Below are 115343 nucleotides of genomic sequence, written 5' to 3' on the forward strand. Positions count from 1 at the left end.
AGGGGGAACGCATCATGAGTGAGCAAAACAATAATGCTAACAATCATGAACGGAATGTTCATTCCGACCTGAAGTTCGATACCAAGCTGCTGCATTTCGGTGATGAAATCGATAAAACCACCGGGGCTTCCAGTGTGCCAATTTATCAGGCCTCCACATTCCATCATTTTGATATTTTTAATCCACCTCAACATGATTATAGTCGTTCCGGTAACCCGACTCGTCAGGCATTGGAGGATTACATTACATTATTGGAGGGTGGGGCACGCGGATTTGCCTATTCCTCAGGCATGGCTGCCATCTCCAGTGTGTTCATGATGTTCTCGGCAGGCGATCACATGATTGTGACGGAAGATGTATATGGAGGAACGTATCGACTGCTTACTTCCATTCTGAGCCGGATGCAGATTGAGACTACCTTTGTGGATATGACCAATATTGAGGAAGTAAAGGCAGCACTCAAACCGAACACGAAGGCAGTCTATATGGAGACACCATCCAACCCGACACTTCGGATCACGGATATTGCTGCAGTCACCTCCTGGGCACAGGAACATGAGTTAATCTCCATTCTTGATAACACCTTCATGACGCCTTATTACCAACGTCCGATTGAGCTCGGGGTGGATATTGTCGTACATAGTGCGACCAAGTTTCTTGGCGGACACAGTGATGTGCTGGCAGGTTTAGCCGTTGCTCGTACGGATTCATTGGGTACACAGCTAAAACAATTGCAGAATGGACTTGGAACCGTGCTCGGGGCTCAGGAATCCTGGCTACTGATGCGTGGTATGAAGACCTTGGGTGCGCGTATGGCACACAGTGAACAGAGCACAGCGAAGCTGGCTGCATGGCTTAGTGGACGCAGTGATATTACGGCTGTATTTTATCCGGGGCTGCTGGATCATCCCGGCCGTGAAGCTCATGAACGTCAGTCAAGCGGATACGGGGCAGTCGTGTCATTTGACGTTGGTTCAGGCGATCGGGCCAAGGCAGTACTTAATCGTGTGAAATTGCCAATTGTTGCCGTGAGTTTGGGTGCGGTTGAAAGTATCTTGTCTTATCCTGCAATGATGTCTCATGCGGCTATGCCGGCTGAGGTTCGCCGTGATCGGGGTATAACTGACGGATTACTGCGCTTCTCTGTAGGTCTGGAAGACATCGATGACCTGATTGCAGATCTGGATCAGGCACTTCAGGACTCGTAGGATCGAACAGTATTGAAACACGGGTGTTAGAGCCCGCTGAAAAAGAAATGAAATAGATAGCATATGTAAACATTTTTATTAATTTTTAAAGCACCTTCTCATAAGGTGCTTTTTTTCACATGTAACCTGTGTTACGATATGTGGAGTACAGAAATGCGATGTTGCCACCAAAACTTTCATCTATATGAGCAAGTTGGGACGGATCGTGATTATATTTTCTCTTCATGAGGGAGGCTTTTTTACGATGAGTACGGTAGACCGTATCTTAGATAAAGCCCTTCGGGGCGAACGTTTGGACTTGGAAGACACGATTCAGCTGTTTGAATCAAATGAAGTAGACAAAATCGGGGCCGCCGCCAATGTGATTGTAAAACGCATGCACCCCGAACCATACAGAACATTTGTAATTGGGCGTAACGTCAACTACACGAACGTGTGTGATGTGTACTGCCGTTTTTGTGCTTTCTACCGCAGACCTGGCTCTGACGAAGGATATGTACTTCCCGATGAAGTCATCTTCCAGAAGATTCAAGAAACCGAAGACGTAAATGGTACCGAGATTTTGATGCAAGGCGGAACGAATCCGAATCTGCCGTTTAGCTATTACACTGACCTGCTCAAAGCGATCAAGGAGCGTTTCCCTAATATTACGATGCACTCCTTCTCGCCAGCTGAAATTATGAAAATGGTTGAAGTGTCCGACGGTCTTACTTTGGAAGAGGTTGTACGTGCAATTCACGAAGCGGGACTCGATTCTCTGCCTGGTGGTGGTGCGGAAATCCTGGATGACCGTACACGCCGCAAAATCAGCCGTTTGAAAGGTTCATGGCGCGATTGGATGGATGTTATGCAGACAGCTCACCGTATCGGTATGAACACAACGGCAACGATGGTTATCGGCCTTGGTGAAACGATGGAAGAGCGCGCACTGCACCTGCTTCGTGTACGTGAAGCTCAGGATGAGTGCATTGCGAACAAGTATGATTCCGAAGGATTCCTGGCGTTCATTCCTTGGACATTCCAACCGGATAATACAAACCTGAAGCTGGAGCGTCAGACACCAGAAGAGTACCTGAAGACGGTAGCGATCAGTCGACTGGTGTTGGACAACATCAAAAACATTCAATCCTCATGGGTAACGATGGGACCTGAAGTCGGCAAAAAATCACTCGAATTTGGCTGCAATGACTTTGGTAGCACCATGATTGAAGAGAACGTGGTATCTGCTGCAGGCGCAACGTACAAAGTCAACATTGGTTCCATTACGCAACTGATTCGGGAGTCCGGTTATATTCCGGCACAGCGTAACACAAGATATGACATCCTGCGGACGTTTGATGAGAATAATGCCATTCAACAAGATTTTGTAATGCAGAACTAATATTTATTTTATAGTACATCACGCTGATGAATTGAATGGATAAGAATCATTCAGTCAGTTTGGATATGAAGTCCGTTGATTACTCTTTAAGGGGGAATCGGCGGACTTTTTAATTTCACTTCACACCAAGCGATTATTCACAGATCATCAAACAGTACATATTACGCATTTGGCGATATTTTAGTTTGAAATTCAACTGTTACAATGAAAGGACACGTGAGTAAGCAGACATGCTGGGAAGGGGCAGGCCGATGAATACAAGAAGACTTGGGAAGACGGAATTGGAAGTACCTGTACTGAGCTTTGGAGCATCCTCTCTAGGTTCAGTATTTCGTGATATTGACCGAGGTGAGGGTGTTCGTACGGTTCACGCCGCTGTAGATGCAGGGATGAACTATATAGATGTTTCGCCCTATTATGGATTAACGAAGGCTGAATCGGTGCTTGGAGAAGCCATCCGTAGTTTGCCACGTAGCTCGTTTACGTTGTCGACCAAGGCTGGACGTTATGGGGAGAATGCATTTAATTTTTCGCGTAAGCGGATACATGATAGTGTACAAGAGAGTCTGGATCGACTGCATACCGATTATATCGACATCCTGTTCTTGCATGACATCGAGTTTGTCCCGGCCGATATTATTATTGAAGAAGCTTTCCCAACCTTACTTCGCCTAAAGGAGCAGGGAGTCATTCGCCATGCAGGGATTTGTGGATTGCCCCTACCGTTGTTCGAGAAGGTTCTGCCACAGATCGATGCGGATGCGATCATCTCGTATTGTCATTATTCATTGAATGATACCTCATTATTGTCGTTATTGCCCTTGTTGGAAAAAAAAGAAATTGGCCTCGTCAATGCTTCGCCTCTTTCTATGGGCTTATTAAGTACAAGAGGAGCTCCTGCCTGGCACCCGGCAGATGATCGCGTGAAGCAGGTCTGCCTGCAAGCGGCGCGGTTCTGCGCGGAACAGGGCAGCGATATTGCGAAGCTTGCCGTGCAGTTTGCAACAGTCAATGAACGGATTCCAACGACACTGGTCAGCAGTGCAAGTGAACATAATATCCGCAACAATGCAGCCTGGATTGAGGAACCATTAGATCAGGAACTGTTATCGGAGGTACTCCGAATCCTGGCACCAATTCATAATGAGAGCTGGGCCAGCGGCCGTCCTGAATATAACATGAAGTCACAAGCATCATCGAAGGGGGAACAGGAATGAGAGCAGTTATATGTGAAGAAATAAATCGTTTGGCGTTGCGAGACATAGCTGAACCCGAAAGAACCGAGAATCAGGCGTTGGTTACTATCCGACGAATTGGTATCTGCGGCACAGATCTGCATGCATACAGAGGCAATCAGCCATTCTTTACCTATCCTCGTGTTCTGGGTCATGAACTGGCGGCTGTTATTGAAGAAATCGGTCCGAACGAGGCAGGATTACAGCCTGGGGATCAGGTAAGTATTATTCCGTATCTGCACTGCGGTCACTGTATTGCATGTCGCAGTGGAAAAACCAATTGTTGTGCGTCCATGCAAGTCATGGGTGTGCACGTAGACGGAGGCATGAGAGAAAAAATCAGCGTGCCTGTCTCACATCTGCTCTCAGCAGAAGGTTTGACGCTGGATGAGACGGCAATGGTAGAACCATTAAGCATTGGAGCCCATGCCGTCAGAAGAGCGGGAATCAAGTATGGTGAGCATGTGGTTGTGATTGGAGCTGGCCCCATTGGATTGGGTGTGATGGCATTTGCCAAACAGGCGGGGGCGCGTGTTATTGCCGTTGATCGTAATCTGGACAGGCTGGAGCTTAGCCGGACTTGGGCTGGAGCGGATGACCTGGTACAGGCCAATGAACATTCTGTACAACAAGTGGCTGAAATTACGGGAGGCGACTATGCTACAGCTGTCTTCGATGCAACAGGTAACGTGAATTCGATGAATGAGGCGCTTCAATATGTTGCTCATAGTGGTCAACTTATTTTCGTGGGACTGGTGAAAGCGGATATTACCTTTCATGACCCCGAATTTCACAAGCGGGAGATGAGTATCTTGGGCAGTCGAAACGCAACCCGTGAAGATTTTGAACAAGTCCTGTCGACCTTGCGTCAAAAGAAATTAAGCATGGATGGGTATATCACACACCGAGTGGAATTTGATGAGTTACCTACTGCAATAGATCAATGGTTATTGTCAGATTCACATGTAGTCAAAGCCATCGTTGAGCTATAATAACAAGTAAGTCTGATAACAGAAAAAAACGCTCTCTGACCTTACTGGACAATACTGTCCATTCATAAGGGAAGAGAGCGTTTTTTGTAAGTTGAATTAAAATTACACGATAACGAAGAGGACAGAAAAAACCTGAATAAGCGAAGCGTTCGCCTTTATCCCCGGATTTTTCCCTTCAGAAAAGGGAATCGAAAAAATCTGGGGATAACAGCGATTGGAAGGTTGTTCTGTCATCGTAGTGTCAGTGTAAATATCTTTAGTTCAACTTACATGAGCTATTATTTTTCCGGATTTGTCACAATACCTGCATGTGGATCAATATGACGCACAATGGATTTGAGCCAGATCATTTCGAGGAAATGAATCTCATAGTAGAGTGCTCCCGGAATGTGTTGGATCCAACCTTCAGCGACAGCAGGATGCCCTGGATCCGTTGAAGCAGCCAATGTTCCAGGTTCACGGCGCAGCCGTTTACGGATGGCTTTTTCAACTTGAGCGCTTTGCGTGGTTAAAATACATATTTTGCGCTTAGCTGTGAATCCGCGGAATGCAATATACACCATTTCATATGCAATGAGATAAGCAATTACCGAGTACATCGCTTGATCCCAACCGAAGACAACACCAGCGGCGGTTAGAATCAACAAGTTGAGCAGCATGATTATTTTTTCGATAAGCATCCGTTTCCCGCTAAATACACGTTCAGGTGGACGGGAGGACGGATCACCGATTTCCAGCGTATCCAGTGTCCCACCATACCGCACGACTAGACCGATTCCTAGACCGAGACATAATCCGCCAAACATGGCGGCAGCCAGCGGGTGCTCGACAAGCGGCGGCATGGGATGAAGCACAATGGCACCAATCGAAAAGACAACCAAACCCAGAACAGTGACCAGTACGAATTTCTTTTGCACGAGTCTATAGGACAGAAAGATAAACGGAACGTTGAACAAAAACAGGAACAAACCAATCCTCATTTCGGTCCAGTGGGCGAACAACGAAGAGATACCTGTAATGCCTCCAATAATGATCTTATTGGGATGTAGAAACAATTCAAGTCCCACGGAGGCCAGAATTCCACCCGCGATTACAAACAATAAATTCAACATGCGACGGGCAGATGATAATCTGGTCTTGGCGGTTTGTGGCACCGGATTAGCCGATATCAGAGGTGCTTTCATAGGTCATCCTCCTTAGTGCGGCTTTCGAGCCATTCTCCCTGGGTTAGTCACAGAAAGATCGGCATAAGAGCCGCGAAGTACGTTAGTGTGTCTGTTCTGTACAGACATAAGGAATTATCCTTCTTTCTGTAGAACCTTTGGTTCTTCTTTCTTTTTCCGAGGATCCTTGAACTTGAATATTTTATCCAATAAACGGAATACATGTTTGGACTCTTTGGTTAATAAAGGACCCAGAATGGCCAGAATTAGGACATAGAGCGCGGCAAACGGTTGAATCATTGGCAACAGTCCTCCGGCTTTACCCATGTTGGCCAAGATGATGGAAAATTCACCCCGTGACACAATGGTTAATCCAATATTCGCCGATGCTTTGGGCGATAGTCCTGCACTGCGTCCGGCCATCATACCTGCCAGGAAGTTACCGAACAATGTAATAACAACTGCAATCAGAGCTAACCATACGGCTTCGCCACCCAAGGACAACGGATCAATAGACAATCCAAAGCTGAAGAAGAAGATTGCTCCGAAGAAGTCACGGAACGGTAGAATCAAGTGCTCAATCCGTTTCGCGTGTTCTGTTTCAGCAAGCACCAGACCAACCAGTAATGCACCAATCGCTTCGGCAACATGAATGGTTTCAGAGAAGCCGGCTACCAGGAACAAGGCTCCGAATACAACGAGAGAGAATAGCTCATTCGATCGAATTTTAAGCAATTTGTTTAGTAGCGGTGTTGCTTTGCGTCCAAGGATAATCACGATAAGCATGAATCCGAGAGCAATAAGTGCGGACATGATGACGCCTCCGATGGAGGATGAATCACTAAGCACAAGTCCGGACAAGATCGAGATATATACAGCGAGGAATACATCTTCGAACATAATAATACCCAATATCATCTCTGTTTCAGGATTGGCCGTTCGTTTCAAATCCACGAGTACCTTGGCCACGATGGCACTGGAAGAGATGGTAGTTATACCTGCGATAATAAGTGCTTCTGCAACTGGGAAACCGGACATAAAACCGAATATTAATCCCAGCGTGAAGTTAATCCCAATATAGATAGACCCGCCGACTGCAATGGATTTACCCGATTTGATCAAACGACCAACCGAGAATTCCAGCCCTAGATAGAAGAGCAGGAAGAGAATACCAATGCGGCCCATAAACTCAATAAACGGCTGACTTTCAATGAAACGGAAGTCCAGATGCCAGATTTTCATAGCATGTGGCCCAACAGCCATCCCGATCAGAATATAAAACGGAACGACCGAAAATCTTAGTTTTGCCGATAAAAGGCCGGCTGCCGCAATGAGCACAAGGGCCAGACCTACTTCGAATATCAAATGATCCATCTATTTACCCCCTTCCAGTCAGGAGGAGGGATTTAAACAGTTTCTGCTGATTGCGTTCGCCAACGGCTACTACCGTGGACTCTGCACTAATCACGACCTCCGGACCGGGGCTGATATGTTTTTTGTGATTCTTCTCTACAACGGCAATAACCGTTGCCCCTGAGTTTTGACGTACGTCCAGTTCACCAATAGATTTACCGATACATCCGTAGGATGGCTCGATTTTGTACCATTCAATAATCAGATCGTCAAACGTTACTTCAATATTTTCAAGCTGCTTTGGTTTATAGGTCAATCCACCAACGATGGCAGCAATCTGTCTTGCTTCATAGTCATCAAGTGTAATCATGGAGATGCTTTGGTCTGGATCATCGTACTCAAAATGGTACATTTCCCGGCGACCGTCATCGTGAATAATGACAATAATTTTATCTCCACTGCTCGTTTCAATCTGAAATTTCTTGCCGATTCCCGGCAAATCTGTTTCGCGTACATCCATGGATAGTATGCCTCCTTAAATTGAGGGCTGGCCACAGAAGACAGGCTTATTTCCCGAAAATAGAATGAACAGCTGAACTTAGGAACATTAAATGATGCGGGTAAACAGAGCCAGGGACTTCTGACACACAGCCTTGTGTTGTGAATTTTTAATGAAAATGGGGATAACAAAATAGATGCTAACAAATAGGTGTTGCCAATGAGGCTGATCGATATCTAACATTTGCTAAAAGGGTTAAAAGTTATGCACAAGCACACCGTCTATCAGACAGAGGTGTCTCCATGCAAAGCAACCTAAAATACGGTGTAAAGGCTAGTTAAGAGCGTTCACGTATTTTGGTGCTATAGGGGTGGGAGATACATACATACTGGTGAATTTGATGGGTAGCAGAAATAATCTGCGTTTAAACAGACAAATCAACGGTTTAAAGGGTAGACGCGGTGTAGGAATTCGCAGCATTAGCAACAAAGCGAGCACAAGAAAGACAGGTTTGTTATGCGTGACCGCAATCAACTTCGACATGACTTGTGGGTATTTGCGAATGGCAGGTTTCTGCTGAGACTCCAATGTGTGGACAAGCACTTCCTTGTTGGAAGTCGTCTCAACGGTTACCTCGACAGCGGATTCCGACTGCATCGGAATAGGGAAGGACAACGCTTGGAATACGCACAAAATGATAATAAAAGCGTAACGGAGTATTCTTGGTTGTTGTCTCATTTTGGCTTCCCCCCTTTTCCGTGAAACATACTGTTATAAAAATAATAACACATTTTTGTCTTAACTCCAAACAGATTGATAATATACTGAGAAATCATGACACGCTTTCCATCAATCCGCTTCGTATATCCCTATCAGCCTTGCCATATACTTTGAACAGGAAGGAAAGGAGTGATTCTTATGGAACTGTTCGCCGTATGGACCGATGTATCAGGGCAGGAGGAAGCGGATCAATTTTATCGTTGTGTGAAGGAAAAAACCAAAGGTTTACATATAAGCAAAAGAGGATTTCGGCTCACCTTCAAACATAATGACGGAAGAGCGGCCTGGGTATGCAGAGGCAATGAGAATCACGCTGACTTCCAGCAGTGGCTGCCTCAGATCAGTGATTTGCTTGCCACTGGACTTGCAGATTACATCATGGATACACGTGAACGTATTATGGTGGAAGAGATGATCTCAAAGGCCTGCTCAGTCATGGATGAACATGAGGTGGAGAAGGTAAATCGGATTTGCATGCCTTTATTATTCAATGGGGACTTGGATCAGCCAGGCCTGCGCGAGCGTCGCCGTACCACTTTGGCCAATGGTTTGAAGCAAGATTTGGAAGAGGTGCATTTTTTTAATCTTGAAGGCATTCTTAATTTCCGGATTCGGCCATATAAGCAGGAACTTCATGAGCTGGTAGAATATGCGCTGGATGAATTCTGGATGGATCGTCAATATGAAGAGTTTATGGGGCTACTCAAATATTTTGTGTTCTTTCAGGAGGCGAAAGTACCTCTTGTGCATTTGATACACAAAGGTTTGCATGAATTTCAAGTATTGGATGCTGCGCTTAATGTGCTGCCCGTACAAAAGGATGAACAGGTCGTTGTAGAGATGCCTGGACTTGAATTGGAAATGGATATCGAAGACATGATCGTGAGTACGCTGATCTCCATCTCGCCTGAAAAGGTCATGCTGCATACACGCACTCCAGATCTGCCTATCATCTCTACGATCCGTCAGATCTTTGAAGACAAGGTGCAATTATGCCATCATTGCCCTGAGTGTGAAGTGCTGCGCTCCGGATTGTTGACAGGTCTTGACGCAAGTGATATCGGCAATTATAATAACTGTTGATCCATGATATTTATTTGAGGTTGTTATGGAACAATAAACAAAAGCTTTGACAAAGACAAGAACCATACGCACGGTCAGTGCAGAGAGAGGGGACTAGGCTGAAATTTCCTCCGGATGCCACGTTTGGTTTACCCCTTTGTAGCTGCAGTTTTGAAAATGGATATAAATATTGCCTCTATAATACAGGTAGTCATCCATGAGTAAGGATATGCCGGGTCATGCCCGTTACCGTCATGCCAATGAGGGCTGTACTTCCAATACGGATGAAGCAGCTGAATTAGGGTGGAACCACGAGAGTATACAACACTCGTCCCTTTGCCGGGACGGGTGTTTTTTGCGTTCCTTTGCAAAAATTGCAGGAACAGCAATAGATTATCCATCCATGATCATGGATGGACAGAGGTTGAATTTACAGGAGGAATGAGACAAATGGCAGTTAACATTAAACTACCCGATGGTTCGGTTCGTGAGTATGCCGACGGAAGCAGCATTGAAGATGTGGCCGCTTCGATCAGCAGCGGACTTCGCAAAAATGCCGTAGCCGGCAAACTGGATGGAATCGTGGTGGACTTGTCCACAACACTTCATGAGGGAGCATTGGTGGAGATCGTAACACTGGATTCACCAGAAGGCCTGGAAGTGATGCGTCATAGTACAGCTCACTTGCTCGCTCAAGCTGTGAAGCGTTTATATGGAAACAAAGAGGTACATCTCGGCGTTGGTCCTGTCATTGAAGATGGTTTCTACTATGATATGGATCTGGAACAACCTCTCAATCCCGAAGATCTGCAAAAGATCGAGAAGGAAATGGAACGTATTGTTAATGAGAACTTGCCGATTGTACGTAAGGAAGTTAGCCGCGAGGAAGCGATCAAAATCTTCGGAGAAGTGGGCGATCCTTACAAGCTCGAATTGATTCGTGACTTACCAGAAGACAGTGTTATCACTATTTATGAGCAAGGTGAATTCTTCGACTTGTGTCGTGGACCACACGTACCATCCACCAGCAAAATCAAAGTATTCAAACTGATGAATGTTGCCGGTGCTTACTGGCGTGGAGACAGCAAAAACAAAATGCTGCAACGTATTTACGGTACAGCTTTTGTGAAAAAAGCACAGCTTGATGAGCATTTGCACTTCCTGGAAGAAGCTCGTAAACGGGATCACCGTAAACTGGGTAAGGAACTCGAAATCTTCACATTCTCCCAACTGGTTGGACAAGGTCTGCCAATCTGGTTGCCTAATGGTGCCAAGCTGCGCCGGACGTTGGAGCGTTATATCGTGGATTTGGAAGAGAGCCTCGGATATCAGCATGTGTACACACCGGTGCTGGGTAATGTTGAATTGTACAAAACATCAGGTCACTGGGAGCACTATCAGGATGACATGTTCCCGAAAATGGTTATGGACAATGAAGAACTTGTTCTTCGTCCGATGAACTGTCCTCACCACATGATGGTGTACAAGTCCAGCATGCACAGCTACCGTGATCTGCCGATCCGGATTGCCGAGCTTGGCATGATGCATCGTTACGAAATGTCGGGCGCGTTGACAGGTCTGCACCGTGTACGTGCGATGACGCTGAACGATTCTCATATATTCGCACGCCCGGATCAGATCAAGGAAGAGTTCGCTCGTGTTATTGAGCTGATTCAAACGGTTTATAAAGATTTCGGCATTCACGAATATCGTTTCCGTCTGTCCTACCGCGATCCTCAGGATACCGAGAAATACTTCCAGAATGACGAGATGTGGGAAATGTCCCAACGCATGCTCCGTGAAGTTGTGGAAGAACTCAACCTTCCATTCTATGAAGCAGAAGGCGAAGCGGCATTCTATGGTCCAAAACTGGATGTTCAGATCAAGACAGCACTGGGCAAAGAAGAGACATTGTCTACCGTTCAATTGGACTTCCTCTTACCAGAGCGGTTTGAGCTTGAATATGTGGGAGATGATGGGCAGAAACATCGTCCGGTCGTTATCCACCGCGGTGTAATCAGTACGATGGAGCGTTTCACTGCATTCTTGCTGGAGAACTTTGCAGGGGCTCTGCCACTGTGGTTGTCTCCTGTACAGGCGAAGGTTATTCCTGTATCCGGCAACTTCGACGACTACGCACGTGAAGTGGAAGCGAAACTGAAACGTGCAGGCATCTCTGCTGAAGCGGATCTGCGTAACGAGAAGCTTGGTTATAAAATTCGTGAAGCACAGCTTGAGAAAATGCCTTACATGTTCGTCGTTGGTGAAAATGAACGTAATGCAGAGGGTGTATCTGTGCGGAAACGTGGAGAAGGCGACCTCGGCATGAAACCTGTGGACGAAATTGTAGCCCAGCTCAAAGAAGAGATTGCAACAAGACTGGTGTAATCCTGAATTGTGGGTTCTATAATAGAAAACCGTTTGAATCATATTGGAGTAAATCCAAGGGTTCAGACGGTTTTTTTTGTTGTTTTCTGGTTTTCTGACATCCGGTTTAAAAGCCTTAATAGGTGAAAAGTATAGAATTTTTTCATTTTGGAAAACCTTTGCAGTAAGGGGGAGGTTCTATAATGAAAAAGCAATTCTTAATTCAAAAGAAAAACATAAGGTTCATCATCTCTTGTTGTGTAATGTTCGCCGGAGTAGTCTTGGGCTGGAATCAGGTAGAAGCATATACCTTCGAAGAGGAAAATGAAGTCATGTATGTGGAGAATCAGCACAGCGAAACTTCAGGAGAGCTTGAAGGCGTACATTCTGAAACGGCAGTTTATGAATACAGCGATCAGGCTCAGCTCACAACCTTGGTCTATATGGGGTTTTTATGGTCTCCACAGCCTATTGTTATTCTACGGCCGGAAGTTCCGGAGAAGCAGACCGGAGTTGACCCATCCATGCCGGTGCTCGCTCCGCGTACAGAACAGGTGTTGGACACGCATAAAGTGACGGCTACCGGATACACTGCAGGTGTGGAATCAACCGGAAAAGGCCCAAAACATCCTCAATACGGAATCACGTATTCAGGTGTAAAGGTGCGCCGTGATAAAGAAACGGTCTCAACGATTGCAGCTGATCCGAAGCTGTTCCCACTGGGTTCCATTTTATATATTCCCGGTTACGGTTACGGCATCGTTGCAGACACGGGCTCGGCGATCAAGGGCAATAAAATTGATCTTTATTTCCCTACCACAAAGCAAGTGTATAAAGAATGGGGCAAAAAGGACGTCGAAGTACAGGTGATCAAACAAGGTGCTGGAAAATGCACTGAAAAAATGCTGGAAGAATTATCAGAAGCCATCGATGTGTACAAATCCGTACCCGATTCATGGCTGGACAAGGCCGTATAATGATGATGAATTTTAATACATGAATAACGCACGCGCACTCTTCACATAATACTCTCTGGGGACGAACCCCGCGTTGCAGACATGCAATGTAAATATGAAGAGAGAGGTGATCGTCGTGGCTAAGAAATCTCAAGGTTCACAAACGCCAAACGAGAAGTACAATGCAGAGTTTGGAGAAGAGAATGCAGCAAGCAAAGTGAAACAATCGCACCAAAACAAAGTGAAGGATAACTTCCAAACACCTGATGAAAAATACAATGCTGAGTTCGGTACTGAGAACACAGGCAAATCACAAAAGTAAATCAATGCACAGACACCTTGGAGTATTTCTCCAGGGTGTTTTTAATATTTTACATAAATACCCTTCCGTCTCGGTCTGGAGACTGAGATCAATTCCATCTGCCGCCGCTGTTAACCAATCCTTGTCTGATGTAAACTGGATACAGAATACAGACAAAGGAGACATGAGCGATGAAACGATCTACGCGGGACCGCTGGTGGGTTGGCATTCCTCTTATTGCGATTGGCGCAATAATATTGTTCAGGCAATTGGGATATGACATAGATATCGGATACATGTTCAGAACATATTGGCCGTTATTTTTGATTTGGTGGGGTGTAAAAGGTATAACCGAAATTCGGCGTAATGGGAGTCATGCATTGATTGGACCGGCCATTGTACTGGCGATTGGTGGATACTTCTTGGCACGCAATCTGGGGTGGATTGATTATTCCATGGGCGAGTTCATTCGCTACCTAATTCCGGTAATGCTGATTGGTGGGGGATTGTTCGTTCTGATCGGACCCCGTCGTCGTGACCGGAAACACCATGACCAAGTACCACCGCCTCCACCGCCGGAGCCACCTTATAAGCCATTGTCCCCTGAGGACCTGGAAATGCCGTCTTCGTTTGATGAACAGTTCGAGAAAACATTTGGCAAACCGGAACAGGAACACAAGAATGATTCACATGGCTCATTCTATACAGATAAGGAAGACCCTAAAACACACGGACATCAACACCATCATAAACATCAACATCAACATCATCATCACAAGCATAAAGGTTACGGTTCAAGTAAAAAGGAATATGGAACATTTGATAACGATGACCACTATGATGATGATCCGAATTACTATGGTGGCCATGGGAATACAATTAACAAATCGGCATTTATCGGTGATATGTATATGGGACAGGAAGTGTTCTCCCTGAAACCGATGAATATTTCGGCATTTATTGGCGATACGGTGATTGATTTGACGAAGGCGCAAATACCTTACGGTGAGACGAAAATTAACATTTCCTCTTTTATTGGGGATGTGAAGGTATTTGTTCCTGAAGATATGGATCTCGGTGTGACTGTGACGACAAACTCGTTTATTGGGGACATGTCGCTGTTAAATCAAAAACGGGGTGGATTCCTAAGCAGTGCTCAGGCTGAAACGGCGCATTATCGCGAAGCAGGAAAAAAAGTACGGATTGTCGTTAGTGTGTTTATTGGAGATGTCAAAGTGAACAAGGTGGGTTAACGCATGATTCGAACGATTCTCAAAGCAAATAAGTGGGAACTGATGATGTATTTTGCGCTGACCGGACTCATTACTTTGGGCGGGTTTTACTTGCTGTACGGGGAAGTGCTGATGGGAACAGGGCGTCAGCGTGCGTGGACCTATGTTGCTGTTGTACTCCTGGCTACCGTAATCACGGGCTATATTGCCGCCTTACGGCTTCAACGCAAGATTGATCTTCTGGATCTCAACATGCTGAAAGTGTCTAAGGGCAATCTCGCTGTTCGTATGCCTGAGGCAGATGATGCCTCCTTCGGACGGGTATATCAGGAATTCAATGTCATGATGGATTCGATTGAGAAAAAAATGAGATTGCTTCAGCGGCTTGGTGAGCAGGAAGTCATTGAAAAGGAACAGGCATCCGAACGCGCTGTGATTGAAGAACGAAAAAGGATGGCAAGAGATTTGCATGATACGGTCAGCCAGCAGCTTTTTGCCATGCATATGTCGGCTTCTTCCTTACCACGTTTGCTGGAGATGAATCCCGAGCATGGTAGCAAAGTGTTGGAGCAACTTATTCAGATGTCGCATATCGCACAGCGGCAGATGCGTGGGCTTATCGCTCAGCTTCGCCCAGTGGAGTTGGAGGGAAGGAATCTTGGCGAAGCGCTGGATAGCTGGTTCCCGGATTATTGCAGGCAGAATGGTTTAAAAGGAGTGAAAGAGCTGGAACTGGATGGCGGAATTTCCGATGCCATCGAGCACCAGCTGTTTCTTGTTATTCAGGAAGCGGTCGCTAATGTGGTAAAACATGCGGAAGCGGGTCTGGTCAGCCTGTCCATACGAGAGAGTGAACATCAGATCAGCATGAGCATTAGCGATGACGGTCAGGGGTTTTTGCAGCAAGCGGAACGGCCTGGTTCATACGGATTATCAACGATGCGTGAACGGGCAGAGAAGCTTGGGGGTCAGGTTCAGATTATATCGAAGCCGGGAGCGGGGACGACGGTGCGGGTATTCATCCCGAAATTCCCGAAAGAACCAGAGGGGGAAACGGAATGAGCGAAATAATAAATGTAATGATTGTGGATGATCATGATATGGTGCGGATGGGGTTAAAAACGTATCTTATGCTGGAGCCTACATTTCATGTGATGGGGGAAGCGGGTAACGGACAGGATGCATTGAATCAGCTGCGCAAGCTGGGAGAAAACGAACTGCCTGACCTGATCCTGATGGACTTGATGATGCCGGTAATGAATGGCGCGGAAGCGACACAAGCGATTATGACCGAATTTCCGGGGATGAAAATTGTGATGCTGACCAGTTTTCTGGAGGATGACCTTGTGGTACAAGCGATTGAAGCCGGTGCCGTCAGTTATGTGCTGAAGACAGTATCTGCTGAAGAGTTGATCTACGCTCTGCAAGGAGCATACCGAGGTATGCCTGTAATGACAGGCGACGTATCACAGGCATTGACCCGTGGCATCAGGCAGCGCACAGCAAGAGAGAACGAATCCGGCCTGACGGAACGGGAAAAGGAAGTGCTTTTGCTGATTGCAGAGGGCAAGACCAATAAGGACATCGGGGAAGAACTACATATTAGTATCAAAACCGTCAAAACTCATGTGAGCAATCTGCTGATGAAATGTGAAATGGACGATCGGACACAGCTGGCAATCTACGCTCATCGTCAGGGCTGGGTGAAGAATAAGGGTTAGAATGCAGATTTGGCGGGAAAAATGTTCTATAACAGCGTGCTTTTATCTCCTTTTTAATTGTTTTTAAGGTACGGTTAAGGTTTAAAGTACAAAATAAGGACAGTTAAAGAATATCTCTTGCGAAGAAGAGATTGGGAGGTAGAGAGGCATGGACGAACGTAATTACAGAGCGAACCGTCAAGACGAGGAAAATGAAACTAAACAAGCGGAGAATCGCAATTCATCAGGGACGGACGATTCCTCCTATTATTATTCTTACGGACCTTTTCAGTCCGTGAATCAGGAAGATACAGCAAGTCATAATGGGGAACATAATCAACGTGAAGAAGGAAATGTAGAGATTACAAGACCTGAACCCGTGAAGCCCGTACCTACTTACTACAGTAATTACAATAACGAATCATCTGATCAAGCTAATACGTCCTCCAGAGGGGGCGGCGGCAATGGTTCAGGCAACGGAGGAGATCAGGGGAACGGCGGCAAGAACAATGGGAATTGGAATTATAATAACCGTCGGCCACGTTCTTCCGTAAGATCGCTCCTGTTCTCTTTTATCGCCGGTATGCTGGTCATTACAGTGCTGATGTATACAGCGGACAGAACAAACATGTTTACACCACAGGAAGCGCTGACAAGTGCAGACAATGAAAGCTCCAGTCAGTCATCTTCTCCTACTAACTCAGGCAGCAGCAATAACGTGACAGCGTCATTACTGCCAACGGGCAAAGAGGATGTATCCTCTGTAGTAACCAGTACAAGTCCGGCTGTCGTCAAAATCGAAACACTTGCCAAGCAGTCTACACGCAGCAGCAGCCAGGGTGGTTCTACGATGAGCGATCCATTGTACCAATACTTCTTTGGTAACGGAAGCAATGGTGGAACAGATAGCTACCAAGGCCAAAATAATCAGCAGCAACAGCAACAAAGCAGCAATCAGTTGGTTCCACTTGGCATTGGTTCCGGATTTATTTTTGACAAAGAAGGCTACATCTTGACGAACCAACACGTGGTTCAGGGTGCAGATGTGATTCAGGTAACGCTGGAGAACAACAGCAAACCGTATGAAGCAAAATTGCTGGGAAGCAGCTTCGACCTTGACCTTGCCGTATTGAAAATTGAGAAAAACAGTGGCGATGATGCTTTCCCTGTCGCTCCACTGGGCGATTCTAACAGTACTCAAGTTGGTGAATGGCTTGTAGCTATTGGTAACCCGGAAGGATTTGAACATACAGTTACTGCAGGTGTGTTGAGTGCGAAAGAACGTACCATCAGCATTCCGGACGAAGAAACCGGCAAAACTCGTGAGTACAGCCACTTGTTACAAACGGATGCTTCCATCAATCCTGGTAACTCCGGTGGACCATTGCTTAACCTGAATGGTGAAGTCATTGGTATGAACGTTGCGGTTAGCGCGGATGCCCAGGGTATTGGGTTTGCCATTCCTTCGAGTGTAATCTCGGATGCGGTTAAATATTTGAAAGAAAATAAAGAAGTTCCCAAAGAGCCCGTACCGTTCATTGGTGCATCTCTGATGGCCCTTACGCCTGAAGTGGCTAAACAGATGGGAACGGATATCACTGAAGGTTCAGTTGTAGCCAGCACGATCTATCAATCCCCTGCTTACCAAGCAGACCTGCGTGCTTATGACATCATCACAGGTGCCAATGGCACAGCATACAGCACAAGTCAGGATTTGATTGATTTCATCAAGAAACAGGAAATTGGCAGTGAAGTGACACTGAATGTTGTTCGGGACGGTAAAAAAATGGATGTGAAACTCAAAATCGGCAACAAAAACGATTATGATACTACACAAACGACGGATCAACAGCAACAACAACCATAATGCCGAATTATGGGTTATAGAATAAGGTTTAGAAGAGCGGAAGGGTTCGAGGGCCCTTTCGCTTTTTTTGCACTATATTCGTTTGTACTCCATCAAGGTCTGACTCGCAAAGCAACAAGGTGTTTGGAAAGATGCAGATTGCGCTTTTGGCTGTTACAATAAGATTAAAACGTTAAGGGATAAAGGAGAAAGACCATGCGCTCAACTATTCTGATTGTTGATGATGATGAAAAAATCGTTTCCATGCTTCGGCGGGGACTTGCTTTTGAAGGATATGAGGTACAGACAGCTTCGAATGGGGCGGAGGGCCTCAGTAAGCTGATGGATAAAGAGCCGGATATCGTGGTTCTTGATGTCATGATGCCGCAAATTGACGGGTTTGAAGTATGCCGCAGACTCAGAGAAGCGGGGAGCAAAGTGCCCGTGCTAATGCTCACTGCCAAAGATGAAGTACAGAGCCGGGTAATTGGGCTCGATACAGGTGCAGATGATTATCTCGTGAAGCCGTTTGCGCTTGAAGAACTGTTGGCTCGTGTCCGTGCCTTATTGCGTCGTAAAGCGGATATAGCAGACACGCCTGATAATCGACTTATGTATGAGGATATTATTCTGGATAATGATTCTCGTGAGGTGTTGCGTGACGGTCAGCGTCTGGAACTGACTGCCAAGGAGTTCGAATTGCTGAATCTGTTCATGCAAAATCCGAAACGTGTGCTGTCCCGTGATCTGATTATGGATAAAATCTGGGGTTATGATTACAGTGGTGAATCCAATGTGCTCGAAGTGTATATTGCCATGCTCAGACAAAAAACCGAAGAATACGGCGGCAAACGTTTGATCCAGACGATCCGGGGAGCCGGCTATATTTTGAGGGGTGACTCCTGACATGTCCATTCGGTTAAGATTAACCGCGTGGTATTCAGGCATCTTGGCAGCCGTACTCATTTTTTGGGGAGTTGTGATCTACGCTTTTGTTTATTTTAATACGTATCAAGAAGTGGAACAGCAACTGAAAGATAAAAGTGAACGAATTACGAATCAGATTGGTGTCAATCCGCTCTCACAGTCGCTGGACCTGGACCCTTTTACGGAAAGTCAGCTTCAGGAAGCTCAGATATACATCCAGTTGTGGGACTACCAGAGCAGATCTGGTAAAATCTCAGGCAATATGGAGAAACTTCAGATTCAATTTCCCGTTGTGAAATCCAATGAGATCCAGAAAAAGCGTGGGATATCCAAGATCTATGTCAATGGGACCCCTTTCTTGGTGAATCAACAGCCCTTGTCTCTTCAGGGGACCAATGAAATAAGGGGGCTCCTTCAAGTCGGTGCTAATGTTAGTTCCCAGGAACGATTGCTGGAGGCTCTGCGAAATATTCTGGTCTTTGGCTGGCTTGTAGCGATGGCGCTTGCCATTACTTCGGGTCTGATTCTGGCTCGTAAATCGATGCGTCCGCTCGTCAATGTGATTGATGCCGCCAATCAGATTCAATCCGGGGATGACCTTAGTGTGCGTATTCAATACACAGGTCCCAAGGATGAGATTGGGCGTCTGATTGAAACAGTAAATAATATGCTTGAACGAACAGAGCTGTCATTCCGCGGGCTCGAGGAGACGAATAAAGCTCAGCGCAGATTTGTATCTGATGCTTCACATGAGCTGCGTACACCGCTGACCACGATCCGTGGCAATGTGGACTTCCTTAAGAAGCTGTGGGATCAGGAGAGCACGGACCGACCGAATCTGGACGAAGAAACGGTTAAACAAATGTCGCTTGAAGCGATAGAGGACATGGCGGATGAAGGCAAACGCATGAGCAGACTGATCAGTGACATGTTGTCTTTGGCCAGAGCCGATACAGGACAGAAAATCGAACTGAATCCGATCCCGTTGCAGATTCTGGTGCAGGAAGTGGCTCGCAGATCGCAATTCCTTGATCACCAGGCTGACTGGCGTCCAGGTGATCTATCGATTTTGAATGGCATTTATGTGAACGGTAGCAAGGACTATTTGCAGCAAATGTTGTTTATTTTTATCGAGAATGCTTTCAAGTACACTCCAGATGGCTCGGTTACGCTTGATGCAATACTTTATAAAGGTCAGGTAGGACTGCGCATCAGTGATACGGGCATCGGAATGGATCGGGATGAAGTTCCATTTATCTTTGACCGGTTCTATCGGGCAGATGAGTCGCGCGGTGCCACACCAGGCATAGGTCTGGGACTGTCGATCGCCAAGTGGATCATTGAGGAACACCAAGGATCTGTCGAGGTTGTAACCAGACGTGGAGAAGGAACGACCTTTATCATTTGGTTGCCGGTTGTCTTTGCTCCGCCTATCGAATAAGGTTATAATAGACAGGACTGCAATTACATCGGCTATCTTTGCCGAGAAAGAAAGCGGGTGGCAACCAAGTGGAAGTACTGCGAATTTCGCCGCGGGGATATTGTTACGGAGTTGTGGATGCGATGGTGCTCGCGCGCCAGGCGGCACGCAATCTGGACCTACCACGGCCTATTTATATATTGGGTATGATTGTGCATAACCAACATGTGACGGACTCTTTTGAAGATGAGGGCATTATTACACTGGACGGACCGAACCGGATTGATATTTTGAGCCAAGTAGAGAGCGGAACAGTGATCTTTACTGCCCATGGTGTATCTCCGGAAGTGCGCAAGATGGCACGTGATAAAGGTCTGACTACAGTGGATGCAACTTGTCCGGATGTAACCAAAACCCATGACCTTATTCGGGAGAAGACGGCTGAAGGATATGACATTATCTATATCGGGAAAAGGAACCATCCAGAGCCTGAAGGTGCGGTTGGTGTTGCACCCAATCATGTTCATCTGATCGAGAAGGAAGAGGAGATTGACGGACTGAACGTACCTCCCGGCAAAATCCTTATTACGAATCAGACAACGATGAGCCAATGGGACATTAAACACATTATGAGCCGTCTTCTGGAGAAGTATCCAGGCGCAGAAATTCATAATGAGATATGCTTGGCTACCCAAGTACGTCAGGAAGCTGTTGCTGAACAGGCAGGGCAAGCCGATCTGGTCATTGTTGTCGGTGATCCTCGCAGTAATAACTCCAACCGACTTGCACAAGTATCGGAGGAAATTGCGGGTGTAACGGCATATCGTGTATCAGATGTGGCTGAGATTCAGCAGGAATGGCTGAAAGGTGTGAATAAGGTGGCGGTTACTTCGGGCGCATCTACACCAACACCGATCACGAAGGAAGTCATCCTGTATCTGGAGCAATATGAACATGACAAGCCGGAAACATGGGAAATCAAGCGTACGGTGAATATGAGCAAGCTATTACCTCCTGTAAGGGAAAAGACTCGTACAACGTAAACAAACATTATTATAAGAATCCTGCAGTACAGAGCCGAAATCCGGTGACTGACTGCAGGATTCTTTTTTTTAAGGGGGATAAGAGTCGGCTTGACTGAAAAGGGTGAATATGTTATATTTACTTTAGTGGATAAAAGCTTAAAAGCGAACAAGCGTTTAAGTGAAGAAGAGTTTTGGAGATTAAATCAGACGCGCTTAGGCGCTCTCATACAAGGAAGGATGGGATTTATAATGATCGTTATTGCAGGTAAAGCTACTCCGGAGGAACATATTCAGGATATCGTCGCTACAATTGAAAAGGAAGGGCTTCAGGTTCATATCTCGCGTGGAGAGGACCGCACCATCATTGGCCTTATTGGTAAAGTAGAGCCGAAAATGGCTGAGCATCTCCGTCAAATGAAAGGTGTGGAGAATGTCGTCAAGATTTCGAAGTCTTACAAATTGGCAAGCCGTGACTTCCATCCTCAAGATACCGTAATCTCCATCAAAGGAGTAGATATTGGCTGCAAAGAACTCGTCGTTATGGGCGGACCTTGTGCGGTTGAATCAGCTGCACAGATTGATGAGATTGCCGGACTGGTTAAGGCTGCTGGTGGACAGGTGCTGCGCGGTGGTGCATTTAAGCCACGTACAGGTCCGTACAGCTTCCAGGGAACGGGTGTTGAAGGTCTGATCATGATGGCTGAAGCAGGCAAGAAACATGACCTGTTGACCATTACAGAAGTCATGACGCCTGAATATGTGGATATTTGTGCCGAGTACGCAGACATTCTGCAAGTAGGTACACGGAACATGCAGAACTTCGATTTGCTGCGCAAATTGGGTGAGTGTGGCAAACCGGTACTGCTGAAACGTGGTTTCAGTGCAACTTATGATGAGCTGTTGAATGCGGCTGAATACATTCTTGCGGGTGGCAACCCGAATGTAATGTTGTGTGAGCGTGGTATTCGTACATTCGAATCCTACACACGCAATACGCTCGACTTGTCGGCCATCCCTGTTCTGCAGTCTCTCAGTCATCTGCCAGTCATTTCGGACCCAAGTCATGGTACGGGTCGCCGTGAGCTGGTTGAACCGATGACGAAGGCTTCTGTTGCTGCTGGTGCTAACGGCCTAATTATCGAAATGCATACGGACCCGGATAATTCCATGACGGGTGACGGCGTGCAATCTTTGTTCCCTGACCAATTTGCCAACCTGCTTCAGGATCTGGAGAAATTGGCACCAATCGTGGGTAAAACATTCAACACAGCCAAACAACCGGCGGAGTTCTTTCCAGCACGAGTAGGCGTATAACTGATCTTCATAGCATAGGTAATATAGTTCATCCGGGCATCTGCCCTGGCTCCGTTCGATGAGAATGAGGCTAGGACAAAATGTCCGGTTTTTATGTTATTTGGAGCCTTGAACGCATTTATTAATCATAGGTGATAAGAAACATTTATGATGTAATGTTATTTCCATAATTTAGGGTAAATATACCCCTGCTTTACCGCATTAAACCAGTTAAATATAGTGTATTTACGTTGTTAAGTGAAATCAATAGGTTTATAAAATGTTAGCATAGCTTACATAGTTGCAAAAAATACCTTACATAAGTATTGACGATGTCACATTTGAGATTTTATAATGACGACAGAAAAAAATTCGAATATGGACATTTTCTTAGCGGGGTTGTTTAATGTTCGGAATATTTGGGAGGACGAATACATGTCGGTTGAAAACGTATTGAAATCAATTCAAGAGAACAACATCGAGTGGGTAGATTTTCGTTTTGTAGATTTATCCGGTCGTGCGCACCACATCTCGTTACCAGCTTCGGCAGTTGACGCAGACACTTTTGTAAATGGAGTAGCCTTTGATGGTTCTTCTATTCAAGGTTTCCGCGGAATTGAAGAGTCCGATATGGTTATGATTCCAGATCCTGAAGCGACTTTTGTCGATCCGTTCACAGCACACCCTACATTGAATGTTATGTGTGATATCTTCACTCCGGATGGCGAGCGTTATGAGCGTGACCCACGCGGTATCGCAGTCAAAGCCGAAGAGTTCCTGAAAGAAAGCGGAGTAGGTACAGCAGCATTTTTCGCACCTGAATCCGAATTCTTCATCTTCGACGATGTACGTTATGAGAGCGGCACGAACAGCTCTTCCTATTTCGTAGATTCCGAAGAAGCTTCTTGGAACACCAACCGTAAGGAAGATGGCGGTAACCTGGGCTTCAAGGTTCGCACTAAAGGCGGATACGTTCCTGTAGCTCCAGTGGATACACAACAAGATATTCGTAGTGAAATGTGTCGCATTTTGGAAGAAGCGGGCCTGTCGATCGAGCGTCATCACCACGAAGTGGCGACAGCTGGTCAAGCCGAAATTAACTTCCGTTTTGATACGTTGAAGAAAACAGCAGATAACCTGCTTGTATACAAATACATCGTGCATAACACTGCACGTCAATATGGTAAAGTAGCAACATTCATGCCAAAACCACTGTTTGGTGACAATGGTAGCGGAATGCACGTTCACCAATCCATCTTCGATGGCGATTCCCCATTGTTCTATGACAAAGCGGGATATGCAAACCTGAGCGAAATGGCTCTGCACTACATCGGAGGCATTTTGTACCACGCACCAGCTCTGATTGCTTTGACTAACCCTAGTACGAACTCATTCAAACGTCTCGTACCTGGTTATGAAGCACCGGTTAACCTGGTTTACTCCAAAGGTAACCGTTCGGCAGCAGTACGTATTCCGGTTGCAGCTGTGACACCAAAAGGTTGTCGTATCGAGTTCCGTACACCGGACTCCACAGCTAACCCTTATCTGGCGTTCGCTGCAATGCTGATGGCGGGTCTGGATGGAATCAAACGCAAAATCAACCCAACTGAGCTTGGATATGGTCCACTCGACAAAAACATCTATGATTTGTCTGATGCAGACAAAGAAAATATCCGCAGTGTGCCAGCTTCCCTGGAAGAAGCGCTTGACGCTCTGGCAGCGGACAACGAATTCTTGACTGAAGGTGGCGTCTTCACGAAAGAATTCATCGAAAACTATATCAACCTCAAACGTGACGAAGCAAAAGCAGTGGCAATTCGCATTCATCCGCATGAGTACAGCCTCTACTTCGACTGCTAATCCAGTCGGAACAGAAACTGTTCCCAATGTAAAGCCTCCGGGACTCGCTCTCGGAGGCTTTTCCTTGAATTGAACGATGTAGTGCATTAACTTTGCAGGGTGATAAAGGAATTTGATAACCCTGATTCGCAGCTTCGGTGCTTATTGCCCTTGAAGCAGATAGGGAATACTGATATCATAGCGATAATATTCACTTCATATGTCAGCTACGGATGGAAAGGGCGGGGGATTTTGTGACAAAGAGAGCGTATAATTTTAATGCAGGACCTGCGGCGTTGCCACTTGAGGTTCTGGAGCGTGCTCAGGCAGAATTTGTTGATTTTCGGAATACAGGGATGTCGATTATGGAGATGTCTCACCGTGGAGCGGTGTACGAATCTGTACATAATGAAGCTCAGGAGCGTTTGTTGTCTCTGCTAGGCAACCCCAAGGGATACAAGGTCCTCTTCCTTCAGGGCGGAGCCAGCACTCAGTTCGCCATGCTGCCGATGAACCTGCTCGGGGAAGGGCAGACAGCCAGTTACGTCATGACAGGCAGCTGGGCCAAGAAGGCACTGTCTGAGGCGAAACTGATTGGGGAGACGCAGGTCGCTGCATCTTCCGAAGCGGATAAATATATGAAATTGCCGGATGTGTCGAATCTTAGCTTCCCGGATCGCACAGCTTATGTTCATTTGACGTCTAACGAAACAATTGAGGGAACTCAATTCAAGTCATTCCCGGATACCGGTTCAGTTCCACTTATTGCCGACATGTCGAGTGACATTTTCTGCAAACCGTTTGACCTTAATCAATTCGGCATGATCTATGCGGGTGCACAGAAGAACCTGGGCCCATCAGGGATTACGGTTGTTATTGCTCGCGAAGAACTGGTTAGTGAATCTCCTAAAACGATTCCGACGATGCTTCGTTATAGTACACATGTGGACAACAATTCTCTCTATAATACACCACCGTCCTTCTCCGTATACATGGTGAATGAGGTTCTGAAATGGATCGAGGAACAAGGCGGATTGGCTGGAATTGAACAGAAGAACGTGAAGAAAGCGGATTTGCTCTATAATGCGATCGATTCCTCCGGAGACTTCTACCGTGGCTGTGTAAATCCGGCAGATCGTTCCCTGATGAATGTGACCTTCCGCTTAGCTAACGAGGACTTGGAGAAACAGTTTATCAAGGCTTCGGAGCAAGAAGGATTTGTTGGTCTGAAAGGGCATCGGAGTGTTGGCGGCCTGCGTGCTTCCATTTACAATGCTGCTCCATATGAAAGTGTTAAAGCACTTACGGACTTCATGAGCCACTTCCAGAAGACAAATGGATAAATAACCTGGCAGCGAGTTGTGAATTCAAGCATTCACACTTGTGCTTTACCAGAGCCTTCCACATTGACGTGTGGAGGGCTTTTCTTTAAGATTAGAGAATTGTCGTTTACATGAAATGAAAAGGAGATTGAACACATATGGCTTTACATATCGTTCTGGTTGAACCGGAGATTCCAGCAAATACGGGCAATATTTCTCGTACATGCGCGGCTACCGGCACACATTTGCATCTCGTGCGTCCACTCGGATTCCGTACGGATGATGCCACACTGAAACGCGCGGGTCTGGATTACTGGCATGCCGTTCATATTGAATATCATGATTCGTTTGCCGAGGTTCAGGAACAGTATCCAGATGGGCGTTTTTTCTACGCAACCACGAAGGCAAAGAACCGTTATAGCGATTTTAAGTTTCAAGATGGAGATTTTCTGGTGTTCGGTAAAGAGACCAAAGGCCTTCCTCCAGAGTTAATTGCTGCTAATCCAGATACTTGTATGAAGATGCCAATGACAGGTGATGTCAGATCATTGAACTTGTCAAACTCAGCAGCAATCATTGTGTATGAGGCTTTGCGTCAACTTAATTTCCCGGGTCTTGATTAATCCAATTCGCGTATAAGTGACGGTTAGAATTCGCTAAAAAAACATTTTTCAAAAAAAAGGACAAAAAATGTTTATTTCCAGCAGGATTCGACAAAATCTTGGCGAATTAATAAACATAGTACAAATGTACCTAGAAATTTAGAGTAAGATAGGAGAGGTGTGCCGTAGCTATGAAGCCAGCTGGAGTCGTTCGCAAAGTTGACCAATTGGGTAGGATCGTATTGCCTAAATCTTTGCGTAAAAGGTATCAAATGAATGAGGGAGATCCTGTAGAGATCTTAGTACAAGGGGACCATATCATTCTGGAGAGATACCGTCCAAAATGTATTTTTTGTGGATCGATGGAAGAAGTCAATGAGTTCAAAGAGCGTTACATATGCGCACAATGTTTAGATGAAATGACCCAGCTTCCACAGCACGGGTAAAATAAAAAGTATCATGGCCTCTAAAGGTCATGATACTTTTTTTGTGTGGAAAAATCATGTCCACTTCCAATTTACCGGGATCAAACGAATGGATTCAGCTATTCGTGTTGTATTCCATCACCCAATATTTCTCCCCGGGTGTACCTTCTTCAATGACTTTTTTCCAACCCTGTCGTTCGTAAAAGCCAATTGCTTTATGATTATCAGATACACATTTCAATCGAACAGGCTGCTGCATAAGTGAAATTGACGCATCAAGTAAGCGTGAACCTGTACCCCCGCCGATAAAACCGGGATGGATAAACAGAAGGTGAATAAAGTTCTCGGGAAGATATAGCGAAGCGAAGCCGAGAAGCTGTCCTTCTTCATTTTCAGCCACGAGGATATATTCTTCAACGGTGTCTGTATCAAAATCCTGTAGGGACAGCTCTTCCGGCTTAGCCCAGTGGAACCGGGCACGTCGCGACTCGAGATAGATGATTCTCAACTCCGCATAATCTGCCTGAGTGGCTGCTCGTATAATCAAATGATCCCCTCCAGAATAGGCAATATATCTGACCATACATGATCAAGAATGGCTTGCATATTTTGTTCATCACTATTGATGGCAACGACGGACTCCAGCTCCGGTAGGACAACACATAGTTGACCATTGGCGCCATCAGCACGGTAAGCGTTATGGGAACATCTCCAGAATTGATATCCATAACCTTGTCCCCAGTCGCCGTCTCCTGGTGTAGGGATCTGTTGTGTTGTCGCTAATCGGATCCATTCCGCAGGAATGAGCTGCTCGCCGTTCCAGTGGCCCTCCTGAAGCAACAGTTGACCGAACCTGCCTAATTCCTCATTGGTGAGTTGCAGGCCCGCACAGCCCAATGTAATGCCTAAGGGAGAAGTCTCCCACTCTACATTCGTAATGCCCAGTGGCTCGAATAGCCGGGGAGTCAGATAGTCCTTAACGGTTTGACCAGAGGCAGCCTGGAACATGGCGGAGATCATAAACGTATCTGCACTGCTGTATGTAAACGTTTCACCAGGAACTCTGTTCAAAGGAAGGGACATGTAATATTTCGCCCAATCTTTCTCAGGAAGGGTGGCTCGCTCTTCTGCCCATAACACAGGTACGTCATGCCCCGATGACATTCGCAGCAAATCGTACAGGGTGAGGTCCGCAGGAGGGAAGGCTGTTAAATGGGAAGCAGGTGTTGGTGATGTGAAATAGTCTCCTAGTCTGGATTCAAGTGTAAGTGTGCCCGCATCCAAAGCAAGTCCAATCGCCATGCAGGTGAACGATTTGCTGACAGAATGCTGTAAGCGGCGCATATCGCTGGTGCGATCCCACGCTCCGATTGTAACCCCTTTCTGCAATACCCGAACAGAATGAACGTTTAACTGCTGCTCATCTATATGATGAACAAAAGAATTAATAATACTAGACATCTTAACATCCTTTCTAAAAAAGAAGAATTTTAACTGTTGGTGAAACGTTTCCGCAATCTGGATCAAAAATTAGAACTTATGTTAGTACAAACGAAGTTCAATGTCAATGAATAGGTGCAAACGGTTACTTAAAGGAAATTGTTTCAAATTAAAAGTGCCTTTTGACGCAAATTTTATCACGGAAAATCAGTTTTTTGAGAAAAAAGCGCGAAATTTGTAAAAAGGTTATTGACAGGGTTTGTACTTCGGGATTATGATTTATTCGAAACGATTCGAAGAAATCGCTTCCACGTAAAATGTGTTGTAATCAAGTCCAAGTAAATCAACGTTGGCTATGTTTTGAAACGATTCGAGAAAATCGTTTCGATAACCGAGCGAAATACGGGGGAATCACTGGAAGTTGCAACAAAAAGGCAGAGAAACAGAAGTTTACAGACAGCAGCCGACGATGAGAGGGGTTACATATGGCGCATATAACGATCGAAACCGGATCGCCTACGTTATGCATGAATACAAGCATACATGTAGTGTCCAGTGACTCCGGAGACACTTCAGGCGGTACGCTATATTTGCTGCATGGGGCAGGCGATAACGCAAGTACATGGCAACGTTTGACTACAATTGAAATGTATGCGCAACAATATGGCTGTACCATCATTATGCCGGAAGCGAACCGAAGCTATTACACCGATATGGAATACGGCCTGAATTACTTCCATTACATCACTCAGGAGCTGCCTGAATTCTGCAGGCGTCAGCTCAATCTCAATACAGACCCGGCAAAGACTTTCGTAGCCGGTCTATCCATGGGTGGGTACGGTGCATTGAAATGTGCACTGACATATCCCGAGAGGTACCGCAAAGCGGTGTCCTTATCAGGTGTAACTGATATTCAGACCCGGCTTCACGATCCGGAGATGCCATCAGGCATGATCAAGGAAATGAAAGCGGTTTTTGGAGAACGGTTACAGGTAAAACCTGATCAGGACCTGTACGCACTGTCTGCCAAGCTGTTGAAGCAAGGTGGAGATTTACCGGATATTCTGAGTTGTTGTGGTGACATTGATCCGTTTGTGGATATGAATCGCAAATTCGCGGAATACATGCAGGAAACGGATTTTGAGTTTCGGTATGTGGAGACACCGGGTACCCATGAATGGAGATTCTGGGAGCAACACCTGAGAACAATGTTTGATTTTCTGTATAACGACAAGACCAAAGTAGAGTGAGGAGATGCAATTTGAAACCTGCAGCCGAAGGACCTAGCAAAAAGCTGAAGGGAAACTTGAAAGGCAATTCGCTCTGGAGTGAAATCTGGAAGCACAGAATGACGTACACCCTGCTTATTCCAGGGCTCGTCTGGCTGATCCTGTTTGCCTACATGCCAATGGGTGGCCTGTCTCTTGCGTTTAAAGACTACAAGGCAAACCTGGGGATCTGGGGAAGCCCATGGAGCGGATTTGAGAATTTCAAATACGTTTTCCGGGATCCAACCTTTATTGACGCGGTATGGCGGACGCTGTACATCAACATTCTAAAACTGATTATTCAGTTCCCGTTCCCGATTATTCTTGCCCTGTTGTTGAATGAATTGCGGATGCGCAGAGGGAAAAAGTGGTTCCAGACGGTTCTTACGTTCCCTCACTTCCTTTCATGGATCATCGTATCCGGGGTAGTCATCAACGTCTTGGCTTATGACGGACTGGTAAACAGCGCACTTGGTTTGCTTGGATTGCCAACCATTAACTTCCTTGGTTCCGAGTCTAACTTTGTACCGATGCTGCTGTTGACGGATATTTGGAAATCAAGCGGATGGGGTGCGATTATCTTCCTGGCAGCCATTTCCGGTATCGATCAGGATCAGTATGAATCGGCGCAGATTGACGGTGCTTCCCGTATGCAGCAAATGTTCAAGATTACATTGCCAAACATTCTTCCAACAATCACCGTCATGTTCATTCTGTCGGTTGGTGGATTGATGTCTTCCGGTTTCGACCAGATCTTCAACTTGGCAAATGCCGCAACTAAAAATGTATCGGAAGTATTGGATGTATATATCTATCGGATTACGTTCCAGTCCTCAACGGACTTCTCATTCTCGACAGCGGTCAGCTTGTTCCGTTCCCTCGTGAATATGGTCTTGCTGCTTCTCGCAGACAGATTTGCCAAGTGGCTTGGCGGAGACGGTTTGTTCCGATAAGAGAGGAGGAAAAATGAAATGAGTAAGAAGTCTAACAAAAAACCGAGAATTGGTACAGAAAAAATGACATTTCTCGATTACATTATTTTCGCCATTTTACTTGTGCTTGCTCTGATGATTCTGATTCCGTTCTGGAATGTCATTATGATCTCGTTCGCAACACAAAAAGAATATGCTGACAATCCATTTTTGATGTTCCCTAAAGAATGGACATTGGATTCCTATAAGGCGTTGTTCGCTGACGGAACGATTCTGTCGGGGTACAAAAATACAATTATTTTGCTAGTCATCGGTTTGCCACTCAGCTTGTTCCTGACAACAAGCATGGCATATGGCCTTAGTCGCAACAAATTTCCGTTCAAGAAATTTCTCTTTTTCTTAGTACTGTTCACCATGATCTTTAATGGTGGTATTGTACCGCTGTACCTGATCATGAAATCACTTCACCTTACAGGTACGCTGTGGTCCGTTATCCTGGCGGGAAGCTTCAGTGCTTTCAACATGATTCTGATGATGAACTACTTCTATACCTTGCCTGAATCGCTGATGGAATCGGCGAGATTGGATGGAGCAGGAGAGTGGAGAATTCTGTTCTCAGTTGTTCTTCCGCTGGCTACACCAATTATGGCTACAATCACGTTGTTCTACGGTGTGGCGTACTGGAACAGTTGGTATGATGCGATGATATTCCTTCGAAAAGCGGATCAGTTACCGCTCCAGAATGTACTCAGAAACATTATCGTCACATCCCAGACGAACGCATCCAATGCATCCAGTGTGGATGCTGCCCAAGCAAGCAATTTCTCAATGGGTATGAAGATGGCGGCAGTATTTGTCACCATGGTACCAATTATGTGTTTCTTCCCAATGCTGCAAAAACACTTTGCCAAAGGGGTATTAACAGGGGCTATCAAGACCTGATTATACGTATAGGATTTTGCATTAAAATTCTACTAAAAAACATGGGGGTAAAACATGAAAACGAACAAAAAGTTGTCAGTAAGAGCTCTCTTTGCCATCACGCTTAGTGTAGTTATGCTGATGGTGACCGCTTGTTCCAGCCAAGGAGCTTCAGGTGGTAACGAAAAAGATGCAGAGGGAAATTACAAAGACAACCTGACCATCTCAGTAGCTAACCTGACAGAAATTAAAAACGGGAACTTGGATAATGACTTCCACAAGTTCTGGACAGACAAGTTCAATGTAACATGGGATTACAACTATATCGATTGGGATTCATGGGGCGAGAAGCTTCGTCTGTGGATCAACTCTGGCGATTTGCCGGATGTAGCAGTATGGAACTACGTGCATGGCGATGCCATGAACAGTATTGATCAAGGCCTGTTCTACAAATTCCCGGATGACTGGAAAGAACGCTGGCCTAACGTGGCAGCAGCCTACAAGTTGACCGGTCTTGGAGACAAGCTGGAAGAACTGACGGGTGGAACATACGTCCTGCCAAGACCAATCTATTTCGAGAACAAACCTGCTGACCCATTGACGAACCAAATTGGTGTTATTGCGCTTCGCAAAGACTGGGCTGAAGCGGTTGGTTTCGAACTGAAAGATGCATATACAACTACTGAATTGAATGAATACGCTGAGCTTGTGAAAGAAAAAGATCCAGGCAAAGTGGGCAACAAACTTGTACCTCTGTCCTACAATGCGGCAGATGCCATGACGAATATCATTATGCCGAACAGTGTGCATGCCATGACTGACTCTCCGTTCTATAAAGGAGAAGATGGACAGTTCCACTGGGGACCATCAGATCCTGAAACTCTGACAGGACTTAAATTGATGCAAAAAGCCTACAAAGATGGCTTGCTCAATCCTGAGTTCTACACATGGAAAAACAATGAAGGTCAAAACAACTTCAAAGTAACAGGTACAGCTGCAGTAACAAGTCTGGGCGGACTGGCTTCGTACAGACAAGGTCTGGATTCCGATATGAGAAAGAATCTGGGTGTAGATAGTGATGACCTGGTACACACAGCAATCGTATTGGGTGATGATGGGAAATACCGCAACATGGAGCAAGCGAACTTCTGGTCTGCATTGATCTTCAATCCGAACATCAGTGACGAGAAATTCGAACGGATCATGGATCTGATCGACTACTCGACTACCAAAGAAGGACAACTGCTCATCAACATGGGCTTCGAAGGTAAAGATTGGAAATATGATGAAAACAAAGAACTGGTTAGCTTGCTGCCAGAAGGAACTGTTCTGGAAGACAAATACCCAGCACGTTTCGAAGGTCTGTACCTGCTGGGTGACGACTTTAGTGTTGTAAACCCTGCAATTAAAAAGGATTACCGTGATAGAGCTGTGAAGCTGTTCGAGGAAAAAGCAAAACTCGGTACAGAAGGTCAGTCACTCGCAACATACGACTGGGATATCAACCTGTACGATTCCAAAGCTAAAAGTCAGGCTTCATTCGACTACCAGAATGAATATGCCAACTTGATCCTCAAAAATGGAGATCTTGAAGCGAACTGGAAAGAATGGGTAAACAGTAAAATGTCCCTGGTTCAACCTTATCTGGATGAACTGAACAAAGAATTCAAGTAATCATTCAGTAATTAGCAAGATGGGATATGACAGGTGTGTTCTGTCTGTCCCATCCAATCGAACCCGGTGCGCGGTCTCTCCCCGAACGCAGCCGGGTTCTTTATTTCAACAACATGTAGTGGAGGATAATGTCTATGAATAACGAGCAGTTGCTAGACCTTGTAAACCAAATGACCCTGGAAGAAAAAACGGCCCAGCTGCTTCAGCTGACCGCTAACTTTTATGAAGGAACCAATGTTGAAGGTCAGATCACAGGTCCAATGGAAGAGATGGGAATCACGGAGCAGTCCGTGGATGCCAGTGGCTCCATTCTGGGATTGTCTGGTGCACAGGCCATTATAGATGTACAGCAAGCTTACCTGAAAAAAAGCCGTCTCGGCATTCCGCTCTTGTTCATGGCGGACGTCGTGCATGGTTTTAAGACCATTTTCCCCATCCCGCTAGCCATTGGCTGTTCATGGGACACCGAACTGGCTGAGAAAAGTGCTGAGATTTCAGCACGTGAATCCGCCGTATCTGGCCTCCATGTCACTTTTGCACCGATGGTCGATCTTGTTCGTGATCCGCGTTGGGGTCGAGTAATGGAGACGACAGGCGAAGATCCTTATTTGAACAGTCTGTTCTCTGCGGCATTTGTACGTGGATATCAGGGCGACAGTTTGAAGGATGAGCCGGATCGTCTGGCGGCTTGTGTAAAACACTTTGCAGCATATGGGGCAGCAGAAGGTGGTCGTGATTACAACACGGTCGACATGTCTGAACGCAACTTGCGTGAGTACTATTTACCGGCTTACAAGGCAGCACTGGATGCAGGCGTCGAAATGGTTATGGCTTCATTCAATACTGTAGAGGGTATTCCAGCGAGCGGAAATGAGAAGCTCATGCGTGACATCTTGCGTGACGAGTGGGGCTTTGATGGTGTATTGATCTCGGATTGGGCTTCCATTCGCGAGATGATTGCTCATGGCGCAGCTGAAGATGATCGTGAAGCTGCATACCGCGCCATTCGTGCAGGAGTGGACATCGAGATGATGACACCTTGTTATGTTCATCATCTGCCAGAGTTGATCAAGAACGGAGAAGTGGAAGAAAAGCTTATTGATGAAGCGGTGCTGCGTATTCTGCAACTGAAAGAAAAGCTGGGATTGTTCGATAATCCACTGCGTGCAGCGGATCCGGAGCGTGAGCGCGAGATCGTGTTCTCGAAAGAACATCGTCAGGTATCGTATGAGCTTGCAACCAAATCTGCTGTATTGTTGAAAAATGATAATGACGTTCTTCCACTCAAGCCAGAAGCCAATGTAGCGTTAATTGGACCTTTTGCCCAAAGTGAAGACATTCTCGGATGGTGGTCCTGTGAAGGTGTCAAAGAAGATGCCGTTAAACTCGGAACTGCTTTGCAGGAACGTCTTACTGCCGGGAAAGTTCATATTGCTCAAGGCAGCAACGTTCACACGATCACCGCTGAACAGATTGCTGAAGCGCTTGAAGTAGCAAGCAAAGCCGATCTGATCGTGCTTGCACTTGGTGAAGATTCCGAAATGAGTGGTGAAGGTGGATCGCGTACGGATATTCGTTTGCCAGCAGCTCAACTGGAATTGGTTAAACAGCTCAAAGCAGCCGGCAAACCAATCGCCAGCGTTATTTTCAACGGTCGCCCTCTGGACTTACATGGTGTATTTGAAGAATCCGATGCTGTGCTTGAAGCGTGGTTCCCGGGCAGTGAGGGTGGAGCGGCCATTGCCGATGTATTGACAGGTGTGGTGAATCCATCTGCGCGTCTGACGATGTCCTTCCCGCAATCTGTAGGTCAGATACCGGTATATTACAATCATTTTAATACAGGACGTCCACTCAATCCGCAAAAGACGGAAGAGCGTTATGTTTCCAAATATATTGATAGTCCGAATGATCCGCTGCTTCCGTTTGGCTACGGCTTGTCATACACCTCGTTTGAGTATGGTGACCTGGAAGTTTCAAGCAATGAAATGACTGCTGATCAACCTCTGACAATCCAAGTGCGTGTAACCAATGCTGGCGAACGTGCTGGCGTAGAGACGGTTCAGTTGTACGTACGTGATGTCACTGGTGAAGTTGTACGTCCAATGCGTGAGCTGAAAGGGTATGTCAAGCTGTCACTCGCACCGGGTGAAAGTGGTACGGCTGCATTTACATTAAACGAAGAACAGCTTCGTTATCATCATTCCGATTTGAGTCATCGCAGTGATAAGGGAACATTCCACATTTTCGTAGGGCCGAATAGCCGCGATACATTGGAGAGCACGTTCAAGCTGGTGTAATGGGATACACCTCATATCGATGAATGATTGAACTCATCATACAAAAGCAGCAAATCTGCACTGCCTTCTTCTCTTCTGTTCAGCAGCAGGGAACAAGGCAGGATAGGAGGATATGAATAGATATATGAAGACCATGAATAAATCTCAAATCAACGTACAATCCGGCGACCTGTGCTTTACGTTCTGGGAAAGCGGTGATTTGTTCAAGGCTGTAAGTGGAACAACGATGATTAATCAGTGGATGGCTAGTCCGGTGGACGGCTCCATGAACAATCTATACTTGCGTTTTCACAGTGAATCTGGCATTCGTTTTGTGCCAATGCTTGGCATTCACTCCGACAGCCAGGTGAGCACCGACAGCAGTCGTATGGTATGGACAGGTACCGCTGAGGGTGTAGGCTATCAGGTTGTATTTGCTCCAACAACAAAAGGTGTATGGTTCTGGGATGTAACCGTAAACGGTAATGGAGAAGAGGTCGACGTGGTCTATGGCCAGGATGTCGGCAATGCCGATCCAGGTGCGGTACGCAGCAATGAGGCTTACTTGTCGCAATATATTGACCATGCCGTATTTGAGGATGCGAAACTTGGATATATCGTAGCTTCACGGCAGAATCAACCGCAGGGCGGGGCTTTTCCTTATCTTCAACAGGGTTCATTAACCCGTGCAGCAGGTTACTCCACAGATGGATTTCAGTTCTTTGGCTTGAGTTACAAGGAGACGAATGTCCCTGAAAGTCTGGGTAAGCCAACACTTGCGAATGAAGTGTACCAGTATGAATTTGCATATACAGCCCTGCAGTCCGAAAAAGTGGTGTTGAGTGGCGAAGCTCGCTTTGTGTTCTATGGACTCTTTCAGTCTAACCACGCTGAAGCGGTGAAGGAACTCGAATACCAGGATGTTCTCCAACAGGCTTGGGACGAGTATGAAGCGAAGCGTCAAGAGAATGCAAGCACGGTACAAGCAGTATCCAACGTATTCCCAAAAGTATCTCTCCATCCGGTAGTGGGTGAACCCTTGCCTACTTTATCGATGACCGAAGAAGAAGTGAATTCCCGTTTCCCGGCTTCGAAGAGACATCAAGAAGAGCGCGCGGATGGTAAATTGCTGGCGTTCTTTACAGATACGTATGAGCATATTGTGCTCAAGGAAAAGGAAATGCGTGTGGAACGTCCGCATGGACATATTCTGATGAGTGGTAACAATGTGAAGCTGGGTCAGAACGTAATCACAACGTCTTCCTATATGTATGGTATCTTCAATTCCCATGTGGTTGTGGGAAATACGAACTTCAATAAAATGATGAGCAATGCACGTAGCGCACTCAACATACCCAAATCATCCGGTCAGCGGATCTACGTCGAGGTTGAAGGAATCTTCCACCTACTCACGATGCCTTCCCTGTTTGAAATGGGCTTCAACTATGTTCGCTGGTATTACAAAACAGCTGAGGATACGCTGATTATCACGAATTATACAACTTTGGATACTCCTGAAGTACATCTTCATGTGAAGTCGGAAAAAGGAATAGCTTATCGATACTTGATTACCAATCAGATTACGATGAATGTGAATGAATATGAACTTCCTGTTCATGTTTCGGAGCAGAATGGTGAATTGATCTTCAAGGCAGATCACAGCTCCCTCAGTGCCGAAGTATATCCTAATCTGGAGTACCGCATGCGGGTAAGCGGAGCAGGAGTGACGGTTGGCGATGAGACTGAACTGGCTAGTGGAGTAAACGCAGGCGACGACTCACTGACGACTTTACGACTGGACAGCAGTGCTGAATGGACATTGACCATTCAAGGGCTGTTGGAAGGAGGACAGATTGCATCCTCGACACGCAGCTTCGAAGAGGAAGTGGCAGCTTATCGTACCTTCTATGCAGAAGTGATGAATGGGTTCCATTTGTCTCAACCTCAGAAGCAAGGAGCAGATGAGTTGTTCAAAGTGAATGCTCTTGCATGGTGGTACACCCACAATATGCTGGTGCATTACTCTGTTCCTCACGGATTGGAGCAATATGGCGGTGCAGCTTGGGGTACACGGGATGTCTGCCAGGGTCCGGTCGAATACTTTATGGCTACACAAAAGTATGAGCAGGTTCGCGACATTCTGAAGACGGTATATTCGCATCAGTATGAGGATGACGGTAACTGGCCGCAATGGTTTATGTTCGATCGTTATTTCAAAGTTCAGCAGGAAGAAAGCCATGGTGACATTATTGTTTGGCCTCTCAAAGTGCTAAGTGATTATCTGATTGCCACCAAGGATTATTCGATTCTGAATGAGGAAGTACCTTATACCGTAAAACATGGTTTTGACTTTACTGATCAGACAGCCAGCGTGCTGGAGCATGCCCAGAAAGAACTGGAGTATATCCGCAGTCATTTCCTGCATGATACATTCCTCTCTTCATATGGTGACGGGGACTGGGACGATACATTACAGCCTGCCAATGCTCAATTGAAGCAATATATGGTCAGCAGCTGGACTGTGGCGCTCACCTATCAAACGTTGAAGCAGCTATCCAGAGCGCTTGCGCCTGTGAAACCGGAGCTTTCTTCGGAATTAAGCGATATGGCAGCGGGTGTGAAAAGGGACTTCAGCAAGTATATGTTGGATACCGATGTGATTCCGGGCTTTGTATATATGGAAGATCCGGCACAAGCGAAGCGCATGCTGCATCCGGATGACAGCGAGACAGGTATTCAGTACCGTTTGCTGCCGATGACACGCAGCATGATTGCCGAGTTGCTGGAACCTGAGCAAGCGCAATCCCATTATGAACTGATCAAGGACAAGCTGTACTGCCCGGATGGTGTCAGATTGATGAATCGTCCAGCACAATATGATGGCGGCGTCAGCACTCATTTCAAACGTGCAGAGCAGGCATCCAACTTCGGACGTGAAGTGGGCTTGCAATATGTTCATGCTCACATCCGTTATATTGAAGCCATGGCGAAGCTGGGCAACCCGGATGAGGTCTGGAATGGGCTGGGCATTATCAATCCAGTGGGTATTCAGGAAGCTGTTCCTAACGCAGATCTACGCCAGAGTAATGCCTACTTCAGCAGTTCTGACGGGAAATTCAACAACCGTTATGCAGCGCAGGAGCAGTTCGATAAGCTTCGCACCGGAGATGTGCAGGTGAAGGGCGGCTGGAGAATCTACTCCAGTGGACCGGGAATCTACATGAATCAGCTCATTTCGAACGCCCTGGGTATTCGCCAGGAGGAAGAAGATCTGGTTCTGGACCCTGTGTTACCTGTCAGCTTGGATGGCTTGCATTTTGATTTCCAATTTGCCGGCAAAAAGGTAACCTTCGTCTATCATCTCAGCGGAGAGGCCGTACAACGTATTGTGCTGAATGGCAAGGAACTGGATGCGACTAGGTTGCAACAACCTTATCGTCTTGGTGGACTGCGTATTTCACGTAAGGAGCTTGAACAGAGCCTGAGCGAGAATAACGTGATTGAGATTTACAGTTAATCGTGTAAACGTTAGTCCATTTTATCAAGTATAAATATTTTAGATGTCAGGTCCTTCGATTTCGAAGGGCCTGATGAACATAACAGGGGAGCGAAGAATGTGGTCAGTATCAAGGATATCGCCAAACAGGCGGGAGTTTCGATCTCTACCGTGTCATACGCTCTGAATGGTAGCAACAAAGTGACAGATGAGACCCGTTCCAAAATTTTGGCTATCGCCAAAGAGCTGAACTATGTTCCCAATGCTGCTGCCAGAACATTGAAGAAGAGAGAATCCAAAATTCTGGGTGTATTTCTGACGGATTTTAGCGGGGATGTATATGGAGACTTACTTAGTGGTATGAAATCTGTATGTAACGCGCAAGGGTACGACCTGATTGTGTGCAGCGGGAAACAATCTCATCGAATGCTTCCGGAGCGAATGATTGATGGTGCTGTCATTCTGGATCATACATTTGCGAGCAAGGAACTAATGCAATATGCAGACATAGGACACAAGATTGTCGTTCTTGACCGGGAACTGGATCACCCCAATATTAATCAGGTTCTACTGGATAACAAGGCAGGAGCAACCCTTGCGATGGAGCATTTGATCGAACAGGGACACACGAAGATCTATGTCGTGACAGGTCCTGAAGGTTCATTTGACTCGGCTCAGCGGTTGAAGGCTGTGAGGCAAGTATCGGAGCGGGAAGCGAATGTGGAATGGATCGAAATTACCGGAGATTTCGAGAAGAGTGGCGGAGAACGGGCAGCCGAACGTATTATTCAGGAATATACTCAACCAGTTGGGGTGTTTTGTCTCAATGACGAGATGGCGATTGGGATGTGTGACCGGCTCGCTGATAGCGAGTTAAACATTGGTCAGGAGATTGATATTATCGGATTTGATAATATTGAACTTAGCAAATATGTGCAGCCAAGACTGGTCACGATTGATTATTCCAAACGAAAATGGGGCGCACTGGCAGCCGAACAATTAATCAAGATTATTGCCGGAGAGCCTGTTGATCATGAACGCATCTACGTGACACTGGTGGAGGGCGGGTCGGTAAACAGCAAGGTACAGTCAGCATATCTTGCACAAGCCCAAGGTGAAAAGGCGGTTAGCTATTGACGACGCTGCCCCCTCTTCATTCCATGGATGTTGTGTTAAACGACGACTGTACAGCAAGAGACAAGGCTTAGAAGAATTGAAGCATTCTTTTAAGCCTTGTCTCTTGTTTAGCTTGTTTATTTGACCCATTATAAAATGAAAAAACCTCTCACCAGGAGAGGCTTGGCCCTTAAAGGCCCTTAGTTTTGTCATTGTTGTAGGATGAAGTGAGAATGCCTGTAAGGAAGAGAGCCAATACAATTGCAATAATCCAAAATGTCAGTGAAAATGACATACCATAGCACCTCCTGCAAAATCTTTACTTCTATTATAACCATTATAGGAAGAAAAGAAATGCTTCACTCCATCATTTGTAAAATAAAAAGTGAGTAGGTACCGGTCGGAGGCTCCCATCCGAAGGGTTATTCACAACCCGGTTGTTCACGATGAGTGAGGACGATCCGCCGCCATCCAGATTATAGGCGTCCATGACGCCAAGTTTGTACAAACGTCCTTGCAGCTCTTCCAGGGTGGCTCCTGAGCTGCCCCCTTCGTTATACCCGTCAACAACGATAATCAACAATTGATCGTCCTTGTAGTTGCCGATCACGGTGCGTGGAGCCCGCTTGGGTGAGACTTTCCATTTGGCGGGAATGACCGTTTTTTGTCCATTCTGCAAGAGCACGGGTACAAATGTGGCACCAAATTGGGGTTGTAGGCGATCCAGGGAACTTTTGTCGAAAAATTTACCGCCTACCAGCTTACCGGCATTATCAAGACCTACAAAAAACAGATCCTTAAAGCTGGCCTGAAAACCATTCACATACTTGCCGTCCATAACGGTAGTACTCAGCGGATACCGTTTTCCGCCGCTATCGGCGAATCCTCCGGCATTAATTCCGGCAATGGCACCGCTGCGCTTGACCGCTTGCATAGTTGTCTCAGATCGGCCTGGCTCGCTGTCCAGAGCCATCTTCATGGCCGTGGGGTCTTTTAGCTTGATTTTCATCGCATAGCCCTTATAGGCGCCTGGATTGACCCTATAGAGTTCAATCGTAACTCGATCACTGTCTATCCGTTCAAACGGAACGCCCAGCTTGGATGAGATCCGTTGATTGTAGATCGTTTCCGGGCGAGCGGCTTGAACCGTAGCCTTCTGTACAAGCGTCGACATCGTACTCGTTGTCTGATTGTACAGCTGTGTTGTTCTTTTAATAGAAGAAGAAGTCTGAACAGCAGCTTCTTTTGCCCCTGCAAGCTCTTGGCTAATTGCCTGGGTCCGGGGTGTAACATTCTCTTCAGCCAGACCGGAATGAATGAAGTCTCCCGGTTCAAGCGGAGGACGAATCAGCAGCATGCATAACATCAATCCAACAAAAGGAGCAAGTGCAAGCATAAATAAACGATTAACCTTTTTTACGGGTGTAATCATTTGAGCAGGTCCATCTTTTTCTGGAGTGTCTCCAGTTGTTTTTTGACTTCGCTCAGTTGGGTATACAATTTGTTGCTGTTGTCGGTTTTATCGTTTGCATTATCCTTGGTGAAAGTCAGTAATTCATTAAAGGACTGCACCTGGCCCTGCAGGTCCGCTACTTCCTTGGATATCGTTGTTAGCTGCTTTTCGTAGTCGGCTTTGAGCGCTGCAATCTGCTGTTGATTATGGGTCTGAAGCTGATTAATCATCTGTTGCTGGAGGTGGTTACTATAATAGTAGGTTCCGAGTACTCCAAGTGCAATGAGAACAATCCACATGACCAGAAACAGCTTGACTGAAGATCCGGCCTTACCTTTGGCGCTCCGGGTGTGATGGATGTCAGAGGGTTGGACAGAAGGTTTCATATCATCACTCCTGGTTATTTATAGGTACAAAAAAATTTCCAGTCCTCATTCTATCATGCCACTATTGATTACGCAAAAATGAAATTCTTTGAGTAATAGGATAAAAAGAGATTGCATCGGAAGGAAGTCCTAGGATACAATTTCTTATAGATGCAATAAGTAGGAACTTTGGGCAAGTTTTTCGACTTTTTTAGATAGAAATGCAGGAAATTTATACTATATTTTGATCTTTCTTCGCTTGGGAAGACAAAAGTCCTGATGTGACGACAGCAAAATACAGTAGAAATAGAGCTGTTCTTACAGCTGTATCAATTGTTTTTCTATTTTTCGACATTATCCGACTTTTACTTCTTCTATACACGGACTGTCGCAAGGATAGAGGCATTATCATGGCTGATGGTAGAAAAGGAATTTGTCCAATACATAACAGGGGGAACAACAATGAAAAAAGTATGGCAGGTGGTCATCGTAGATATCCACCCCACCAGCATGCTGGGAACAAAATTGATTTTGGAAGAACAGCAGGATCTGTTGGTACGGGGGATGACTTCGACCGGGTCCGAAGGTCTTGACCTGGTGAACATTCACCAGCCCGATCTGATTTTGATGGATTACCGGCTTCCTGAGGGCCAGGCAGATCAGTATATATCCCAAATGAAAAATCTGTCGGCTCATAGTCACATCATTATTCTAACGGACGAGGACAATGTAAAATTATTTCGTCATCTGATCAGTCTTGGTGCTAGTGGTATGCTGTCCAAACAGGCTTCCCCTAGCCAGCTGATTCATCTGATTTCCGGGTTGCGTGAGGGATGTGTATCCATTCCTTTATCATGGTTAGCCAGCTCGGAATGGGCCCAGCCTGTCGAATCTCCGGCAGAAGAACTTATTGTTGAATTAACAGAAACCGAAACTTTTATCATGGAAAGAATTGTTCAGGGCGTAACCTATGATAAAATAGCCAGTGAGATTAACGTTAGCAGACGTTCGATTGATAATTACCTGCGTAAAATATACGTGAAACTGGATGTAAGCAGCAGGGCACAGGCGATTGAACGTTACGCTTTATATGCGAGGCAGACCAAAACCGTATCCTGACGAGCATGGTTCCATGAATCCCTATATACGATGACTCGTCAAGTTTCCGGTCTGGTCATATTCAGTGTCCAACAGGAATAGGTTGTAGGGGCTACGGACTGCGAGCACAGTTCGGATTAGGGATGAAAGGGGAACGGACCGATGAAGTATTTCTTCGCCTCCCGTACAAACAGGCTTTTGACATCACCGCTGAGGGACATACGTGAGATGTCTGGTCGGGATTATTTCATTTCTCTGGCAGAAGAACTGCCTGCGGAGGAGCTGTTTCCATTCAAACTGCTGGAAGAAGCAGCGGTGTCTGTATTTAGTTCCGGACCCTCCGCATTGCAGTATGGCGAGCCGGCAGGGTACAGACCGTTGAGAGAATGGCTGGACAATGATTGGAATGCTCGCAAGGGCATACGGACAGTCCCGGAGCAGATTTTATTGACCACAGGGACTCAGCAGGCCATCGATCTTGTGATGCGTTTGCTGCTTGAGCCTGGAGATTCCGTACTGGTCGAGCATCCTACCTCTCCAGGCTGTCTCGAGGTTCTGGAGATGCAAGGTGCCAAAATCGTGCCCGTCACAGGCGATGGGGATGGCATTTTGCCTGACCTTTTGGAGCATCACATGCAGCAGGTGAGACCGAAGCTGCTTTTTGCTGCACCCAGTTTTTCCAATCCAACTGGCGTGCTGTGGAGTATGGAGCGGCGTGAGGCTGTTCTTGATCTGTGTTCACGTTATGGCGTACTGCTCGTGGAAGATGATTCCTATGGTGAACTTCATTTCGATGGATTGGAACCAGCAGACTTCTACCGGAAATATCCTTCCCTCTTTGCGCTGGATACAGCGGATCAGGGTGGACATGTTCTCTACATTGGTTCGTTTAGCAAAACTGTAGCACCTGCCCTGCGTACAGGTTGGGCTGCCGGACATCCGGCCTTGATCCAGGCTATGGCCTCCGTGAAACGGATAGCAGACGGACAGTCCAGTCCCATGAATCAGCGGTTATTGTATCAACTGCTTGCCCATTCTCCTTTTAAGTGGAGTGATCATCTCTCCATGCTGAACAGGGAGTATAAGACCAGACTCAAGCTTATGCTCGAATTGTTGAAGCGCCCGGGTTGGAAAGGCAGTCAGTATAGCATTCCTGAAGGGGGGATGTATCTGTGGGTACAGTTACCGGATGGATTGGACAGCGGAGCTCTGCTCAAAGCAGCGCTGTTAAAAGGGGTGTCCTTCCTTCCCGGTTCCCTCTGCTCCACGGGTGAACAGGATCATCGGTACATCCGGTTGAACTTCAGCCATCCGGGCCGGGATGAGTTGCTGCTTGGCATGAATCTGATCAGTGAGTCCATAACAGAGTTTACAGCCCGGAGCTAAACCGGATTTAGAAAAGAAAGAATGTAGGGTCAAATTCATGCCTGGAACTTGGGACAGCAGAAGTTCCAGGCATTGGATTTGGAAGCAAATAGGTTACCCCCAAAGTAATTACGTTATTGCATCCACTAACATTTTTATATATAATATGTATTAATGAGTTGTTGTTTTCTTTATATAAGCTGCAATCATTGCAAGTTCAGGAGAAGCACTCATATATTTTAACTAACGGGGGAACGAACATGTCTAACATTTTATTTGTCAAAGCAAACGACCGTCCTGCAGAACAAGCAGTCAGCGTACAATTGTACGATGCATTTTTGAGCGCATACAAAGAATCCCACCCAGGTGACACAGTTACCGAACTGGATCTCTACAATACAGATATTCCTTACTACGGCAACACTGTAATTACAGGTGGATACAAAGCCGCTAATGGTATCGAAGCAACTGCTGAAGAGCAAAAAGCAGCTGCACTGGCAGCACAATTGCAAGATCAATTCTTGGCAGCAGACAAAGTAGTATTTGCATTCCCACTGTGGAACTTCACTGTTCCAGCACCACTGGTGAACTACATTTCCTACCTGAGCCAAGCTGGAAAAATGTTCAAATACACTGCTGAAGGCCCTGTAGGTCTGGTAGGCGACAAAAAAGTGGCATTGTTGAACGCACGTGGCGGAGTTTACTCCGTAGAGCCTATGGCATCCGCTGAAATGTCCGTTAAATATGTAACAAATGTACTGAACTTCTGGGGTATCCAAAACCCTGAACTGGTTATCGTTGAAGGCCACAATGCTTCACCTGACCGTTCCCAAGAGATCGTAGCAGCAGGTCTGAAATTGGCTTCCGAAGTAGCAGCAAGCTTCTAATAGCCTAATATATAGAAACACGAAAAAGCCCATCATCTCCATTCGAGATGATGGGCTTTTTCGCATCTTCATTTTGCATGAAGCTACGTTACCTGTTGCCTCAGTCATTCTTTCCATGGATCAGGTAGGGCTCCGCTACTTCCGCAATAAACTCAAGCTCACTGTCGTCATGTTGATTCAAGGAAATATCCATTTCTAGTTCATTTATACTCCGTTCAATCATATCATTATCCTCAAGCATGTGAGCATGCTCAGTTAGTGCCTGCACACCCTTAACCGTCAGCACATATCGTCCACGGGATAAGCGCTCGAACCAGCCATAATAGTTTTTTTGCAAAATGGCCGCAGCGGAACCCACACTTGTCTGTTTACTGATCGAGGCGGGGGAGGCTTCTCCCTGAGCGCGAAGGGCGGAAGCTACACGTAATGCTTTTTCCCTGTAAGCGGTGACCAGCTGCCTGCGTGTGCTTCCTCCTGTGTTGTAGTCACCACTTCGCTCGTCGAATTCCTTCAGCAGTCGTTGCCGCCGTATACCGCCTTTACGGACACCGGTGCTGCCGCTACCAGACATAGGAGCTTGGGCAGCAGGTTCGCACAGCACATCAATCAGAGGTGATTTGGTTTTGTAGAACGTAACGGTGATAAGCCCTAGCCCAAGTTGTCTGCACAGTGCGGTCAATTCGCCCCAGCGCTGGTTCACGGCACCACGCTTGCTGCGGTTCCGCTCAACTGCCAGATACACGAAGGGGCTGAGCTTCAGGCGCTGCATTCCCTGTAACAGCAGAGACAGATTAAATGTTTTTTTCATCTCCACAATGAGTGGTTCATTCTGATCCGATTTGACCCCAACCAGGTCACAATGTTTGACTTCAGCCTTCACGTCGTAGCCGCGTCGTTCGAAAAAAGCCTTTACAGGCGAATATAACTCGGTTTCGTACTTTACTGCCATCGTTTCTGCTCCTTTCCTGAAGTGGCTCGTCTCTGGCCATCTATTGTTCCGTTTTCTGAATTTAGAACCTTCATTATATCATATCCGTTCTTTTTTTTCTGAGCGCACAAGATGTCTGATAGAACAGGGAAAGCCTCAAATTAAGACCTGCAGATCGAAAAAAAGAGGTCAACTTATCCGATTTGCCGCATAGGTATGTAATACACTTTTCACAACAATACATGATGTTTGGACAGAGGGTGGCGGGACTAATCCGGACCGCAAGATTGGTATTCAAGCACAAGCCGTAATTCTATTGATTTCTTCATACCATTCGGAATGGTTGACAATCACACTAAAGGAGCCATGGGAGGTACCAAGCATGAATATTTTTGAACGCGTTGCGGAACATCGGGCAGAGAGTGACCGTTTATCATGGAACGGGACATTTGAAGATTATATTGCACTGCTGAGAGAGGACCCGACTCCGGCAATGACGGCTCACGCACGAGTGTACCAGATGATTGAATCATTTGGCGTGGAAGAAGTTGGGGGGCACAAACGGTACAAGTTTTTTGAACAGGAGATTTTTGGGCTAGATCGGTCCATTGAAAAGCTGGTGGAAGAATATTTCCACTCGGCAGCACGCCGTCTGGATGTTCGCAAACGGATTCTGCTGCTTATGGGTCCGGTCAGCGGAGGTAAGTCAACACTGGTAACGCTGCTGAAACGTGGCCTTGAACAATTCTCCCGCACAGAGAAGGGTGCTATATACGCCATTGACGGATGCCCAATGCATGAGGAGCCCTTGCATCTGATTCCGCTGGAGCTTCGTCCCGAAGTGGAAAAGGAGATCGGTGTCCGCATTGAGGGCAATCTCTGCCCATCCTGCCAGATGCGTCTTCGGACCGAATATGGCGGTGATATCAGCAAGGTGCGAGTGGAACGGGTCACCATTTCCGAGGATAACCGGGTGGGAATCGGAACATTCAGTCCATCCGATCCCAAATCCCAGGATATTGCCGATCTGACGGGAAGTATCGACTTCTCAACCATTACTGAATTCGGCTCCGAGTCCGATCCACGCGCCTATCGTTTTGACGGTGAATTGAACAAGGCCAACCGTGGATTGATGGAATTTCAGGAAATGCTGAAATGTGATGAGAAGTTTCTGTGGAACCTGTTATCACTGACGCAGGAAGGAAATTTTAAAGCAGGCCGATTTGCCTTGATCAGTGCGGATGAAATGATTGTGGCGCATACGAATGAATCCGAGTACAAATCATTTATTTCCAACAAAAAGAATGAAGCCTTGCAATCCCGGATGATCGTCATGCCAATTCCCTACAACCTGAAGGTCTCCGAGGAAGAGAAGATTTATGGCAAGCTCATTCAGCAAAGTGATATGAAGCATGTCCATATTGCACCGCATGCCCTGCGGACTGCAGCCATTTTCTCCATACTTACCCGCTTGAAAGAAACGAAGAAACAAGGCATGGATCTGGTCAAAAAAATGCGGATGTATGACGGTGAAGAAGTCGAAGGGTACAAAGAAGCTGATCTGCGTGAGATGCAAAATGAATATTTGGATGAAGGCATGTCGGGCATTGACCCGCGTTATGTCATCAACCGGATATCCAGTGCTTTGATTAAGCAAAACCTTCAGTGCATTAACGCGCTGGATATTCTCCGGGCGATCAAGGATGGTCTGGATCAGCATGCTTCGATTTCAAAAGAGGAACGTGAGCGTTATCTGAACTTTATTGCCCTGGCTCGGAAAGAATATGATGAGCTGGCGAAGAAGGAAGTGCAGAAAGCGTTTGTCTACTCGTTCGAAGAGTCGGCCAGAACGCTGTTCGAAAATTACCTCGATAATATCGAGGCATTCTGCAACTGGGCCAAAATTCGTGATCCACTGACGGATGAGGAGATGGACCCGGATGAGCGCTTGATGCGTTCGATAGAGGAGCAGATCGGTATTTCCGAAAATGCCAAAAAGGCTTTCAGGGAAGAGATATTGATCCGCATCTCGGCTTATTCCCGCAAGGAACGGAAGTTCGAATACAGCAGTCATGATCGTTTGCGTGAAGCGATTGAAAAGAAACTGTTCACTGACTTGAAGGATATTGTGAAGATTACAACTTCAACCAAGACACCAGATGCGACGCAACTGAAACGAATGAATGAAGTGATTAAACGGTTGATTGAAGAACATGGATATACCGCAGCCAGCGCGAATGAACTGCTCCGTTATGTGGGCAGCCTGTTGAATCGCTGATCTGCAACGAACCATTCCGGATCAGGCTCCTGACGCCTGCTGTGAGGCTCCTTCACAGCAGGGTCAGGGGTCTTTTTATATGGGGGAGATGTACAATTAAGACTAATAAACTGACAAAGAAGGTCAATTCCATGACAAATTAGTTCTTATGGTATATGTTAAATTAGGTCATTTAGTCTATAATCGATACAGATATTTACAATTTAATATTTTTTGTGGTTATTAAGGAGCTGACAGAACTAGTTATGAGTATTGCTATAGCAAGACAACAACAACTTGATTATATTGGATTGACCGCCGGAGATCTGCAATTGCTTGCTGATCATCGACCTGCTTTTGAGAAAGTCGTGGACGAAGTGGTGGACCACTTCTACAATCATGTGGGCAATTATCCGAATTTGGTCGATCTGATTGCCCGCTTCTCTTCCATTGATCGTTTGAAGGAAACACAAAAGCTATACTGGTTATCCATGACCGATGGTGTAGTTGATGATGCATACATTGAACAGCGCATTGCAATCGGACTGGTCCATTCCCGCATTGGTTTGTCCGAAGATTATTACTTGGGCACGTATATGGTTTATCTCGATATTGCAACAAGCATATTCCAGCAAGTCATTCCTGAACGCTGGCATGTGGTCATTCAGGCCCTTAGTAAAATGTTCAACCTCGACTCACAGCTTGTATTGGAGGCTTACGAGAAGAAGGAAAAGGAAAAATTAAATCAACTCGCTGAAGATCAGCAGCATACGTTGCTGGCGATCACGCAGATTACCCAGCAGTTGACGGGCATGATTAGTGAATTGAACGAAAATGCTCAGGCGATCTCTGATGTGGCCAGAGAAACGGCTGCCTCTCAGGATCAGGCCAATGGACTGTTGGAAGAGCTGACTAAGGAAATTCATCAGATTGGCAAAATGGGTGAGATCATTCGTGAAATCTCGGATCAGAGTCATCTCGTGGGTTTGAATGCCGCCATTGAAGCCGCACATGCAGGAGAATTTGGACGGGGATTCGAGGTGGTTGCCAGTGAGGTTCGCAAGCTTGCGGCTAGTTCCCGAGAAGCTCAAGGAAAAATTCAGTCGAACCTGGCACAGATCATGAAGAAGCTGGGCAGTGTTCAACAGGAGTCAGAGCACACTGCTTCGGGAGCAAGGCGTCAGGCATCCCGTTCAGAAGAGCTTGCGGTTTTTGCTACCACTATGGAGAAACTGGCACTTGATCTCAGGAAATTAGATCAACAGGAATAGGCGGTAATACTGGCTGGAAGCTGAGATACCGTTTCTGGCTGTTTTAAGCTATAATGGGTAGACAAACCTGCCGATGTTATAGTGAATGCAGCCGGAGACAGGGGATTTGAAAGAGGTTGAGGTGATCAGGTGGCTTCTATCCATGATGTGGCCAAAGAGGCGGGCGTATCTGTTGCAACCGTTTCCAAAGTGCTGAACGATTATCCCGATGTAAGTGACAAAACTCGCAAAAAAGTCAATATAGCCATCGAACTATTGAAATATCAACCGAATGTGGTTGCACGTGGACTTGTAAAACGCCGTTCTTGGACGGTAGGTGTATTGTTGACGGTTCCTTTTACCAATCCGTTTGTATCGGAGTTGCTTGAAGGAATCAAAACAGCGCTGGAAAACAGCGGATACGATCTTGTTCGCTTATCTACACGTTTTGATGATCCGACATACTCGTTTATTAAACATTGCCGCAGCCGAAATGTGGATGGCGTTGTTGTATTCGGGGAAGGAAGAGACAACGAGAGTATTCAGGAATTGGTTACTGCTGAGATTCCGACGATGTTCGTTGATACCGACTTGTTTGGCAAGCGGGCAGGATACATAACGACGGATAATGCAAATGCCATTGCCATGAGTGTGAAGCATTTGCATGAACTGGGTCACCAGAAAATTGCCTATATTTCAGGTACACTTGGGCCTGCTGTAGCGAATCTTCGACTGGATGGATATCGGGAAGGTTTGCGAGTCTGCGGCATTCCATATTCAACGGTGTATCTGGAGGTCTGTGACTATTCTTTCGATGGTGGCAGTAAGGCAGCTCGCCGATTGCTTGCATTGAAGGACCAGCCTACGGGGATTGTCTGTGCTTCAGATATGTCTGCTTTTGGTGCGATCCACGAAATTGAGAAGCATGGTTTACGGGTGCCTGAGGATGTATCTGTTGTCGGATTTGATAACACATACTATGCGGAAGTGTTCAAACCGGGGTTGACCACAATTAATCAAAATATTCATTCCATTGGAATCAAATCCATCGAATATCTGATCGCCATGATTGAGAATCCTGCATATACTCCTCCAGTCGTTACGGAGCCATCCAATCTGGTGATTCGTCAAACGACTGCACCTGTGCAAGCGTAAAGGTCTTCGAACCAGCACAGCCTATGGGCTGTGCTTTTTTGGTATGCCATTTCTTTTTGGGAAATAACGGATATAAGAAGTTGTTGTGCAATGCTTGCAGGAAAAGCTGTTGACTTTTTACCACACAGACCTTAACAATAAAAGGCAGAATAATACAAAATTTTATGTAATCGCTTTCTTTACTGATGAATATAGGGACACTGCAATTGTCATTCAAAGGGAAGGGTGATGGGCATGCATCGGGTACTGCTGGTTGATGATGAAGTATACGCACGAAAAGGACTTAGAAAACTGATCCGCTGGGAAGCATGCGGGTTCGAAGTGGCTGGAGAGGCGAATGATGGGGATGAGGCTAGTACCCGGATCGAAGAGCTACAGCCTGACGTTGTCATTACGGACATACGTATGCCGGAGACGGATGGACTGGAATTGATCCGGCGCACGGTTGAGCGTAATGAGCAGGTTCTAAATAAGTGCAAACAGCCCTATTTTATCATCGTGAGTGGATATAATGATTTTGCTTATGCCCAGCAGGCCGTGAGGTACGGGGTACAGGATTATATTTTGAAGCCAATTGATGAGATTGAACTGGAAGGGACTTTACGCAAGCTGGCGGAGGAGTTGAATCGACGCAAGCATGCTGAACAAACCCGACGTGAGCAGGAATACGTCAGATTACTTAATCAGTTTATTTATGGCGAATCGGATTTGGAAACGGTTGAACAATGGATTGAACTGACGGGTACAAGTGCTAACGATCCGCTGGCATATCTGCTGTTTGAGAATAACACGCCACATTTCCGGGTTTCGGATAATACTCAAGAAGAGGAGCCGGGAGCCAGGAACGGAGAGAATTTTGGCCGGATTGTGCAGTCTGTTCTTGGAAAGATGTATGCAAATCGCTCGTATCTTCATGTAAAAGAGCATGGCGAACGTATCGGAGTTCTCTTAACTGCGGAACATCTGCACCCCTATTCAATGAATCTTCATGAGGTTGCCAGGCAAATGCAATCTTGCTTCGCCGAAATGGGTCATGACTCTGTAAGCATATATATCGGAAAAGTTTGTTATGAACCTTTACTTATTGGACATGCCTATCAGACCGCACTCAAGGCTATTTCCTATAAATTCATTTCAGAGAAGAGTGGGATCGTCCTGTATGATGACATGCAGCATGAACCTGTACAGTGGGTGCATACCGATCATGAAAAGGAGCAGGAACTCCTGACACTTATGGAGGAACAACGGGTTGAGGCGTTGGAGAATGCAGTGGGTGAATGGTTCAACGGAATGAGAACGGCCAATTACGCTCCTGTTGCCGTGACGTCAGCAATTCACCAATTGATCTCAGCGGTTCTATCCATTCTGAAATCCGCTGAGGCGAATGTGAAAGAGCTACCTTCGTTCAAGCTAATTTTGGCATGGCAAGCAGATCGGGGAACGTTGGCTGAGGCTAGACGGTTGTTGACGGTTTTTATGCTGGATTCAGCACGTAAACTGGGGGAACAGCGTCAGTACAATCACAGGGGAGCCATGACTAAAATCAAACATTATATTGAAGCCAACTACAGCAGCAATATTAGTTTGAGAAGTATTGCCTCCGAATTTTACATGAACCCGGTCTATTTGGGTCAACGCTTCCGCAAGGTGTATGGCGTGTATTTCAATGACTTCCTGCTTCAGCTTCGGATGGAGGAAGCCAAGAAGCTGCTGCGTCAGACGGATATGCGAGTATATGAAATTGCCGAGAGGGTTGGGTTCGGAAGCAGTGACTATTTCGCGACTCAATTTGAGAAAAAGGAATCATGTTCCCCTACGGAATATCGAAATCGCATCCTGGATGAAGGGTAGGGAGATGACACCGTGAAGCTCAACTTTTTTAATAATATCCGCCTACGGGATAAAATGCTGATTTTGTATCTTTTCTTTGTACTCGTACCCGTTATCCTGACGAATGTTATTTTCTATCAGGTGACCATAGCGAACGTAAAATCCCAGCGAATGGCCGACCTCTCCAAAGGAATGGAACAGATTCGAAGTCAATTTATGGGGGAGATTCGCAATGCGGCCGATTTTTCCTCAAGCTTTTATACGGACAGTATATTAAATGACATGCTGGATGTGAATTATACAAATCCGGTTCAGTATATCGAAGCCTACGATTCTTATCTTCGCAAAATCCTGAATACCTATTACTCCGGTTACCGCTCCCTCCAAGGTTTGACGATATATGTGGATAACAAAAGTGTACTGCCTTCCGGGGGAGTTGAGTTTCTAACCGAAGAGGTTCGACAGTCCGAGCCATACAGGCTGCTGGCAAACAGTAAACATTCCGCACCCATTCTGATGAGATCCGGTCCTGAAGGGAATCGGCAGACGTTCAGCATTTTACGCAAACTCAATTATTATGAAGCTCTGCCCGGGTGGAAGGAAAAGTTCGTACGACTGGATCTGAAGCCATCGACGATTCGCCAGATTTTCACCAACCTTAACGTACAGGGCAACCTGTATCTGATTAATCCGGCTGGACAAATAGACTACTCGACGGATTCTGGTATCCCATGGTCCAGTCAACTCGTGAATTATAGTGATGTCATGGATCAACAAAGTAAGAAAGAGTTCGAAATGGCCTATCCATTGTCCGGTGAAATGGAGGGATGGAAAATCAACGGAATGTTCGATGAATCCGAGATTTACAAGGAACTGGGCAAACCCAGTCACCTTGTCGTTGTGCTGGCCTGTATCAATCTGATCCTGCCGACCTGGATTATTATCTGGATGACACGCACAATCCACGTGAGGCTGGCTCGAATACTGAAACACATGGAAAAAGTGAAGCATCAGCGATTTGAACCGATCAGACAGCCGGAATCGTCGGACGAGATTGGGCAGCTGACAGCCGAATTCAATCGCATGACGATGACGATCCATCGTTTGATTAACGACGTCTATGTAGCAGACATTCAACATAAAAATTTGGAGTTACAGCGGCGGCATGCCCAATTAAACGCATTGCAGAGCCAGATTAATCCACACTTTTTGTTTAACGCGCTGGAGACCATCCGCATGCGCAGCCTCATGAAAGATGAGGATGAGACGGCACGAATTATTTATCATATGGCTAAAATTTTTCGGAATGCCCTCACCTGGAATCGGGATAAAGTCAGCATACGGGAGGAATTGGAGTATGTGACCTGTTTTCTTGAAATCCAGAAATATCGTTTTGGTCACAAGCTGGATTATACGATTGATCTGGACCCAGAGGCTGCGGATTGTTCCATTCCCAAGATGACATTGTTGCCTTTTGTTGAAAATGCCAGCATTCATGGTATCGAACCACTGAAGGAAGGCGGGGAAATTCGGCTTTGTATTCGACGAACAGGCACAGAACTGATCTGTGTGGTGGAGGATTCCGGGGCAGGTATGACAGAGGACAAAAGAAAGCAGCTACTCTCTTACGTGGAAACGGAAGATTCAATGGGTGATCGCGTAGGTGTACAGAATGTCATCTATCGTCTGAAGCTGATCTACGATAGCCGGTTCCATATTCAGATCGATAGCGCTCCTAGGACAGGCACACGTGTGGAAATTGGTTTACCCCTTGAAGATTCATCCAATCCACCAAAGCATTAAACATTCTAAGGCATAAACCTATAGTTTATCCGGTAAACAAAGTTTGTCATCAACCTTATAATGAGAGTGCTTACATTAGAGGGGGGAAAGAGGGTGCGTTCATATTGGTTAATCACATGCTGAAGCGCTGGCTGCCGGCAGTATTAGCTTTAACCATGGTGACGGCTTGTTCCTGGGGAGGAAGTGAGATTAAACCGGAAGCTGGAGCGGGGGGAGACGGCAAAGTAAGCACAGAGAAAGTGACATTCTCGTATTTTAAAGCGGGTTCAGGCAAGGACATCAATACAAATGAAACCACAATCGGCAAAAAGCTGGAGGAACAAACCGGGGTTAATTTCAAAATTGAATACCTGGTTGGTGATATTAATACCAAAATTGGAACGATGATTGCAAGCAACAAGTACCCGGATGTGATGGTCCCGGACGGGGCTATTGACAAAATCGTGGATGCCGGTGCATTTATTCCTCTCAACAATCTGATTGATCAGTATGGACCCAACATTAAACGGGTGTATGAGTCGTACTACAACCTGATGAAAGAGGAAGATGGCAACATTTATTTTCTGCCCATGAGCGCAGTGGTTGGAAACTATCTGCCTAATCCGAATGTGGATCAAGGTGCCTTCTGGATACAGCGTCGTGTATTGAAGGAGGCTGGATATCCAAAGATCACCACGCTGGATGAATACATGGATCTGATTAAACAATACGCTGACAAACATAAGGATGAAGGATTGACTGGATTCCTGTCGTTGACGTATGATGATAAATTTTTTACGATCACTAATCCGGCCATGCACCTTGCAGGTTATCCGAATGATGGAGCCATTATGGTGGATATGCAGACACAGGAAGCCAAGGACTATGGGCTTACGGAAGAGACCAAACGCTGGATGCAGAAGTTGAATGAAATGAATTCATTAGAGCTGTTTGATAAGTCCTCCTTTGTCGATAACTATGACCAGTATCTTGCGAAAGTGACCAGTGGGAAAGTGCTTGGATTCTTTGATTATGCCTGGCAGGTAGGGCAGGAAATGAACAATCTGAAGGAAGCCGGTAATGACGATTTGCGTTATATGGCACTGCCGATTGTGTACGACGCAAACACCAAGGATCAGTATACTGATCCGCCGAGCTTTGTTAATAACCGGGGGATTGGCATTACCGTAAGTGCAGAAGATCCGGTCCGTATCATCCAATTCTTCGATAACCTATTAACGGATGAGAATCAGATTCTGTCCAACTGGGGGATCGAAGGAGAAACCTACGAAGTGGATGACAAGGGGCGGTTTACGCGCTCTGCGGAAATGATCCGGAAAACAGATTCAGATGAGTTCCGTCAATCGTTCGGATTCAAATATTTTGAGTACAGCTGGCCGCGTTACGGTAATGGATCGACTCTGCCTGACGGTAATTCTGTCGGTGTAGAACGACAACCCGAAGTTGCCCAATTCTCCTATACGGATGGAGATAAGCTCATTCTGGAGAAGTATGGCGTGGAGACGTTCTCTCAACTGTTCGCTGCGCCGGATGAACGTCCATGGTACCCGGCTTGGAGCATTGCTTTTGATCAAGGTTCCCCAGCCCATATCTATGGACAGAAACGTACAGATTTGCAAAAGAAATATGTGCCCAAACTAGTCCTCTCCAGTCCGGCTGACTTTAACAAGGTCTGGGATGAATATGTGAAGGAATTCAACAAGCTCGATGTGAAGGGCTATGAACAGACGATGACCGAAGAAGTTCGCAAGAAGGCAAAACTGGTCCAAGGTGAATAAGGTGGTGAGGAAAGGATGGCATGGAGGGATAAGCGCCTGCAAGGCGCGTGGTGAATGGGAATTCGACAATATTAAACATTCGTTTTATCTGGAAAAAAGTGTTGATTTTCACGTCTGGGACGTTTAGACTATATACATCAATATTAACGGGTTAGAGATGTATGACTTTGGCTTTATAATAAGTCGGTGGTCTCCAGACAAATGATGTGGAGGGAGTGCCTGTCATCCAGACAGCGCACTCGCTTTTTTTTACATTTTGCATACATACAAGGCATTTCCCGGTTGAAAGGACAAAGTGAGTGGAGCACCTACATGGAACGTACAACTTAGAACTGGTTATTTTATCTTACATTATTGCAGCGTTGGCTTCTTATGCAGCGCTTGACCTTGCGGGCCGAGTAAGTCTGGCTAAGGGCATGTCCCGAAATGTCTGGCTTACCTGCGGCGCAGTCTCTATGGGTTTGGGAATTTGGTCCATGCATTTTGTGGGCATGCTGGCTTTTGTTCTTCCTATGCATGTGTCGTATTCCACAGGTGAGGTCTTTCTATCCGTTCTGCTTGCAATCATTGCATCTGGTGTTGCGTTAAATATTGCAGGTCAGCAGTCAGGTAAAATAAGCAAGCTCCTGATCGCAGGGGTGCTCATGACCGCAGGCATTAGCAGCATGCATTACATCGGAATGGCTGCCATGTCGGTTACCATCACATATGAACCAGGCATAGTGTTGTTATCCATCCTGATCGCAGCTTTAGCTTCATTTGCTGCCTTGTGGCTCATGTTTTTCTTCCGGCAGCATCAGTCACGTTATACATCGGTGTACAAGATGGGCAGCGGACTCATTATGGGGCTGGGCATCTCGGGAATGCATTATACGGGGATGTCAGCTGCACAATTTCATCATGCACATGATGCAATGGCTGGTTCGGGGATGCAGATTGAGCCTTCACTTCTTGCGTATCTGATCGCAGCGGGTACTTTTATTGCATTAGGGTTGACCTTGTTCGGTATCTTTATTAATCAGCGTCTAACTCAGAAGGATCGCCGGATTCATGAAAATGAACAGTGGTATCAAGCCTTGTACGAAAACCATTCAGATGCCATTATTTCGGTGGATAAGCAAGGGGCTATCAAGGGGATTAATGCTGCAGTCACACGTATTACAGGATACCAGGAAAGAGAGATCATACATCATTCTATTGATGAGATTTCACAGCATGTTGATATTCATTGGGCAAGTGAAATGCATCATGTGGAATGGGATGATGATAGCCGTGAGCAGCAGCATTTCATGGGCAAAATGAAAAACGTTCAGGGAAATCTTCTTGATCTAAGTATCGCTGTAGTACCTGTACTGATTGATGGTAAACATCAGGGAAGCCATATCCTGATTAAAGACGTCACCGAGGAGAAACAGGCTCAGGAAAGCATCCGCCATCAGGCTCTGCATGATCCGCTGACCGGGCTCCCTAATCGACGCAAGCTGGATGATGTGCTGGAGAGCACGATCGCGACTTCGGGGGCAGCAGGAAGTTCATTTGCGGTTATGGTGATGGATATTGACCGTTTCAAAATGATTAATGACTCTCTGGGACATTCCATTGGAGATATGTTTCTTCGAGAAGTGAGCAGCAGAATTATGAGTGCAATCCAAGATTCAGACCCGAACGCGACGGATAATGTCATGCTTGCTCGTATGGGGGGCGATGAATTCACACTGGTTGTTACCAATGAGCAGGGGAATGAAGAACGGGTGGCCGAACTGGCCGAACGGATTGTTCGAGCGATTCAGCTACCTTATCGATTAAAGGAAAATGACTTTTACGTTACAGCCAGCATCGGGATCGCAATGTATCCGTATCATGGAACAGGAGCGGATGCGTTGTTGAAGCATGCAGACTCTGCCATGTATGAAGTCAAGAAAAACGGCAAGAACGGTTTTCAGTTTTACACGGCCCAACTGGATTCGGAGCTGTATGAACGAATTGAACTGGAAGGGTATTTGCGCAAGGCACTGGAACGAGATGAGCTGGTCTTGTATTATCAACCCCAGATACGTACAGAAGACAGCCGTATGATCGGCGTGGAGGCTTTGATTCGCTGGAATCATCCAGACAAAGGCGTTCTGTCTCCGAATGTGTTCATTCCACTAGCTGAGGAGACAGGCCTGATCTATGAGATCGGGAACTGGACATTGCGCGAAGCGTGCAGACAGATGAAACTTTGGCATGCCAGTGGCGGTCCACTCATTCCGGTATCCGTTAACTTGTCTAGTCAGCAGTTTCATCAATCCAACCTAGTGGAGCAGGTCAAAAATGCACTCACGGAGACGGGCCTCGATGCCCGCTATCTTGAATTGGAAATTACAGAGAGCATGATGATGGATGCATCCGTATCCACAGGTATTCTGAATGAACTTACAGCGCTTGGAGTCAAAATCAGCCTGGATGATTTCGGGACAGGATATAGCTCGCTGAGTTATTTGAAGCATTTTCCAATTCATAAGTTAAAGATTGACCGTTCCTTCGTGACGGATATTACGGAGAGCCGGAGTGATCAGGCGATTGTGGCCACGATCATATCGATGGCTCAAAATCTGAAGATGGAAGTGATCGCGGAAGGGATCGAGACGAAAGGACAGCTGGATATTCTGATGCAAAATGATTGCCGCGAAATTCAGGGATATTATTTCAGTCGTCCATTGCCGGCAAGCGAAGTGGAGCATGACTTTTTTGTGCCACTGCGGCTGCATGGAACTCCATCGATTCTCTAAGTTCACTGAAATGCCAAGCGGCAAGTCCCCGCCTTATGCCAGGGACTTGCCGCTTTTTTGTGTTCTTATGATAAAAACTTGCGGTGGTGCTTCTTGCCATCATATGTGAACCAGATCGGTTTATCTTCCACCCGTGTTTCCACATGGACGGTACGCCCCCAAAGGCGGTACAGATAAGGCAGGGTCCGTTCCATATACTTCAGATCCAGCTCGATGCCCTCGTATTGATGCTTGAGCACGAGTTCTCCGGTGCGCAGGTAATCGGCGTCCTGAACGACGAGATACGGAGAACCACCGTTGATGCGTGAAAATACAAGCTGATCCCGTATGTTTTGCCAGGACTTGTCGGTAATTTTCCAGTCCGGGCCCTTTTTCTCGAATACGTAGAGGTCGAGGTCTTCGGTTAATTGCTTGGTCATGTAGTTGCGGATAAATGAGGTATCGGAATCGAATTCGCGTACCTCAAACATTTTGGCACGACCCTGCCCTGGTTGACGCCCAAAACGTTCTCTTTCTTCGCGGGACGGGTTATCCCAGCGACGTTCAATATCTTCGAATATTTTCAGCCCTAAATAGTAGGGATTCAAACTTTGCTTGGATGGCTGCACGACGGAAGAGTTCAGTTTGGCAAATTCAATCGTATCCTCACTGTTCAGGTCCAGCTCCCGTATAATACGTTGATGCCAGTAGGAGGCCCAGCCTTCATTCATAATTTTCGTTTCCATCTGCGGCCAGAAATAGAGCATTTCCTCACGCATCATACTCATAATATCCCGCTGCCAATCAGTCAACACTTCGGAAAATTCCTGGATAAACCACATGACATCCTTTTCCGGTTCTGGTGGGAAGTGATGCACTTGTATTCCCTCCGCAGGTGTTTCCTCGGGCTGGGTATCATCAAGGGACCACAAGTCATCATAGCGACCTTCCGGCTTTGGCGTTTTCTCCCCACGCTGCTCCCGCATTTTCATCTCCATATAACGTTGTTTGTCCAAATGGCGGGGTTTGATCAACTGTGGATCAACATGTTCCTGAATCGCAATAACGGCATCGATAAACGCTTCAACAGCCTCTGTACCATATTCCATCTCATAGTTGCTGATCCGATCAGCCGTCGCGGCCATGCTCTCTACCATATTGCGATTCGACTTGGAGAAGCGAGCATTGTTTTTGAAAAAATCGCAGTGGGCCAGCACGTGTGCGACAATTAGCTTGTTCTGGATCAGCGAGTTGCCATCCAGCAGGAAGGCGTAACAAGGGTTGGAATTGATTACGAGCTCATAAATTTTACTGAGTCCAAAATCATATTGCATCTTCATTTTATGAAAAGTTTTCCCGAAGCTCCAGTGACTGAACCGGGTCGGCATACCATACGCTCCAAAGGTATAGATGATATCGGCAGGGCATATTTCATAACGCATCGGATAATAATCCAGGCCGAATCCATCGGCAATCTCCATAATCTCGGCAATGGCGTATTCAAGGTCGCGGATTTCATCTGTCATCTTACGCTACCTCCTTCCCGTTTCTGGAAAAAGCTGCGCAAAGCTTTATACACTTCGCCTTTTTCTTTGATCACATAATACATGAACTGGTCGATCTTGATATGACGATAGGCGGACATCAGTGTGCTGCTGCGATTGTATTGGTTCACCTCGCCATAACCAAACATGTTGCTGCGCTTCATCAGCTCACCAATCAGTTTGACACACCGCTCATTATCCGAGGTCAGGTTATCTCCGTCCGAGAAATGGAAAGGGTAGATGTTGTAGCTGGAAGGCGGATAACGACTATCAATAATTTCCAGTGCCTTCATATATACAGAGGAGCAAATGGTGCCTCCACTTTCGCCGCGGGTGAAAAATTCTTCCTCGGTCACTTCCTTGGCTTCGGTATGATGGGCTAGGAAAACAATCTCAACCTTCTCATACTGACGGCGGAGGAAACGGGTCATCCAGAAGAAAAAGCTGCGTGCGCAATATTTCTCAAAGGAGCCCATGGACCCGGAAGTGTCCATCATGGCGATAATGACTGCATTGGACTGTGGAATGATTTTGTCTTCCCACGTCTTGTAACGCAGATCATCCGGACTGATATGGTGAATACCCGGATTGCCGGTAGTGGCGTTGCGGCGCAAGTTCTCCAATATGGTGCGTTTCTTGTCAATATTGGACTGCATGCCTTTTTTGCGAATATCGTTGAATACGACTGTATGTGTCTCAATCTGATCCTTGTCTTTTTGCTTCAGATCCGGAAGCTCCAGTTCCGCAAAAAGCATATCTTCCAATTCCTCGATGCTCACCTCGGCTTCAACAATGTCATGCCCGGGCTGATCTCCGGCCTTTTCACCTTTGCCTGGTTTCTTCGAAGCGGGATCACGACCAATGACATCCCCGACCTGACTGTCACCGTCTCCCTGCCCCACATGTTTTTGCTTTTGGTAGTTATACACAAAACGGTACTCATCCAGACTGCGGATTGGTACCTTGATGATTTGTTGTCCATCGGACATAATGATGTTTTCTTCAGTAATCAAATCAGGCAGATTCTGCTTGATGACATCTTTAACCTTTTGCTGATGGCGTTGCTGGTCCTGGTACCCTTTGCGGTGAAGCGACCAATCTTCCCGGGATACGACGAACGAGTAAGGCTGGTGTGAATTTGACATGTAGGCACCCCCCATTGATTACGCGGCACAGTTTGGCCTGTCGGTAATTAAGTATATTCACGGGCGGGGACGATATGTGATGCGTGAGTAGATAAAATGATACAATTACGCGAGTTTGCCTTCCGGGATCAACTAAAATTGTACAGATCGTCCGGAACTTTTTTACAGAAACGATGAACAAGTGTGACGAACTTCCTTTACAATAGGGACAAGGTGTTTACTTGGCATCCCGTTGAGGGATGTGTGCAAAGGAAGGATACCATTTGGATAAACGGGCAGTTAAGGCATGGATTATGTATGATTGGGCCAACTCGGCCTATGCGACGACGGTACTTGCAGCCGTTCTTCCCGTCTTCTACGCTTCCGTGGCTGCAGCTACACTGGATACAGATACTGCAGCATCATATCTGGCGTACACCCATTCCATCGGCATGTTATGTGTAGCGCTATTAACCCCTTTGCTGGGGACATTAGCGGATTTATCGGGACGCAAAGGTGATTTTCTGCGAGTATTCTCCATCATTGGTATCGTTGCAACACTCGGATTCAGCTTCATTGGGGAGGGAGACTGGCTGTTCGCTTCTGCACTGCTGGTCATTTCGACGATCGGTTTTGCGGGTGGTAACACGTTCTATGATGCGATGCTGCCTGATTTGGTATCAGCAGATCGAAGAGATATGATCTCCTCCAAAGGTTATGCTTATGGTTATATTGGTGGAGGATTGTTACTTGCGATCAATATGCTCATGATTCAGCAGCCTGGGTGGTTTGGGATGGCGAGTACACTCGCGGGAACAAGACTTGCTTTTATCTCCGTAGCGTTGTGGTGGTTGGTATTTTCCATTCCGTTATTCCGCCATGCACCACGCCGTCCTGCAGCACCGGACATGCCCAAGTCATGGAAAGCATATGCCGGTGTGGGCGTGCGCAGACTTGGCCAAACTTTTCGCCAGATACGGCGTTTTCCGCAGCTGATGCGCATGCTGGTTGCTTTCTGGTTTTTCAATGATGGCATTAACACGATTATCCTGATGGCCACGATTTATGGAACAAGCATTGGGATCGGGACAGCAGATCTGATGCTTGCTTTGTTACTGACCCAGTTTATCGGATTTCCTTGTACATTGCTGCTGGGGGCATGGGCACAGCGTTGGGGCGCGAAGCAGGTGTTGATGGTAAGCTTGTCCATTTACATATGCATCGTTATCTTAGGATATTTCATGACATCTGCCATCCATTTTTATCTGCTCGCTGGGCTGGTTGGCGTAGTGCAGGGCGTAAGTCAATCGACAGCGCGTTCTTTGTTTAGCAATTTGATGCCTGCTGGCAGAACTGGAGAGTATTTTGGATTTGTGAATATTACAGGCAAATTTTCTTCCATTTTTGGGCCGTTTGTATTTGGTTGGGTAGGCCAATTAACAGGGTCAACCCGTTGGGGGATTCTGTCTCTAATTTTCTTTTTCGCTGTGGGGATTGCAGTGCTAGTGACTGTGAAAGTGCAGCAGGGGATGTCGGATGCGATTCAGGCGGATCAGGAAGAAGGGCAGGGATGGATGCATCATCCCATTTCGGGGAAAAGCTCAGAGGCAAGATCGACTGGATGAGTAGTTATTAACCTTTTATAGAATGTTCATCATTAATAATAGTAGCTCCGTGGGCCTGTTTATTCGTAAACTGCTCTGGAGCTTTTTCATGTTTATGCAACAGTTATAGATGTTGAGGGTCATAGAATAAGTATAAGTGCTTAAACGACAGAGAACAGAATAGAGTGGATAGAAAGATATTATGAAAAGGTGAAAATAAAAGATTGACATGATACATTTTGTATCATAGAGTAAAAGTATGAATACATATCGTATCTAAAAATTGTCGAAAGTACATCATCCATATTACCTATTCCGAAGTAGGATTATTAGCGGATTTTGATATAAAGAGCTATACCAACTGCATGCTTATTTTAATTTTACAGAGGAGAGGCTGCCATTGGTAGATGTTCATGGTAACGGACTTGTCTTACTACTATGTGTACCTCGCAGTGGAAGTTCGCTATCCACCGTGATGCTGCAAAATCACAGCCGTGTATTTGCCACACAGGAGATGTGGTTTCTGATGAATCTTGTAGATTTGCAGAAGGCTGATTCCCGCCCCTATGGTGGAAGTGCAATCATCCGTCAGTTTTACAGTGCTATGGTATCAGACGAAGGTTTTGAGAAGGCGTGCAGAAGCTTTGCTCTTGAAATCTATAACGGATTTCTGGAGGGGAGTGGGGCAGACTTCATCGTAGATAAATCTCCTCGTTACTATTATATGCTGGAATGGCTTGATCGCCTGTTTCCACAGTCCAAGCGCATTCATCTCCAGCGTAACCCCCTTGCCATAGCTGCTTCCTACAAAAAGGTAAACCGCCATACAGGAGAAGGATTCGAACTGATTCGCAGCTTGCAGAGTCCGAACCTTAATATGAAAGCAATTGATCTCACACTGGGTATGCTCCGTTTAAATGATTATTTTGCGGACAAACACACGAATGCCTATGAAGTTCAGTACGAACAACTTGTCTCCAACCCTCGGGACGAAATGGAAAAGTTATGCGGTTTTCTTGGCATCGGATATGAAGAGGGAATAGAGCAATATGGACGCTTTGTGGACAGTACAAAGTCCAATATGTTCTATAGTATGGGTGTCGGTGATCCGTTTCTATCTTCGCATCAGGAAGCTCATAAAGATTCTGTTAACAACTGGAAAAAAATACTCTATCCACAGGAAGTTGAATTCTATTGCCGGGTGATAGGCGCAGATCTATTCCATCGGATGGGCTACAGTGAACAGCTCGAAGAAGCCGAGCAATGGACGGGTGTACGTTACGAAGCTGGCCCGGATGAGGAAGTCATATCCAAGTTAACGCGTCAATTCTCAGAAGCAACGGGCAGCAGCTGGCAGCAAGGTTACCGGATGCAGCCTGTAGACCTAGTGAGCAATACTCCAGATGAAAACAGGGATAATCAGGCAGCGAATGAACCCGATGCAATTGACCCGACACTGGCCGCATTGGCAACGATCAGGCAGTTGGAAGCCGCATTACGTGCAGCCGATAATCGGCTGGAGCGAGGGTACAGTGAGCGGGAACGATTGAAGGTACAGCTTGCCTCTGCTCACAGCAAGATTCAGCGTATCAAATCCTTGATTCCGTTTGGTAACCAGATAAGCGCCTGGGCTTCACAGCGCAAGATACTCCGGGGAGGAAAGTCATGAGCGCTATAGCAGGAATTGTTCACACCGATGGTCAGCAAGCATTGTGGGAGGACAGTTGGCGCTTATATGCCAGTCTGGGCCACGTTCCGGCGGATACAACGGGGGTCTGGAAAGGCAATGAAGCTTTTCTGAGCTGCCACGCCCAGTGGATTACGCCGGAGTCGGTCAGCGAGCAATTGCCTTTATATGATGAAGTGAGCGGTCTGACTATCACGTCGGATGCCATTTTGGATAATCGGGAGCAATTGGCAGACCAACTGTCCATATCAAGGGCGGAGTTAGCAGGATTGTCGGATAGTGAACTGATCCTGCGTGCCTATCTGCGGTGGGATGAACATATGGCCGAAAAACTGCTTGGCGATTTCGCTTTCGCAATCTGGGATGATCGCAAGCGCAGACTCTTCGCTGCCAGAGATATTACGGGCATGAGATCCTTTTATTTTCGGCATGATGGTGAGCGGTTTGCCTTCTGTACCTTAATGAATCCGTTGCTGCAATTGGAAGGTGTACATAAAGAACTGGATGAGATCTGGTTGTCCGAATTTCTTGCCATTCCCGACATGCATGACTCAGCAGATATCCATTCTACCGTCTATCGCGGAGTGAGCCAGCTGCCCCCTGCCCATACGCTTAGCTTCAGGGATGGAAGGCTGGAACAGAAACAATATCATCGCTGGGACGAAGTGGAGACTCTACGGCTCAAGTCCGATGGGGAATATGTAGAAGCATTCCGCGAGGTATTTGGTCAAGCTGTTGGATCGCGTTTGCGAACGCATCGACAGGTGGCTGCTGCTTTAAGCGGAGGGCTGGATTCCGGAGCTGTGGTTGGATTTGCCTCAGGAACACTGCGGAGACAGGGAAAAACGTTAAATGCGTATAGCTATGTTCCGGTGCCTGACTTCACGGATTATACATCGAAAACACTGTTAGCAGATGAACGACCGTTTATCCAGTCTACGGTTAATCATGTGGGTAATATCACAGAGAATTATCTTGATTTTGAGGGAAGAAGCCCACTTAGTGAAGTGGACACCTGGCTTGATATTATGGAAATGCCTTATAAATACTTTGAGAATTCCTTCTGGATTCGTGGTTTTTATGAAAAAGCGAGCCAGCAGGATGCAGGCATTCTACTGACTGGAGCCCGGGGTAACTTCACGGTCTCCTGGGGCCCAGCACTAGATTATTACGCCAGTTTGCTAAAAAGCGGACGCTGGTTCCGGTGGCTACGGGAAATGCAGCAGTACAGTGAACGAACCGGGATGAAGTTCTCACGAATTGCCAAAATTACGGGCCGTAAAGCGTATCCGGAATTGTTTAAATCCATGTCAAAGGGAGCTGCCCAAGCCGCATCGGTGCAATTAATCCATCCGGAGTTTGCAAGAAGAACAGGCGTATTGGATCGGCTCAAATCAATTATCGTTCTGCAAGGTGGTGCGCAGGCAGATGCGCTCAAAGTACGGGCAGAGAAATTCAACAACCTGGCCATTGCGAACAAAAATGGTGCTGTCGCCACCAAATGCTCCCTTCGTTATCGGGCGTGGGAGCGTGATCCTACGAGTGACGCAAGAGTGATTCGTTTCTGTCTGTCTGTACCGATTGAACAATATGTTAATCAAGGAACGGACCGTGCTTTGATTCGGAGGGCTACATCGCCTGAGCTGCCTGACAAAGTGAGGTTAAACCAGCGAGTGCGCGGTGTTCAGCCCGCGGATTGGTTGCACCGCATGATTCCCAATTGGGGTGATTTTACTGCCGAATTGCGTGCGTTATGTTCTGACAGCCGGGTCGCTGGCATATTGAACACAGAGCGAATCAAGTCCGCACTTGCGAATTTTCCAAACCCTCGGCCGGAGCTCGCTTCCCACCCCGACTTGCGGTTGATGATGCATAGCCTGATCGTGTATCGATTCATCCGAAAGTTCTGATGTAGCTAGTGGGCGTAGCGATATGAACCGGGTTACAGGTTCATTAATCAGTTGACTCACGAGAGGAGGTGAACACGATGCAAATGGAAAAAAAGGAATGGCAAGCACCAGCACTGGAAGTATTGGAAGTGAACCAAACGATGGCAGGAGTAGGTTACAGACAGATCGACTGGATCACTGTCCACGATGCTGATCTCTACGATCCAACTTCCTAAGTTGTTTAGTTTTAACATGTGCCATCATACTTAGAAGGGCGGAAAGGACAATATTCCAACTTTTCGCCTCCGCCCTTATATTGAGCAATGCGAATATAAGGGCTTTTTTACTTACAAGCAGAATTGCGAAGGAGGAGTCATTCATTGTTGCCTGTGCAGTATAAAGCGTATGGCTTGTCTTGGTTGAGCCAATTCCCAATGCCTGAACTCCAAATCGTACAGAACGATACAGATTCTCTAGCTGCCTATACGGACGTACACATTGAAATAGCTGATTTGGCGGCACAGTGGGAAGCGTGGGATGTGGGGAGTGATAACTTTGTATCCCGGAATGGCAGTCTTTTTTTTCGGATCGAAGATACAGGTCTGTTTCTCATGGAACAAGGACGCCGTATCGTGGTATTCCCTCAAGTGGGAGCAGATGACAAAAAGGTTAGATTATTTGTGCTGGGCACATGTATGGCCGTCATTATGATGCAGCGCGGCATTCTTCCGCTCCACGGAAGTGCGGTGGTCATTGATGGTTGGGCTTATGCATTTGTTGGACACTCGGGTGCAGGCAAATCCACTTTATCAGCTGCACTTGCCTCACGCGGCTTTCCACTCTTAACGGATGATGTCGTGGCACTGACATGGGATGCAGGAGGAAGAGCAATCGTATCACCGGGTTATCCGCAGCAAAAGTTATGGCAGCCTAGTCTAGACGGATTCGGCATGAAGGAACAGGATTACGCAACGGTTCATGCGGAAATTACGAAATACGCGATACCGGTTCAGCACTATTTTCATGATAGACCTGTTCCGCTTGCCGCTGTGTTTGAACTTGATCCGAAACCGGAAGAGATGCTGAAACCCGTACAGCTGAAGGAAGTTGCCGGATTGGAACGCCTTCACATGCTGTGCTCTCATACATTTCGTAGTGGACTTGTTTCCAGGCAGGGTCTGGCACAATGGCTGTTCGAGACGGTTTCACGGCTGTCCGCCGGTATTGAAGTTTTCAGAATCACGAGGTCAGGCTCTGATTTTACGGCATTTGAGATGGCTGACCGAATTACAGAATATGCGCGCAAAGGAGTGTATACGGGACAATGACAGCAACGAAGCCAATGAATGGGGAAGACCGTGTGTTGCGTAAGGAAGGCAATCTTGTCAGTGACATGGGCGGGGAAAAAGTCATGATGAGCATCCATAACGGCAAGTACTATAATCTGGGCAGCACAGGTGGACGAATCTGGGATCTAATCAGCCAAGAACGAACATTGACTGAATTGGTTGAAGTGTTAGCTTCAGAATATGAGATTGAACCAGACATATGCCGTGAGCAGGTTGTACAATTTCTAGAGCATTTGACGCATGAAGGATTAATTGACGTTACCCGCGGAGAGTAGACCATGTTGCGAAAAATAAAAGCATATCGTTCATTGCCGCGTGAAATTCGTGGATTGGTATGGGAAGCTTATGTCCACCTTGGATGGGCACGAATACTAAAGGCGATGCCTTTTGCCAAGATTGCTCCTGGTCTCGGTACACCCATGTACGAAACGCCGATGACGGGACTCAATCGAAGTGATGTGACGACAATACGAAATATTTCTAAAGCTATACTCATTGCTAGCAGGCATACATTATGGGAGAGTCGTTGCCTTGTCATGGCAATCGCAGCGATGAAGATGCTGGAACGCCGTAAAATGGAGAGTACTCTATATATGGGTACTGCACGGAATAAACAAGGCCAAATGATGGCTCATGCATGGCTGCGAAGTGGGAAATTGATTGTGACTGGAGCAGATACAATGGACCAATATACGGTTGTCGGCGTGTTTGGCAAACGGTGTCCTGAGAAGGGAGCTGGGGAGATTGTCTACGATACATGAGTGGGAACAATATACAGCGGATTTTCCGCAGGAGCTTAAGCTGATTTTGAGTATGATTAAAGGCGATCTAACAGCAATAACCCCTGAGGACGCCCAAATACGGATGAAGGACATGGACTGGCAGCTCTTTTTGCAGCTCGCCCATCATCATCGACTGTACTCTGTTCTCTATCTGAACATAAAAGAGTTGGATTCAGCGCTTATTCCCGCTTTTGTAGTGGAAAACCTGAAGCAGCAATATACAGTCAATACGTTCCGCATGTTACATCTGACAGCCGAAATGGAGCAGGTGTGTGGTGCTTTTCGTGAACGAGGCATTCGGAATATTACGCTCAAAGGGCCCGCGCTGGCACATGATTTATACGGAGATATTTCATTGCGGACCTCTAAAGATCTGGACATTCTCATTCCCTTTGATGATGTGGAGTCTGCGGAAGAGATCCTTGGATCGCTTGGTTACGAATCAAAGGAAGGCAAGAGAACACCAACTGTTGCCAGCTGGAAATGGCGGGAACATCATATCTGTTACAAACACCCTGTAAAAAGAACCCAAGTCGAGATCCATTGGCGGCTTAACCCGGATTCCGGAAGAGAAACCGATTTTGAATTATTGTGGAAACGCAGCCGATTCAGCACCTATACCCAGACGCCTGTCCGTATGCTGGAAAGGGAGGATCTGTGGGCATATTTGGTGACGCACGGCGCAAGACACGGGTGGTTCAGAATGCGCTGGTTACTGGATATCGACCAGATGATTCGCAATATGCCACTGGATGTCAAAAAAGTGGAGCGACGCCTGAAAGCAGAAGGAAGATTATCTATCGGTTCACAAGCTCTTCATCTGGCTTCGGTATTAATGGACACCCCTTTGGATGCCAATTATCTTGCTTTGTTGTCTGCTCACGAACGTGCGGGAGAGAAATTAGCCAGACGCGGCGTAGTGTTCATGAATGAGATGATTGAGAGCCCGGCAGATGTAAAGAGTTATCGTTCCTATCTGTTCGCACTGCGAAGCACAAGGCAGAAGCTGTTTTTCTTTATCGAACGTTTGTATCCGAGTACCTGGGATGTAGACCAACTACCACTTCCGCGTTCACTGCATTTTTTGTATTTTCCGTTACGTCCGTTTCTCTGGTTCTGGCGGCGAATCAAAAGGAACACGATGACGGAGAGGGGATAACGTATGATTTCGGAATTACAATTCTTTATGCGGAAACTGCATCGTGTAACGGGCCCAGTGTTATATTGGAACCTGCTGGGCATGATCTGCATCAGTCTGATGGAAGGAATAGGCATTTATATGCTCGTTCCGATGTTAAGTCTTATTGGTATTTTTGAAATGGGTTCAACAGGTCTGCACTTACCCTGGATATCTGAATTTTTAAATCGTTTTCCGGAAAATGGCCGGTTGCTGCTTGTATTGTTGACCTTTGTTCTCATTGTCTCTGGACAGGCGTGGCTACAACGTCTTCAGACGATTCGCAACACTCGAATTCAGCAGCAATTTGTTCGAACGCTGCGCATGGAAACCTATCGTGCCATCATTATGGCGCAGTGGTCTTTTTTTCTCCAAAAACGAAAATCCGATTTTAATCATATATTAACGACCGAACTCGCCCGTGTCAGTCAGGGAACGAATATTATGCTGCAAATGGCTGCTTCCTTGATCTTCACCGGCATTCAAATCGGCCTGGCCTTCTGGTTGTCTGCCAAGTTAACTACCCTTGTCTTGGTCTGCGGATTGGTACTGTTTATTGTATTGAGAAAATTCGTGAAACGAGCAAAACAGATTGGGGATCAGACGTCGGAATATTCCCAGAGCTATTATAACGGCATTACAGAGCACTTTAACGGAATCAAGGACATTAAAAGCAATATGCTTGAAAAATCACATATTAGCTGGTTTGAACGTATGTGTGGGCGGATTGAACGTAATGTGATTCAGTTCAGCCAGTTGAACAGTGGCACACAATTGATTCATCGAATATCGGCGGCTGTCATTATTGCTGCTTTTATCTATTTATCCCTGCATGTGCTCGCTGTGCCTCCGGCAAGTTTGTTGCTCATCATTCTGATCTTTTCACGGTTGTGGCCACGATTTACATCCATTCAATCCAATCTGGAGTATATGAGTTCGATGCTGCCCGCGTTTCAGATTGTCAGAGAGTTACAGACTGAGACCGAGAAAAGCCGTGAGATTAGCGAAAAAACGGGTAATGCTAGTGAACCATATGATGAGGAGTCAACGATTCCCGGTCCTCGTTCGGTTAGAATGAAGGCCCAGGCCAAGCTGAATGAGCAGCAGAAAGATGGCAATATGCTACCTATTGAACCCCTGGTACTTAAGGAGTCCATCGAGTGTCAGCAAGTGAATTATCGCTACGAAGGCAGCGATACCTACTCGTTATTCGAAGCGTATGCATCCATCCCTGCGAGAGGTATGACAGCCATTGTAGGCAAGTCTGGAGCCGGGAAGAGCACGATGATTGATTTGATTATGGGACTCATACGTCCGGAGAGTGGTCAGATTTTGGTGGATGGGGTGCCGTTAACCGAGAATCGATTGTTAGCCTGGAGAAGTTCAATCGGTTATGTCTCTCAGGACCCTTTTCTGTTCCATACGAGTATTCGTGAAAATTTGCGTCTGGTAGATCCAAATGCCAGTGAGGAACAGATGTGGCAAGCACTACAGTTTTCTTCGTCTGCAGCGTTTGTCCGCAAACTTCCCCAAGGACTGGATACCATTATCGGTGATCGGGGCATCCGCCTGTCCGGCGGTGAACGTCAGCGTTTGGTGCTTGCCCGCGCCATGCTTCGGAACCCTTCTGTACTGGTATTGGATGAGGCGACGAGTGCGCTGGATAGTGAGAATGAACAGCACATTCATGAGGCTCTCGAGCGCCTGAAAGGGCATGTGACGGTTATTGTTATCGCCCACCGGCTATCCACCATTCGAACAGCAGATCGAGTGATTGTATTGGATGAGGGCCGGGTTATCCAACAAGGGGGTTATCAGCAATTGTCTACTGATCCGGTAGGCACGTTCAGCAAACTGTTAAACATGCAGGCAGGTGTCGTGGGGCAATGAGTCTCTCGGTAAATCCGGAAATGAATAAAGTAAAAAGGCGCGCCATTAAAGGCAGCGCCTTTGAAGTATGTGTAGTTGGAAAGTAATTCAATCAGATTGCCATTTGCATTTAGTGAACGATGGCATTACTAACAGGTTGCGGCAGCTGAAAAGCACCAACACGTTCCAGATGCTGCACAATTTCATGCACGGCCTCTTCGATGGACAGCTCTTCGGTATCAATGATGAGTGTAGGATCTTCTGGAATATCATAAGGGGCCGAAATCCCTGTGAAATGTGGAATGGCACCGCTGCGGGCCTTTTTGTAAAGTCCCTTCGGATCACGTCGTTCGCACTCTTCGATCGAACAACGAACATAAATTTCAATGAAATCATCCGCTTCAAAGAGCTGTTTAACCATATTCCGGTCTTGTGCATCTGGCGAGATAAAGGCGGAAAGAACAAATAACCCGGCATCTACCATCAGCTTGGATACTTCACCAATCCGGCGGAGATTTTCTTGCCGATCCTCGGCCGTGAAACCAAGATCCCGATTCAGTCCATGACGTACGTTATCCCCATCAAGTACGTAACAATGAACCCCTTTTTCGTACAGATACTGCTCGAGGGCAAATGCAAGCGAGGATTTTCCTGCGCCGGATAAGCCGGTGAACCATAAGGCACGACTGCGATGACCGTTATGTTTTTCCCTGTCCTGCCTGTTTAAGCTGGATTGCTGCCAAGTAATATTACGCTCTTCCTTTGACATGAATATCCGCCTCTTCCTACTTATGATATGTATAATATTTTAACATATTTACAAGATTATAGCACCTTCTGAATTTGGCGGAATTTAGCGTGAATCAACGACAATTCGGGTATAGATGTAGTACATACATAGCAGGAGGAAGACCAACATGAACAATAACATACACAACATACAGGTATATTTTCAGTGCGCGGATTGCGATCAGGATATTCGGGCAATCTTTGCTCAAGAGCAGGTGAGTGCGGTTCGCTGTTCAGAGTGTGGTAGAGCATACACATTAATGAAGCCTACCATTGGTGACGAGATTTTACTTGATTGGGAGCAGGAGGCTCTATATCATAAATTGCGCGCAGATCGCTCTGAGCATGATAATCATAATATGTCTGCCCTGATTATTAAAGTAATTGAGCTGCTAACCTGGCGGGATAGTGGTGATGGTCAGACACGTGCAATAGAGATGGTTAGAGAATGGTTGGCTTCCAGTGGAAAACCTCAGACCTTACTTGAATTGTTTCATCATCCCGAGCGAGACAATAAACGGTTTTGAACGGAGAAATGAGAACCGGGGCTCCATGGTGTGTAAGTATGTGATGCGATCTGTAATCGAAATTTACATACATTAGCTGTTCCTGTGGCATATTACCTGAAGGTGTTCGTGATAGGAAACGACAAACCGAATTTTTCAGGAACAGGAGCGGATAGCAATGAAGCGAATGGTTCTTTACATGCTGCTGGCTGTATTGACGTTCGGTACATTACCGGCACATACTGAAGCATCGCCAATAAATGGAGCTTATCATTTTGGCTTCAAAAAGAGCCAAAACGGCCAGTTGCCTTCCATTGATCAGGAAGGATTTAAGGAGATATTGCAGCATAATGATGCCATTTTCCTGGGGGATACAAAACAGAAAGAGCTGTATCTTACGTTTGATAACGGTTATGAAAATGGGTTTACGCCAGCTATATTGGATGTTCTGCGCGACAAAAAGGTGCCAGCTGCTTTTTTTGTCACCGGACATTATCTGAAAGACCAGCCTGAATTGGTGAAGCGAATGTCGGCTGAAGGCCATATTGTGGGTAACCACTCCTGGAGCCATCCCGATATGACCCGAGTTTCCAATGAAAAAATAAGAACAGAGCTTGATCAGGTACGTTCTGAGATCAATCGGTTAACTGGACAGCAAGCGACCTTCTTGCGGCCACCACGTGGCATTTTTAACAACCGGACGCTTGCAGAGAGCCACGCCCAAGGTTACGTTAATGTGTTTTGGTCCGTTGCCTATAAAGATTGGGATACCAAAGTGCAACGTGGGACAGAGTATGCACGTCAGCAAGTCTTGAAACAGCTTCATCCGGGAGCAGTCATTCTGCTTCACTCTGTGTCGAAGGATAACACAGAGGCGCTAGCCTCCATCATTGATGAGGCACGTAAGCAAGGATATGCGTTCAAAAGTTTGAATGACCTGAAAACAAAAAGTTATTAATGTTACATGTTTACAATAGAAAAAGGGCATCCTGAGCTACGATAGCTTGGGATGCCCTTTCTGGCTTGGTCTTTAATGGTTTCAGCAGACATGATTCTAATCATTAAGGAAACATGCTGTGTGATGAGAGGCCTTTTATAAAACCGTGTTGTAAATGATACCGATCGTTTTGGGACCACAATGACTACATATAACGCAACCAGCCGTAGTTAATTCCACTCGTGCTCCAGTCTGCTCCTGCAGAGACTTTTGCAAATCAAGCGCGTCTTCCTCGGCCATGGTATGCACGACGATAACGAGATCGCGATCGATCTGTTCCTTATGGTTAAGTGTGTTTTGCAGCATTTGTTCCAGCGCCTTTTCCCGTTTGCCACGGACTTTGTAGGCAGGAGACATCTTGCCATCGGCTACCCGAATGACGGGGCGAATTTTCAGCAGACTGCCAATCAGGTTTTGCATGCCCGAGCAGCGTCCACCTTTATACAGATACTCCAACGTATCGATGACAAACTCAGTTCGCACATTTGGCTTGATGGCTTCAACGAGATGTGTAATCTCCGTCAGGCTTTGCCCTTTTTCTGCTGCATGAACTGCCTTCATCACCAGCAGGGCAATTCCGGAAGAAAGATTCAGAGAATCCACGACAGAGATGCGACCTTCCGGGAACTCGGAACTGGCCAATCTTGCATTTTGGTAAGTTGACGAAAGTTCAGAGGACAAGCTGATATATAAGATATCATACCCTTGTTCTATGTAAGGTTGAAATGCCGTCATGAAATCAGCAGGTGAAGGTGCTGCTGTTTTGGGCAGACGCCCATCCCTGCTTACACGTTCATAGAGCTGCTCCGGCTTAATTTCAGCACCGTCCTTCAGTGATTCCTCACCGAACACGACATATAAAGGGATGATACCGATATCGTGCTGCTGGATCCATGCTGGGGCCAGATCACTTGTGCTGTCCGTGAAAATTTTGATTCGTGACATGTCAATCTCCTTTGGATACGAAAATTTGGCAATAGAATGGATCAAATGGATCATGTTGAGATGAATCAGTGTTATTTCATTATCATTTTTGAAGAATGAATGTAAAGCGGATATACGCTTCTACATCATATAGATACCTGCAATAATAAGCCCTGCAAACGCCAGGATCATGGCTCCACTGAGAATGGTTCCAATAATAGCAAAGACTTTTTTTCGATTTTTGAGAATAAGCCCAATCACGCCGAGAATGATTCCGGCCAGATTAAGAATCAAACAAACTAGAACAGCCAGAGAAGCCAGAACAACTGCTGGATGTAATGCAATCTCCTCCACTTGGATCGGTGTGGTTACAACGCCAATTGAACTGTTTATAGCCATTGTGGCAATAAAAAAAGTCAGCATGTAACCAATGATTGAGACCAATCCAATCACAAAACTTGCAATACCAGGCCCGGAATGTTTCAATCGACCCATGGATGGATCTTCCAGGGAGGAAGGGGAAGGTGTAAACAGGTTGTCATGATTGGGATCTGAATAATCCGTGCCGGAACCGGATTGATAAGGATTATTGTTATTCTGTTTATTGTGATTATCCATAAATGGTGTATCCCTCCCTTAATCGTGGCATGATTGTAATTAACCTAATCCGGGTATTACGATTCTCATCAAGAGAATGAAGGCATTCCTTTTTACTTTTCCATAAAAATCGATAAAAATCAAGGTTTAACGCCAGTTTTCGTCGATTTTGAGGCAAAAGCGCAACAAAGTATATATAACCAGACATATAAATGCCTTCCGCATCGGAGCTGGCTGGTAAACACTGCAAGGATTCGCTAAAATAATAGTTGAGAGATGAATTAAGGGAGAGAAGTTAAATGCAACGGAAATGGATGATGCTTGGTGCTGTACTGACAATGCTTTCGGTAGCTATTGGTGCGTTTGGTGCACATATGCTCAAGGAAAAAATTGGTGCAGACGCCATAGCCGTGTATGAAACCGGAGTGCAGTACCACATGATACATGCAATCGCACTGCTGATTATTGGTCTTACAGCGGGTCAACTTGGACCGTCCACCAAGCTCAAGTGGGCAGCACGCCTGCTATTTATCGGAATTATCATATTCTCGGGTAGTCTGTATGTACTGAGTATTTCAGGTATTAAAATATTGGGAGCCATCACCCCAATTGGCGGGGTAGCCTTTATTGTCGGATGGTTGTTATTAGCAATAGACGTGTGGCAGCGGGGAAAAGATCGCTCATGATGATTTATTTACAATAGCTGGAAGTAGTTATGGAGAAATTATGATGTAGCAGTTCATTGTTACATGAATGATTATCTAAAAAAGCAACTTGCCTGGGAAATGTTATGGAATTCCCCCGTAAGTTGCTTTTTGTTTGAATGCTCATTGAGTTAGAGAAACTCATCAATTTCATTGGTTCGGAACGTATACACTTGTTTTTCATCCACATGGTAGACGCTTACAATGCTGGTATCCCGATCAAAATTCAAGATTCGGCATGGAATGCTTTGATGCCGGCCGTTCTTGTTGTTCACAACGATCCGAGTAAGACGGTTTTCTTTGATAAGGGTATCAATCCATACATCGAATGAATTTCCGTTGGTAGTGTTGGATGCTTCGGTTGAAGGAGCTTTCTGGGAAGCAGGTGTTTCGATTTCACTTTGTGGTTTGACTGGAACGGTTGAAGCCGTCGCTTGATTTGGTGAAGTGTTCTTCTGTCTTGCATTGGATTGTGATTTTTTTCTTTCTTTATGAAGAAAGGCGAATGAGTCCTTTTTGGACTGCAGTGTCACTTCAATAATTTTGCCAAGCTCTATGCCGGATTGAATCCGGAAGTCTGCAATTTGTTCCTCTTTGTTTATGAACTCCAACAGGGACTGCAGTGCCAATGCATTCGAGCGGCTCTTAATAAGAATATCGACATTGAATAAAAAGCCGATTTCTTCTTCGTTGGATAAGGTTTCTTTCATTGATCCCAGCCCCGTTAAAAGATATGTCAGCAAAAACATGCTTCAATACACTATATCATTAAAAAGGCAATAATCATAGTACTGGAGACATAGAAAATGAGCAACCACTTAGGCAAAATCAAGTAAAACCATATGCATTTCCAATCCTTTTCCGCAGGTGTCCACACGGCTATCCAGAATGAGGCATACAATTATCGTGACCTGTGGAAGAGGAGGTGTATCGGGAAATTATGGTGACGATGGAGCCGATTGTGGTTGGAGAACATGTTCTGGTCGGGGTAGAAGTGAAGTTGCCCAAAACGACATTACTGACGATTAATACATCCAAAGGATATATTATGTGCGGAGCACTCGATGTGGGATTACTTAATGAGAAGCTTGGGGATCGCAAAATTATTGCAGCTCGGGCGGTTGGCGTGCGCACATTGGAACAGCTGCTGCATGCACCTATGGAGTCGGTGACAACGGAAGCCGAAGCTATGGGCATTACGGTTGGCATGACGGGTGTAGAAGCATTGCTCAAGATGATCTAATCCCTGAATAATCAACAATTAAAGAGAGGGCTCCCCTACTGGGAAGTCCTCTCTTTAATTTACATGTACAAATCCTATATCAAACGATAAAACATGTTTCCACTAATTAAGCTTCATCCTTGGCGAACAAGGCAGCCAGATTCTCTTTGAAAGGAGCGCGAACGACGCCTTTTTCCGTAATAATGGCTGTTACATATTCGTTAGGTGTGACGTCAAACGCTGGGTTGAATACTTTCACACCTTGCGGTGCTGTACGTTTGCCAAATCCTTCGGTTACTTCCTCCGAAGCACGTTCCTCAATCGGAATGAGGTCTCCGGATGGCGTAGACAGGTCAATGGTGGACAGTGGGCTGGCTACATAGAATGGAATGTTGTGCGCTTTGGCAAGGACCGCTACGCTGTAAGTTCCGATTTTATTAGCTACATCCCCATTGGCAGCAACGCGGTCTGTACCCACGATAACTGCCTGAATCCAGCCTTTGGACATGACCATGCCTGCCATGTTGTCGCAGATCAGAGTAACGTCAATGCCCGCTTGCTGAAGCTCGAAGGCCGTAAGGCGTGCACCCTGAAGGACAGGGCGAGTTTCGTCTGCGAATACTTTCAGGTTGATGCCGCGCTCGTGAGCGAGGTACATTGGTGCAGTCGCTGTTCCGTATTTCGCGGTTGCAAGTCCGCCGGCATTACAGTGTGTGAGGACACCCATACCGTCTGCGAACAAAGGAAGAGCATTTTCACCGATTAGGCGGCACACTTCTTCGTCTTCTTTTTGAATCAAGAGAGCTTCCGCTTCAAGAGCAGCATTACTATCTTCGATATTTGCACCTAATTCAGCGAGGTCACTGGCTTTTTGCATCATACGATCCAACGCCCAGAACAAGTTCACAGCCGTTGGACGGGAAGTGGCAAGATGAGCACAGATGGATTTTACATGATCCAACCAGCCTTGTACGGCAAGTCCGTCATATGCCTTGGCACCGAGCACGACGCCAAATGCAGCAGCGATCCCGATCGCGGGAGCACCGCGTACTTTCATCGAGTGGATGGATTCCCATACTTCCTCGGGTGTGTACAGTTTCAGCATCAAAATCGTTTCAGGCAGCAGACGCTGGTCAAGCATTTCAAGCTTGTCCTGTTTCCATATAAGGGAGGACAGAGGCTGATGTTCAGGGGTTGTCATGGATGTTCCTCCGTTCCTTGAGTTAAGCTGTATGCATTCTTTGAGTCAGGCTTTAATAGAAGTAACCGCAGTAGCTACTGTATCTAGAAGTTCACCAATGGTGTTCAGATTGCGATTACGCTTGATGAGTGCTTTACCGATCGCCAGCGCTTTGCGCTGAGCACGTTCACGTTGTGTCGCATCTTCAATCGTATCGATATCTGCGACATGCGCGAGTCCAACAATACGACGGACCATTTTTGCGCCAGCAAAGCCAGCAGAGTCTCTGAATAATTGTTGTACATAAAGATCTTCATATCCAGGTGCTTTGGCCATAGGATCAACCAGATCGGAATTCCACAGACCACGGAAGCGGGATTCGAATTCAGTCCATACGTCACGAACCATATCCAGCAAAATCGTTTCACGCTCATGAAGAGCCTTTTGATCCTGAATTCGACCTGGCAGCGACGCGTAGTGGAGAAGCAGATTGGCAAGCACGGCTCCTACATCAAATCCCATTGGGCCGAAATAGGCAAATTCGGGATCAATGACTTTCGTGGATTCAGGTGTGACAAAAATACTGCCTGTATGCAAATCACCATGAAGTAGAGCTTGACCATGGGTGAGAAATTTCTCGCGCAGCAAGGCTACTTCAAGATGAAGTTCTCCATCTGTACGAAGTGCTTCCGCTTCATCTTCAATGGAAGCCTCATAATTATTTTTCTCCGCAATGCGATACGGTTCATCAAAGATCAGATCTTCGGTTATTTTACATTGATCCGGATTGACGAATCTGCCCTGTTTCTCTTTCTTCAGTTGCTGGTTCATGCCAAGATCTGACGTGAAAAACAATGTTCTTGCCATGAACTCCCCAATATGTTGTGCAAAAAGAGGATATGTTCCGCCATCGATGAGGCCTTTACGCATAATCACATGATCGCTCAAATCTTCCATCACGGTTAAGGCGAGATCATCATCATAATGGTACACTTCCGGCACCATTCCCGGACATAGACGATACTCTTCCTGTAGGATTTCCCGTTCAATTCTGGCACGTACCAGAGACAATGGCCATGATTCTCCGACCACTTTCGCATAAGGAAGAGCCTGTTTGATAATGATACTTTTATCGGAGTTCTGATCCGTGATATGGAAGACCAAATTCAGATTGCCGTCACCGATCTCACGACATTCCAGATTCGCATCTGCCGCAAACGGACCCGGTAAAGTTTTGGCCAGTTCGATTGCATCCTGGGGTGTAAAAGGGTGATATTGGGACAAGAATGCCACCTCCATATATATGAAGAAACAGGAAAACCCACTTCTTTGCTTGGTATATGTCAGTATATCGGAAATAACTGTGATTTTGTACCCTTTTTTTGAGACAGCCCATACTGGACTTGTTTCGAACTTCCGGTGTACGGGTAAAAACAAATAGGCCGGACGGTTGACAGAAATACCGCCGACAAGGCTCCCCACCACTGGGTGGTGCCGAAATGTTAAATCTCTGTCATTTACGGCAGGGTACCCTGCTTATAGTGAATGTCAGACTAATTTTATAATAAAAGGATGGGATTAAGATGGCTACAAAAAACAAAACAGATCAAGCAAAATCGGTGGAACAAGTACTTAATCGTCAGGTGGCAAACCTGAACGTCCTGTATGTTAAAATCCATAACTATCACTGGTATGTAAAAGGACCTAACTTTTTCACACTGCACGTAAAATTCGAAGAATTCTACAATGAAGTGACTGTACAAATGGATGAAATTGCTGAACGTATTCTTACCCTCAAAGGTAGCCCAGCGGCTACGATGAAAGAATATCTGGAGATTTCCTCCATTCAGGAAGCAGCTGGTGGCGAAGATGCCAACACAATGGTACAGAATCTGATCGAAGATTTTGCTACATTGTCGAACGAGTACCAGGAAGGTATTGAAGTGGCAGACGCTGCGGAAGACCAACCAACATCTGATATGCTGACAGGCTTCAAAGCTGATCTGGAGAAACATATGTGGATGCTGCGCTCTTTCTTGGGCTAATTCCATCCGCATTTACCGAGTTTGTTGGCTTATAAACCATACAGTTACTCCCACCTACTTTCACGTTGTCAGGATGACGCCTAGCGTCTATACTGCTGACAAGACTGACTTCGGGAGGAGAACTTTATGATAGGCACAACGATACCAGCGTTAAAAGAATGGGCCTCCGCAATCAAAGCGCTGGAAACGGGTCGCCAAGTTATGGTGATGCGCAAAGGCGGGATTGTGGAGGAAACCCGACGTTTTGAGTTGAAAAGTCCAGCGTTCTATCTGTATCCGACTTATGAACATCAGCGTAAAGAACTGATAAAGTCCTCTGATCATTTCTATGTTGAGGAATCATTGGCCGAATGGGTGCCTGAAGCTTCGACGATCCATCTCACAGCATATGCTGAAGTGACACAGGATTTGGAGATCAGAGATCAGGAGATGCTGGATCGACTTCTTGACTTTCATATGTGGACTGCGGATTTTGCCGAAGATCGCCTAAAGTGGAAACGCAAAGATCCACTCCACGTATTGATACTCCGAGTGTACCGTTTGAAGGAACCGATGGAGATTCCCGTATTACCTGAATACAACGGATGCCGTTCATGGATTTCCATTCCGAATGGTCCGGTGCCGCGCGAAATGACGCCGGTGGTGGACGTTGCGGATTTTGACGAACAGGTACAGAAGATTAACGAGACGCTCAAAATGTAATGTTATTTATCGGAAGGACTTGTCCATGATATGGATAGGTCCTTTTTCAATTGAGAGGATCAGATTTGATAAAAGATTGAATCCCTGTGATTTTTCTCACTGTCTATTTATGACGTAGAAGTTTTGTCATTTGATTCAATCTGGCTTTTATTATAGAATCAGATAGAATAATGTTTCCTGTAAGGGACAAGAGTTCTTAGGAAATGACTTGATAATCATTGAGAATCAGTTTAGAATTATTCTAAAGTGATTCTTGCTTTGGAGATTGGAGTACAGGAGAAATTCAGGGGAAGCCCTGTTCAGATATTAATAGGTGCTTTTTCGTTTTCGACAGTAAACATCAATTTAATCAATGGAGGGAAACAATACACATGGCTACGAATTTCGTCATTGAAGGTTTGAAAGCGACGATCGAAGGTAAGGAAATCCTGAAAGGCATCAACCTGGAAATGAAAGGTGGAGAAATCCACGCAATCATGGGTCCGAACGGAACAGGTAAATCAACACTGGCTTCTGCACTTATGGGGCACCCTAAATATGAAGTAACAGAAGGTACGATTACACTTGATGGTGAAGATGTACTGGATATGGCTGTAGACGAGCGCGCTCGTGCAGGTCTGTTCCTGGCTATGCAATACCCGAGTGAAATTGCTGGCGTAACGAATTCTGACTTCCTGCGTAGCGCAATCAACGCACGTCGTGGTGAAGGTAACGAGATCTCCCTGATCAAGTTCATTCGCCAAATGGAAGGTAAAATGAAAGAACTCGACATGAACCCTGAGTTTGCTCACCGTTACCTGAATGAAGGTTTCTCTGGTGGTGAGAAAAAACGGAACGAGATTCTGCAAATGATGTTGCTTGATCCAAAAATTGTAGTACTCGATGAAATCGACTCCGGTCTGGATATCGATGCTCTGAAAATCGTAGCAAACGGTGTAAACGCAATGAAGAGCGAAGATCGCGGCTTCCTGATCATCACTCACTACCAACGCCTGTTGAACTACATTACTCCTGACTACGTACACGTAATGATGCAAGGTCGTATCGTGAAGTCTGGCGGACCTGAACTGGCTCACCGTCTGGAAGCTGAAGGATATGACTGGGTTAAGGAAGAGCTGGGAATCACAGACGAAACTGTAGGTCAAGCGTAAAGACAAAACGGAGGAGGATAATCAATGACTACACAAACAATTCTTCCGGTTGAATCTGAAGCGCTTCGCGCCTTGTCGGAAAGCAACAATGAACCCGGCTGGTTGACCGAGCAGCGTCTCGAAGCCCTTAAGCTAGCAAGTGGGCTTGCGCTTCCTAAACTGGAAAAACAAAAAATCGAACGCTGGAATGTCAGCGAGTACGGCACGTATAAAGCTAGTGAAGCGATTGCTTCCCTTGAGGAAGTACCAGCTTCCATTAAAGATCTAGTTAAGGACCAAGCGGAAGGCAGTCTGGTTATCCAGCGTAATTCCAGTACGGTATATTCCAAGTTGTCTGCTGATCTTGCAGCAAAAGGAGTTATCTTCACGGATCTTGCTACAGCGGTTCGCGAACACAGCGATCTGGTAAAACCATATCTGAATACAGCTGTGAAAGCAGATGAGCATTCCCTTGCTGCACTGCATGCAGCACTTTGGAACGGTGGGGTATTCCTCTATGTTCCGAAAAACGTAGAGATTGAAGTTCCGCTGCAAGCGGTACTGCTTACAGATGATGCTACTGCAACATTTGCACCGCATGTGCTTGTAGTTGCTGAGTCCAACAGCTCCGTTACTTATGTGGATAACTATGTATCTGGCGAACTGTCTTCACCTGTATTCCATAACGGTGTTGTGGAAGTATTCGTGAAAGCTGGTGCCAAAGTCCGTTTCGCATCAGTTCACCAACTGAGCACAAGTGTTACTGACGTATCTTTCCGCCGTGCAGTGGTGGAGAACGACGCTTCGATTGAGTGGATCGTTGGTGAGATGAACAACGGTGATACTGCTAGCAACACGATGACGGTTCTTAAAGGGAACGGCTCAAGCTCCGATTCCAAAGTTATCGCAGTAGGTTCCGGTTCCCAAAAACTGAACTACACAACAGAAGCTCGTCACTTTGGCAAAAACACGCCAAGTCAGATGATTACACGTGCAGTTATGCGTGAAGAGGCTTCTGCAATCATTAACGGAATCACGAAGATTGAGAAAGGTGCTACCAAAGCGGACGGACAGCAAACAGAGAAAGTACTGATGCTGAGCCCGAAAGCACGTGGAGACGCCAACCCAATCCTTCTCATTGATGAGGATGATGTAACAGCTGGTCACGCGGCTTCTGTAGGTCAAGTCAATGTGGAGCAAATTCATTACTTGATGTCGCGCGGGATTAACCGTACGGATGCGGAACGCCTGATCATTTACGGCTTCCTGGCTCCGGTGGTGGCGGATATTCCTTTGGAAGCACTGCGTACCCAATTGCAGTCTCTCATCGAACGGAAACTGGGACAATGAACCCGGCTATCCGCGAGCAGTTCCCGATCCTCCACCAGGAAATCAACGGACACCCGCTCGTATACCTAGATAACGCAGCGACTTCCCAGAAGCCGCTGGCTGTAATCGAAGCGATTAAACATTATTATGAATTTGAGAACTCCAATGTGCATCGTGGTGTTCATACGCTTGGAAGCCGTGCAACGGATGCTTATGAAGGCGCACGTGAGAAGGTTGCCAAGTTTATCAACGCACGGCGCACACAGGAGATTATTTTCACCCGTGGGACAACGACCGCTCTGAATTTGGTGGCTTCGTCCTACGGACGCTCAGTCTGCAAAGAAGGCGATGAGATTGTTATTACGCAGATGGAACACCATAGCAATCTGATTCCATGGCAGCAAGTAGCCAAGGAAACGGGAGCGACATTGAAATACATTCCGCTACAGCCGGATGGCAACATTGATTTGGCTGATGTGGAGAAGACGATTACGAACAATACCAAAATTGTAGCAATCGCGTATGTATCCAATGTTATGGGTGTTGTTCATCCGGTAAAACAAATTGCTGAAATTGCACACCGCAATGGTGCTGTCATCGTTGTGGATGGCGCACAGAGCACACCGCACATGAAGGTGGATGTGCAGGATCTGGACTGTGATTTCTACGCATTATCCGGCCATAAAATGTGCGGACCAACCGGGATCGGTGCACTTTACGGCAAAAAGGCGCTGCTGGAGTCCATGGAGCCGGTTGAGTTCGGCGGTGAAATGATTGATGATGTGGGTCTCTATGAATCCAATTGGAAAGAGCTTCCTTGGAAATTCGAAGGTGGAACACCGATTATCGCAGGTGCGGTTGGATTGGGCGCTGCTATCGATTTCCTGGAGCAGATTGGCATGGATGAGATTGCTCATCATGAAAGTGTGCTGGCAGCTTATGCAACGGAACGTATGGCCGAGATTGACGGACTGACCATTTATGGGCCAGCTAAGCGTCATGTCGGAGTGGTTACATTTAACCTCGGTGATGTACATCCGCATGATGTGGCAACTGTGCTTGATGCGAGTGGCGTAGCCATTCGTGCTGGACACCACTGTTGCCAACCGCTGATGCGCTGGCTTGAAGTCAGTTCAACAGCTCGTGCCAGTTTCTATCTATACAATAACGAACAAGATGTGGACCGGCTTGTCAGCGCCTTAATCCAGACAAAGGAGTATTTTGGCGATGCAACTTGATGATCTGTACCGGCGTGTCATAATGGACCACTACAAAAACCCGCGGAACCGCGGAACGTTTGATAATGAAGCTGTCACGGTGAATTTGAACAATCCAACGTGTGGCGACCGGATTTCACTGCAACTTTTGCTGAAAGACGGAATCGTTCAGGAAGCCAAGTATACGGGGGAAGGTTGTTCCATCAGCATGTCCTCGGCATCAATGATGACCGAGGCAGTCAAAGGCAAAACGATGGATCAGGCACTCGACATGGCTAACCGTTTCTCCTCACTGATGAAAGGGGAAGAAGTCGATTTCGACGATTATGAAGATCTCGAAGCCCTATCCGGTGTGAACAAGTTCCCTGCACGCATCAAATGTGCCACATTGGCCTGGAATGCTTTACGCAAAGGAATTGACGAAGAGGACAATGTACAATAACGATAGGGAGGTAGAGCAAGATGGCTAAAAAAGCACCAGAAATGGAAGAGTATAAATATGGTTTTCGCGACGAGCACAAATCCATCTTTCAAACCGGTAAAGGTCTGACTGCAGAAGTCGTTACGGAGATTTCCAAAATCAAGAACGAACCGGAATGGATGTTGGAATTCCGTTTGAAATCCCTGAAACAATTCGAAAAAATGCCGATGCCTAAATGGGGCGGAGATCTTGACGGATTGGATTTCAACGAAATTCAGTATTATGTCCGTGCTTCTGACAAGCAAGGAAAAACATGGGAAGAAGTTCCTTCCGAAATCAAGGAAACTTTTGATAAATTGGGTATCCCTGAAGCGGAGCAAAAGTTCCTCGCAGGTGTATCGGCTCAGTATGAGTCCGAGGTTGTATACCACAACATGCAAAAAGAATTGGAAGATCAGGGCGTAATCTTCATGGATACGGATACTGCACTTAGAGAGCATCCGGAAATCCTGCGTGAATATTTCGCAACCGTTATTCCACCAGCAGATAACAAATTCGCTGCATTGAACAGTGCCGTTTGGTCCGGAGGAAGCTTCATCTACGTGCCTAAAGGCGTAAAATGTGAAGTGCCTCTGCAAGCCTATTTCCGGATTAACTCCGAAAATATGGGACAATTCGAGCGTACACTCATCATTGCGGACGAAGACAGCTTCGTTCACTATGTAGAGGGCTGTACAGCTCCAATCTACAGCACGAACTCACTGCACAGTGCGGTTGTTGAGATCATCTGTAAGAAGAATGCTCGTGTTCGTTATACAACGATTCAAAACTGGGCACCAAACATCTACAACCTGGTTACGAAACGTGCGGTTGCTGAAGAAAATGCAACGATGGAATGGGTCGATGGCAACATCGGTTCCAAACTGACGATGAAATATCCAGCAGTTGTACTGAAAGGCCGCGGAGCTAAAGGTTCGGTTCTGTCCATCGCTGTAGCTGGTAAAAATCAGCATCAGGATGCAGGCGCGAAAATGATTCACTTGGCTCCAGATACAACATCAACGATTGTATCCAAGTCGATCAGTAAACATGGTGGTAAAGTAACCTACCGTGGTCTGGCTTCCTTTGGTCGCCAAGCGGAGGGCGCAAAATCCAATATCAAATGTGATACGCTCATTCTGGATAATGAGTCCACATCCGATACGATTCCTTACAATGAAATCATGAATGATAACATCATGCTTGAGCATGAAGCTACGGTATCCAAAGTGTCCGAGGATCAACTCTTCTACCTGATGAGCCGTGGTTTGACCGATGCAGAAGCAACACAGATGATCATCATGGGCTTTATTGAACCGTTCACGAAGGAACTGCCGATGGAATATGCGGTAGAGATGAACAGATTGATCAAGTTTGAAATGGAAGGGTCAATTGGTTAATCCAACTGCCCTAACCCGTTTCGAAACGTCGATTCTGATTGTGGCAAAGTTGTGCTGAATCAGTTTCACGTGAACTAAATAACATATCAAGAAAGATCGAGGGAGTTTATCCCTCGATCTTTTTTTATTGCAGTAGAAACGAACTGGGATGCTCTATCCTGGGTTTATTTGTAATAAAATAAGATCAATAGCACAAGCCATTTACTAGATTTAAGCATCTAATGATAGAAAAGGATGTGAATACATGAGCATAAATCCGTTTAAGGGATATCGGATTACGAGTTCATTTGGCTATCGAATTCATCCTATTTCTGGTGGTCAGACATTTCATCGTGGAATCGATCTCGTCACAGAGCCATGGAATGGGCCCATACATGCATTTATGGACGGGACTGTACGTTTTGCTGCGGAAGGGGCTACAGGCTCAGGATTCGGCGGTTACGGGCTTACGGTTGCAGTGCAGGATCATAGGGGCTACTTGCATTGTTACGCTCACCTTTCCCGAATTGCAGTGAAAGTTGGACAGCAAGTGAAACAAGGACAGCTTCTTGGCAACCAGGGGAGCACGGGTGAAAGCACGGGTCCGCATGTTCATTATGAGGTACGCAAAACGAGCTCCCCTTCGTATGGATACACGGCTAGTGAAAATGGTGTTGTTGATCCAGGGATATATTTGAAATCTGAATATAGTTCGACGGTTGAAGGACAGGAGGGGACCCCAATGACGACGGAGGAAAGGGCACGATTAACAGCGATGGAGAAGATGCTGGAATCCCAGTCAGCCTGGATTCAGCAGCAGAAAAGCATTTCCAGTATGGCTTGTCCGTCTTGGGCTGAGGAAGCTTATCATTACTACCAACCATATATAATGAACGATACGGGCAGTTATGACTTTTGGAGATTACTTGTCATCATGTATCGTAAGGAGAAGGGAATCACGGTCTCTTCCAGTTCCTCAAGTTAACGAACAGATCAGGAGTATACGTGAAGCTTGATTTAGGCAAAAGCAGGCAGACAACCATTTATTGAATGTTTCCAGTTCGCCCGGTTCATCCCAACGCAAACGTCATATGTTAGGGTATACCTGATGAAGAGGAGGCAATCACATGAGCGAAGTAGGATATGGCTGTGGGGGCAACGTAGGCGGCGTAGGCGGATACAATATGTTCACAAACACGGGTGCGATCTTGGTACTGTTCATTCTGTTGGTTATCATCACTAAAGCATTCTTTATTTAATATGATATGAACAAATCGGTATTCAAAAAGGGAAGCCTTAACGGCTCCCCTTTTTTGCGTCAAATAATATAACCGTGTAAGAAGTTCACTTGAGCTTGGGTTACTCTAACTGCTGCTGCGCATACCTAAATACTAATGGTTACTGGATATAAATTTCAACGATAGCTACATCTCTTTCCTTCGCTAAATCAATGAAGGCTGTGGAGGTCTGAACGAGTGGGCGGAAGTAATCCGCAGGGTTATTCAAGATAATCAGACCGGTTTCGCCGGTCGTGAGCAGAACCCTTTTGCCAATAAAATTGGGTAGCATGTGTTTGATGAGTTCCTGCGTAACTTCAGCATTCAACTGGCCGAAGCTGAGGCTGTACAGTTCGCATAGCACGGAGATTAATTCCTGCTTGGTCTGATACACCCGATTAGTCGTCATCGCGCTGTACACATCGGCTACAGCCGTTATACGGGCAAATGGATGAATCTCGTCACCTTTCAGTCCGTAAGGGTAGCCACTTCCATCCTCGCGCTCATGATGCTGGAGGGCAACGGTTGCAAGGATCTCGTCCTGAGTGGACTCTTTGACAATCTCATAACCATATAACGTATGTTTCTTCATTTCTTCGAATTCTTCCGGCGTTAACTTGCCCGGCTTATGTAAAATTTCAGAAGGAATCTTGGACTTGCCAATATCGTGAAGATATCCTGCTTTGGCCACGGTTAGACACTCCTCAGGATTGTAGCCCATCCAGCCGGCGATATAAAAAGCGAGCATTCCGACTTGTAAGGAATGGTTGTAGGTATAGTCGTTATCCCCGTCAAGCATCAGCAGCAAGGAGACAACGTCCTTTTGTTTTTCAAGCTGTCCCGTTAGGGTTATCAGTATTTCATCGACCTGAGTCTCATCAATAAAACCCTTCTCCATCGCTTGTCCAAACAGAGATTCTGTACCTTTGATCGTATCGTTAAACAGGTTAGTTAACAGACGGGTTTGATCGGAAGGTAAGGTTTGTGCATCAGAGTGGAGGTCAGATGTTGTATGCTCTACATCTGCGTAATCGATTCCGTGCTGCAGCAGCTTGGCAATATCATCGTCGCTGAGTGTGGAACCTTTCATCAGCATGTGGAGACCCGAACTGTTGTACACATCATTTTTTAACAGGTCGCCAGTTTTAAGATCAGTAACATGCACTCTCACGTATAAACCACCTTTTCCTCGACTAATATCGACATATATGATTATAATAACAAGAAAAAAATGGGTTGACAACGACTTATTTACTAATTTCATCACCCGTCGAACAGGTCGAATGACTAGTTATTTAATTGTCTGTGGGGTTCCAGGGTCCTAGTTGATGACCTTTCCACTCGGAACCATCTTCCCATATTTCTTTTTTCCAGATGGGTACATTCTGTTTGAGTCTTTCAATCGCGTAACGGCTTGCGTCATAACAGTCACTGCGATGAGGGGAGGAAACGGCAATAACGACGCTGATCTCTGCTACGTCTACCTTCCCAATCCGATGGCTAATCGCACATTTTACGCCTGGCCAGCGTTCATTGATTTCACTACCGATAGCTGCCATCTGAGAAAGTGCCATAGGTACATAGGCCTCATATTCAAGATGAACCGTTCGTTGTTGTCCGGTCATTTCACGGGTGGTGCCAACAAAGGTCAGGGCTGCTCCATGGTTTGCCGTAATGACGAGTTCCGTTGTAGCTTCCACGGATAGTGGGGACTGGGTGATCAGGAATAATCCGTCATCCGTACGATGCTCAGGATGGGATGAACGATGTCCGTCACCATTCAAATGGGAACCATCTCCTCCCGATACGGGGGGGATTAAGGCCAGTTCATCCTGGGCCTTGATTATAATATCGGCAGAAGCATACTGCTGGTTTACTGCAAGAAAAGAAACACGTATTTGAGCAGCCGCTTCAGGGTAAGCAAGGCCCAGTTTTTCTTTTAATTGCACAGGAGTTGGATCCGTTCCGGGATAATCATATTCAAGCAGGGATGTGCCCAGACGTTCAGCGATTCCTGCAAATAGTTGAATTGTTAATTTCATGGAAATTACTCACCTCTTTTTAATCTCTAAACCCTATAAATATATCATAACGACGCGGAAAATGTTATGCTTATCCATTAGAGGAATGTACGTTATCGACGATATGAGGGAGGCGGTGTGATGAGCACCAAGAAGGCGCAAACATTAACGATTCTACACACCAATGACATTCATAGTCATTTTGGTTCCATGAGCTCCATCGCCGCCATGATCGGATACGAGAAGGAACAGGCTGGAGAATTTCTGGTAGTGGATATCGGAGATCATATGGACCGGATGGCAGTTGAGACGGAGGGTACCCTGGGGGCAGCCAACGTGGATGTCATTAACCTGACCGGTTATGATGCGGTAACGATCGGGAACAACGAAGGACTAACATTTACATCCGAGCAACTGGCACAGTCTTACTCTGGACTTCTGTGTCCTGTTGTATGTGGAAATGTTGTGGAACAGGCTACAGGCCTGCCACCTGTCTGGATGAAATCCTCTCTCATTTTGGAGAAGGGGCCTTTTCGCATCGGTTTGCTTGGTGCTACAGCACCCTTTACCGCTTTTTATGAATTGTTGGGTTGGGATGTATTGGACCCGGTAGAGACGCTGCGTGAGCAAGTTGAAGCTTTGCGTCCTCAGGTGGATGTAGTCGTTATTTTGTCTCATCTGGGGCTTTCCACAGATCGCAGATTGGCCGAACAGATCCAGGGCATCGATGTCATTCTGGGCGGACATACACATCATGTACTGGAAGAACCATTAATCATTGGTCAGACAGTGCTTGGAGCGGCAGGCAAGTTTGGCCAGTGGCTCGGTAAGGTGGTACTGGAGCGGGAATATGAAGCGAATGAACTTACACTGGTGAGCAGCGGCTGTGTTCCGGTCCAGAACATGTTGCTCGAAGAAAGCGTATCGCTGGCTATAGATACACACCGGACGGAAGCTGAGCGTGCGCTGGGCCAAACAGCCGTTATTACGGACAGGACGCTGACCATTGATTACGATCATGAGTCACCGTTTGCGTCATTGCTTGCCCAGGCAGTTCGGCAGTTCACTGGAGCGCAGTTGTCTCTTGTTAACGCCGGGCAGCTCCTTGGAAATCTTCCGCAGGGGAATATCACGAAGGGAATGTTACATTCCCTATGTCCATCTCCCATTAATGCCTGTACAATATGCTTGAATGGAATTCAGATTCGGGAGGCTCTGGAGCAGTCCCTGTTGTCAGAGTTTTCACGTAAACCGATTATCGGGTTTGGATTTCGTGGGGATATTTTAGGAACATTGTGCATGGATGGTATGGATGTGGAGTATGACCCCCATTCGCCTCCATATGAGAAAATCCGTGCCATATATATTGAGGGCGAGCCGGTTCATGATGAACATGAATATGTGGTAGGAACACTCGACATGTTTACCTTTAACGTGGGATATCCGTCCCTTGCTCTTGGAACGGATATATCGTATCGACTTCCTGAATTCATACGTGACCTGCTCGAAACGGAATTAAAAAGGCCTGGGGCGCTGGATGACAGCCTGCGATCCCGTTGGCATAAAATCTAACAAGTACTTGCCTTCTGCTGAAGCGGCGGCTAGTGGAAATTACATCTACGGAGCGGGAGAGGATAGGCTGTGCGTTTAGTACATATAAACCTATTGCAGCCTGGCATGAAGCTGGGGAAACGAATTTATAGTGAAGAGGGTTTGGTTCTGCTCAGTGAGGGAGTGGAGCTGACCAGTCGGTTGATTGGACGTCTGAAGGACCTGGGGATTGGATATGTGTATATTTCGGATGCAGCAACAGAGGATATCATCATTCCGGATATGCTGCAGGAAGAGACCAGGCGCAGAGCGTTAGTTGAGATCAAACAGCAGTTTCAGAGTATGTCGGGTCTCAAAACCAAAAGCCGAATCCCACACTTTGGAAAAGCACTTAGCGGGTTAATGAATACGATTCTGGAGGACATCGGCAGTCAGAAGGAAGCAATGATTATGCTTATGGATATGAACGCCAGTGATTTTGACCTGTATAATCATTCTCTTAATGTATGTGTGTATACGCTGGTTCTTGGTGTGGCATCGGGTTATACCCGCCAGCAATTAATGGAGATTGGTCTGGGTGCCTTGTTACATGATATTGGAAAAACACAGATTGCTCCAGAAATTCTGCACAAGCCTGCCAAATTGAGCGATGAGGAATTTAAAATCATACAGCAGCATACTACATATGGACATCGTATTCTCAAAGACGAACCGGGTATACCGCTCCTTGCTGCCCATTGCGCATTACAACACCATGAACGGATTGATGGCAGCGGCTATCCTTTTGGTTTGAAAGACAAAGAGATTCATGAGTACGCCAAATGGCTAGCTCTTGCCGATTCGTATGATGCGATGACAACCAATCGGGTATATAAACAAGCTTTGCTGCCACATCAAGCTGTGGAAGTATTATACACGGGTTCAGGAACTTTATATGAACAGCGAATGCTGGAGAAGTTCCGTGACTGCGTAGCCATTTATCCCTTAGGTATCTCCGTCACGCTGAGTACAGGGGAGGTCGGGGTTGTTGCAGACATCCATACGCGCATTCCGCAACGACCACGTATTCGTGTTCTCAAGGATGCTGACGGACAGACATTAAGTGCACCCTACGAGATCGATCTGTCTACAGCGTTGTCTGTTATGATTACAGGTGTTGAGGGTGTGGAAGACGCTACGCCAGCTTCAGCGCGTGGCGAATTATTTTGATATCCTGACGTCAAATGGAGAATGGGTCAACGCTCATTTCGTAATATCCGGGCCAGCAAGGCCTTGATATTACGCGGGCGTTTTTTGTCATGTAATGGACAGAGCATGCTCATGCCAGAGCACAGGAAATTGTGCTATGATTAAAGATAACTCCAAAAGTTGCAGACGGGGTATGTTGTAAATAAAACTTTTTAGGTTAATAAAAGGAATAAGGTGAAGAACAATGACCATGCTAAACTCAGGATCGGTAGAACCGATGCCTTTATCGCCGACTAATGATCCTTGGGATCCGATCGGCTCTTTGCGTACATATGGACGCCATGTGCTGACCAGTGTAGAAATGACCGTGACTCATCTGTGCAATATGCGCTGCGAGCATTGTGCGGTAGGAGATATGTTAACGATGCGCGAAGCACCTGCGCTTCCGCTGCCTTTGATGCTTAAAAGGCTGGATGAGGTTGAGCACCTTCAGACGATCAGTCTGACGGGTGGTGAGCCGAGCTTCAGCCAGAAGACCGTGGATGAGATGATCATTCCGCTCCTCAAATATGCCAAGGAACGGGGCATTCGTACCCAGATTAACTCCAATCTGACGCTGGATTACCGTCGGTACGAGCAGCTTCTGCCTTATCTGGACGTTATGCATATCTCATTCAATTATCTGAATGCCGATGACTTTCACCAAGTTGGGTTTGCCAACAGTGGTAGACCTGTAAAACGGGAAGTCGCGGTGAAGATGTATGAGAAAATGATTGAAAATTCCCAAAAACTCAGTGAAGCGGGCATGTTTATCTCTGCGGAGTCCATGATTAACTTCCGTACTCATGACAAGCTTGAGGGCATTCATCAATTGATCCGTGAGATGGGCTGTGTCCGTCATGAAGTGCATCCGATGTATAATTCGAATTTTGCTTCTTCGCTGCCGGTGCTTTCCCTTGATCATATGAGAGCAGCAATTCATCGTTTGTTAGATGTGCGTGACAAGGATATGTGGATGCTGTTTGGTACACTTCCGTTCTTCGCATGCAGTGCAGCAGAGCAGGATCGCGAACTGATCAACCGCCTGTATAGCGAGCCTAAAGTGACGGTTCGTAATGATCCCGATGGTCGTAACCGCGTTAACGTGAACATGTTCACTGGGAACGTGTATGTTACCGATTTTGCCGACATCCCGGCGTTTGGCAACATTCGTGACCGGAAGCTGGATGACGTATTCCATGAGTGGTCGGCGGAACATCCTTTGAATCAGACAGTGAACTGTCATTGTGATGCTGCTTCTTGCTGCGGTCCGAATCTGCTGGTGGCAGATATGTATTATAAAGGTGTGGATTTCAAATCGAGAAAAGCAATTACACGTTGATATTCCAGGTGTATTCCTGAAATAGAGAGAAAAGGGGAGTTTCGACTTGGGTATTCATACCGAATTTCATCTTGGGCAGTTGGTTTTTAATCTGGTCTGTGTGTTTCTGCTCGTATTTTTGAATGGTGTATTTGTCGCAGCGGAATTTTCTCTGGTCAAAGTTAGACAAACACGCCTCACTCAATTACAGAGTGAAGGGAATAAGTTGGCTGGTTATGCACTGAAGGTGAATGGTAAATTGGATGCCTATCTATCGGCAACCCAGTTCGGAATCACGCTGACATCGCTGGGGCTTGGTTGGCTAGGTGAACCGGCCATTTCCGAATTGCTGGTCGAACCTCTAATGTTCAAGCTTGGTGTAGCGGATACAGGACTTATATCCACGGTATCGGTCATCATTGGTTTCTGTATTATTACGTTTTTGCACATTGTGCTGGGTGAGCTTGCGCCCAAATCTCTGGCGATTCAAAAAACAGACGGAGTGGCTTTGTTGCTATCCGCACCGTTGCTGTTATTTTATAAAATTTTCTTCCCATTCATCTGGGTACTGAACGTATCAGCCAATGCACTGCTGCGTTTGGCGGGCATTGAACCCGCCAGCGAAGGGGAGGCCCATTCGGAAGATGAGCTTCGCATCTTGATGAAGCAAAGTGCGAAGAGTGGTGTTATCGACAAGGATGAAATCAAACTGATGGATAACATCTTTGATTTCTCCGATATGCTGGCACGCGAAATTATGCTGCCACGTACGGATATGGACTGTCTGTACACTCATATGTCGCTGGAAGAAAACCTGAAAATCATTAATGCAACGAAGCATTCCCGTTACCCTGTAGCTGTTGAGGATAAGGATGAGATTATCGGATTTATCCACATTACCGATCTGCTTCTCGCTGAACCAGCCCAGCAGCATGATCTGGCTGCGCTTGTTCGACCAATTCTGAATGTTCCTGAATCGATGGAGATCAGTCATGTACTTCGTTTGATGCAGAAAAAGCACTCCCAGATGACGCTGGTGGTCGACGAATATGGCGGTACAGCCGGCTTGCTGACTGCTGAAGAGATTTTGGAAGAGATCGTTGGTGATCTATATGATGAGTTCGAAGACGAACGTCCGCATATGGAGCGCAGTGGAGAAGCCTTTTCCATCGATGGTCGTTCCCTGATTGAAGAGGTCCATGAATGGACAGGAGCTGTCATTGAGGATGAGGAAGTTGATACGATTGGCGGCTGGCTATTCAAGGAATTGGAAGGCAGCGCGGTCAAAGGTAAAACACGGGAGCAAAACGGTTATGTCTTTGAAGTGGAAGAATCTACCCGTCTCCGAATTACCCGTGTGAAGGTATATAAGCGACCCGATCCTGAAGAAGATAAGGTGGAAATGGAAGAAAAGGAACCAGGTTCGATGCAGGATGATGATCGTGAACGTAACAGGGACTGAGTATTGATGAAACAATCATTGATGCTTATGCCGCCATATCAAATGAAGTGACCTTTGGACACTGCCCAGCGGGGGAAGTTGTTCGAAGGTCTTTTTTTGCGTTCCGCTAAATATGGGATTAACTTGGGGGACAGCGACATATGGTTATAGAGACGGGAAATGAAAGCTTGTAATGTAGGGATGTCGAATGTACCAAATCAGTGATGAAGGAGGCGTTGTTCTGTGTCAGATCCGCAGCTTCGTGCTTACGCCCCTTTTGTGGGGCCGTTTGATCCATGTCCACCGAAGACGATTCGGACGTACCTGGTTCCTCCGCAATTGTTTATCCCATTTCAGCCGATGGGCTGGCCGCAGTACAGTCCCGCAGAAGCTTTAAGAATTGGAACGTTGTGGCCTGCTTTATACAGTCCTTATACACCTGCGAGCTCGAAGGGAAGGAAGGTGGAAGCAGATGGAACCTGAAGCACCCAAAGCCTGTGATGCAAAATACTATGAGCTGCTGGAGGAACTTCAGGCCCTGGATTTTGTATTGGTTGAGCTGAATCTGTATCTGGACACCCACCCGGGCGACTATCAAAGCATCGAGCAATACAACAAATTCAGCCAGGAGCGGATGAGAGTGGCACATGAGTTTCAGCAATTGTACGGACCGCTGATGAACTTTGGGCATGCTTTCTCCAAATATCCGTGGGAATGGTCCCAGACACCATGGCCTTGGCAAGTGTGAGATAACATCCTCGGGTTTCCTTGCAGTCGTTCCAGGCCGGGAACTCGAGGGATCGTAACAGGTAGGATTTGATTTAAAAGAGGAGGCGTCTGCATGTGGGTGTATGAGAAAAAATTGCAATATCCCGTTCGGGTTAGCAAATGTGATCCTCATATGGCGAAATTGCTGGCTGAACAGTATGGAGGCGCAGACGGAGAACTGGCGGCTGCCCTGCGGTATCTGAACCAGCGGTATACAATTCCGGACAAGATTATCGGGCTGTTGAATGATATAGGGACGGAGGAATTTGCTCATCTTGAGATGATTGCAACAATGATCTACAAGCTGACAAAGGATGCGACTGTGGAGCAACTGGAAGCAGCGGGGCTTGGGCCGAACTATGCACAGCGTGATTCTGCTTTGTTCTATACGAATTCTTCCGGTGTACCATTTACAGCAGCCTACATTGCTTCGAAAGGGGATCCAATCGCAGATTTGTACGAGGATATTGCAGCGGAAGAGAAGGCTCGGGCTACATATCAGTGGTTGATCGATCTGACGGATGACGTGGATCTACAGGACAGTCTCAAGTTTCTGAGGGAACGGGAGATTGTGCATTCCTTGCGTTTTCGTGAGGCAGTCGAGATTCTTAAGGATGATCGGGAGACAAAGAAGATTTTCTGATGAGGACAACATATCATTCTCATTGCCGTTCTCTGCAAAGGGAGCGGTTTTTGCGATGAAAGGAACGTTTAGAGCATGCTCCTCGTTGGTTTTGAAGTAATGGGGATGGAATGTTATCCAATGTAAGTTATCATTCAAATATAAAATAATAAAAAAGCAGGACCATCCTTTTTTTGTTAAAAAAGGCTGCCCTGCTTTTTGGAATTCCGTGTCAAGCTCTCAGTATTCAACGACCATGGCAACATTTTGCCACCCAGCTCCGACTGTCCAGAACAGCACTTTATCACCACGCTGAATTTGGCCGGATGTAATGGCTCGATGTAATGCAATAAACGGACTGCTGGTTGAGGTGTACCCGAACTCGTCTCCGATGTAGACGGCAATATCTTCGCCAATGCCAATGTTTTCGGATACAGCACGTATATTGCCAATAGATAATTGGGAGAAACAAGCGGCTTTGATCTCGTCGGCTCCTATCTCGTTACGACTCAGCAAAGTTCGAATCGATTCAGAGGCTGCACCTACACAGATGGAATCATCAAACGGTATGAATTTGACATGGAAGGCTCCCGCGTCAACACCGGTTTGGCCCAGTTTTGCAAGACCTTGTGCCGGGAAAAGAGAATTGCCGTACACACAGGTATCGGTCTGATAGATCGAGTCAATAAAACCGACAGCCTGCTCATTCCGCTCAACAATGACAGCTGCTGCTGCGTCCCCAAAGTTCGCGAAGTATACAGGATCATCCGGACTGGCGTGAGGAGCCACGTAATCCGAGCCAATAATCAAAGCACGACGAATTCTGGGATTGCTCATCATCTGACGGCTAACTTGTTCAAAGGCTGCGGTCATGCCCGCACAGTTGGCATTGCTATCAATGCAGATCGTATGGGATGCCCCGTTAATCAGGCGATGAATCATTAAGGAATTCGTAGGAAAGATGTATTCCGGCGTTTGACTTGCATAAGCAATCAGATCGATATCGGCACCGGTGAGTCCGGTCTTTTCGAGCAAATTACTGGCGGCCTCAAAGGCCATGCTTAGTGAGTTTTCATCATCGTTGTCAATTTTGTAACGTGTATCACGCCCAAGTGCCTTTAACAATCCCCGAATATCTACACCTCTTGCATCAAAATGTTCAATATAAAAGTCATTGCCCACCTTGTTCGTTGGATGATAGATATCGATATCTACAATACGAATTCCAGCCATCTTCATTCTCCTTCTGAGCGGATGGGTGAACCCTCAGCTTGTCCGCCTGGTTTATTAGGTCGTAACCGTGGAGATGATCTCAAGATTTTCCAGTCCGACAGACCGTCCAAGACGGGACAGCTGCATTTTCAGAATGGCATTATTCTCAAGCGTCAACACCACTTTTTTATATTCATCTTTTTTGAACATCTGCAGGCAGCCCTCGAGAAGAGGCACAATTTCCGGAGCGGTAACATTCAACTTTTTGCAATCAATATTCAGCTCATACTCCTTGGTGTTAATCGGAGCGATCGTGTCCTGATATGCCGAGATGGAACGTAAACCGTCTTCTTGAGAGAAAGAGCCCTCCAGTTCAATGTTCAACACCTTGTTCGGAACGTCAGTATTCAGTATAAAACTTCCCATGATTGTTATCTCTCCTTTAAATGAGTTAAGGCTATCCCGCTCACCAAGACATAGGCCTTGAGGCCCTCGCTGAATGCTTCTGAGATGTAGGCGGATTCGAAGGATAATTTAACCATATTATAAAGGTAGAGATGTAATAAGATCAATAAAAAAGTCGAATCGTGTATAAAAATGTAGAAGAGTGAATTATTGGATTTCATCCAGTGTAGCGAGCAATATATTAAAAGCACTGATGATCCGCGGTGCTCCAACACAAGGTGCCAGATGCAGCAAAATTCCTTTGAGCTGATCTACAGTTACACCGACACTTAGCGCCATCGTATAATGAACCCCCAACTGCTCATACTGCCCTTGTGAGATCAGTGAGGAGATAATCGCAACTTCCTTCCATTGATCGGTAATAGTGGTACGTTGAAAAATATCACCGTAAGCCGTTCCCATAATAAACTCGGCGAGCTCAGGGAACTGATCCTTAATGGGTGCCAATGCTTTTGCACCATATTCACCCGAAAGCTTTGCAAAACGCTCCAATCCTTGAGTTACTTGTTCACTCATGCCTATGTTCCTCCTAATTCAAAGTCACGGTACGGTGAGCCGTGGGTGGAATCTCGTCGCGATCGGTAAGAAGCTCAATTACAGTAACTTGGTTCAGCTGCTGCGCGGTCTGTAGAGCAGATGTGAATTCGGCCCGTGTTTCCGCCCGGAAAGCAACAGCGCCGAGAGACTCCGCAAACTTTGCCGCATCCACGGGAACCTCGTACAAGGTGCCATCGATCCGGCCTGTTGTTTTTTCCATGCCTTTCAGTGCCATATCCAGCTGTTTATTGTTCACGACGATGAAGATGACATGCAGATTGTTGCATACAGCAGTGTTAATCTCGGTTCCAAGCATCATGAAGCATCCGTCACCTGTAATGCATACGATGGTTTCTTCCGGTGCGGCAGTCTTGGCCCCAATAGCCATGCCGATGGCATTACCCATGCAGGCAAAGTAGGCGTCAAACACAAAGCTGCCGGGTTTCTTGACTTTATATCGTTGAACGGCATGAAAACCATGACTACCATCATCTACAAACAGCTTATGATCATATGGAAGCAGTTCACTCATTTCTTCCAGCACGGATGCCAGGGACAGGTTCGGCAGATCCGGGAGAGGTACGGTGTAATCTACAGTTGTCGTTTCTTTTGGAACAATAGGTTGTTCTGTCAGTGTACCGAGCAAAAACTGCAGGTTGTCCTTCAAGTCTCCGGTGATATGTAAGGTTTGAGCGTTAAGTATTTTACCAACGAATGTAGGATCAGCGTCGAATTGAATCAGATGTGCAGGATGGTTCTCAGGCTTCAAATTACAGATCGTCATATCACTTAGACGTGAACCGAGTACGATATAGAGATCACTTTGATTCAGTAGTTCATCTGCATGAGGGAAGCCACCAACACCGCAGGGCCCATGATATAGGGGATGATCCCAAGCAATGGCACCTTTTCCGCCAGGAGAAGTAATGACAGGAATATTGAAATGTTCGGCAAAATGGAGCAATTCATCATGGGCTCTGGCGCGGCTGACGCCTTTGCCTGCAATAATTAAAGGATGACTGGACTGTTGAAGTAAGGGGAGGATACGATTCAAGTTGGATACGCTAATCAGGGGTTCTGGCTCCGGGATGACAACCCGAAAGTCAGCAAGCTGTTCGGTTTGTACATCAAAAGGAAGACAGAGATGGACGGGCCCTTTGTTGGGACCGAGTGCAATGGAAAGGGCGTGATTCAATATGGTGCTGAAATGATCACCACGCTCCACCAGTTTGCTGAATAGCGTGGCAGGACGGAACATCTCCGCCAGATCAGCCAAGTAGGAAGAAGAGTCCTGACATTGCGGAAGCCCCAATTCCTGAATGGATTGATGACCCGTAATAAACAGGACGGGCAAATTATTGGCCTTGGCATGGGCTGCAGCGGTGAGCAAGTTGGTTCCGCCCGGACCAGAAGTGGCGAAGGCCACACCCAGTTTCCCTGTTTGGAGGGCATAGCCCGATGCGGCAAAGCCTGAACTGGATTCATGGCGACCTGGAATGAATTCCAAACCGTAATCGACCATTTTCAGGACAGCAGGACAGATGGATTTTCCGATAATACCAAAGACATGAGTAACGCCTAAATTACGCAGAGCTTCTGCCAAATAGTCCGCAACTGTTCTCATGCGGGACACCTCGCTTCACAAAATAGGTTTTTGGACCCACAGGTCAAGTTCCATTTTTGGAGTGTATGTCGTTGTCTAAGGTTGTAAAAGGAAATAAATCCTTGTTAATAGGAAGAGTAGCTTTTTTTGTGGTTTTTTGTCAACCGCTTTTATGAGTATAAGTTCCTGATTCTTAGGTTGGAAACGCTTAATGTCTTGTCCCATATGAGAAAATAAATTGGTTATATATTCCTGCAACGAATTACCTATAAACAATATTTATAGAATTAAATGTAAAATAATATATAATATGATGTATTTTTTTGTGTAGATCAAATTAGAAGCGTATGCTTTCCATTTCGTATCCGTGCAAGGATTGGCAATATTATGCTTTCTGTTATACTGAAATTCGATGGGAGTGAGTTGAATGACAACGATAAAAATGGCCGTAATTGGTCTGGGCAAAATGGGAATACATATGATACATCAGGCAACAGAGGCAGAACTATCCGAAAAAGTAGAGATTGTAGCAGTGTGCGATTCCAGTGAGGAAAATTTGACATCGTTTGCTTCCTCGCATCCGGAGACGAAGACGTATATGGATTTCAAGCAATTGCTCGACACACATCCGGTTGATCTGCTGTACATAGCAGTTCCACCTAAATATCATTATCCAGTCGTTATGGAGGCATTAAAGCGCAAGATTCATGTATTCTGTGAGAAGCCACTGGCCAATAGCGTGGAGGAAGCTAGAGCAATGCTCGAGGCAGCCGAGAAGGCTGGTGTAGTACATGCAATTCATTTCTCCATGCCGCATGAACCATCAGTAGTGAAATTGCAAGAGCTGATTCGTCAGGAAACGATTGGTGAGATTCGCAAAATCGATCTGATTCTGCAATTCCCTCAGTGGCCACGAGCGTGGCAGCAAAATGCCTGGATTACCAGCCGCGAGCAGGGCGGATTCATTCTTGAAGTGGGAATCCACTGGATTCATATGATCCAAAATGTGTTTGGTGCTATCCGTGTGATTAACAGTGAGGTTCAATTTCCTCAAAATACAGGTGAATGTGAACATGAAATTCAGGCCGCGATGGAGCTAGAGGATGGAACCCGAATTCAATTAAATGGGATTGCTCATTTTGCAGGTGAAGAGCGTGTATCCATGGTGGTTTACGGTACAGAAGGAACGATTGCCTTGGAAAACTGGGACCAACTATGGAGTGGGCGCATCGGAGAGCCGCTTGTTCCCGTCGAAGTAGATGAATCCTTAAGCCAGCTGCCTGTACTTAAACACGTCATTGCCCGTATTCAAGGCCAACCTGCCAAAATATACGATTTCAACGATGGCTATCATGCACAGCTTGTCCTTGAAGCGCTGCGTAATCCGGATCAATCCTGATCGAAAAAGGTACTGAGCTAGAAAAGGATTCATGTTAAATGTTCTTTCATTTTGAAAAAAAGAAGCAGATCCCTATAGAGTGGGATCTGCTTCTTTGTGTTATCTGGGACTGATCAATAGGGTCAGGACAGCTTGAATCGGTTAACCAATTGATCAAGCGCATCTGACATTTCGTTCAATTGCTTGGACGTATCCGCCATTTCCTGTAACGACGCAAGCTGCTCCTCGGTCATAGCCGATACTTCCTCCGTGGCAGATGCGGTGTCCTCTACAACGGCTGATACTTCGTTAATGGATGTCATTACTGCTTCGCTGCCTGTGGTGAGCTCTTCAACCACAGCGGATACATCCAGCATCTCAGCGCTGAGGTCTTGAATGTGCTGCGTAATATTCGCAAAGGCTTGGCCCGCGTCTTCAATCGTCTGTAAGCCTTCGCTGACATGCTGTGTACTGCCTTCGACTTCATGAACGGTGCTCTGTATACCAGCTACGACCGTCTCCAGAATGCTTGTAATTTCTTTGGCAGAGGTGGCGCTTTGATCTGCCAGATTCCGAATTTCGCCAGCGACTACAGCGAATCCGCGTCCATTCTCCCCTGCACGCGCCGCTTCAATTCCGGCATTGAGCGCGAGTAGATTCGTTTGTCTTGCAATGCCTGACATGGAATCGGCAATGTTGATGACCTGATCGGACATTTTGGATATTTCATGAATGGCTCCCTGAACAGACAGGAAGGATTGTTCGATGGTCCCCATTTTGCCAACCGCATTATTAATTCGCTGCTGTCCATCGAGTGCAATGGACTCTGTGCGTACAGCGCGTTCAGCAGCCTCCGATGCGGAGCCAGCAACCCGGTTGAGTCCGGTCAGGGATTGTTCCATGGCGGCAACCATCGTCTGTGTAAGTGCAACCTGCTCATCTGCGCCTTCGGCCACACGTTCCATGGCTGCGGCAACCTCTTTTCCAGCCAGATGACTGTCGGACACGCCTTTATCCAGCCGGTCAGATGCGGCGTTCAGGGTGGTAGCGTTGCTTTGGACGTCCAGCATCATCTGCTGCAAACCAAGGAGCATCGTATTGGCTGCCTCCGCAAGTTCCCGCGTTTCATCCTTCATCGGCGTGGCAATGTGCAGTGTCAGATCGCCATTGGAGGAGCCGATGTCATTCAGCGCGCGGATTACTGTTCGGATGTTTTTTACAATGGAACGGGATAGAATCAAGGCTGCAAAGATCGAGATCAAGGCCACAACGATAAGCGCTCCGTAAAGCTCCCAGTTCAAAATTTTGTTCTTTTGCTTCAGCGCTTCGGTGCGATTTTCAGTCAACGCCAGCTCATTGGTGCGAAATGTATTCAATAAACCGCGAATCTCATCCATATCCTTCTTGCCGGGGTCCTCCACAAAAAATTGCCTTATCGCCGCCATATCATTCGCTTTTCGAAGCGCAATAACCGGTTCGCCAGCGATTTGAATCCAGTCATCCATTTTAGCTGAAATTTTTTCAAGAAGTGCCTGCTGTGCCGGGTTATCCGAGACAAGCACCGCAAGCTGATCCTTGAGTATATTCTTCTGTTGAACGCCTGTGTTATAAGGGTCCAGGTAGTTTTCTTGTCCTGTAATTACATAACCTCGTTGTCCTGTCTCCATGTTCACCATAATATTTTCAATCTCATAGGTTAGATCATGTACCTTCATATCGTGATCCACCAGAAAGTCCAGTTCTCGTTGCAACTGGCTGATACTGTTTTGAATCAATAAAATAGAGCCAGCGAGCACCGCGAGTACGAGCAAATAACCTAAACCAATCTTATAAAAAATTTTGAAGGTCCTGTGCTTTTTCATGTTTGTTATGCCTCTCCTTGGGGTATATGTATTTGTCGAAAAAACTTGAACAATAGCTATTATAGTCCTTTAGGTGTGGTGTCTAAAGAACTATTTTCAGTATTATACTTAAAGGATGTTTACTTGTATATAGTTTGTTTAATTTAAGTATAATGTTTGTGGATTTTGTATGGCGTCGACGATACAGATGTTTTACATTGCGCGGTTTACACTGCCAAACGTTTATGTTTATCATGGAAGGGGAACGATTCCGAATACATATCCCAATCCGAAAGGAACATTGGACATGACAAAAGAGACGGTATTGCGTAAACCGGAAGCGATGATTTTTGATATGGATGGTACTTTGTTTCAGACGGAAACTCTGTTGTTGCCAGCCTATCATCAGCTGTTTGATACATTGCGGGCCGAAGGGCATTTTGAGGGAGAGACTCCTCCTGAAGAACGAATGCTGGGAAGCCTGGGGATGTTGCTAGAGGATATATGGAAAGTGGTTATGCCCGAAGCTTCAGTTGCGGCCCATCGACGTGCAGACGAATTGCTGCTTCAGTTGGAGATTGAAGGGTTGGATGGGGGAAGCTCGCAGCTGTACCCACAAGTAAAAGAGACGCTGAAAGCGTTGAAAGAACAGGGTGTGCGGTTGTTTGTCGCCAGCAACGGGCTGGAGGACTATGTCAAAGGCGTGGCCTTCGCCCATGAGATCATGCCGCTCTTTGAAGGCGTGTATAGTGCTGGACAGTACAAGACCGCTTCCAAAGTTAACTTGGTTCAGATCCTGCTTGAGAAGCATCGGATTCAGGATGCATGGATGGTAGGGGATCGCTCTTCGGATGTGGAGGCAGGCAAAATGAATAACCAGACCGTTATCGGCTGTGCCTATGCAGGGTTCGGACGGGACGAAGAACTGGCAGGATCAGATGTACTGATCTCTGATTTTACGGAACTGCTTCGTTTGTATCGGGAAGCCGAGTAGAACAAAACCCAAAAAACCGACCACCCCTAGTCCATTCGGACATTGGAGTGGTCGGTTTTTTAGTTCAAGGAGGATTTGGTTCACTACCAATGAAGTCTGACGGTCATCACCGGGATCCTCTGGTTCTTTTGAGGGTGGCGGATTTACCTTTTACGCGTTTGACCGGTTTAGTTACCTTCACCCCCCGAGGGGGACGAATTGTATTTGCATGATTGCGGTACACCCACAAGGCGTACTCCAATGGTTGGGTGATCGCTTTGGAATAGATATCATTCTCACCAATGCGGGCAAACACCTCACGCGCAGGCTTCGGATTCACTTCAAGCAGATAGATGTGCCCGCTCTTGTCAATCGCCAAATCGAGAGCCAATTCACACAAGTTGCCATAGGTGTTTTCCAGAAACGTAGCTACATCAATCCCGAATTTCTCGGCCGTTGCGTAAATTTCTGTTCGCTGCTTCTCATCCGTGATCCATTGTTTCATCAGTTTGTGCATCGCTATGGCCTGACCACCACCATGCAGATTAGAGGTAACACTTTTCTCCGCACCCATCCGTCCGGCACATCCGGTCAATTCCCACTGTCCTTCGCCGTTCTTCTGGACCAGCATTCGATAATCATGAACACGGCCATTCGGAAGCTGGAGTTGAATCCCCTGTTGAACCAGATATTTGTCTTTCATATTCCAGTTCTGGAGAAGTGAACCCAAGCGTGACAGATGGACTTTACGCGGGGTGATGATCCGCCGCTTCTGGTCCCGTCCCTGTACGAGAACTGTATTGGCCTCGCTGCCACTGCGTTCGATGCGGAGAATTCCGCGCCCTCCGGTTCCATTAATGGGCTTCAGGTAGAGCAGGGAGGAGGCCTTCAGCATTCGATTGACGTCGGACATATCCTGATACAGAAAAGTGTCGGGCAAATGCTCACGAAAGGCTGATTTCGCCGAGAGTGTCTGATGGATGGTCCACTTATTACGCAATGGGCGGTTGAGAAAGAGCAAGTGACCATACCTTTGCCGAAAGGCAAGCAGCTGCTGGAATCTGCGATTGCGCTGTATGCGGCAGCGGTCGAAGATGATATCCGGGAATGAACGCCATTCCCGGGACCAGCCTTTTCCCGAATGAAAGACCATGGCCTCAATCTGTTTGCCTCCTGGATGTACATCGGCAGGTGTGAACACATATATATCGAGTCCCCGCTTGCGCCCTTCAAGGATCATTCTGCGGTATATGCTCCGTTCTTCCAGAGCGCGATGTTCATTTAAGTACAACGTCATAATGCCCAGAACAGGTGAGGACACAAACAATCACCTTCTTTTGCTGTTATTCCTGTTCATCATCGTTTGGACTGACGGGCAAGGTAGGCGCTGTACTGAAAAATACGTTCCAGTGACTTCCGCCGAATCTGCGGTTCATCGAACTTCATCGGCTTTGCATTCGCTTCAAAGAACCAGATCTCGCCCAGATCGTCAACGCCCAGGTCCATGGACATCTCACCGAGCGTATGCCCTGAGCCTCGTTCCACTTGTCTCGCGATCAACAATGAAGTGGACTTCACCCGCTTCATCAGTGTATTCGACATTTCTTCCCCGAAGAGATCGGTGAGCAGCTTCTCCGGGTCCTCCACCGTACCTCCACGCGGAACGTGGGTGGTAATGCTTCGGTAGCCAGCGAGACGGGCGCCAACACCGGTTACGCTCCACTGTCCCTTGCCGTTTTTCTGCACGAGTACCCTGAGATCGAATGGACGCTTGTGAGATGACGCCAGCTCAATACCCTGTTGCATGATATAGGGCGTGTGACCGGTCTCCTTGCGAATTCTTGCCCATAACTTGGAAAGGGTTGCTGCTTTGTACGTGGTGCTTTTTCGGGTACTCTGTATTTTAAGTCGGTAAGGAAGACGTTCTTTTTCCTGGAACTTGAGCATCATGATGCCTTTGCCGGCCTTGCCGCTCTCTGGTTTCAGATATAGGTAGGGATGTGATCGCAGCACCGTCCCGAGAGCAGTTGCTGTTCGCATCCGGCGAGTATGGGGGACCAGCTGCTGGGTGGATTTGGATTTCTTAAGCCATTCGAACAGATTCCATTTATTGAAAAAAAACGGGTTATACAGTTCGATTCCAGAATGCATGCATTCTTCAATTTTTCGCTGTACTGAAGATTTGCGTTCATCTTCCCGGTTGGGAATCCGATTGTAGAGTACATGGGGAAGGGGGAAGGACTGTGAAGTCCATCTCCCACTCCCATTGTTGTACGTGTATCCTTTTACGGTGGGGCCGCTCACGTTTAAATCTCTTACAGTCACGACGTACACCACATATCCCATATTTTCGCCCGTCTGCACAATATCCAGGAAGTTTTGATGGTTTCCTCTGAACATCCGTTGATCATCATGCATGGTCAGGATAGCAATAACGGGTCTAAAATCATCCTGCAAGCTCATCAAATGCCGTCTTTCTTCCGGAATTTGCTCAAATACAGGCAATGTTCCAGGATGTGCTCCACCGATGATTTTCCTTCCAGCCGCAGCGAAGGGTGACGGAAAATGGAGCGGCCGGGTTTGGCGTTCGCTTCGAACATCCATACATGTTCCTCCTGATCAATGCCCAGATCAAAGCCAATCTCACCAATCAGATGCTGGTGCTGGGTTTCAATCGCCTGGGCCAGTGTAATAGCGACAGATTTGGCATGCTGAAGCACTTCTCCAGAGCGGTCACCAAAGTTTCGTTTGAGTGCCTGCTCAGGTGTCATCAGGGAGCCGCCGTTTTTGATATGTGTGGTTACACTGCCGCGACCAGCTTTTTTGGCGCCGATTCCAACGACGACCCATTGATTGTTGCCATTCTTGTGCATGTGAAAACGAAAATCAATGGGGCATTCGTCAATCTCAATAAGCCGGATGCCTTGTTGAACAACATAACCGCGAAGTTGTTTGCCATGTCTGCCTTGAAGCATGCGCATCAGGCTGTTAAATGAGCCGAAGCGCAGAAGTGCGTTGCCGCTTTTTTTGCGATATCGGGCAAAATATCCACGTTTGGGAGAGTAGGTCAATCGATAGATACCGTTGCCCAGACTTCCCGCTGTTGGTTTGTAATAGACAAACTGATGGCGTTCCAGCATTTCTTTCATCTGCTCTACCGTCGGGTTGGTGATGGACTCAGGAATATAGCGTCCTGCTGCCGGGTCGTTCTCCAGCAGTTTATAAATATCCGACTTGTTGAAGAAACTCCAATTGAAGAAAGGAATTTTGCGCCGAACGAATCGCTCCCGAAGCTGATTGATCGCTGGTGAGAAGTCAGAGCGACGGCTGGGTAATCGGTTATACACGACGTCTGGCAGAGGTACCGTTTTCCGACTGAAGCTTCCATTGTCATTAAGGAAAAAACCGGATACCGTTTCGTTCTGCCAGTTGATATCTCTTGGAGTGAACGCATAAATATAGGATTTACGGCTTCCTTCGCGGAGCAGTTGTTTGATAAAACCGGTACGGGAACCAAACGGATTGGAGCCAGACGAAGGTCCGTCAGACAGCACCCCGATCAGTGGACCCAACTGGACTTCATCGTTCTGCAAGTTGCGGAGGTAGATGCTGCCTCGTTTCGGAACGTTCATCAGATTGCGTATGCCAGAAGCGAGATAGAGATGTTTGCCAGCCTTTTTGATCGGTTTGATGGTTGCGGGCACCCGGTCACGGCCAAACCGCAGATGAATCGTTTTTTTGCCGGTTAGATTTAGGCTTTTCATTAATGCGTTGGATACATAAACCACTTTATCCGGTTGCTGTGTGAAATGCAGATTGCAAAAGGTCAAACTCATGATTTATCCTCCTATCCTGAAAAGATCCTTCGGCTCCATGGCAGCGGGGCGCTGCGTGCCTCAACCGCCGTGAATCGGGATGGGTTTCAGGCCAGCTGTGCTGGATGTATTCGGCATTTTCATTGGACGCTTCACGTCCGTGAGAACATGTTGTTGCAGCAAATAACGGGCATAGGCAAGCGGCTGGGTGTAGGTCAGACTGTGCATACGGGGGTCACCCGCCTCTGCGAATGAGGAACGTCCCGGTCTCGAATTCACTTCGATCAGCCAGAGGCGACCCTGAACATCTGCTCCGAAATCAAGACCCAGTTCGGCCAGTCTGCCAAATTGGCTTTCCAACAGGGTAGGGATGCGGGCAGCAGCCTGCCTGATCTTCTCCAGCAGAGCGCTGGTTTGCTTGCTCCCATATCGTTCCAGCAGATAAGGATGCACAGGGTACGCCTTTCCCCCTCCATGCAAATTGGAAGTGAGTGAGCCAGCCGGCCCTTCCCGTACCATACATCCGGTTAGAGACCAGCGTCCTTGCCCATTTTTTTGCATCAAGGCCCTAATGTCGAATGGTCGTCCGTGATGACTCAGTTCCAGGTACGGCTGTAAGATCATCTTTTTACCGGCCTTGTGTGAATCCAGCCAGGCAGAGACATCCTGGCGATGCTCAAATGTACGGTGAATCAATTCATTGCGAGTATTTCTGCCCTCCATAATCCAGGAGGTGTGGTGATCTTCGCGATAAAGGCGAAACGTATCTTTACCATGGGTGCCCGATACAGGTTTGAAGAAAATGCCTTTCGGCCAGCGCTCCAGCCATTTCTCCCATCGGGTATCCGACTGAAGAAGTGTCGTAGGCGCAAGAAGAGCACGCAGTCTTATATCAGTAGACAAAGCGCGATATACCTTCCATTTACCAGGCAAGGAAGCAGACCAGTAACGACCGTGGTGTCCGTTGCCTAAGGAAACTAGCTGCTGAAGCTGCTGTTTGAATGTTCTGGGAAGTGGCAGCAGACAGCGGTCCATGATTAGGTCCACAGCAGGAAGAGGCACGATGTTCCATTCTCCTCTGTCAAATACATAGCCCTGTGTGAGCCGAGATACGCTGGGGTTATTCGCTACGGCCAGCACAATGATATTTAGGCCGTAACGGTCGCTTTCCAAACTGAGACGACGACAGAAGAGTTCATCCACGAAAGGAGGCGAGCCTTCTGTTGCCCGAACCAGGATGGCTAGTGTGTTTGTCTGATGTTGCAGGAACATGCCGCTGCACCTCCTCTAATGGATGACTCTTCAGAATCCGGCCAGATAGGTAGAGTATTCCAGCATCGCTTTGACCGAAGGCCGGATTTTGCTCTCGCTAAGTGGCGTATTATCGTTCTTGGATGGTTTGGAGTTTACTTCAAGCAGCCAGACCCTTCCGCTGGTGTCCAAGGCAAGGTCGATGCCGAGTTCACCGAAATGGGCGGGGATGGCACCTTCAATGCCTTTGGCGATATCCAGCGCCGCCGTATGCAATCCTGCATACGCAGAAGCTTTGGCTGATGAGGATAATTGGGTTTTGGCTACAGCTTCCTTGACGGTGCTGAGACTTCCACCTCGTGCCAGGTTGGATACATAGTGACTGCCGCCTGCAATACGTGCGACGATGGAAGTGACACTCCATTTGCCCGTACGGTTTTTTTGCACAAGCGCACGGAAGTCTACGGGTCTGCCGCTGTTATCAATCAGGGAAAGACCCTGTTGGATCTGGTAGCGCGTTGTTTTCATTTTCCCAGACAGACTGGCATACAGTTTATCCAGAGAAGCATACGTTTGTTTTCGGGTCCCCCCAACGCTTGTAGCGAGGGTGAGGAAGCTGCCGTCGCTTTGACGAGAGACCCGGATGATACCTTTGCCAAGCGACCCGCGAACAGGCTTCAGAAAGACAACCGGATATCGATTGCACATCGTTTTGAGTGTGGCGGAAGCTTTGAGCAAATGGGATTCGGGTAGTACCCTCTTCAGTGTTGAAATGGACTTCAAGGCATCGAATACTTCATTTTTGTCCAGAAACTTTTCGTTGAAGGTTTGTGTACCGTAGAGCGATTTTACTTCTTTCATAAAATGCTGTACGCTAGGTTTGTTCTCAAGCTTACGGGACGTCAGCCGGTTATTGACGACGTCTGCTATAGGCAGAACGGTCTTTTTCCAGCCGTCATCATACACCCAGCCTTTCATATAACCCGTTACCGCTCCAATATCCTCCGGTGTGAAAAAGGATACATAGGCGCCCTTCTTCCGGCAGGCGTTCACCAGTTCTTGACAGAACATCGTGATGGAGCCAAAGGGCCGATCGGGCTGATCGGGGTAATCCTGGCTGACCAATACACTGATGTAGGGTCCAAGACGCAAAGTACGGCTGGTTGAACGATAAGATATGCTCAGGACCGAACGGGAAACAAGGCCGGTCTTGCTGGCTACCGTCTGATTGATGCGCAGACCGTCATACCTGGGAACAGGGATGACAGTAACTTCACGGCGGAAAGAGCCGAATTGCAGCTGAAGCGGCCTTCCCGAAGGGATTTTAAGCGCCTTGAGCAGCCCTTCACCGAGCATGATGACGTCGTCCTGCAGGATGCCCGAGCCGGTAACCTGAATCGTTACTTTTTTAGTGGACATCACGGATCTCCTTCCGGGCGGCAACTTGATGTCTGATCTCGAAGTTGAACGGCATCTGAACATGGCATGTGCTTCATCATATGAGGACATATAACCCTTGGTGATTGACCCATTTGGATTAAATGCATTTGATGCTCGGTAGGTAATGGATGGCATGTTTCCGCAACCTTTGTTTGACGGAAGTGAAATACGTGTATTAACACGGGTGAACGTTGCGATGAGAATGCGAATGAATACGAATGAATAACAGAAGAACAACCCAATTTGAGGAGGAATTATAGTGAACATTTATGACAAAGCCAATGATTTGGCCAAAGCACTGAGAGAAAGCAGCGAGGTGGAAGAAATTACTTCTGCGATGAAGCTGATCGAAGTAGATCCGGAAGCAAAGGCTATGCTGGATAATTTTCGTGATCAACAGATGGAATTGCAACAACGTATGATGAGTGGGGATATGCCTGCACCGGACGAAATGGAGAAAATGGAGAAACTGTTCGAAGTATTGAGCCTGAACCTGAATATCCGTCGTCTGTTTGACGCTGAACGTCGCCTGAGTGTCATTATCGAAGACGTGAACAAAATTATTGCAGACAGCCTGGGTCATCTGTACGGTGGCGCTGAAGCCTAAACCTAAACCTAAACCTTGTCCCGTTTTTTTGCCTGAACCTCTCATATTAGCTCCTTATCGTTCATAGACTAGACATATAGAGTCGATCAAGAACGAAGGAGCTGTGAATGGTGAAAAGGTTAAAGAAAGCAAAACATGTGATCTATCTGGTTATCGCGTTGTCGATGCTGGTTATTGCGTTGCCGCGGATTTCCTTTGCTGGTGGAATGGACTGGGTTAATATTTTTGGCATCGTATGGGTGCTGTTCTCATTATTAATTATTGGTGCACATCTGCATTTTATTCTTGGTGTGGATGAAGAGAAGAAGCGTGCACTGGAAGCTGTTCGGCGGGCAAAGCTGCGGCAGTGGGAGATGAAACTGGTGGACAAGCAGGAGCAGAGCAAATCTGTATAAGGTTTGGATCACATACGACATGGTAATAGAGATGGTTCTATCTGTCTAAGTAAGGCCGGATTCCCTTTGGCATAAAAGGAACCGGTCTTTTTTTATGCCCGTAATTTGCTGCTCCGATTATTCAGATCCATGTAGCGAGGTTCTTTAGGAGAAAGGTACGTAGAATGGGGTTATTTTCCTAAGGTCGTGTTATAATAGATACAGAATAGTACAGATGCATCTTCGGGGGTGGTACAGATGGACGGACAGGAAGAAAACGTGACGAAGCACGAACAATTGCTTCAACATATTGAACAACTGAAGGTAGGCAGTAAAATATCGGTGCGCGGACTGGCGCGGGAGCTGGGGGTAAGCGAAGGAACAGCATATCGTGCGGTAAAAGAGGCAGAGAACTTCGGCCTAGTCGTGACCAAGGAACGAATTGGAACAGTGCGGATCGAGAAAAGACCTCGCGGTATGACCGAGCAGCTGACTTTTGCCGATGTGGTAACCATCGTCGAAGGTCATGTGCTGGGTGGAAGTGACGGTCTAGCCAAACCGCTTCACAAGTACGTGATTGGTGCGATGAAAGAGCAGGCCATGGCCCGATACATTGACGCGGGAAGCCTGTTGATTGTTGGTAACCGGGACAATGCACATTCCCTCGCGCTCGAACAGGGCGCTGGTGTATTAATTACAGGTGGCTTCGGTACAAGCCGTGAAGTGAGAGTGATGGCTGATGAGTTGGGTCTGCCCATTATTTCCTCCAGACATGACACGTTTACAGTGGCTTCAATGATTAACCGTGCGATCTTCGATCGACTGATTAAGAAAAAGATTATGTTGGTAGAGGATATCATCGGTCAGAAACCCCGCCTTCAGGTGCTTAAGGTGACCAGTTCAGCCGCGGATTTTCATCTGCTGGTTTCCGAAACGGGAGAGCATCGCTTCCCGGTAGTAGATGAATGGAACCGGGTTATCGGTATTGTCAGTCTGAAAGATGTGAGTGAGTTAAAAGAGGATCAGAGTATTGAGAAGTGTGTCGTACGCCGCCCGATCACAGCTTCGCTGCAAACCTCACTGGCTTCGGCTGCACAGATCATGACGTGGGAAGGCATTGACTTCCTGCCGATTGTAGATCGGAACCGTAAACTGATTGCATCCGTCACACGTAAGGAAGTTTTGCAGGCGATGCGTGATGCACAGAAGCAGCCACAGCTTGGAGAGACGTTTGATCATCTGATCTGGAACGGGTTTGCGGAAGAGCGCGGAGAGCAGAACGAATTGTTTTTCCACGGATTCATCATTCCGCAGATGGCGACAGACCTTGGTACCATCTCGGAAGGCGTTCTGCTGAATGTGATGACACAGGCAGGACGGCGCGCAGCCTGGGATGTTACAGGAAACGACCATGTCGTGGATAATGTAACAACGTATTTTGTTCGTCCGGTACAGATTGAAGATCAGATTCTGGTTCGTCCCATTATTCTGGAGACAAGTCGTCGGACCTGCAAAATGGATATTGTCATTTCCCGTGATGGGAATGTTGTATGCAAAGCGGTAATGACCCTGCAATCCATTGACCATGCCTAGAAAAAGAGAGTATCCTCTTATCGAAAGAGTGAACTGTACCCCGAAATCGGCGTGGTTCAGGCTTGTTCGATAGATGAGGATACTCTCTTTTTGGCAAAAAGCAATGACATCGTGCTAAGTGCATCAGGCAGATTGTCCGGATGTCTTGCCAGTTCCACCGTCTGCATGCTGCTGAAGACGGGCATAGTAACTGCGGTTACGTAATCCGGCGAACAGATTGTACGCTCCTATAATCAGAAATAGCGCTTCCACAACAACGGATAGCGTAGAACCGGTAAACACAAACATCAGGATGAGGGAAAGAATAATCAGCATGCTACCCATCCAGATGTTGGTCCATGAGCGATAAAGACCTATGGCGATGGGATCAGTGGTCCTGCGCGAACGAATGCTGTTCAGAGCTGAACAGACCATGGCCAGGGCAAAGATGGCGATTAGGGCATATTTGAGTACATCGATGAACACAAAGACGCAGCTCCTTTTCTGGAAAGCATTTACTGCCCTTATTGTACCATGCAGGCAGAGGGCAAGGGCAGTTTTTTTCCGGGGCTGTCATCCATTTCCTAAGCCGGAACGTGCATCCGAATCTGTACCCAAACTTGCAGCACACCTTCCATCACCAGCATCGTTTTCACCTGGACGGTATATTCCTTTTCTCTGACCGTATACACTTTTTGGTTCAGCATAATCCGCGTCATTTTGCTGTACTCATCGATATTGAAGACGTCGCGACCCCGGAGCACCTCAAGTTCATCCCCCAGTTTCTGCAACATCACTTTTAGGGAGGCCTCGTCCGGACCTTTGTCAGAGTCTTCTGCACGGACCTTGATTTCCTTGATGACGGTTT

104 protein-coding genes (2 of these 104 running past the window's edge) are annotated in these 115343 nt (G+C 46.6%); 73 read left to right on the forward strand and 31 right to left on the reverse strand.

Going from position 1 to position 115343, the window contains the following annotated elements; genetic code table 11:
* The 5 genes from BLV50_RS15505 to BLV50_RS15525 all read left to right on the forward strand — a co-directional run.
* Window positions 1-22, forward strand: the final stretch of a protein-coding gene (locus BLV50_RS15505; protein WP_053780460.1) for an aminotransferase class I/II-fold pyridoxal phosphate-dependent enzyme. Its footprint begins 1166 nt before the window's first position; only the last 22 of its 1188 coding nucleotides appear in the window; its start codon lies beyond the left edge, outside the window; it ends in the stop codon at window positions 20-22.
* Window positions 15-1208, forward strand: coding sequence for a trans-sulfuration enzyme family protein (locus tag BLV50_RS15510; RefSeq protein ID WP_072734033.1), 1194 nt, complete (start codon window positions 15-17; stop codon window positions 1206-1208). Before BLV50_RS15505 ends, BLV50_RS15510 begins: the two co-directional genes overlap by 8 nt.
* A 244-nt stretch (window positions 1209-1452) precedes the next feature.
* Window positions 1453-2589 carry a cyclic dehypoxanthinyl futalosine synthase gene (mqnC, locus tag BLV50_RS15515; RefSeq protein ID WP_063564227.1) on the forward strand — a complete coding sequence of 379 codons (1137 nt, stop codon included), beginning with the start codon at window positions 1453-1455 and terminating at the stop codon, window positions 2587-2589.
* 251 nt (window positions 2590-2840) lie between these two features.
* Entirely contained in the window at window positions 2841-3806 is a 966-nt protein-coding gene (locus tag BLV50_RS15520; protein WP_090808675.1) for an aldo/keto reductase, read from the forward strand.
* A complete protein-coding gene (locus BLV50_RS15525; protein WP_090808677.1) occupies window positions 3803-4816 on the forward strand; it encodes a zinc-binding alcohol dehydrogenase family protein in 1014 nt (337 codons plus the stop codon). The genes BLV50_RS15520 and BLV50_RS15525 overlap by 4 nt, the downstream gene beginning before the upstream one ends.
* A gap of 278 nt (window positions 4817-5094) precedes the next feature.
* Here BLV50_RS15525 and BLV50_RS15530 read toward each other — a convergent pair whose 3' ends face one another.
* The 4 genes from BLV50_RS15530 to BLV50_RS15545 form a co-directional block, all read right to left on the reverse strand.
* On the reverse strand, window positions 5095-6000 hold the full coding sequence (locus tag BLV50_RS15530; protein WP_090808679.1) for a YitT family protein: 906 nt from the start codon (window positions 5998-6000) through the stop codon (window positions 5095-5097).
* Between the two features lie 114 nt (window positions 6001-6114).
* Window positions 6115-7353 carry a cation:proton antiporter gene (locus BLV50_RS15535; RefSeq protein ID WP_063564230.1) on the reverse strand — a complete coding sequence of 413 codons (1239 nt, stop codon included), beginning with the start codon at window positions 7351-7353 and terminating at the stop codon, window positions 6115-6117.
* 4 nt (window positions 7354-7357) lie between these two features.
* Window positions 7358-7852, reverse strand: a complete 495-nt coding sequence (locus tag BLV50_RS15540) for a cation:proton antiporter regulatory subunit (RefSeq protein ID WP_053780467.1) — start codon at window positions 7850-7852, stop codon at window positions 7358-7360.
* Window positions 7853-8164: 312 nt separating this feature from the next.
* Complete coding sequence (locus tag BLV50_RS15545; RefSeq protein ID WP_063564231.1) at window positions 8165-8569, reverse strand: hypothetical protein; 405 nt, start codon at window positions 8567-8569, stop codon at window positions 8165-8167.
* 180 nt (window positions 8570-8749) lie between these two features.
* Between BLV50_RS15545 and BLV50_RS15550 the strand changes: the two genes are divergently transcribed.
* From BLV50_RS15550 to BLV50_RS15630, 17 genes are all read left to right on the forward strand, one after another.
* The gene (locus BLV50_RS15550) at window positions 8750-9694 is read left to right on the forward strand and encodes a putative sporulation protein YtxC (protein ID WP_063564232.1); all 945 of its coding nucleotides are present in this window, start codon (window positions 8750-8752) and stop codon (window positions 9692-9694) included.
* Between the two features lie 196 nt (window positions 9695-9890).
* Complete coding sequence (locus BLV50_RS15555; protein WP_090808681.1) at window positions 9891-10118, forward strand: hypothetical protein; 228 nt, start codon at window positions 9891-9893, stop codon at window positions 10116-10118.
* A gap of 5 nt (window positions 10119-10123) precedes the next feature.
* A complete protein-coding gene (gene thrS, locus BLV50_RS15560) occupies window positions 10124-12061 on the forward strand; it encodes a threonine--tRNA ligase (protein WP_063564234.1) in 1938 nt (645 codons plus the stop codon).
* Window positions 12062-12483: 422 nt separating this feature from the next.
* Window positions 12484-13017 carry a 3D domain-containing protein gene (locus BLV50_RS33670; RefSeq protein ID WP_083584755.1) on the forward strand — a complete coding sequence of 178 codons (534 nt, stop codon included), beginning with the start codon at window positions 12484-12486 and terminating at the stop codon, window positions 13015-13017.
* 94 nt (window positions 13018-13111) lie between these two features.
* Window positions 13112-13318 carry a hypothetical protein gene (locus tag BLV50_RS15570; RefSeq protein ID WP_079696589.1) on the forward strand — a complete coding sequence of 69 codons (207 nt, stop codon included), beginning with the start codon at window positions 13112-13114 and terminating at the stop codon, window positions 13316-13318.
* 170 nt (window positions 13319-13488) lie between these two features.
* The gene (gene liaF / locus BLV50_RS15575) at window positions 13489-14550 is read left to right on the forward strand and encodes a cell wall-active antibiotics response protein LiaF (RefSeq protein WP_079696551.1); all 1062 of its coding nucleotides are present in this window, start codon (window positions 13489-13491) and stop codon (window positions 14548-14550) included.
* A 3-nt stretch (window positions 14551-14553) separates the two neighbouring features.
* Window positions 14554-15591, forward strand: coding sequence for a HAMP domain-containing sensor histidine kinase (locus BLV50_RS15580; protein WP_079696552.1), 1038 nt, complete (start codon window positions 14554-14556; stop codon window positions 15589-15591).
* Window positions 15588-16250 (forward strand): response regulator, encoded by a 663-nt coding sequence (locus BLV50_RS15585; RefSeq protein ID WP_090808683.1) that lies wholly within the window; start codon window positions 15588-15590, stop codon window positions 16248-16250. Before BLV50_RS15580 ends, BLV50_RS15585 begins: the two co-directional genes overlap by 4 nt.
* A 148-nt stretch (window positions 16251-16398) precedes the next feature.
* Window positions 16399-18096, forward strand: coding sequence for a S1C family serine protease (locus tag BLV50_RS15590; protein WP_090808685.1), 1698 nt, complete (start codon window positions 16399-16401; stop codon window positions 18094-18096).
* Between the two features lie 195 nt (window positions 18097-18291).
* Window positions 18292-18981: a response regulator transcription factor gene (locus BLV50_RS15595; RefSeq protein WP_063564239.1), complete on the forward strand. Its 690-nt coding sequence runs from the start codon at window positions 18292-18294 to the stop codon at window positions 18979-18981.
* Between the two features lies 1 nt (window position 18982).
* Window positions 18983-20443: a sensor histidine kinase gene (locus BLV50_RS15600; RefSeq protein ID WP_063564240.1), complete on the forward strand. Its 1461-nt coding sequence runs from the start codon at window positions 18983-18985 to the stop codon at window positions 20441-20443.
* Window positions 20444-20511: 68 nt separating this feature from the next.
* On the forward strand, window positions 20512-21465 hold the full coding sequence (locus BLV50_RS15605; protein WP_072734026.1) for a 4-hydroxy-3-methylbut-2-enyl diphosphate reductase: 954 nt from the start codon (window positions 20512-20514) through the stop codon (window positions 21463-21465).
* A 231-nt stretch (window positions 21466-21696) separates the two neighbouring features.
* Window positions 21697-22761: a 3-deoxy-7-phosphoheptulonate synthase gene (gene aroF / locus BLV50_RS15610; RefSeq protein ID WP_090808688.1), complete on the forward strand. Its 1065-nt coding sequence runs from the start codon at window positions 21697-21699 to the stop codon at window positions 22759-22761.
* A gap of 414 nt (window positions 22762-23175) precedes the next feature.
* Entirely contained in the window at window positions 23176-24600 is a 1425-nt protein-coding gene (glnA, locus tag BLV50_RS15615) for a type I glutamate--ammonia ligase (protein WP_063564243.1), read from the forward strand.
* A gap of 212 nt (window positions 24601-24812) precedes the next feature.
* Window positions 24813-25922 carry a 3-phosphoserine/phosphohydroxythreonine transaminase gene (serC, locus tag BLV50_RS15620; RefSeq protein WP_170867852.1) on the forward strand — a complete coding sequence of 370 codons (1110 nt, stop codon included), beginning with the start codon at window positions 24813-24815 and terminating at the stop codon, window positions 25920-25922.
* A 137-nt stretch (window positions 25923-26059) separates the two neighbouring features.
* Window positions 26060-26524, forward strand: a complete 465-nt coding sequence (trmL, locus tag BLV50_RS15625; protein ID WP_064639422.1) for a tRNA (uridine(34)/cytosine(34)/5-carboxymethylaminomethyluridine(34)-2'-O)-methyltransferase TrmL — start codon at window positions 26060-26062, stop codon at window positions 26522-26524.
* A gap of 170 nt (window positions 26525-26694) precedes the next feature.
* Window positions 26695-26949 carry an AbrB/MazE/SpoVT family DNA-binding domain-containing protein gene (locus BLV50_RS15630; protein ID WP_024629045.1) on the forward strand — a complete coding sequence of 85 codons (255 nt, stop codon included), beginning with the start codon at window positions 26695-26697 and terminating at the stop codon, window positions 26947-26949.
* Between the two features lie 94 nt (window positions 26950-27043).
* Here the strand turns inward: BLV50_RS15630 and BLV50_RS15635 are convergent, their stop codons facing one another.
* Both BLV50_RS15635 and BLV50_RS15640 read right to left on the reverse strand, forming a co-directional pair.
* Window positions 27044-27475, reverse strand: a complete 432-nt coding sequence (locus tag BLV50_RS15635; protein WP_072734025.1) for a GNAT family N-acetyltransferase — start codon at window positions 27473-27475, stop codon at window positions 27044-27046.
* Complete coding sequence (locus BLV50_RS15640) at window positions 27472-28389, reverse strand: serine hydrolase domain-containing protein (protein WP_090808690.1); 918 nt, start codon at window positions 28387-28389, stop codon at window positions 27472-27474. The genes BLV50_RS15635 and BLV50_RS15640 overlap by 4 nt, the downstream gene beginning before the upstream one ends.
* A gap of 464 nt (window positions 28390-28853) precedes the next feature.
* On the opposite strand from BLV50_RS15640, the gene BLV50_RS15645 reads away from it, so the two are divergent.
* The 7 genes from BLV50_RS15645 to BLV50_RS15675 all read left to right on the forward strand — a co-directional run bounded on the left by BLV50_RS15645 (window position 28854) and on the right by BLV50_RS15675 (window position 40075).
* Window positions 28854-29618, forward strand: coding sequence for an alpha/beta hydrolase (locus BLV50_RS15645; protein ID WP_064639416.1), 765 nt, complete (start codon window positions 28854-28856; stop codon window positions 29616-29618).
* An 11-nt stretch (window positions 29619-29629) separates the two neighbouring features.
* Complete coding sequence (locus BLV50_RS15650; RefSeq protein WP_063564249.1) at window positions 29630-30589, forward strand: ABC transporter permease; 960 nt, start codon at window positions 29630-29632, stop codon at window positions 30587-30589.
* 18 nt (window positions 30590-30607) lie between these two features.
* A complete protein-coding gene (locus tag BLV50_RS15655) occupies window positions 30608-31510 on the forward strand; it encodes a carbohydrate ABC transporter permease (RefSeq protein WP_063564250.1) in 903 nt (300 codons plus the stop codon).
* Between the two features lie 54 nt (window positions 31511-31564).
* Entirely contained in the window at window positions 31565-33163 is a 1599-nt protein-coding gene (locus tag BLV50_RS15660) for a type 2 periplasmic-binding domain-containing protein (protein WP_063564251.1), read from the forward strand.
* A gap of 134 nt (window positions 33164-33297) precedes the next feature.
* The gene (gene bglX, locus BLV50_RS15665; RefSeq protein WP_079696556.1) at window positions 33298-35463 is read left to right on the forward strand and encodes a beta-glucosidase BglX; all 2166 of its coding nucleotides are present in this window, start codon (window positions 33298-33300) and stop codon (window positions 35461-35463) included.
* Window positions 35464-35587: 124 nt separating this feature from the next.
* Window positions 35588-38959: a GH36-type glycosyl hydrolase domain-containing protein gene (locus tag BLV50_RS15670; RefSeq protein WP_063564253.1), complete on the forward strand. Its 3372-nt coding sequence runs from the start codon at window positions 35588-35590 to the stop codon at window positions 38957-38959.
* A 99-nt stretch (window positions 38960-39058) separates the two neighbouring features.
* On the forward strand, window positions 39059-40075 hold the full coding sequence (locus BLV50_RS15675; RefSeq protein ID WP_063564254.1) for a LacI family DNA-binding transcriptional regulator: 1017 nt from the start codon (window positions 39059-39061) through the stop codon (window positions 40073-40075).
* A gap of 346 nt (window positions 40076-40421) precedes the next feature.
* Here the strand turns inward: BLV50_RS15675 and BLV50_RS15680 are convergent, their stop codons facing one another.
* Together BLV50_RS15680 and BLV50_RS15685 are read right to left on the reverse strand one after the other, a co-directional pair.
* Complete coding sequence (locus tag BLV50_RS15680; RefSeq protein ID WP_063564255.1) at window positions 40422-41486, reverse strand: phosphodiester glycosidase family protein; 1065 nt, start codon at window positions 41484-41486, stop codon at window positions 40422-40424.
* Window positions 41483-41893 (reverse strand): hypothetical protein, encoded by a 411-nt coding sequence (locus BLV50_RS15685; protein ID WP_063564256.1) that lies wholly within the window; start codon window positions 41891-41893, stop codon window positions 41483-41485. The genes BLV50_RS15680 and BLV50_RS15685 overlap by 4 nt, the downstream gene beginning before the upstream one ends.
* 441 nt (window positions 41894-42334) lie before the next feature.
* On the opposite strand from BLV50_RS15685, the gene BLV50_RS15690 reads away from it, so the two are divergent.
* The 3 genes from BLV50_RS15690 (at window position 42335) to BLV50_RS15700 (ending at window position 45222) form a co-directional block, all read left to right on the forward strand.
* On the forward strand, window positions 42335-42991 hold the full coding sequence (locus BLV50_RS15690) for a response regulator transcription factor (protein WP_063564257.1): 657 nt from the start codon (window positions 42335-42337) through the stop codon (window positions 42989-42991).
* A gap of 141 nt (window positions 42992-43132) precedes the next feature.
* Entirely contained in the window at window positions 43133-44356 is a 1224-nt protein-coding gene (locus tag BLV50_RS15695; RefSeq protein WP_063564258.1) for an aminotransferase-like domain-containing protein, read from the forward strand.
* Window positions 44357-44595: 239 nt separating this feature from the next.
* The gene (locus BLV50_RS15700; RefSeq protein ID WP_090808694.1) at window positions 44596-45222 is read left to right on the forward strand and encodes an FMN-dependent NADH-azoreductase; all 627 of its coding nucleotides are present in this window, start codon (window positions 44596-44598) and stop codon (window positions 45220-45222) included.
* A 100-nt stretch (window positions 45223-45322) separates the two neighbouring features.
* Here the strand turns inward: BLV50_RS15700 and BLV50_RS15705 are convergent, their stop codons facing one another.
* Window positions 45323-46171 (reverse strand): DUF2161 domain-containing phosphodiesterase, encoded by an 849-nt coding sequence (locus tag BLV50_RS15705; protein ID WP_063564260.1) that lies wholly within the window; start codon window positions 46169-46171, stop codon window positions 45323-45325.
* A 361-nt stretch (window positions 46172-46532) separates the two neighbouring features.
* On the opposite strand from BLV50_RS15705, the gene BLV50_RS15710 reads away from it, so the two are divergent.
* The 7 genes from BLV50_RS15710 to BLV50_RS15740 all read left to right on the forward strand — a co-directional run bounded on the left by BLV50_RS15710 (window position 46533) and on the right by BLV50_RS15740 (window position 58994).
* Window positions 46533-48428 carry a PrkA family serine protein kinase gene (locus BLV50_RS15710; RefSeq protein ID WP_063564261.1) on the forward strand — a complete coding sequence of 632 codons (1896 nt, stop codon included), beginning with the start codon at window positions 46533-46535 and terminating at the stop codon, window positions 48426-48428.
* 245 nt (window positions 48429-48673) lie between these two features.
* Window positions 48674-49678, forward strand: a complete 1005-nt coding sequence (locus BLV50_RS15715) for a globin-coupled sensor protein (RefSeq protein WP_063564262.1) — start codon at window positions 48674-48676, stop codon at window positions 49676-49678.
* Window positions 49679-49807: 129 nt separating this feature from the next.
* Complete coding sequence (locus tag BLV50_RS15720) at window positions 49808-50812, forward strand: LacI family DNA-binding transcriptional regulator (RefSeq protein WP_064639398.1); 1005 nt, start codon at window positions 49808-49810, stop codon at window positions 50810-50812.
* Between the two features lie 234 nt (window positions 50813-51046).
* Entirely contained in the window at window positions 51047-52663 is a 1617-nt protein-coding gene (locus BLV50_RS15725) for a response regulator (protein WP_177031194.1), read from the forward strand.
* Window positions 52664-52675: 12 nt separating this feature from the next.
* Window positions 52676-54445 carry a sensor histidine kinase gene (locus BLV50_RS15730; protein ID WP_371121666.1) on the forward strand — a complete coding sequence of 590 codons (1770 nt, stop codon included), beginning with the start codon at window positions 52676-52678 and terminating at the stop codon, window positions 54443-54445.
* 116 nt (window positions 54446-54561) lie between these two features.
* Window positions 54562-56223, forward strand: coding sequence for an ABC transporter substrate-binding protein (locus tag BLV50_RS15735; protein WP_072734016.1), 1662 nt, complete (start codon window positions 54562-54564; stop codon window positions 56221-56223).
* Between the two features lie 299 nt (window positions 56224-56522).
* Window positions 56523-58994, forward strand: a complete 2472-nt coding sequence (locus BLV50_RS15740; RefSeq protein ID WP_090808697.1) for a bifunctional diguanylate cyclase/phosphodiesterase — start codon at window positions 56523-56525, stop codon at window positions 58992-58994.
* A 65-nt stretch (window positions 58995-59059) separates the two neighbouring features.
* Here BLV50_RS15740 and BLV50_RS15745 read toward each other — a convergent pair whose 3' ends face one another.
* On the reverse strand, window positions 59060-60499 hold the full coding sequence (locus BLV50_RS15745; protein WP_063564267.1) for a SpoVR family protein: 1440 nt from the start codon (window positions 60497-60499) through the stop codon (window positions 59060-59062).
* On the reverse strand, window positions 60496-61662 hold the full coding sequence (gene yhbH / locus BLV50_RS15750) for a sporulation protein YhbH (RefSeq protein WP_053780501.1): 1167 nt from the start codon (window positions 61660-61662) through the stop codon (window positions 60496-60498). The genes BLV50_RS15745 and yhbH overlap by 4 nt, the downstream gene beginning before the upstream one ends.
* Before the next feature lie 263 nt (window positions 61663-61925).
* On the opposite strand from yhbH, the gene BLV50_RS15755 reads away from it, so the two are divergent.
* The 9 genes from BLV50_RS15755 to BLV50_RS15790 all read left to right on the forward strand — a co-directional run bounded on the left by BLV50_RS15755 (window position 61926) and on the right by BLV50_RS15790 (window position 72019).
* The gene (locus BLV50_RS15755; protein ID WP_090808699.1) at window positions 61926-63266 is read left to right on the forward strand and encodes an MFS transporter; all 1341 of its coding nucleotides are present in this window, start codon (window positions 61926-61928) and stop codon (window positions 63264-63266) included.
* A gap of 379 nt (window positions 63267-63645) precedes the next feature.
* Window positions 63646-64914, forward strand: coding sequence for a sulfotransferase family protein (locus BLV50_RS15760; protein WP_090808701.1), 1269 nt, complete (start codon window positions 63646-63648; stop codon window positions 64912-64914).
* A complete protein-coding gene (locus BLV50_RS15765; RefSeq protein WP_079696563.1) occupies window positions 64911-66842 on the forward strand; it encodes an asparagine synthase-related protein in 1932 nt (643 codons plus the stop codon). Before BLV50_RS15760 ends, BLV50_RS15765 begins: the two co-directional genes overlap by 4 nt.
* 77 nt (window positions 66843-66919) lie before the next feature.
* A complete protein-coding gene (locus tag BLV50_RS32485) occupies window positions 66920-67057 on the forward strand; it encodes a paeninodin family lasso peptide (RefSeq protein WP_175383968.1) in 138 nt (45 codons plus the stop codon).
* 153 nt (window positions 67058-67210) lie between these two features.
* Window positions 67211-68149 (forward strand): HPr kinase/phosphorylase, encoded by a 939-nt coding sequence (locus tag BLV50_RS15770; RefSeq protein ID WP_218135400.1) that lies wholly within the window; start codon window positions 67211-67213, stop codon window positions 68147-68149.
* A complete protein-coding gene (locus BLV50_RS15775; protein ID WP_063564273.1) occupies window positions 68146-68445 on the forward strand; it encodes a lasso peptide biosynthesis PqqD family chaperone in 300 nt (99 codons plus the stop codon). The genes BLV50_RS15770 and BLV50_RS15775 overlap by 4 nt, the downstream gene beginning before the upstream one ends.
* A gap of 3 nt (window positions 68446-68448) precedes the next feature.
* Window positions 68449-68931, forward strand: coding sequence for a lasso peptide biosynthesis B2 protein (locus BLV50_RS15780; protein ID WP_063564274.1), 483 nt, complete (start codon window positions 68449-68451; stop codon window positions 68929-68931).
* Window positions 68915-70111, forward strand: coding sequence for a nucleotidyltransferase domain-containing protein (locus BLV50_RS15785; protein WP_083584711.1), 1197 nt, complete (start codon window positions 68915-68917; stop codon window positions 70109-70111). The genes BLV50_RS15780 and BLV50_RS15785 overlap by 17 nt, the downstream gene beginning before the upstream one ends.
* 27 nt (window positions 70112-70138) lie before the next feature.
* Window positions 70139-72019: an ABC transporter ATP-binding protein gene (locus BLV50_RS15790; RefSeq protein WP_256337967.1), complete on the forward strand. Its 1881-nt coding sequence runs from the start codon at window positions 70139-70141 to the stop codon at window positions 72017-72019.
* A 109-nt stretch (window positions 72020-72128) separates the two neighbouring features.
* Here the strand turns inward: BLV50_RS15790 and cysC are convergent, their stop codons facing one another.
* Window positions 72129-72767, reverse strand: coding sequence for an adenylyl-sulfate kinase (cysC, locus tag BLV50_RS15795; RefSeq protein WP_063564275.1), 639 nt, complete (start codon window positions 72765-72767; stop codon window positions 72129-72131).
* A gap of 148 nt (window positions 72768-72915) precedes the next feature.
* On the opposite strand from cysC, the gene BLV50_RS15800 reads away from it, so the two are divergent.
* Both BLV50_RS15800 and pdaA read left to right on the forward strand, forming a co-directional pair.
* Window positions 72916-73314, forward strand: a complete 399-nt coding sequence (locus BLV50_RS15800; protein WP_053780509.1) for a hypothetical protein — start codon at window positions 72916-72918, stop codon at window positions 73312-73314.
* A gap of 157 nt (window positions 73315-73471) precedes the next feature.
* The gene (gene pdaA, locus BLV50_RS15805) at window positions 73472-74251 is read left to right on the forward strand and encodes a delta-lactam-biosynthetic de-N-acetylase (RefSeq protein WP_072734009.1); all 780 of its coding nucleotides are present in this window, start codon (window positions 73472-73474) and stop codon (window positions 74249-74251) included.
* A gap of 135 nt (window positions 74252-74386) precedes the next feature.
* Here pdaA and BLV50_RS15810 read toward each other — a convergent pair whose 3' ends face one another.
* Window positions 74387-75235, reverse strand: a complete 849-nt coding sequence (locus tag BLV50_RS15810) for a DegV family protein (protein ID WP_063564278.1) — start codon at window positions 75233-75235, stop codon at window positions 74387-74389.
* A gap of 120 nt (window positions 75236-75355) precedes the next feature.
* Window positions 75356-75832: a hypothetical protein gene (locus tag BLV50_RS15815; RefSeq protein WP_090808707.1), complete on the reverse strand. Its 477-nt coding sequence runs from the start codon at window positions 75830-75832 to the stop codon at window positions 75356-75358.
* A 278-nt stretch (window positions 75833-76110) separates the two neighbouring features.
* Between BLV50_RS15815 and BLV50_RS15820 the strand changes: the two genes are divergently transcribed.
* Complete coding sequence (locus tag BLV50_RS15820) at window positions 76111-76497, forward strand: DUF423 domain-containing protein (RefSeq protein WP_063564280.1); 387 nt, start codon at window positions 76111-76113, stop codon at window positions 76495-76497.
* A 149-nt stretch (window positions 76498-76646) separates the two neighbouring features.
* On the opposite strand, the gene BLV50_RS15825 is transcribed toward BLV50_RS15820, so the two are convergent.
* Window positions 76647-77225, reverse strand: a complete 579-nt coding sequence (locus BLV50_RS15825; RefSeq protein ID WP_072734007.1) for a hypothetical protein — start codon at window positions 77223-77225, stop codon at window positions 76647-76649.
* Between the two features lie 230 nt (window positions 77226-77455).
* On the opposite strand from BLV50_RS15825, the gene BLV50_RS15830 reads away from it, so the two are divergent.
* Window positions 77456-77758, forward strand: coding sequence for a YunC family protein (locus BLV50_RS15830; protein ID WP_017689545.1), 303 nt, complete (start codon window positions 77456-77458; stop codon window positions 77756-77758).
* Between the two features lie 106 nt (window positions 77759-77864).
* Here the strand turns inward: BLV50_RS15830 and mtnA are convergent, their stop codons facing one another.
* Window positions 77865-78938 carry an S-methyl-5-thioribose-1-phosphate isomerase gene (gene mtnA / locus BLV50_RS15835; RefSeq protein ID WP_090808709.1) on the reverse strand — a complete coding sequence of 358 codons (1074 nt, stop codon included), beginning with the start codon at window positions 78936-78938 and terminating at the stop codon, window positions 77865-77867.
* Window positions 78939-78983: 45 nt separating this feature from the next.
* Entirely contained in the window at window positions 78984-80201 is a 1218-nt protein-coding gene (mtnK, locus tag BLV50_RS15840; protein WP_090808711.1) for an S-methyl-5-thioribose kinase, read from the reverse strand.
* A 299-nt stretch (window positions 80202-80500) separates the two neighbouring features.
* Between mtnK and BLV50_RS15845 the strand changes: the two genes are divergently transcribed.
* The 9 genes from BLV50_RS15845 (at window position 80501) to BLV50_RS33105 (ending at window position 88438) form a co-directional block, all read left to right on the forward strand.
* The gene (locus BLV50_RS15845; RefSeq protein WP_063564284.1) at window positions 80501-80962 is read left to right on the forward strand and encodes a Dps family protein; all 462 of its coding nucleotides are present in this window, start codon (window positions 80501-80503) and stop codon (window positions 80960-80962) included.
* Window positions 80963-81088: 126 nt separating this feature from the next.
* The gene (locus BLV50_RS15850) at window positions 81089-81664 is read left to right on the forward strand and encodes a DUF1802 family protein (protein ID WP_090808713.1); all 576 of its coding nucleotides are present in this window, start codon (window positions 81089-81091) and stop codon (window positions 81662-81664) included.
* 371 nt (window positions 81665-82035) lie between these two features.
* Window positions 82036-82815 carry a Fe-S cluster assembly ATPase SufC gene (gene sufC, locus BLV50_RS15855; protein ID WP_063564286.1) on the forward strand — a complete coding sequence of 260 codons (780 nt, stop codon included), beginning with the start codon at window positions 82036-82038 and terminating at the stop codon, window positions 82813-82815.
* A 24-nt stretch (window positions 82816-82839) separates the two neighbouring features.
* Window positions 82840-84144: a Fe-S cluster assembly protein SufD gene (gene sufD, locus BLV50_RS15860; RefSeq protein ID WP_063564287.1), complete on the forward strand. Its 1305-nt coding sequence runs from the start codon at window positions 82840-82842 to the stop codon at window positions 84142-84144.
* Window positions 84141-85361 (forward strand): cysteine desulfurase, encoded by a 1221-nt coding sequence (locus BLV50_RS15865; RefSeq protein WP_063564288.1) that lies wholly within the window; start codon window positions 84141-84143, stop codon window positions 85359-85361. Before sufD ends, BLV50_RS15865 begins: the two co-directional genes overlap by 4 nt.
* Entirely contained in the window at window positions 85351-85782 is a 432-nt protein-coding gene (gene sufU, locus BLV50_RS15870; protein WP_063564289.1) for a Fe-S cluster assembly sulfur transfer protein SufU, read from the forward strand. Before BLV50_RS15865 ends, sufU begins: the two co-directional genes overlap by 11 nt.
* 20 nt (window positions 85783-85802) lie before the next feature.
* Complete coding sequence (gene sufB / locus BLV50_RS15875; protein WP_024629097.1) at window positions 85803-87200, forward strand: Fe-S cluster assembly protein SufB; 1398 nt, start codon at window positions 85803-85805, stop codon at window positions 87198-87200.
* Window positions 87201-87444: 244 nt separating this feature from the next.
* Window positions 87445-88164, forward strand: a complete 720-nt coding sequence (locus tag BLV50_RS33675) for a M23 family metallopeptidase (protein ID WP_090808714.1) — start codon at window positions 87445-87447, stop codon at window positions 88162-88164.
* Window positions 88165-88306: 142 nt separating this feature from the next.
* Window positions 88307-88438: a YjcZ family sporulation protein gene (locus BLV50_RS33105; protein WP_211754048.1), complete on the forward strand. Its 132-nt coding sequence runs from the start codon at window positions 88307-88309 to the stop codon at window positions 88436-88438.
* Between the two features lie 139 nt (window positions 88439-88577).
* On the opposite strand, the gene BLV50_RS15885 is transcribed toward BLV50_RS33105, so the two are convergent.
* A complete protein-coding gene (locus BLV50_RS15885) occupies window positions 88578-89627 on the reverse strand; it encodes an HD-GYP domain-containing protein (protein WP_079697685.1) in 1050 nt (349 codons plus the stop codon).
* A gap of 124 nt (window positions 89628-89751) precedes the next feature.
* Entirely contained in the window at window positions 89752-90498 is a 747-nt protein-coding gene (locus tag BLV50_RS33680; protein WP_090808716.1) for a molybdenum cofactor biosynthesis protein, read from the reverse strand.
* A 120-nt stretch (window positions 90499-90618) separates the two neighbouring features.
* Between BLV50_RS33680 and BLV50_RS15895 the strand changes: the two genes are divergently transcribed.
* The 7 genes from BLV50_RS15895 to BLV50_RS15925 all read left to right on the forward strand — a co-directional run bounded on the left by BLV50_RS15895 (window position 90619) and on the right by BLV50_RS15925 (window position 97428).
* Window positions 90619-92049, forward strand: a complete 1431-nt coding sequence (locus tag BLV50_RS15895; RefSeq protein WP_090808718.1) for a bifunctional metallophosphatase/5'-nucleotidase — start codon at window positions 90619-90621, stop codon at window positions 92047-92049.
* A 69-nt stretch (window positions 92050-92118) separates the two neighbouring features.
* Window positions 92119-93237: an HD-GYP domain-containing protein gene (locus BLV50_RS15900; RefSeq protein ID WP_063564294.1), complete on the forward strand. Its 1119-nt coding sequence runs from the start codon at window positions 92119-92121 to the stop codon at window positions 93235-93237.
* A 223-nt stretch (window positions 93238-93460) separates the two neighbouring features.
* Window positions 93461-94597: a radical SAM/CxCxxxxC motif protein YfkAB gene (yfkAB, locus tag BLV50_RS15905; protein WP_090808721.1), complete on the forward strand. Its 1137-nt coding sequence runs from the start codon at window positions 93461-93463 to the stop codon at window positions 94595-94597.
* A 52-nt stretch (window positions 94598-94649) separates the two neighbouring features.
* Entirely contained in the window at window positions 94650-96038 is a 1389-nt protein-coding gene (locus BLV50_RS15910) for a hemolysin family protein (RefSeq protein ID WP_371121669.1), read from the forward strand.
* A gap of 222 nt (window positions 96039-96260) precedes the next feature.
* Entirely contained in the window at window positions 96261-96500 is a 240-nt protein-coding gene (locus BLV50_RS15915; RefSeq protein WP_063564296.1) for a spore coat associated protein CotJA, read from the forward strand.
* A complete protein-coding gene (locus BLV50_RS15920) occupies window positions 96490-96765 on the forward strand; it encodes a spore coat protein CotJB (RefSeq protein ID WP_063564297.1) in 276 nt (91 codons plus the stop codon). Before BLV50_RS15915 ends, BLV50_RS15920 begins: the two co-directional genes overlap by 11 nt.
* Window positions 96766-96858: 93 nt before the next feature.
* The gene (locus BLV50_RS15925; protein WP_063564298.1) at window positions 96859-97428 is read left to right on the forward strand and encodes a manganese catalase family protein; all 570 of its coding nucleotides are present in this window, start codon (window positions 96859-96861) and stop codon (window positions 97426-97428) included.
* Between the two features lie 219 nt (window positions 97429-97647).
* On the opposite strand, the gene BLV50_RS15930 is transcribed toward BLV50_RS15925, so the two are convergent.
* The 4 genes from BLV50_RS15930 to BLV50_RS15945 all read right to left on the reverse strand — a co-directional run bounded on the left by BLV50_RS15930 (window position 97648) and on the right by BLV50_RS15945 (window position 101245).
* Window positions 97648-98640 carry a 3-oxoacyl-[acyl-carrier-protein] synthase III C-terminal domain-containing protein gene (locus BLV50_RS15930; RefSeq protein WP_063564299.1) on the reverse strand — a complete coding sequence of 331 codons (993 nt, stop codon included), beginning with the start codon at window positions 98638-98640 and terminating at the stop codon, window positions 97648-97650.
* A gap of 54 nt (window positions 98641-98694) precedes the next feature.
* Window positions 98695-99045, reverse strand: a complete 351-nt coding sequence (locus BLV50_RS15935) for a hypothetical protein (protein ID WP_063564300.1) — start codon at window positions 99043-99045, stop codon at window positions 98695-98697.
* A 186-nt stretch (window positions 99046-99231) separates the two neighbouring features.
* Window positions 99232-99600 (reverse strand): carboxymuconolactone decarboxylase family protein, encoded by a 369-nt coding sequence (locus BLV50_RS15940; protein ID WP_024629113.1) that lies wholly within the window; start codon window positions 99598-99600, stop codon window positions 99232-99234.
* Window positions 99601-99613: 13 nt separating this feature from the next.
* Window positions 99614-101245, reverse strand: a complete 1632-nt coding sequence (locus BLV50_RS15945) for a thiamine pyrophosphate-binding protein (RefSeq protein WP_063564301.1) — start codon at window positions 101243-101245, stop codon at window positions 99614-99616.
* A gap of 406 nt (window positions 101246-101651) precedes the next feature.
* Between BLV50_RS15945 and BLV50_RS15950 the strand changes: the two genes are divergently transcribed.
* Window positions 101652-102623 (forward strand): Gfo/Idh/MocA family protein, encoded by a 972-nt coding sequence (locus BLV50_RS15950; protein ID WP_090808725.1) that lies wholly within the window; start codon window positions 101652-101654, stop codon window positions 102621-102623.
* A gap of 122 nt (window positions 102624-102745) precedes the next feature.
* Here BLV50_RS15950 and BLV50_RS15955 read toward each other — a convergent pair whose 3' ends face one another.
* A complete protein-coding gene (locus BLV50_RS15955) occupies window positions 102746-104464 on the reverse strand; it encodes a methyl-accepting chemotaxis protein (RefSeq protein ID WP_090808727.1) in 1719 nt (572 codons plus the stop codon).
* A 286-nt stretch (window positions 104465-104750) separates the two neighbouring features.
* On the opposite strand from BLV50_RS15955, the gene BLV50_RS15960 reads away from it, so the two are divergent.
* Window positions 104751-105437, forward strand: coding sequence for an HAD hydrolase-like protein (locus tag BLV50_RS15960; RefSeq protein WP_063564342.1), 687 nt, complete (start codon window positions 104751-104753; stop codon window positions 105435-105437).
* A gap of 106 nt (window positions 105438-105543) precedes the next feature.
* On the opposite strand, the gene BLV50_RS15965 is transcribed toward BLV50_RS15960, so the two are convergent.
* The 5 genes from BLV50_RS15965 to BLV50_RS15985 are packed head-to-tail and all read right to left on the reverse strand — an operon-like array spanning window position 105544 to window position 111901.
* Window positions 105544-106737 (reverse strand): YheC/YheD family endospore coat-associated protein, encoded by a 1194-nt coding sequence (locus BLV50_RS15965; protein WP_063564304.1) that lies wholly within the window; start codon window positions 106735-106737, stop codon window positions 105544-105546.
* A gap of 35 nt (window positions 106738-106772) precedes the next feature.
* A complete protein-coding gene (locus tag BLV50_RS15970) occupies window positions 106773-107879 on the reverse strand; it encodes a YheC/YheD family endospore coat-associated protein (RefSeq protein WP_063564305.1) in 1107 nt (368 codons plus the stop codon).
* Entirely contained in the window at window positions 107879-109252 is a 1374-nt protein-coding gene (locus tag BLV50_RS15975; RefSeq protein WP_063564306.1) for a YheC/YheD family endospore coat-associated protein, read from the reverse strand. The genes BLV50_RS15970 and BLV50_RS15975 overlap by 1 nt, the downstream gene beginning before the upstream one ends.
* Window positions 109253-109312: 60 nt before the next feature.
* A complete protein-coding gene (locus BLV50_RS15980; RefSeq protein WP_090808730.1) occupies window positions 109313-110503 on the reverse strand; it encodes a YheC/YheD family endospore coat-associated protein in 1191 nt (396 codons plus the stop codon).
* Between the two features lie 30 nt (window positions 110504-110533).
* Complete coding sequence (locus BLV50_RS15985; protein WP_063564308.1) at window positions 110534-111901, reverse strand: YheC/YheD family endospore coat-associated protein; 1368 nt, start codon at window positions 111899-111901, stop codon at window positions 110534-110536.
* A 280-nt stretch (window positions 111902-112181) separates the two neighbouring features.
* Here BLV50_RS15985 and BLV50_RS15990 point away from each other — a divergent pair, with 280 nt between their 5' ends.
* The 3 genes from BLV50_RS15990 (at window position 112182) to BLV50_RS16000 (ending at window position 114496) form a co-directional block, all read left to right on the forward strand.
* Window positions 112182-112529, forward strand: coding sequence for a YlbF/YmcA family competence regulator (locus tag BLV50_RS15990; RefSeq protein WP_024629123.1), 348 nt, complete (start codon window positions 112182-112184; stop codon window positions 112527-112529).
* Window positions 112530-112636: 107 nt separating this feature from the next.
* The gene (locus BLV50_RS15995) at window positions 112637-112924 is read left to right on the forward strand and encodes a hypothetical protein (protein ID WP_063564309.1); all 288 of its coding nucleotides are present in this window, start codon (window positions 112637-112639) and stop codon (window positions 112922-112924) included.
* A 237-nt stretch (window positions 112925-113161) separates the two neighbouring features.
* On the forward strand, window positions 113162-114496 hold the full coding sequence (locus tag BLV50_RS16000; RefSeq protein ID WP_064639320.1) for a DRTGG domain-containing protein: 1335 nt from the start codon (window positions 113162-113164) through the stop codon (window positions 114494-114496).
* Window positions 114497-114619: 123 nt separating this feature from the next.
* Here the strand turns inward: BLV50_RS16000 and BLV50_RS16005 are convergent, their stop codons facing one another.
* Both BLV50_RS16005 and BLV50_RS16010 read right to left on the reverse strand, forming a co-directional pair.
* Window positions 114620-114961, reverse strand: coding sequence for a YtpI family protein (locus BLV50_RS16005; protein WP_244552145.1), 342 nt, complete (start codon window positions 114959-114961; stop codon window positions 114620-114622).
* Window positions 114962-115059: 98 nt separating this feature from the next.
* Window positions 115060-115343, reverse strand: partial view of a sporulation membrane protein YtrI gene (locus BLV50_RS16010; protein ID WP_063564310.1) — the 3' portion only. The gene runs 205 nt beyond the window's last position; the window shows 284 of its 489 coding nt (coding positions 206-489); the start codon falls outside the window, past its right edge; its stop codon occupies window positions 115060-115062.

The organism is Paenibacillus sp. 276b (genome assembly GCF_900107875.1).
Taxonomy (GTDB): Bacteria; Bacillota; Bacilli; order Paenibacillales; family Paenibacillaceae; genus Paenibacillus; species Paenibacillus marchantiae.

Excerpts from the sequence above, each read along its gene's own strand:
- BLV50_RS15510 (WP_072734033.1), top strand. The coding sequence starts at position 15 with ATGAGTGAGCAAAACAATAATGCTAACAATCATGAACGGAATGTTCAT.
- mqnC (WP_063564227.1), top strand. The coding sequence starts at position 1,453 with ATGAGTACGGTAGACCGTATCTTAGATAAAGCCCTTCGGGGCGAACGT.
- BLV50_RS15520 (WP_090808675.1), top strand. The coding sequence starts at position 2,841 with ATGAATACAAGAAGACTTGGGAAGACGGAATTGGAAGTACCTGTACTG.
- BLV50_RS15525 (WP_090808677.1), top strand. The coding sequence starts at position 3,803 with ATGAGAGCAGTTATATGTGAAGAAATAAATCGTTTGGCGTTGCGAGAC.
- BLV50_RS15530 (WP_090808679.1), bottom strand. The coding sequence starts at position 6,000 with ATGAAAGCACCTCTGATATCGGCTAATCCGGTGCCACAAACCGCCAAG.
- BLV50_RS15535 (WP_063564230.1), bottom strand. The coding sequence starts at position 7,353 with ATGGATCATTTGATATTCGAAGTAGGTCTGGCCCTTGTGCTCATTGCG.
- BLV50_RS15540 (WP_053780467.1), bottom strand. The coding sequence starts at position 7,852 with ATGGATGTACGCGAAACAGATTTGCCGGGAATCGGCAAGAAATTTCAG.
- BLV50_RS15545 (WP_063564231.1), bottom strand. The coding sequence starts at position 8,569 with ATGAGACAACAACCAAGAATACTCCGTTACGCTTTTATTATCATTTTG.
- BLV50_RS15550 (WP_063564232.1), top strand. The coding sequence starts at position 8,750 with ATGGAACTGTTCGCCGTATGGACCGATGTATCAGGGCAGGAGGAAGCG.
- BLV50_RS15555 (WP_090808681.1), top strand. The coding sequence starts at position 9,891 with ATGAGTAAGGATATGCCGGGTCATGCCCGTTACCGTCATGCCAATGAG.
- thrS (WP_063564234.1), top strand. The coding sequence starts at position 10,124 with ATGGCAGTTAACATTAAACTACCCGATGGTTCGGTTCGTGAGTATGCC.
- BLV50_RS33670 (WP_083584755.1), top strand. The coding sequence starts at position 12,484 with ATGGGGTTTTTATGGTCTCCACAGCCTATTGTTATTCTACGGCCGGAA.
- BLV50_RS15570 (WP_079696589.1), top strand. The coding sequence starts at position 13,112 with ATGAAGAGAGAGGTGATCGTCGTGGCTAAGAAATCTCAAGGTTCACAA.
- liaF (WP_079696551.1), top strand. The coding sequence starts at position 13,489 with ATGAAACGATCTACGCGGGACCGCTGGTGGGTTGGCATTCCTCTTATT.
- BLV50_RS15580 (WP_079696552.1), top strand. The coding sequence starts at position 14,554 with ATGATTCGAACGATTCTCAAAGCAAATAAGTGGGAACTGATGATGTAT.
- BLV50_RS15585 (WP_090808683.1), top strand. The coding sequence starts at position 15,588 with ATGAGCGAAATAATAAATGTAATGATTGTGGATGATCATGATATGGTG.
- BLV50_RS15590 (WP_090808685.1), top strand. The coding sequence starts at position 16,399 with ATGGACGAACGTAATTACAGAGCGAACCGTCAAGACGAGGAAAATGAA.
- BLV50_RS15595 (WP_063564239.1), top strand. The coding sequence starts at position 18,292 with ATGCGCTCAACTATTCTGATTGTTGATGATGATGAAAAAATCGTTTCC.
- BLV50_RS15600 (WP_063564240.1), top strand. The coding sequence starts at position 18,983 with ATGTCCATTCGGTTAAGATTAACCGCGTGGTATTCAGGCATCTTGGCA.
- aroF (WP_090808688.1), top strand. The coding sequence starts at position 21,697 with ATGATCGTTATTGCAGGTAAAGCTACTCCGGAGGAACATATTCAGGAT.
- glnA (WP_063564243.1), top strand. The coding sequence starts at position 23,176 with ATGTCGGTTGAAAACGTATTGAAATCAATTCAAGAGAACAACATCGAG.
- serC (WP_170867852.1), top strand. The coding sequence starts at position 24,813 with ATGGAAAGGGCGGGGGATTTTGTGACAAAGAGAGCGTATAATTTTAAT.
- trmL (WP_064639422.1), top strand. The coding sequence starts at position 26,060 with ATGGCTTTACATATCGTTCTGGTTGAACCGGAGATTCCAGCAAATACG.
- BLV50_RS15630 (WP_024629045.1), top strand. The coding sequence starts at position 26,695 with ATGAAGCCAGCTGGAGTCGTTCGCAAAGTTGACCAATTGGGTAGGATC.
- BLV50_RS15640 (WP_090808690.1), bottom strand. The coding sequence starts at position 28,389 with ATGTCTAGTATTATTAATTCTTTTGTTCATCATATAGATGAGCAGCAG.
- BLV50_RS15645 (WP_064639416.1), top strand. The coding sequence starts at position 28,854 with ATGGCGCATATAACGATCGAAACCGGATCGCCTACGTTATGCATGAAT.
- BLV50_RS15655 (WP_063564250.1), top strand. The coding sequence starts at position 30,608 with ATGAGTAAGAAGTCTAACAAAAAACCGAGAATTGGTACAGAAAAAATG.
- BLV50_RS15660 (WP_063564251.1), top strand. The coding sequence starts at position 31,565 with ATGAAAACGAACAAAAAGTTGTCAGTAAGAGCTCTCTTTGCCATCACG.
- bglX (WP_079696556.1), top strand. The coding sequence starts at position 33,298 with ATGAATAACGAGCAGTTGCTAGACCTTGTAAACCAAATGACCCTGGAA.
- BLV50_RS15670 (WP_063564253.1), top strand. The coding sequence starts at position 35,588 with ATGAAGACCATGAATAAATCTCAAATCAACGTACAATCCGGCGACCTG.
- BLV50_RS15680 (WP_063564255.1), bottom strand. The coding sequence starts at position 41,486 with ATGATTACACCCGTAAAAAAGGTTAATCGTTTATTTATGCTTGCACTT.
- BLV50_RS15685 (WP_063564256.1), bottom strand. The coding sequence starts at position 41,893 with ATGAAACCTTCTGTCCAACCCTCTGACATCCATCACACCCGGAGCGCC.
- BLV50_RS15690 (WP_063564257.1), top strand. The coding sequence starts at position 42,335 with ATGAAAAAAGTATGGCAGGTGGTCATCGTAGATATCCACCCCACCAGC.
- BLV50_RS15695 (WP_063564258.1), top strand. The coding sequence starts at position 43,133 with ATGAAGTATTTCTTCGCCTCCCGTACAAACAGGCTTTTGACATCACCG.
- BLV50_RS15700 (WP_090808694.1), top strand. The coding sequence starts at position 44,596 with ATGTCTAACATTTTATTTGTCAAAGCAAACGACCGTCCTGCAGAACAA.
- BLV50_RS15705 (WP_063564260.1), bottom strand. The coding sequence starts at position 46,171 with ATGGCAGTAAAGTACGAAACCGAGTTATATTCGCCTGTAAAGGCTTTT.
- BLV50_RS15710 (WP_063564261.1), top strand. The coding sequence starts at position 46,533 with ATGAATATTTTTGAACGCGTTGCGGAACATCGGGCAGAGAGTGACCGT.
- BLV50_RS15715 (WP_063564262.1), top strand. The coding sequence starts at position 48,674 with ATGAGTATTGCTATAGCAAGACAACAACAACTTGATTATATTGGATTG.
- BLV50_RS15725 (WP_177031194.1), top strand. The coding sequence starts at position 51,047 with ATGCATCGGGTACTGCTGGTTGATGATGAAGTATACGCACGAAAAGGA.
- BLV50_RS15735 (WP_072734016.1), top strand. The coding sequence starts at position 54,562 with ATGCTGAAGCGCTGGCTGCCGGCAGTATTAGCTTTAACCATGGTGACG.
- BLV50_RS15745 (WP_063564267.1), bottom strand. The coding sequence starts at position 60,499 with ATGACAGATGAAATCCGCGACCTTGAATACGCCATTGCCGAGATTATG.
- yhbH (WP_053780501.1), bottom strand. The coding sequence starts at position 61,662 with ATGTCAAATTCACACCAGCCTTACTCGTTCGTCGTATCCCGGGAAGAT.
- BLV50_RS15765 (WP_079696563.1), top strand. The coding sequence starts at position 64,911 with ATGAGCGCTATAGCAGGAATTGTTCACACCGATGGTCAGCAAGCATTG.
- BLV50_RS32485 (WP_175383968.1), top strand. The coding sequence starts at position 66,920 with ATGCAAATGGAAAAAAAGGAATGGCAAGCACCAGCACTGGAAGTATTG.
- BLV50_RS15775 (WP_063564273.1), top strand. The coding sequence starts at position 68,146 with ATGACAGCAACGAAGCCAATGAATGGGGAAGACCGTGTGTTGCGTAAG.
- BLV50_RS15780 (WP_063564274.1), top strand. The coding sequence starts at position 68,449 with ATGTTGCGAAAAATAAAAGCATATCGTTCATTGCCGCGTGAAATTCGT.
- BLV50_RS15790 (WP_256337967.1), top strand. The coding sequence starts at position 70,139 with ATGCGGAAACTGCATCGTGTAACGGGCCCAGTGTTATATTGGAACCTG.
- cysC (WP_063564275.1), bottom strand. The coding sequence starts at position 72,767 with ATGTCAAAGGAAGAGCGTAATATTACTTGGCAGCAATCCAGCTTAAAC.
- BLV50_RS15800 (WP_053780509.1), top strand. The coding sequence starts at position 72,916 with ATGAACAATAACATACACAACATACAGGTATATTTTCAGTGCGCGGAT.
- pdaA (WP_072734009.1), top strand. The coding sequence starts at position 73,472 with ATGAAGCGAATGGTTCTTTACATGCTGCTGGCTGTATTGACGTTCGGT.
- BLV50_RS15810 (WP_063564278.1), bottom strand. The coding sequence starts at position 75,235 with ATGTCACGAATCAAAATTTTCACGGACAGCACAAGTGATCTGGCCCCA.
- BLV50_RS15815 (WP_090808707.1), bottom strand. The coding sequence starts at position 75,832 with ATGGATAATCACAATAAACAGAATAACAATAATCCTTATCAATCCGGT.
- BLV50_RS15820 (WP_063564280.1), top strand. The coding sequence starts at position 76,111 with ATGCAACGGAAATGGATGATGCTTGGTGCTGTACTGACAATGCTTTCG.
- BLV50_RS15825 (WP_072734007.1), bottom strand. The coding sequence starts at position 77,225 with ATGAAAGAAACCTTATCCAACGAAGAAGAAATCGGCTTTTTATTCAAT.
- BLV50_RS15830 (WP_017689545.1), top strand. The coding sequence starts at position 77,456 with ATGGTGACGATGGAGCCGATTGTGGTTGGAGAACATGTTCTGGTCGGG.
- mtnA (WP_090808709.1), bottom strand. The coding sequence starts at position 78,938 with ATGACAACCCCTGAACATCAGCCTCTGTCCTCCCTTATATGGAAACAG.
- BLV50_RS15845 (WP_063564284.1), top strand. The coding sequence starts at position 80,501 with ATGGCTACAAAAAACAAAACAGATCAAGCAAAATCGGTGGAACAAGTA.
- BLV50_RS15850 (WP_090808713.1), top strand. The coding sequence starts at position 81,089 with ATGATAGGCACAACGATACCAGCGTTAAAAGAATGGGCCTCCGCAATC.
- sufC (WP_063564286.1), top strand. The coding sequence starts at position 82,036 with ATGGCTACGAATTTCGTCATTGAAGGTTTGAAAGCGACGATCGAAGGT.
- sufD (WP_063564287.1), top strand. The coding sequence starts at position 82,840 with ATGACTACACAAACAATTCTTCCGGTTGAATCTGAAGCGCTTCGCGCC.
- BLV50_RS15865 (WP_063564288.1), top strand. The coding sequence starts at position 84,141 with ATGAACCCGGCTATCCGCGAGCAGTTCCCGATCCTCCACCAGGAAATC.
- sufU (WP_063564289.1), top strand. The coding sequence starts at position 85,351 with ATGCAACTTGATGATCTGTACCGGCGTGTCATAATGGACCACTACAAA.
- sufB (WP_024629097.1), top strand. The coding sequence starts at position 85,803 with ATGGCTAAAAAAGCACCAGAAATGGAAGAGTATAAATATGGTTTTCGC.
- BLV50_RS33675 (WP_090808714.1), top strand. The coding sequence starts at position 87,445 with ATGAGCATAAATCCGTTTAAGGGATATCGGATTACGAGTTCATTTGGC.
- BLV50_RS33105 (WP_211754048.1), top strand. The coding sequence starts at position 88,307 with ATGAGCGAAGTAGGATATGGCTGTGGGGGCAACGTAGGCGGCGTAGGC.
- BLV50_RS33680 (WP_090808716.1), bottom strand. The coding sequence starts at position 90,498 with ATGAAATTAACAATTCAACTATTTGCAGGAATCGCTGAACGTCTGGGC.
- BLV50_RS15895 (WP_090808718.1), top strand. The coding sequence starts at position 90,619 with ATGAGCACCAAGAAGGCGCAAACATTAACGATTCTACACACCAATGAC.
- yfkAB (WP_090808721.1), top strand. The coding sequence starts at position 93,461 with ATGACCATGCTAAACTCAGGATCGGTAGAACCGATGCCTTTATCGCCG.
- BLV50_RS15920 (WP_063564297.1), top strand. The coding sequence starts at position 96,490 with ATGGAACCTGAAGCACCCAAAGCCTGTGATGCAAAATACTATGAGCTG.
- BLV50_RS15925 (WP_063564298.1), top strand. The coding sequence starts at position 96,859 with ATGTGGGTGTATGAGAAAAAATTGCAATATCCCGTTCGGGTTAGCAAA.
- BLV50_RS15930 (WP_063564299.1), bottom strand. The coding sequence starts at position 98,640 with ATGGCTGGAATTCGTATTGTAGATATCGATATCTATCATCCAACGAAC.
- BLV50_RS15935 (WP_063564300.1), bottom strand. The coding sequence starts at position 99,045 with ATGGGAAGTTTTATACTGAATACTGACGTTCCGAACAAGGTGTTGAAC.
- BLV50_RS15940 (WP_024629113.1), bottom strand. The coding sequence starts at position 99,600 with ATGAGTGAACAAGTAACTCAAGGATTGGAGCGTTTTGCAAAGCTTTCG.
- BLV50_RS15945 (WP_063564301.1), bottom strand. The coding sequence starts at position 101,245 with ATGAGAACAGTTGCGGACTATTTGGCAGAAGCTCTGCGTAATTTAGGC.
- BLV50_RS15950 (WP_090808725.1), top strand. The coding sequence starts at position 101,652 with ATGACAACGATAAAAATGGCCGTAATTGGTCTGGGCAAAATGGGAATA.
- BLV50_RS15955 (WP_090808727.1), bottom strand. The coding sequence starts at position 104,464 with ATGAAAAAGCACAGGACCTTCAAAATTTTTTATAAGATTGGTTTAGGT.
- BLV50_RS15960 (WP_063564342.1), top strand. The coding sequence starts at position 104,751 with ATGACAAAAGAGACGGTATTGCGTAAACCGGAAGCGATGATTTTTGAT.
- BLV50_RS15970 (WP_063564305.1), bottom strand. The coding sequence starts at position 107,879 with ATGAGCTTGCAGGATGATTTTAGACCCGTTATTGCTATCCTGACCATG.
- BLV50_RS15975 (WP_063564306.1), bottom strand. The coding sequence starts at position 109,252 with ATGAGTTTGACCTTTTGCAATCTGCATTTCACACAGCAACCGGATAAA.
- BLV50_RS15980 (WP_090808730.1), bottom strand. The coding sequence starts at position 110,503 with ATGTTCCTGCAACATCAGACAAACACACTAGCCATCCTGGTTCGGGCA.
- BLV50_RS15985 (WP_063564308.1), bottom strand. The coding sequence starts at position 111,901 with ATGTCCACTAAAAAAGTAACGATTCAGGTTACCGGCTCGGGCATCCTG.
- BLV50_RS15995 (WP_063564309.1), top strand. The coding sequence starts at position 112,637 with ATGGTGAAAAGGTTAAAGAAAGCAAAACATGTGATCTATCTGGTTATC.
- BLV50_RS16000 (WP_064639320.1), top strand. The coding sequence starts at position 113,162 with ATGGACGGACAGGAAGAAAACGTGACGAAGCACGAACAATTGCTTCAA.